Source organism: Shewanella xiamenensis, from assembly GCF_014647135.1.
Taxonomy (GTDB): domain Bacteria; phylum Pseudomonadota; class Gammaproteobacteria; order Enterobacterales; family Shewanellaceae; genus Shewanella; species Shewanella xiamenensis.
In genome coordinates, this window is record NZ_BMOP01000001.1 from 1 (window position 1) to 115,343 (window position 115,343).

The following is a 115,343-nucleotide window of genomic DNA, read 5'->3' on the forward strand; positions in this document are numbered from 1 at the left end:
TTACGCGATGATTAGGGCTTTGAACAAACTTACTGGGCTAGGCATGCCTGTAACTTACCGTGTAGTTTGATATTTAGACGATTATGAGGGGCTTTGTTCGCTGAATCGATTTAGGAAACAAAGCCATGGAGTGATTCTCAAGCTTCTCGATTGGTCGAATCACTAATAATACAGTGCCCAATACCTGTTATCTATTTGAATCAAGAGAGTGATGAACGATTATCTGTAATTGATGGTAACCAGCGTCTTACAACACTGAGGAAATATTTGAAAAATGAGTTCCCACTAAAAGGACTCACCGCTTACCCTGAATTAGAAGGCAGTAGATTTCATGAATTAGATCCTAGATTTCAAAGGCATATACAAAATAGAACTCTCAGGTGTATTGTAATTCTTAAAGATACACACCCTCAAGTAAAATTTGATGTTTTTGAGAGACTAAACTCTGGAGCAACCAAGCTTACACCACAAGAGCTAAGACATGGGCTTTATTATGGCGATTTGATGGCGTTAGCTACCCGTGCAGTTAAAGAATCTAATTTTCTATCTGCACTTGAAATAAAAAATGACAAGCGTATGAAAGCTGAAGAACTTGTTCTAAGATTTTGGGCTTTAAGTGAGAGTCATGATAAATATAAAAAACCACTTGCAACATTTATAAACGACTACTCTGACAAAAATAGGAATTTGCCACAAAAAAGAAAAGACGAACTTTTAAAAAACTTTACCCGTATATTGACTATGGCTAAAGATACTTTTGAAGAGCTTACGTTTAAGGTTTTTAATTCAGAACTTAAGGTTGAGAGCACTTTTAACTCAGCACTTTACGATGCAATAATGGTAGGTTTTTATAAAATTGATAAAGAAGGTGTAGAACTAAAAGCTACAGGAGATAAAGCAAAAAAACTATTAGGTACACTAATTGAAACAGACGATAAATTTAGACGCTCTATAAGTATAGCAACGAGTGATGAAGCGCAGGTTAGATACAGAGCTGAAGTCATTAGAAAAACATTTCGAGCTTGAGGCAAGTCATGGCGTATAAAAAAAGCCAAGCACGTAAAACGCTACAAATTGATCTAAATGAAATATTGTTCAAGGTTAAATTAGTGGAAAATCGAAATGTTGACCCGAATATAAAAGAATATGTTTTAGCTGCATCTGTATTCTTGGCTCATGCAATACTTGAAAATTACATATCAGATATTTTTTCAAGATTTGCAAATGGAATACATTCATTATCACTAAAAGGGGAAGAACTTCCTGAAAATCTACGTGCTCATCTTTTCTTGAAAAATATCGATAAATCAAAGATGTATGCTGTGGATGTTGGTATTTGCAGTGAAAGGGATGCTTTCTCTGCTTTATCTAAAGCTTTAAATGGATACGCTGGTAAAATAATTGATAATTCTAAAACTATATACAAAATAAAAGGGGAGGATATATATACAAATTACAAATATCCGTCAAAAAATAATTTAATAAGAATATTTGAGCGCATAGGTATTAGTAATATTTTTAATGTTCTTAGTGCTCGCATGAATAGAGATTCAGTAGCTACATTACAATCACTAGGTAGTTTAAGGACTCAACTTGCTCACACTGGGCAAATTCCAGGAATCTCACCTCGTGATATAAAGAACAGGTTATCAGAATTAGAGGATTTTGTAAGTGCTATTGACCGAACAATTTATAAAGAAATGGTTTCCAAATACGGTCAGAATACATGGTATAGCCATGTAGCATAAATAGAATGGCATATATCGAGGTACCCATTGTTAAATTTTACAATGTTGATGGCTCTTGGTATTAACAGCTTACGCCGAAGTTACAGAATACACATCCCCTCGGAGTTGCCGCAGGGCATTTGCGGTCTTTGCGTGAGCGAGGCATGGATAATGGAATGGACCCATCCACTTTAAATCGGCCTCGCAATGGGCCACGATGTAGTCGCTAAAACTCATCAGAGTAGTTAACGAGCCACCCATTGTTAAATTTGCAAAGTGTATTCTTGTAAAAAGGCATACAGACTACTAGATGGGTTGGCGGGATTAAGCATTGGCATGGAAGTGACCGTTGACGGCATGGATGCCGTCGTCGAGCCCTCATGGATGAGTTCACGGCGTGTCACTGGAATGACTGTGCTTAATTATCAGCGTTGTATTGGTTAAGTGTTTAAATGACTCAAACAAAAAAGGCGCCTAAGCGCCTTTTCTACTCTTGGGGGAAGGCAAACCACCCAAAACCTCTGATTTGATTAAACAATCAAATCATACTCTTCCCGTAGGATCTTAATAATATCTGCCTTTGGATTGGCTGGCAGCGGAATTGCTGCGCCAGTCACCTTCTCGGCGATGCCAGTGTAAGTGCGCGACACTTGCATCATCGCCTCTAATGGCAGGGCATTATCACGGGCGAGGGCTTCGCGCTCTGGCATTCTGTCCTTGTTGAGCAGAATATCCGGATCGGGGAAATGATTTAACAGGAACTGACGGAAACCTTCCTTAGAGTTTTCAAGGATTTTACCATCGCGGTAGGCGGCTCCGTCCCAAATGCGGGATGAATCGGGGGTGCCCACTTCATCCATATAGATCAGTTTTGAGTTGCCGTTTTTATCGGTCACATAACCAAACTCGAACTTGGTATCCACAAATACTTGGTCAAGGTCGGCCAGAGCTTTAGCTATCACCTTAAAGCCATCTTTTAACAGCTTCTCGTACAGGTCGATATCTTCTATCTTTTCAAAACCAAAGGCTTGGTAGTTGGCTTCGATATCGCTGCGGCTGATGTTAACGTCATCCTGCGCGGGCACACCGGGGATCCCAGTTAAAATACCTTTGGTCGAAGGGGTGATCAGTAACTCTGGCAGTTTTTGATCTTTCTCTAAGCCTTCAGGCAGGGTGATACCGCAGAATACGCGCTCGCCCTTAGAGTAGGCGCGCCACATGGAGCCAGTAATGTATTGGCGGCAAATGGCTTCGACTTTAATTGGGCGGGCTTTTTGAACTATCCAAACGAAGGGATGCGGGATATCTAAAATGTGGCTGTCGGCTAAACCGTTTTCGGCAAATAACTTAAACCAATGATTAGAAATGGCATTTAATGCCGCGCCTTTACCTGGAATGCCTTTTAAACCACCTTCACCGTGGAAGATACAGTCGAAGGCGGAGATGCGATCGCTAATCACCATAATGGCAAGCGGCGTATCTTCGGGCACATTGTAGCCCTTGGTTTTGATTAAACGGCGGCTGTCGGCGTCGGTTAGCCAGTAAACGCTACGTACCTTGCCGCTATGGACTGATTTGTCGGTGCGGATGGGTAAATCGTTGTTCACGGCTAATACGGAATCAGCAAGACTCATGACGAGTATTCCTTTGGATAGAGAGTGTAGGGACGAGTTTTTTATGTATTGCGGTGTGCTTAAGCGTGAGATGCTTAGCCACCTTTTTATTATTAACCAATAGCTTATTGCTGAGTTTGCGTAAAGCCTTGGTGAAGGTTAAGCGTAAAGCGAATAGTGGATTTTCGGGCGTTGAGGACAATAAAGGGGGACGAGATTCGGGGTAAAAATGAAACGCAGAGCAAGGTTGGCGCCAGAGTAATACTGGTCTGCTCAAGCGGGGAAACCCCGTGCCATTTTGCTCGAAAAGGCTAACCATTAATCCCAGAGAACCTTGTTAGACAGCCGCGAAAAGTGGCGCCATTTTACCTTTATTCGCAAAATTTTCCACGGCTATTTATGCGCATCTGTGCGGCGTGTCGGCACAAAGTGAAGGCTAGTAAAGGTAAAAGCTGAAAATGCCTAAAGCGGGAGCGTCGCTCGCAAGCGTTTGAAGCTAGCTTGTGGGGCTAGGTTGTTGAGCATAAGTGCTAAGCCTATATTCGGTTTATGCCAATTTAGCCATGTAGTGAGTGGCGTTAATCGGGTTATTATCTGCGGCTATAGTGCATCAGCTTGAGGCGCCGCTTCTCGCTTTAACAGCTATTTGTTGTAGATTCAAAAAGACAATTTGCCCATCAGGACGTGCCTAAGCCGTGATGGAGAATATGGAGCGAGTATGACGACAGATGCAAAAATGCCAATGATGGCGCGCGTAGCCTCACAGGGGCGGTATTTTTTCTCGCAGCAATTTATCGCCCTAGCCGAGAGCCAAAGCCAGTGGCAAGACCTTGAGTTTGAAGAATGCGAGTTCCACGATTGCCAATTTAGCGACAGCACATTCCGTAACTGCAAGTTTATCGATTGCCGTTTTGTCGGCTGTAATTTAAGCCTGCTCAAGGTGCCCTTAAGCCAATTTAACGGTGTGAGTTTTGAAGAATGTAAGCTGGTGGGCATAGATTGGACCCGTGCTGCTTGGCCTAGATTATCCTTTGCGGCACCTTTTAGCTTTAGAACCTGCATCTTAAACGACTGCTCTTTTATGGGCCTTAAGCTCGATGAAATGGTACTTGAGGGCTGTAAGGCGCAGGATGTGGATTTCCGTGAGGGTAAGTTTAATCGCGCCAACTTTAGTTACAGCGATTTTCGCCATAGCTTATTCGGCCGCACCGAGTTGATGGAGGCAGATTTCTCCGAGGCGACCGATTACGATATCGATATTTTTAATAATAAAATTAAAGGTGCCAAGTTTAGTCGCGATGAAGCGATTCGGCTGTTAAATGGCTTAGTTACCTTGGTGGATTGACCTTATACCAACCTCATACTGACCTCATATCAGCACCTGTTCGCGCTAATCGGTGCTGGTATTTTATCCTTTTAAATTAACGGGTTTATTGTGACAGCGATATCGCGGTATCACTTTTAAACTTATTGTTTTTAAAATTGCTTTTAGGTTTTTTGATAACTTTTTATTGTAGTGCGTATTGTAAAAATACCTCAAGCGTACGCATCGATATGGCCAATCAACACTATTGATCTTATTCACGAATTTTTAGAACAATTTTAACTTTTAGTTGCCACAGATCACACTCAACTTGCCTATGTGGTTTACCACAATATCCGCCTACTCCTTAAGGGATAACAATCACTCCGGAACAGCAAAATGCCAGCGTTTCTTAAGGCATTGGCATTAATAACTAAAAACCTGTGAGCAAATTTAGTGTTTCACCGCAGTGGTGACCCAAAGCCTAAGTTTGCGTGTGCCAATTGGCGCATAAGGGTGGATGAGTGTGATGGAGGTAACCATGATTGAGCTTAATAGGCGAACCTTTTTAAAGGGCGCAGGGGCCAGCGGTGCAACATGTGCATTAGCTAGCCTGTTGCCGGGCAGCTTAGCGGCATTAGAGAGCAAGCAGCTTAAGGGCATGGGCAAAGAAATTGCCAGTATCTGTGAGATGTGCTCGACCCGCTGCCCGATTTCAGCGCGGGTGATTGAAGGTAAAAACGTCTTTATCAGCGGTAATAAGGCGGCTAAATCCTTTGGCGGAAAAGTCTGTGCCCGCGGCGGTGCTGGTCATAGTTTGCTGTACGATCCACAGCGGATTGTTAAACCGCTAAAACGGGTGGGCGAGCGTGGCGAGGGTAAATGGGCTGAAATCAGTTGGGATGAAGCCTATCAACTGATTGCCGATAATCTCACTAAAATCAAGCAAGCTCACGGCCCAGAGGCGGTAGCGTTTTCCTCTAAATCTGGCTCGCAAGAAAAACACTTATTCCACCTCGCCACGGCGTTTGGTAGCCCAAATACCTTTACCCATGCCTCTACTTGCCCCGGCGGTTATGAAATTGCTGCTATGGCCATGTTTGGCACTAAGGTGAAACGCGATTTAAGTAACTCAAAATACATCATTAACTTCGGCCATAACCTGTACGAAGGTATCAACATGTCCGAAACCCGCGGCATGATGGCGGCGCAAATGGATAAAGGCGCCAAGCTGGTGGTGTTCGAGCCAAGATTCTCTGTGGTTGCCGATAAAGCCGATGAATGGTATGCGATTCGTCCTGGTACCGACGTCGCGGTCGCTTTAGCGTTATGTCATGTCTTGATTGAAGAAAACCTCTATGACAAAGCCTTTGTTGAGCGTTATGTCGAAGGCTTTGACACCTTTGCCGCTGAAGTAAAAGCCTATACCCCTGAGTGGGCCGAAACGATCTCCGATGTGCCCGCCAAAGATATTCGCCGTATTGCCCGTGAATATGCGGCTAAAGCGCCCCATGCTGTAGTGGATTTTGGTCACAGAGCCACCTTTACCACCGAAGAGTTTGAAATGCGCCGCGCGCTTTACGCTGCCAACATCTTGATTGGTAACATCGAACGTAAGGGCGGTATTTATCTTGGTCAAAAGCCTGGCGATTATAACAAGCTCGCCGGTGAAAATGTGGCCCCCGTGCTGGGTAAGCCCGGCGTAAAAGATATGCCAAAGCCTGCGGCAAAACGTATCGACCAAGTGGAAGAACAGTACGCCATGATGTGGTCTGCGGGCGGGATTTATCAAACCGTCCTCGATGCGACCTTAAGCGCGGTGCCTTATCAGTTACATGGCTGGGTGATGTCCCGTACTAACCCAATGCAAACCATGACCGACAGAGCGCGAGTGGTCGAAGCCTTGAAAAAGCTCGACTTTGTTGCCGTGTGCGATGTGTATATCAGTGAAACCGCGGCCTATGCCGATGTGATTTTACCTGAGTCTACCTACCTTGAGCGTGATGAGGAAATCGCTGACAAGTCCGGTAAAAACCCTGCCTACTATGTGCGCCAACGGGTGGTTGAAACCCTAGGTGATACTCGTCCGTCATGGCAAATCTTTAAGGATATTGGCCACAAACTGGGGCTGAGTGAATTCTATCCATGGGAAAACATGGAGACCCTGCAACTGTTGCAGGTAAACCGCGACACAGAGCTGCTGCGCCGGATCAAAGACGAAGGTTTTGTCAGCTTCGGTAAGCCGATTATGTTGCGTGAACCTAAAATGGTCGCCGAATTTACCAAGGCCTATGCCAATGCCAAACCTGCGGATGAAGACGGCACCTACGGCAGTTTACTCAGCTTTAAAACCCCAAGCGGCAAGATTGAATTGACCTCCGCCAAGGTTGAAGCCATGGCGCCAGGACGCGGCGTCATTAAATTCCGCGAAGTGCAGCTTAAAAAGCCAAATGAACTCTACTTTATCCAAGGTAAGGTGGCGGTGCATACCAATGGCGCGACCCACAATGTGCCCATGCTGGCAAATTTGATGTCGGATAACGCTGTATGGGTTCACCCAGATACCGCGAGCAAATTAGGTATCAGCAATGGCGACCCTATCCGCTTAACCAGCAGCGTAGGTACAGAGGAAGGTCATGCGTTAGTCACCCCGGGCATTCGCCCCGATACCGTGTTTGCTTATATGGGCTTTGGTTCTAAAAACAAAGAGTTGGTTAGAGCGACAGGCAAAGGTATCCACTGCGGAAACTTACTGCCCCACGTTACCGCACCTGTGTGTGGCATGACGGTACACACCACTGGCGTCACGCTGGCAAAACGCTAATTGGAGGCTCAAATGACGAAAAGATATGTGATGGTGCACGATGAGAACAAGTGCATCGGCTGCCAAGCCTGTAACGTGGCTTGCCGCAGTGAAAACGGTGTTCCAGAAGGGGTGACCCGTTTGCAGGTGAGAGTCGAAGGACCCTATGGCGAAATGCCCCATCTGCACTTTAAGTACCACAGGGTGTCTTGCCAGCAGTGTGAAGATGCGCCTTGTGTGAAGGTGTGTCCAACGGGCGCGGCCTATGTGGGCGAAGATGGCATTGTCTCCATCCACGGCGACAAGTGTGTGGGTTGTATGTACTGCGTGGCGGCGTGTCCCTACAAAGTGCGTTTTATGAATCCCGAAACCAAAGTGGCTGACAAGTGTAACTTCTGTAAGGACACGCGTTTGGCCCGGGGTGAAGAGCCTGCCTGTGTGACTGTGTGCCCGACCGATGCTTTGGTGTTTGGCGATGCTAACGATCCACAAAGTGAAGTGGCCACACTGCTCAACACTAAGATCACTTACCAAGATAAGACCCATTTAGGCACTAAACCTAGGGTATATCGCGTTCCTACCAAAAGAGGGGGGATTTGATTATGAACAATACTTGGGGCGATATGGCGCAATATGATCCCGTCACTTGGCACTGGGTCATCGCCGTGTATCTATTTATGGCGGGTTTATCCGCCGGAAGTTTGCTGATTGGTATCGGTTTGCGTTGGTTCAATCAAGAACAAACACAAGTTGAGAGCAATATCCTCAAGGCCGCAGCAATTATTGGCCCTGTGGCAATCAGCTTAGGCTTGGCTTGTTTAGTGTTTGATTTAACTAAGCCTTTCCACTTCTGGTTGATTTTAATTAACTACAACTTCCAATCCGTTATGGCGATTGGGGTATTAGCGCTGCTGGCTTACTCACCCTTGGCATTTGCCTACGCGATTTTAGTACTGCGTGACGATTTGCCAAAGTGGGGCTTAGGTTTCTTAGTGCCTATCGCTAAGCTGCTGATGCCCTTTAGAAAGCTGATTGAAGTGCTGTTGTTTGTCCTCGCCATTGGTGTGGGCGCTTACACAGGCTTCTTAATCTCGGCGATGAATGCCTATCCAATGCTAAACACTGCGGTATTGCCTGCACTGTTCTTGGTATCTGGTTTATCAGCGGGTGCGGCGGCCAATGCGGTGCTGGCGCTGGTGATGTTCAAAACCGATAGCCACGACAAGACCTTAGCCAAAATGCATGGCTTAGAGCTGCCAGTGATGGCAATCGAAATCATGTTCCTGTTTATGTTGTTCTGTGCCTTGTACTTTAAGGGCGGAGCGGCGGCTGCGGCGCTGGCATCACTCACCTCTGGCGTGTGGGCAAGCGTATTCTGGATTGGTGTCGTCGGGATTGGCTTTGGTGTGCCATTGCTGTTTATGCTGCTTCCCGCAGCGACTCGCCACACTAAGGGCGCAATGATTATGGTGGCCTGTGCCAGCTTAACTGGCGTGCTCGCCCTGAGACACTTTATTGTGTATGCAGGCCAAAGTTACTTAAGCTAACGTATTGATGCTAGCGCACTAAGCATCACTTAAATGCGATTAAGTGATGCTCGAATGGATGACAACTCGTATCCACAGCAACAAAAAGCACCGTTAAACGGTGCTTTTTTTATGGCTGCGATTGGCATGAGGTTATTGCGGTAATAACTCAATCACTGATTTGACCGTGAGCACTAAGGCGCTGATAGCGCAGAGGGCTAAGGTCGCCATCTTGGTCTTATGTTTATCCACATTTCCCACCAGTTTGCCCGCCACGAGATAGCCTAAAAAGACCGAGGGCAATAGCATTAGCGACAGCCAAAAGTGCTTGATTTCGAGTAGGCCCGTCACCCCAAGAATCGCCAAGGCAATGGTCGAACTAAAGATAAAGAAGGCCGATAACGCCGCGCGAAACTGCGAAGCATCCTTACCCGCCAATAAAATCGCCATCGGAGGGCCACCAATGGCGGCGATATTGCCAAAGATCCCCGAGACGACTCCCGCGCCAAACAGAGTCGCTTTGTTCACCGGCAGACTGAATTTATACAAACTGAGCACCACGGCGACTGCCACAATGGCTGCAATCGCCAGACCAAGAATCGGCTGCGGCGCAAACAGTAATAGGCTAGCACCGATAAAGCCACCGGGCACTCGACCGATGAGCGCGTATTGCAAGCCATTGAATTCTAAATGGCCGCGTTCACGCAATAGGGTGAGTAGCGCGATGGAAAATCCCATCACAATCACGGGGGCAGGCACTAATTGGGGATCGACGATATACAGCAACGGACTGGCGACCACGGCTAAGCCAAACCCAATCAGACTCTGGGTGAGGGCACCTAAAAACACAATCACAGACGCGATGGCAAGCGTTTGTGGATCGATCAAGGAGAACATAGGATTCCATCAAAACAAAATAGGGATCGTTACTTTAACCCACCACGCCGGATGAGCATTAACGATCCCTAATAATTAGTTACGGCAGGATTATGGACGCTTAAGCGTTATTCCATGTCTTCCCACTCGATCCCCATTTCGTCCATCAACCGCTTTGCTTCAGCGGGGATGCTGTCTGGGCACTCTTTCGACAGATCGGCATCATCAGGCAGAGGCTGGCCGGTGTAGGCATGCAAAAATGCTTCGCACAACAGTTCGCTATTCGTTGCGTGGCGCAGGTTGTTGACCTGACGACGCGTACGTTCATCCGTGAGGACTTTTAGCACTTTGAGCGGAATAGACACAGTAATTTTCTTTACTTGTTCATTCTTCTTGCCATGTTCAGCATAGGGGCTGATGTATTCCCCATTCCATTCAGTCATTGACTCACCTGTTATAACGCTAAATTCGGGGCAGATTTTAAACCCTTACAGATTACAGTCAAATTATTGCTACTATTTCTTAGCGATTGCAAACAGATTTCTTTATGTTTAGACGTCTAAACGTCTTAACGCCTATTGACGATACCACTGGGCTTAGGTACATTTAGACGTCCAGACATCTCTTTGCGAACTTAGGAGTTCCCGATGACCGCAGGCAAATTAGTGACCGAGCGTCAATTAGCCACATTGGCAGTGCGTCAGGGTATCGAAAGCGATACTCAATATGGCGCCGTGGTGCCGCCAATTTACCTGTCGACGAATTACGCCTTCGATGGTCATAAAAATCCTCGCGAATTTGACTACAGCCGTTCCGGCAATCCTACCCGCAGCATCTTAGGCGATGCCTTAGCTAAGCTGGAAAAGGGCGCAACCGGTGTAGTGACTTGTACTGGCATGGCAGCCATTACCTTAGTGACCACTTTACTGGGCCCAGATGATTTACTGGTGGTGCCCCACGATTGTTACGGTGGCTCTTACCGTTTATTTACTAATTTGGCGAAAAAAGGCCAATTTAAACTGCTGGTGGTCGATCAAACCGACAGCCAAGCACTTGCGCAAGCGATTGCCCAGCAGCCTAAAATGGTGTGGATTGAAACCCCGTCCAACCCATTACTGCGGGTGGTTGATATCGAAGCTATTGCCAAGGCAGGTCATGGTGTGGGCGCGTTAGTGATAGTGGACAACACTTTCCTGTCGCCGATTTTGCAGCAACCGCTATTGCTCGGCGCCGATATCGTTATCCACTCCACCACTAAGTACATTAATGGCCATAGTGATGTGGTGGGCGGCGCGGTGATCGCCAAAGACCCTCAACTCGGTGAGACCTTACATTGGTGGTCGAACACCTTAGGTTTAACCGGTTCTGCCTTTGACAGTTATCAAACCCTGCGTGGCCTGCGTACTTTAGCTGTGCGCATTCGTGAGCACCAACGCAATGCCGAGCGTATTGTGGAGTTACTGAGTAACAGCCCAGTCGTGAGTAAAGTGTATTACCCAGGTCTTGCGGATCATCCCGGTCATGCCATTGCCGCCAAGCAACAAAAAGGTTTTGGCGCTATGCTGAGTTTTGAGCTTAAGGGCGGCGAGGCCGAAGTGGTCGCCTTTTTAGATGCGTTAAGTTTATTCAGCGTGGCTGAGAGTTTAGGCGGCGTCGAGAGTTTAGTGGCCGTGCCTGCGACCATGACCCACAGAGCGATGGAGCCGCAGGCGCGTTTTGAAGCTGGTATTAAAGACACCCTATTACGTTTGTCGGTTGGTATTGAAGATGCCGACGACTTAGTTGCAGATATTCAAGCAGGATTGGCCGCCGTAGCGGCTTGTCAGTAGAGGAATAATAGATGGCACGTTGTCACTTACATAAATTTGGTGGTTCCAGCTTAGCCGATGCCGATTGTTACCGCCGAGTCGCCCATATTCTGTTAACCCATGGCCACAGTGATGATCTGGTGGTGGTGTCTGCCGCGGGTAAAACCACTAACTTTTTATATAAATTATTGTCCCTGCGCGATAGCAACCAATTATGGCAGGAAGAGTTACAAGTCCTTATCAGCTATCAGCAGGGCTTGATTGAGCAGCTGTTATCTAACGAGCAGGCGCGGGATTTACGTGAGCGTTTAACGACGGATAAAGCCCAGTTAATCAGTCTATTATCTTTAGATTCCCGTAACGATTACCAAATTAGTCATGTGGTGAGTTTTGGTGAGCGTTGGTCAGCGCGTCTGATGGCAGCGCTGCTGCGTGAATCTGGCGTGGCCGCAAGTCATGTGGATGCCTGCTCGATTTTAGTGGCAGATGAGGCCGCTGTGCCGCAAATCCGTGTGCAAGAATCCCGCGCCAAAGTGCAAGCCTTACTGGCCGCGCATCCTAACGAGCGTTTAGTGATCACCGGTTTTATCTGCGCCAACGAGCGTGGCGATACCTTGTTATTGGGTCGCAATGGCTCTGACTTTAGCGCCAGCTTAATTGCCAGCCTTGCCGATATTGAGCGCGTGACCATTTGGACCGACGTTGAAGGGGTATTTAACGCCGATCCCAATAAGATCAACGATGCCAAGTTACTGAAAAGCATGTCACTTGCTGAAGCGGACCGCTTGGCGCGTTTAGGCTCACCCGTGTTGCATTCACGTACTTTGCAGCCGCTGTTTAACACTGAGGTGAGCCTAGCTGTGCGTTCAAGCTACGCCTCCCATACCGACTTTACCCTGATTGCGCCGCACAGTTCCTCAGCGAGTGCGCCCGTGGTGACCAATCTAAATGCCGTGGTGTTATTTGGCTTTAAGATCGCGGGTGATGTCGCCAGTCTGCTCGAGCAATTGGTGGAGGCGGGATTAACACCACTGGCACATTGGGTATCGGCGCATCAACGGCTTGAGCTTGCCTATACCGCTGAAAACCAAAAACAAGTACAAAAATTATTGGATGCGCAGGCCGAAGCCCTCGGCATTAAAGATCTGCAAATTAATACCGAACTCGGCTTAGTGGCACTCGTGAGTGCCGATGCCGAGCATTATCGCCGCAGCTTTGCCCGTTTACTGAGCCGCGATGCTAAGCCCTTGTTCAGTGGTGACTTAAGTTTGGTGACCTTAGTGCCACAGTCGCAGGTTAATCTGCTGACACAAAAAGTGCATCGCCGCTGTGCTGGCCCGCGTAAACGCATTGGCGTATTGCTGCTGGGTGTGGGCAATATTGGCGAGGCGTGGGTGAAGCTGTTTAAGTCAGTTTCTCCCTCGTTAAATCAAGAGCTTGAAGCGCAAGTCGAGTTAGTCGGTCTGGTTACTTCCAGTAAAGCCCTGATTAAGTCTACGGGGGTGGATCTGGAAAGCTGGCAGCAGGAATTTGATACTGAAGCGACTCCTTGGCAGTACGAGCATCTATTTGAACAATTAGAACAACTTAACTGCGACGAACTGATTGCATTAGATATCAGCGCCAGCGCCAGTTTAACCCTGCAATACCCAGAGTTTTTCGAGCGCGGCATCCATATGGTCAGCGCAAACAAACTCGCGGGTTCTGGCCCACTGCCTTTTTATCGCGAGCTTAAAGAACAACTCGGTTATCGCCGTTTATTCTGGCGCTATAACGCCAGCTGCGGCGCGGGTTTACCTATTCAGCACGCCTTAAACGATCTGCGTAACAGTGGCGATAGCGTTGAAGCCGTGGGTGGGATTTTCTCTGGCACCCTGTGTTGGTTATTTGAGAAATACGATACCAGTAAACCCTTCTCGGAATTAGTGATTGAAGCACGTGGTTTAGGGATTACCGAACCCGATCCTCGGGACGATCTTTCTGGCCGCGATATGCAGCGCAAGTTGCTGATTTTAGCCCGTGAAATCGGTCTGGAAATCGAGCTTGAAGATATTGAGCTGCGCTCCCTAGTGCCTGCCCATTTAGCGGATATTCCGTTGGAGCAATTCCTTGCCCGTATCGGTGAGCTAGATGATGAATTATTGCAGCAATATGGCGCAGCAGCGGAACAAAACAAAGTGCTGAGATATGTCGCCTCCTTGGATAATAGCGGCGCAGTCCTTAAAGCCGAGGTGGGATTACAGTGGATTGATGCGAGCCACCCCTACGCCAACCTCACGCCCGGTGACAATGTGTTTGTGATCCGCTCAGCTTTCTATCAAGGTAATCCTTTGATTATCCGTGGGCCGGGTGCTGGCCGTGAGGTAACAGCGGCGGCGGTGCAATCGGATCTGACGCAGATCTGTCGCGATCTACTGCAAGAATAGATTTAAATTCAAAAGCTTAAAGGACTCATTTGAGTCCTTTTTTATTGGCGAAGATAAGGACTAAAATCAAGGTGATCAACGAGGGATAAGAAAATGCCAAAAAGGGGGATTTTTTGGCTTGACTTAACAGCCAGTTTCTCTAGTATATGGACATATAGACGTCCAAACGTCCATATGGATTAAACTACTGCATTAATAGTCGTACCAGTCGCGATAAGTGTCGCACTCGGGCGGTTGAGGAAATACACATGGCTTTTCATCACGCACAACATTCACATTCGCTAAACCAAAGTTTGTCTGAACTTAATGGCGATATTAATGTTTCTTTTGAGTTTTTCCCGCCATCAACCCCCGAAATGGAACAGATCCTGTGGAACTCTATCCGCCGTTTAGAGCCGCTGAATCCTAAATTTGTCTCAGTAACCTATGGGGCAAACTCGGGTGTGCGTGACCGTACCCACGGCGTAATTGAACGTATTCAACAAGAAACCAACCTAGTTGCTGCGCCGCACTTAACCTTAGTGGATGCCAGTGATGAAGAGCTGTTAGATCTGGCAAAGCATTACTGGAAATCGGGTATTCGCGACATAGTGGCGCTGCGTGGTGACTTACCTGCGGGCAGCCCAAAACCGACTCGCTTTGCGGTGGATTTAGTGCGCCTGCTGCGCTCAGTGGCCGACTTTGATATTTCGGTCGCGGCTTATCCAGAAGTGCACCCAGATGCGGCTAACGCTCAGGCCGATTTGATTAACCTTAAGCGTAAAATCGATGCCGGTGCGAGCCGTGCTATTACCCAGTTTTTCTTCGATGTGGAATCTTACCTGCGTTTCCGTGACCGCTGCGTTGCGGCAGGGATTGATGTCGAAATCGTACCCGGTATTTTACCCGTGACTAACTTTACCCAGTTAAAGCGTTTTGCGGGCATGACCAATGTGAGCTTGCCAAGCTGGTTACATAAGCAGTTCGATGGCCTTGAAAATGATGCCGGAACCCGTCAGCTGGTGGGCGCAAACGTGGCGATTGATATGGTGAAAGTGTTGTCCCGCGAAGGGGTGAAGGATTTCCACTTTTACACCTTAAACCGTGCGGAATTGACCTATGCGATTTGCCATACCTTAGGGGTGCGCCCAAAGGCGCTATAACGTTAACAGCATAAAAAAACGCCGCTATTTAGCGGCGTTTTGTTTTGCTTGAATCCTAAATCCTAAATCCTAAATCCTAAATCCTAAACTGAGCGAGGAGTGTGGTTAAGCGCATCGACAGTTGTGCTAATTCGTCTCCCGCCCGCGCAGTTTGCACGGCACTCTCGGTGGCATTGGTCGTAATATCATTAATATTATTGACGTTTTTATTGATTTCCGCCGACACAGCACATTGCTCGTTGGCGGCGCTGGCGATTTGAATGTTCATTTGGTTAATGGTGGACACGGCTTGGGTAATGGCTTCGAGCGCTTCCCCCGCCTCGTGCACCAACGAAACACAGTTTTGCGTGGTGGCGGTACTGGTATTCATGGTGCTGACGGTCGATTTGGCACTCTGTTGCAAGGCTTCAATCATCTGCTGAATTTCGCTGGTTGAAGCTTGAGTACGGCTGGCGAGCGTACGCACTTCATCTGCCACCACCGCAAAACCACGGCCTTGTTCACCCGCACGGGCAGCCTCAATGGCGGCATTGAGGGCGAGCAAATTGGTTTGATCGGCAATATTACGGATAACGACTAATACCGAGTCAATCTGCGCGGTATTACGCTCAAGTTCGTTGATGGCCGTGGCGGCATGGGCTATTTCATCCGCCAGCAGACTAATGGTCGAAATGACCTTTTCAACCAGCAACTTGCCATGCTCAGTTGACTCGCTGGCGTGGGTTGCTGCGTCGGCGGCATCAGTCGCATTGTGGGCAACTTCTTGTACTGTTGCCGCCATTTCATTCATGGCGGTGGCGACTTGTTCGGTCTCGAGGTGTTGCCGTTTTGCCATTTGCTGAGTTTCATTTGTAATAGCAGACATTTCTTCGGCCGATGTCGCCAGTAAGCTAGTAGAGTCAGAGACTTGAGCAACAGTCGCGTGGATTTTCTCAGCAAAGCGGTTAAAGGCGAGTGCAAGCTGCGCAATTTCGTCTTTACTCTTCACTTCAATCCGGCGGGTTAAATCGCCTTCACCTTCGGCAATGTCATTGAGCGCATTGGTTGTTTCGGCAATTTGGCGGGTAATGCTCTTGGCGATAAACCAGGCAATCGCGGTGCCAATTAGGAAGGCGATAAAGCCTATCAGGATGAGTTTAAAGCGAATATCGGACATCGCTTGTTCGGAGTGGCTTCTGTCCAGTGCAATATCCAGCACACCAAAGGTTTTGCCCGAGTAGTCTTTCATCCCATGACGATACAGGGCGTAACTCTTGCCGTCTAAATCGATGGTGCGAATCACTTCAGTACCTTGCATTACCTTGTTGAGTTCGCTGGAGGCGCTGGTGTCGGTGGTAAAGGTGCCACCAAAGGGGACAAAGTTGCCATCCTTAGGCAGCAAAAGAGTTATCTCTGCTTGGTAGGCATTTTTAAAATTGTCGAAGAAGGGCTGTCCAAATGACATACCAAACTCCACCGAGCCCGTATGTTGTCCTTGGTAATTCATCGGCACGAGGCCGCGGATACCTAAGCCTTCAACCCCGTATTCTAAACCGCTGAGGGGTTGCTTTTGGGTGTTGGTTTCGACAATGGTTTTACGGATTGCGGTGAGGTCATCACCAAATTTTTCAGGGCGATGCAGGCGTAAAAACGAGGTCGCGGGTGGGGTGTGAAACTGAAATTGCTGCACGGCAAAATCTTGTTTAAGGCGCGTAAATAGCGGTTGGGTGCGTTGAAGTAGTGCTTCACGGTCGCGCTCGGCAAAGTTACTTTGGATCTCAGGTGTGAGTGAAATTAAGGTTGCCATCGCCTGTGCTCTTTGTCCCGATGAGACGATATTTGCTACCGCGGTTTCGTATAACTTATGTAATTCCCGTTGTTCAGACTCCCTTATTTGGCGACTGAATTCTGATAGGACCAGCGGCATGATAAAGCTCATCACCGCAAATAGCAGTAGGCTGATGCCTAACACTATCCGAGTGCTAATGTTTAAATTCTTCACAGTAAACCTCCCAGTATTCGTATGCCTGTCTAAATATCTTTTTGAATATTATAGAGATACTGCTTTTTATATTTGCGAGCGGGTGAACCTTTTTCAGTTGTTTTTCGGCTTTTTGCGGATTTCGTGGCAGCGTGCACAGATCTTTTATAGGCATAAATATTTACTTAGCCTGCTAACTAAGTATAATGCTTAGCAGGCTAAGTAAATGAGTAAGCATCATGTATAAAGAACTCGAGCGCTTAAAGGAGTTATCCCTCGCGGAACATTTAGGTCGCCTGCACCGCTTATGGCGTACCGTGGCGGATGTGGAATTAGCACCACTTGGGTTAACCCATCCTCGTTGGACCGCGTTGTGGAAGTTATTGCGTCTAGGTGACAACGTGAGCCAAAAGGTGTTGGCGGATGCGCTGGAAATTGAATTGGCTTCTTTGATGCGTACCTTAGGGCAACTTGAGGAGCAAGGTTTAGTCGAGCGTCATTGCTGCACTAAAGATAAGCGCGCCCGAATCGTGTCGCTAACACCCGCCGGTAAAGACGTATTAAAGCAAGTAGAAGCGCGGATTATCCATGTGCGCGGTGAATTATTAGCGGGCATTAGCGCCACTGAGCTTGGCGAGTTTGAACGCATCATTAGCCTAATTAGTGAAAACGCCTTAGCCAAGTTGGCTAAGAGCACAGATATTCTTGAGTGAGAAATAAGATGACACCGGATCAACAATTTGCCCGTCTTGTCAAAATCGCCATGCTCGGTTTTGTGGCCGTGTTTGGCTATTTTATGTTTGCCGACACTATGATGCCATTAACCCCACAGGCTATGGCAACCCGTGTAGTGACTAAGGTGACTCCACAGATCAGCGGCAAGATTCAAACGATTAATGTGAAAAATAACCAAGTGGTCGCCAAAGGCGATTTACTGTTTCAAGTCGACCCTGCGCCCTTTGAGTTGGCTGTGTCACATGCCAAATTGGCCCTAGAACAAGTGCGTCAGGATAATGCCGAACTTGATGCTGCACTCTTAGCCGCTAAAGCAGAAGTGAATGCGAGTGTGACGACTGCACAACAAAAACGCCGCGAGGCCAAACGTTTAGATGCACTTTATGCGACCCATGGCGTTTCGCAGCAGTTGCGTGATCAAGCCGATAGTGATGCGGACGCCGCCGAGGCGAATGTGTTAGCCGCTAATGCTCGCCTCGATAAACTCAAAGTGAGCCGTGGTCTCTATGGCGAAGATAACCTTAGAGTTCGCCAAGCGATGAATGCGTTAGAGCAAGCTGAGCTGAATCTGTCTTACACCCAAATCCGTGCCGACCAAAATGGAGTGGTGACCAACCTGCAACTTGAAGTGGGCAGTTTTGCCGCTGTGGGCCAACCACTACTCGCCTTAGTCTCTGATAAATTGGATATTATTGCCGATTTTCGCGAAAAAACCTTACGAGGTGTGAATGCTGCTTATCCCGCATTAATTGCCTTTGACGGTGAGCCTGGTCGTTTGTATCACGCCCAAGTGAGCAGTGTCGATGCAGGGGTGAGTGCGGGGCAGTTTGATGCCAATGGTCGTTTAGCCGCGCCGCAGGAGTCAGACCGTTGGGTGCGTGATGCGCAGCGCTTAAGACTGCATTTAGTCTTAGATGACAGTGTGTCAGACAACAGTGCAATGAATAACCTACCCGCAGGGGCGCGCGCCACAGTGCAATTGCTGCCCGACAATACGCTATTTAGCCTGCTAGCCAAGGTGCAGATTAAGGTCATTAGCCTGCTCCATTACATCTATTAATATCAAGGCAATTTGCATGTTGTTACGCCACAGCCCATTAACCGCCAATGATTTACGCCAGTGCTTGCGCATTGCCACTGGCGGTACCATTGGTTTTACCCTGTGTAAGCTCTTTGGTTGGAGTAATGGGGTGTTTTTTACCGTAACCCCAATGTTATTACTGGGTTTAGTCCCTGTGATAAGTGGCCATGCGGTAAGGCAATTATTGGCATCATCTGCCATTGCGGGGCTTGAAGTCGGCCTGCTCGGAGGCTTCTTCGGTAGCCACCCAGACTTGATGACACCGATTGTCTTCCTGCTGTTTTTGTATCGTTTTGCGGCGATGTCCCGCGGTAGCCTGTTTCTGTTTGGTGCCAATGGCGTGCTGAGTTTAAGCATTATGCTGCACTTTGCCAGCTATCCGGGCACAGATCTGAATGATCTGATTTTTAGTAACTTTTGGGCGACAGGGCTATCAGTCATCATCGCCTATTTAATGACTGCACTTTGGCCGGATGTTGAACCTCGCGCCGCCTATCAACCCGGCCCTAAGGCGCCGCACCGTATGCGCCATGAGGCGTTGCTCGGTGCCAGCATTGCCACGCTCTCTTTCTTAGTGTTTCAGATTTTCGATCTGCGTGATTCGATGTCGGCGCAGGCAACCACCTTGCTACTTTTATTTCCCATGCATTGGAACGGGGCGTTGGATTATGCCCGTAAACGTGCCATTGGTACCTTGCTTGGGGTGTCTTTTGGGGTGATGGTGCAACTCTTTCTCTACGATTGGTCAGGATTGTTGATCCTGATTGTGCCGCTGCTGTGGCTTGGCCTTATGTTGTTTGCACAGGCCCATGTGAAGGAGGCGAGCGGCTCGGGTGTGGGATTTGGTGCTATGACGACGTTAGGGATTTTATTTGGCCAATACTTAACCCCAGGTAACGACTTAATTTTTAGTGCACTGTATCGGGTGAGCAGCATTTTTGTGGCGATAGTGGCGACGTTATTCCTCTGTTATCTGCTGCATAAGTTATTGAATAGCTTTGAAGCGACTCGATTTGGTTACTAAAAGGTTAATATTAGATTTTTTTAATGCTTGTTCCGCTTCCGTGCAAGGAGTATGGTGTTTTGATGCGTTTAGTGTGGGCTAAACGTAGAACGCACCACTCAATTATCTCTTTTTTAGCGACCTTGGTTTAGCCGTTAACGCAGTTTTTCAAGCGTTTTCGTGTGACTCAAGGTTTGTTCAAGGATAGAAAATGAATAATAAAATTAAAACATTAGCCAAAGGCATCGCGCTCATTAGCGGCTGTGTCTTGACCTCTGTCGCTATGGCGAATACCAGCGCTCTCCCGCCAGCGGGACAAATCTGCGTGACCTGCCACGGCGTCGAAGGTGAGGGCATTGAGCCACTTGGCCCTCGTTTGGCTGGACTCTCGAAAGAATATCTCACCACCCAATTACAGCATTTTCAGGCAGGTGTGCGCCAAAACGCGACCATGATGCCGATGGCGATGACCCTGCAAGGTGATGGCATTGAGCAAGTGGCGAGTTATTTCTCCGCCAAATCCCCTAAGGTAGAAATTAAGCCTGTGCTTAGGGGCGAACAAATCACCTTTAGCGATGATACCGCGCGCTTAGCCTATCAAGGTGATTGGTCTCGCGGCTTACCTGCCTGTGTCACATGCCATGGCCCCTCGGGTTTAGGTGGCGGGCTGTTCCCGCGTTTAGCGGGTCAGCAGGCCAGCTATATCAAGACGCAACTGTTGGCGTGGCAAGCTGGCACACGTAAGGGAGATGTGGACGGCATGATGGCCAATGTGGCTAACAAGCTGACCGCCGCAGAGGTGGATGCCTTAGCGAACTACTTTGCGAATTTGAAATAAGGAGCCGGCCATGAAATCTTCTGCCATCTTACTATTGGCCGCAATGGGCGTGCTGACAGCTCAGGTACAAGCGGCGCAAGAATTACCTGATAAACAAGCGCCATTGCCCTCAGTCCCTAAAAATCCTGATCAAACCTATCTTACGCCTAGACCCTTAAGCGCGATTCCCGAAGGTGCCTTCGGCGATAAAGTACGCTTGGGTTATCAGTTATTTGTGAATACCCAGCAGCTGAGAGATAAGTATGTGGGTAACGAGCTTAACTGCGTTAACTGCCATATGGATGCGGGCCGTAAGGCGAATGCATCACCGGTGTGGGGCGCCTATTTTGCCTATCCCGCGTATCGTAAAAAAGACGATAAAGTAAATACCTTTCAAGAGCGGATACAAGGCTGTTTTAACTATTCCATGAATGGTAAAGCCCCCGCTGCGGGCAGCCCCGAACTGGTTGCGCTATCGGCCTATGCCTACTGGTTAGGGATGAGTGGTTTAATGGATGCGGCGAACCTCGATGGTCCAGTGCCAGAACTTAGCGATGCCGAATTGGTAAAAGGCGCCAAACGTGAGGATTTCCCACTGCCAGACGCCCTAGCCAAAGCCATGACAGTGGAGCAACGCGCAAATCTACCCGGCCGTGGCTATCCTGAGATCCCAAAACCTGAACTTGCGTTCTCACCCGAGCGCGGCAAAGCCGTATATACCGCCCACTGCCAAGCGTGCCATGGCGCGGATGGTCAAGGCCAAGCGATTGCCGGTGTTTACTCTCTGCCACCATTATGGGGCCCAATGAGTTACAACTGGGGTGCTGGCATGCACAGGGTGAATACGGCCGCATTCTTCATTTATGAAAACATGCCTTTCGGTAAGAGTATGCAGTTGACTAACCAACAGGCATGGGACGTTGCCGCTTATATCAACTCCCATGAACGGCCACAGGACCCACGCAATAAGGGCGATGTGAAACAAGCGCAGGAAAAATACCATAATGACAATGACTACTACGGTGTCGACGTCGATGGCAAAGTGCTCGGCACCACCTCTTATCCGGTGTTTCCGAAAAAGTCGTAGTTGAGTCGCTTTGATTGACTGTTCTCGCGGTGAAATGAAGCGAGTCAGTGGATTAGACAGAAAAGCCAGCAAGCATTTAGCTTTGCTGGATTTTTTATTGGTCAATTGTACCGAGTCATTTGGGATTTTTGTTGCAGGGATCTTCGTGTTTTTACAGGGACAACCTATAGGAGAGTCATGGCATTCGCTCGTCGACTCGCAGCGAGTCCATCCGTGGATGCTCGACCGCCCCGTCCTTGGGGCGGACGGTCGTCTCGCTAATCACCATGACTCGCCTTTCGGACATCAGTGTGGTCTGTTGATTTCAAAACCAATCTCGAATACATGAAACGTATCGAGGGAGTTGAACCCTCTCTACGTTTTCTAAGGAGCTGATTTACGGTGGTTTTTGGTCAAAGGAAACAAAGTATTGTTACACCTTACTGTATTTTGCTGTTTATAGAAATAATCAGCTAAGCATTTGTGAATTATCTCCTTCTAATTGAAAAAGCATCTTGAGGGGCTGAAGTCTATAGTGCTAACTTACTGACATAGCTGATGTATTTATCCTAATTATTAAATCCATCAATATTTACATGATCATTCTATGTAGTACTCGATCAAACTGATTTGGAGACACTATGAGCAATCGACCAGCTATCCCTAGTGAGATAAAAAGATCTGTCCGACAACGCTGTGGATTTGGGTGTGTTATCTGTGGATTTCCTCTATATGAATACGAACACATGGAGGAATGGGCTATCGTACAGAGGCATAAAGAGGATGAGATTACTCTTTTATGCAGAATGCACCATGGGATGAAAACAGATGGCCTGATTCCCATTGAAGATGTAAAGAAGGCAAATCTCGACCCTTACAATAAAAGGGTTGGTGTGTCTAAAAATGTTCTTATGAGTTATTCCGGTGCTGACGTTTCTTTTTACTTAGGTAGTAGTTGCTTTAAATACCATGGACTGACCGAAGGTTCATTCTTCGCTCCATTAGTAGTTGATGGCTTAGTAATGGTTGGTTTTAGAGTTGAGCAAGATAAATTACTTCTTAACTTTTTAGCTTTTGATGAAACTAACAACCTGATTCTTCAAATTGCTGACAATGAGCTTATATGTGAAACAAATCAATGGGATATAGAATGGGTCGCTCAAACCTTAACTATCCGAGAAGGTAAAAGGAAAATACTCATACAGCTCAAATTTGAACCACCAGGAATTATTCGATTAGCTAAAGGTCGAGTTCTTCGTAATGGGATTGAACTGGTTGTTGGCGAAACTTACTTGTTTAATACTAACAATCGAAACTTTTTTAGCTCCATCAATACAATAAATTGCGGTGTTGGTTTTGCAATTGGAGATCCTATGCCTAATTGTGGTGCTGCGATTGTTGTGAGTGGAATCAATCGATATCAATTTGATCGTACAAGTGCTCGAAAATTCTTGAGAGATGCATTAAACAAGCACCGCTTGAAAAATACTCAAGACGTATAGCGTTAAGGTTCGTGAACAAATAAGTATTTAGCATATATGAATCCGTGAATACATTTTCCATAACGCAGGAATGCGGCTTACTGAGCTAAATGAATACACCAAATATGATTTTAGTTAGATACCACTTGATGAATACGGTCAATTAAAGGGCAATAAAAACCTAGGTGTTTATTTGCACGCTTAATCGATATGAGTGCCTTGATGATGGAATTATTATTCCAACGTTAATGCAAAAAACCATTATTATTTCTGCGTTATCACTCCGATGCCATAAGGATTACCGTGCCTAAACACTTACCAGAACTTCAGTTCGATGTGGCGCAGCAGTGCCCTTTATGCCAAGGGGCGAATCAGTGTGCTATGACTCTTGGTGCAGATATCAGTAACTGTTGGTGCACTAAGCAGGCGTTTCCGAAGTTGACTCAATTGCTATCTGGCGATTTTGCGGTAGGTTTATCGACAGGCGATACAGCGGGGCTGAGTGCTGATAAGTTAGCGCAACTATTAACGCAACCTGCGACGGCTTGTATTTGTGAGACTTGTTTAAGCCGGATAAAGCGAGTGTTAACTACTTCTGCTTCAGAAGATAAAAACAGCCCATCGGGATTAGGCGATGGGCTGGGATATGAGGTGAAGTAACCGATTAAGACTTATCGGTGAAATAGTCTATACGCACAGTGGTTTGTGCTGGCACGGGCTTGCCATGTTCAAACTTCGGGGCATAGCGCCATTCTTCGATCATTTTCAGTGTGGATTTTTCAAATAGCACACCGCCTTTGGATTCGAGCACTTCAGGATTTTTCACAAATCCCATCTCATCAACAGTGAAGTTAAGGGTCACATAGCCACTTTTACGTTGTATGAGGTAGGACTTAGGGTATTTGGGCACCGTGCGAAACAGTGGTTGTTGCTCCTGCATGTCCGCCCAAGGGCGCATTTTGCCGATGGCGATACAGTGGGCGGTGGACTCGTCACGCTTTCCTTGGCGCTCATACAGTTCGACTAAATAAGCGTGGGCGCTTAAGGCATAGGGATGGCTAAAGTTAAGGGCGTCAAACTGCTTAACCACTTCTAAAAGCAACGGAATCGCCTTGTCATCATGCTTTTCGGCATATTCAACGGCACCGACGACATAGGTGGCTTTGACTCTGTCGAGGGCATTTTCGGGCAGGATTTCTTTGTAAGTTTCATAGGCCTCGAAGGCATAGTCTCTTACCTTAGCAGTGTACAATTCTGTGTTGCTGAGGCGAGCAAAGGCTGCCATTTTTATATTCGCCAACAGCTTTTTATTTGCATTTTTTTCAGCAATTTCAATAGCATCTTCAAAAAATCCTTTCGCCACAGTCAGCTTAGGTGAGGTTTCCGCTGCGCCGAGTAGCGGGTCGATAAGCTCAGCGGCATGCTCGCCGTAATGCTTTTTATAATTGCTTAATGCGAGTTGATATAACTCATTCGCCTTAGCTGTTTTTGGCAAATTCTTTTCTTCAAATGGGTAAGGGGCGACTTGCTTCTCTATCGCACCAGCCCAGTTCATGGCGAGGTTAGCTAAGTCGACACTGTCCTTGGCATATTGAGCTTCGCCCAATTCGAAGGCCCTTTTGGCACTGGCTTCTATTTGGTCGTTATCACCTTGTTTGAGTGCGGCTTGGTAGTCACTGTAGGCTTGGGGAAAGCTGTTTTCCGAGGCGGTTAAAGGTAACGAAGTACTTAAGGCTAAAGCAAATAGACTGGCTAAGGGTAATATTTTTCCGTCTAACATCTTGTATATCCTTATGTTTAGTTTCTTCGGATAGTACAAATGTTTCACTCTTGATACAAGTTTGTTTTCGGCAGTTGGTCGCTGGGGGGACGCTAAGAAGGTAAGCCTTTGCCTACCTTCTTACTTTGCCGATGGGCTTGGCACCCTTTAGGCAGAGACTTATTTAGTCACAAACTGCAAACCAAATTGGCCTAACTCACCGTAGTGGAATTGGCAGGTTTGATTGAGTGGCAAATCTAATACCCCCGCATAGGAGCCAGTAATCACATATTGTCCTCGGGTTAAGCCAATCCCTTGGGCGGATAAAAAGTTGACTAACCAGTAGAGTCCGGCCTTAGCGAAACCATTTGGATGAACAGCGGCTTTTTGCAGTGTTTCGCTCTGTTGCTGCTCGTTATGAGCAATTTCAACACTCAGGGCGAAATGGCCTGTTTCTATCTTGGCTGGTGCAAGTAGTTCTGGCCCTAACCATAGACCTTGATTGACTAAGCCATCGGCGAGGGCGTCGAAGTGATTGGCTTCGCTTGGGTTTTGGTAGCGACTTTTGATAAGTTCTAAGGCGAGGCGGGTTTTACCTAGGGCGGCGTCGATTTCTGCCTCAGAATAGGGCGTAGCTCGTGGCGGTAAATCGTTGCCGATTTCAAAGGCGAGCTCAGGCTCGACACGGGCTAGCCCTTTGCTTGAAGGATAAAGCGGGCACTCGGCGGTTTGCAGATACACATCATGTTGATAGATGGGCGCCACTACGGTTTTTTCTGCCGTTGGGAGCAGGCACTTCCACCCCGCAATCGGGTTGCCTTGGGCGCTAAATTGCTGCGCAATCGCTTGTTGAATGGCAAAGGCGTGGGAGAAATCCTTGGGCCTTAACGCTTCTTGCAACAGGTCGCCCGCTTCACCTTTAGCGCGGCGCTGCGCGAGTTCTTGTGCTGCTGCGTTAATGGACTCAAGCTGTGCTTTCGTGTCTATTGGTGACATTTTTTATCCTAACTGACTTATTTTTAAAGACTTATACAGAGTGGCTTATGCCGCAATAAATGTGCACATAAGGTATCAATTGACTCTGTAAATCCAATCTGGGCCAAAAGAGAAATTGCGCTCAATATACCTTTTTGTGTCGGTAAAGGCTTGATAAAACTTATCTTCAAATGCTGAGCATTTATCGCTTAGCAAGATTGATTGAGTGTCAGCTTAACTATCCAAACAGGCGGATAAGTTAATCGTTGCTTACGCTAGACCTTAGCGCGGTGCGGTGCCAGAATGGCGTTCCTTTCTGCTGTACTACTGGGACTTTTCCGTGAATCAAAGCCACTCTGGATCCTTGGCAAATAACCATGCTCAATTGGGGTTATTGTTTATTTCTGTTGCCGTGCTGTTTTGGGGGATTTTACCTATAGCACTTAAGCTATCGGGGAGTTTTATCGACCCAGTGACGTTGACTTGGTTTCGGTTTTTGGTGGCGCTCTTGGTCAGTATTTTGGTGCAGTGGAGTGCCGGGAGTTTGAAACAGTTTGCGGCGCTCGATGCCAAGGTTTGGCTCAGGCTTATCCTCGCCGGACTGTTTTTAATGCTTAACTATGTGTCATTCGTCTATTCCCTCGACTATTTAGCCCCGGGCGCGGCGCAACTTAATTTTCAAACCTCGCCATTTTTCCTCGCTTTTGGCGGCGTGTTATTTTTTAAAGAACGCCTCAATGCGGTGCAGCTCAGTTGTTTTGCCGCTTTAGCCTTAGGGATGTTAATGTTTTTCCATCCCTTTTTAGATTTTTCCGCCACCGATAATCATGAGATCTGGCTTGGGGTGATGATTGTACAGTTTTCGGCATTGTCATGGACCACCTACGCACTGCTACAAAAGTCACTGTTGAACCGTTTGTCCCCCGCCAACGTACTCTTGGTTATCTATGCCTTAGGTATTTTTGTGATGGCGCCCTTTAGCGATTTTAGCCAGTTTGCACAAATGGATAGCTTCGACTGGCAAGTGGCGCTGTTTTGCGCCGCAAATACCTTGATTGCCTACGGTTGTTTTGGGCAATCGATGAAGTATTGGCCGACGGCACAGGTGAGCGCCATGTTGGCGTTAACGCCAGTATTTAGCTTTAGTGCCACGGCGTTAGTGGTGAGTATCGGTTGGTGGCCTGACGTGTTTAAGGCCGATGAGTTAGATGCTTTATCGCTCTTTGGCATAGGTGTGATTATTGTCTCTGTGATGGTGGTGCAGTTGCTGCCCCTGTATCGCCAGCGCCGCGCGAGACGTTTACAACCCATTTAACTGGCAGCTGAATAGGTATCCTAGTGATCACACGCCTGACCGATATTGAATTAGAACAGATCCGCGGGGTTATCTTCGATCTCGACGGTACGCTTGCCCATTCAACCCCTGACTTTAAAGGCTTAAGAGCGGCATTAGGTATTGGATCGGGTACCGATATTCTCGAGCATATCCATAGCCTTGAGACCACTATGGCCAAGATGCAGGCGCTGGAAATTGTCCATGACTACGAGCTTGCCAGCTCGCGCCAAGCGAGCTGGATTGAAGGCGCGCAGGCGTTGATTGCGTTTTTAAAGGCAAGACAACTGCCGCTGGCGATTTTGACTCGCAATATGCCCGAGGCGGCCAAAATCACCATCGAAAAACTCGGTATTGATATCCCTTTAGTGCTGACCCGTTACGATGCCGAGCCTAAACCTCACCCGCAGGGTATCCACTTGATTTGCGAGCAATGGCAGTTGAATCCGTCGGATATCTTGTATGTGGGGGATTATCTATTCGATCTGCAAACCGCGCAAAACGCCGGTAGTCGCTGCGCCCTCTACTGCCCTGAAGAGGTGCCCGACTATGCACTCGCGGCGGATTTACTCATTGGCAATTATCAGAGTTTTATTGAAGCTTGGGCAGTGGCAATCCCAAAAGACTAAGTGCACACGATGCCAGATTGATAAGGTTTTATATCACTTTATGTCAATTCTCACTCGATGTGTTTGCGGTTAGGGAATCTTGCTTATCTTGTTTTAGCCCAAGCCGAATACTGTCGAGTAATGCCACTAACCAGCAGAGTAAAAAGCCATAGAGCAGTTCATTGGCATTGGCAATTGTGGTCTGGGTTTGTTGGGTGATTTCGGCAGAAATCACGCCGATATCAAGCGGTAAGGTGCCGTTTTGAATATCTAAGGCGATCACTTGCGCCACTTGATAGATTTGCATGAGTAGCAGCACAAGGCTCACGACCGCTAAGCTAAAAAATACCAGTGCAGTGCGTTTATGTTTTAGGTAAAAATGGCCGCTGCCGGGGGCGACAAAGGCGGATAAAAGACCTGCGCTAAGAGCTTTTTTCATCGAAATACACTAATTGCATTGCTAAAGACTACGCCGACACTAATAGACATGCTGGCTTAAGTGCAAGTTAATTTGCCATTGCGACTAACAATCCAATAAACCCCGCAAACAGGGTACAACCGACGAGCACCATGATTAATAAAGTCTTATCTTCGCGGCATGACTTAGCGAGCTCGGGCAGTGCCGAGATAAATGGGTAAGTTATCAGTGCTAAAAAATCCATTTTTTTGTCCTTAAGTTAGGCATCCACGTATTGACTATACCTGCTCGAAATATCAACTGGCCAGTGAAGTTTGAGCAGGAGCGATTTTTAGATAACAAAAAAGGAGCCGAGGCTCCTTTTTAATGCGTTTGTTTTAATGCGCTTGACCTAAGGGGTTAGGTTTGCGGATTACTCTTCGCGTGGTTTACGTGGTCTACGCTCGCCTGCTGGCTTGTCTGAACGTGGTTTGCGGTCTGCAAACGGCTTGTCACCCGACGCTGCACGTGGCTTACGATCACCAGCTGGGCGGTCGCTACGTGGACGACGGTCGCTACGGGCACCACGGCCAGAGTCAACAAAGACTTGGTCGCCAGCTTCACGGATATTCAATGGCTTACCACACACACGCACTTTCTTCAGGTGTTGTAGTACATCTTTTGGCATGCCGTCTGGCAGGTCAACAGTTGTCACTGAATCATAAAGTTGGATTGCACCGATATAACGGCTGTCGATATTGGCTTCGTTTGCGATAGCGCCAACGATATTGCCTACACCTACGCCATTTTCACGACCTACGTCGATCACATAACGGCACATTTTCAGGTCTGGATTGTCTTTTAACGCTTCAGCGCTACCTAAGCTTGCTGGCATTGGACGTGATTCACGGCTACGGCGTTCGCCACGGTCAGCACCGCGGTCTGAACCACGTTCGCTACGCTCACTGCGTTCATCACGAACACGCTCTTGAATCGCAGGTAATTGCAGTGGACGTTCCTGCTGAACTTGGTGCAGCAGGGCAGCCGCGAGCAGATCGGTATCTACTTCAAGTTGCTGGCATAACTGAGCAACAGCTTCACGCATAAATTCGAGATCGTTGTTCATGGTTTGAGCGAGCTGCTCACCCAAGCGTGACAGGCGACGTTCTGCAACGGTTTCTGGGCTTGGTACTTTCATTGGCGAAATACGGCTGTTAGTTGCACGCTCGATAGTGCGCAGCATACGCATTTCACGGCTAGTGACGAACAGAATTGCCATACCATTACGACCAGCGCGACCAGTACGACCGATACGGTGAACGTAAGCTTCTGTATCGTATGGGATATCGTAGTTTACTACGTGGCCAATACGCTCAACGTCTAGACCACGGGCCGCAACGTCAGTCGCGATCAGAATGTCTAGCTTGCCGTTTTTGAGTTGTTCAACTGCACGCTCACGGGCTTGTTGGTTCATATCACCATGTAAAGGTGATGAGGCATAGCCACGGGCTTCAAGTTTTTCAGCTAATTCAACGCATGAGTTACGAGTACGAACGAAGATGATGATACCTTCAGTATTTTCAACTTCTAACACGCGTACTAACGCTTCTAATTTATTGTGCTGTGATACCTGTACGAAACGTTGTTCGATTGACTCAACTGTCGTTTGGCTAGACTCGATACGCACATGTACAGGGCTACGTAAATGCTGGTTAGCAACACGTTTAATTTGCTCTGGCATTGTGGCCGAGAATAGTGCCAATTGGCGCTCGCTTGGCGTGTGCTCAAGGATCCATTCGATATCATCGATGAAGCCCATTTTTAGCATTTCGTCGGCTTCATCGAGCACAAGTGCTTTTAATGAATCGAGTTTTAACGTGCCACGACGCATATGGTCCATTACACGACCAGGCGTACCCACGATAACTTGTGGACCACGTTTGAGGGCATTCAACTGTTGTTGCATGCTTTGACCACCGTAGATCGGCAGTACATGGAAATTCTTAATAAATTTGGCATAGCTACTGAACGCTTCAGCAACTTGAACTGCAAGTTCACGCGTTGGTGCTAATACTAAAATTTGTGGTGTGGTTTGGCTGGTGACTTTATTCAGCAGCGGCAGCGCGAAGGCGCCAGTTTTACCTGTACCAGTTTGCGCTTGACCTAAAATATCTTTGCCAGCCATAAGTGGATCAATACTGGCTGATTGGATTGGCGTTGGTTTTTCATAACCTAGCTCGTCAAGAGCACGCAACAAATTCTCGGATAGGCCGAGTTCACGGAAAGTTCTTTCATCGGATGACATTGAGTTGTAGCCTTGTGGATGCGCGCGGATTGGCGCTTAAGTTTCACAGACAGAAAATCAACCCCGTGTCGATTTCCCGCGAACGACGGATTATAGCAGCATATAAGCCGCTTTACCAATCCGGATAAGGATAAATCCACCGTTTGAGGAGGTTTTTTCGCAAAAACTGAGCAAGAAACGCGCCACTTCGGCTAATTTTTCAAAAAGTTGCCATCGAGTTTAATTAATTCAAAAGCCGATTCCGCTACCGCGGCGAGAAAAACATAGTCCAAGGTCTCGTAGGTATCCTCCGGCGTATGATATTGCGGATGGGTGGGCACACCAAAATATAGCCAAGGGATTTTAGCCTGATGAAAGGGATAATGATCCGATGCTCTTAGCCAATTAGTGCTCTGGATACTTCTCCCCACAGGCTTAGGGTGACTGAGTTTGATACACAGGCCGTTAGATTCATTCAACATTGGCCTAAATTGAGGAAATTGATAAAAGTTGCGGCTGCCCTCAAGGTAAATCGCGTAAGGGCGACTTGGGTGGCCAATCATATCCAGATTGAGCATCAGTTCAAATTGCGCTTCAGGCATTCGCTGCTTGAGTTGCTCCACTAAGGCCGTGCTGCCAAACAGTCCAGGTTCTTCGGCATCGGTCGCGACAAACATTAAGTTAATGTTGGGGAGTGAGTCGGGTGCAGCGCGTTGCTGCGCTTGCCAGTGGTTGGCGATGGCGAGTAATGCGGCAACGCCGGAGGCATTGTCATCGGCACCGTGGTAAACCTTGCCGCCACTCACGCCGAGATGATCATAGTGGGCGACTACAATACGCCATTTATCCGTAGGTTGTCGCGCTGGCGCTAAGGCGACCAGATTGCTTCCCACCTCTTGGCTAAATAGGGTGGAATATTCGAAGGGAACCTCGAAGGTTGTTCCCCAAGGTTTAAGGCCTAGTTGGTGAAACTGGTGATTTAAATAGTCGCGCGCCTTGGCTGCGCCTTCTGTTTGGGTTTTACGCCCCATTAATTCTGCTGAGCTGAGTGTTGCTACTGTTTGCTTAAGATCTGCGGGGGCAGCCCAATTCAATCGAATCGCCTCTGGTGAGCAAGTATATTCGGCAGGTTGGCTAGTGCAGGCCATGAGTCCCATACATAGGCTAAGGGTAAAAAAGTGCAAGAAGCCAATGCATGGAGACCAAGAGCGGATGATTGCAGTGAGTGCGTGTGCCAAATTGCCCATGATTATCCTTAAGGTTGGCAATAGGAACGATCAATCCTAAGCCTAACAGGGATTTAGCTAGAGTGCATGGGCCCTAATGTGGATTTAATCTAATACCTGGATCTCGGGGGAGAGCGCCGCCTCTTGGTGCGGGCTTAAATTAAAGTGCTCTAAGCCTGAGACCAAATGTGTGCGCGAGCACAGGGTGACCTGAGTATTTTTGGTGAGTCCACCTTGGGCAAGCGTGGTGACTCGGCCATCGGGTAATGCCAGCAGGCTATTTTCTGCGGTGCTATCTAAGACAGTAACTTGTAAACGAGTGGGTTGACCGATAATCGGATCGATAGCCGCGATAGCAAGTGCGAATAGCATTAGTCCTAAACAGGTAATGAGCATGACATTAACGCGACTTAAGCTGGTTAAGTTGGGGCGATGTTCTAACAAAATATCCTCCTCGATGGAGTGCGCCTTGGGAGTGTTCTCCCAAGGCGTCGTTGAGGTTGAAGCCTTACCTGATTATGACTGCGTTGCTAGTTGTGCATCCCGCTCCAGCAGCGGCTTTAAGAAGCGTGCCGTGTGTGAGGTAGGATGCAAGGCTACTTCTTCTGGTGTGCCTGTGGCGAGGATTGTACCGCCGCCACCGCCGCCTTCAGGGCCTAAGTCGATAATCCAGTCTGCGGTTTTAATCACATCCAGATTATGCTCAATCACCACAATCGTGTTGCCGTGGGATTTGAGTCGATGCAGTACATCCAGCAGCAATTGGATATCGGCAAAGTGCAGGCCTGTGGTTGGTTCATCCAATATATACAAGGTCTTACCGGTATCGCGTTTAGAGAGTTCCTTGGCCAGTTTTACCCTTTGGGCCTCACCGCCAGATAGCGTCGTCGCGCTCTGACCTAAACGTACGTAAGACAAACCCACATCCATTAGGGTTTGCAGTTTGCGGGCAATCGCAGGCACGGCATCGAAAAATTCGCGGGCATCTTCCACCGTCATTTGCAGCACTTCGTGGATATTCTTGCCCTTGTAGCGCACTTCTAAGGTTTCGCGGTTATAACGTTTGCCCTTACAGGCATCGCAGGGCACATACACATCGGGCAGGAAGTGCATTTCGACTTTAATTAAGCCATCGCCTTGGCAGGCCTCGCAGCGACCACCTTTGACGTTAAAGGAGAAGCGCCCGACCTGATAACCACGGGTACGGGATTCCTGCGTTCCGGCAAAAATCTCCCGAATTGGGGTAAAGATGCCAGTATAAGTGGCGGGGTTAGAGCGTGGTGTGCGGCCAATCGGGCTTTGGTCGATATCGACCACTTTATCGCATTGCTCCATACCGACAATCCGATCGTAAGGCGCGGGCTCATCGACGGTGGCGCCGTTGAGTTGTTTGTGGGCAATTCTAAAGAAGGTATCGTTAATCAGCGTCGATTTACCTGAGCCCGATACTCCAGTCACACAGGTGAATAATCCCACAGGGATGGTTAAATCTACATTACGCAGGTTATTGCCGCGGGCGCCATAGAGCTCAATCACTTGTTTCGGGTCGAACGGCGTACGTGGGGTACTGATATGAATATTGCGTTTACCCGAAATGTACTGCCCAGTGACGGATTCGTCGCAGGCGATAATTTTCTCAATCGGACCGTCGCAAATCACTTCACCACCATGGACGCCAGCGCCTGGGCCGATATCGATAATATGATCCGCCATACGAATCGCGTCTTCATCGTGCTCTACCACAATCACTGTGTTGCCTAAATCCCGCAGGTGGATCAGGGTTTGCAGCAGACGCTCGTTATCCCGCTGGTGCAAGCCGATAGAAGGCTCATCGAGCACATACATTACGCCGACAAGCCCAGCACCGATTTGACTGGCTAAGCGAATACGCTGCGCTTCACCGCCCGAGAGGGTCTCGGCCGAGCGTGATAGGCTTAAATAGTTAAGGCCAACATTGACGAGGAAACCTAAACGGTCGCGCACTTCCTTGAGGATTTTTTCAGCAATTTGTGCTTTTTGGCCGTTGAACTCGAGTTTGTCAAAATAATCTAGGGCTTCACCAATTGACCAAACGGTCAGTTTTGGCAAGTTAAGATCGCCAATAAATACGTGGCGAGCCTCTTCACGCAGACGCGAGCCGCGACAGCTTTGGCAAGCTTGGGTGTTGATAAACTTGGCTAACTCATCGCGCACCGCGTTACTTTCGGTCTCACGGTAACGCCGGTCCATATTATTTAAGATGCCTTCGAAGGGATGATTGCGCACCACCACATCACCACGGTCGTTGATGTATTTGAAGGCGATGCTGTCTTTACCTGAACCGTAGAGAACGATTTTTCTCACCTTATCCGACAACTGTTCGAAGGGAACTTCGACATCGAACTTATAGTGGTCGGCCAGCGAACTTAGCATCTGGAAGTAATAGAAGTTACGTCTATCCCAGCCGCGAATCGCGCCGCCAGCCAGGGATAACTCAGGGTTGGTGATCACTCTGTCAGGATCGAAAAACTGTTGTACCCCTAAACCATCGCAGGTTGGGCAAGCACCGGCGGGGTTGTTAAAGGAGAAAATCCGTGGCTCAAGCTCGGCCATCGAGTAACCACAGTGCGGGCAAGCAAAGTTGGCCGAGAAGATTAATTCTTCAGTGGCGCCTTCATCCATGCTGGCGACCACGGCAATCCCACCCGAGAGTTCGAGCGCGGTTTCAAAGGATTCGGCGAGGCGCTGCTGGATATCGCTGCGGACTTTAAAACGATCGACCACCACTTCGATGGTGTGCTTAACGTGTAAGTCGAGAGTTGGCGGATCGGTTAAATCGCAGACTTCACCGTCGATACGGGCGCGGATATAACCTTGAGCGGATAAACCCTCGAGTAATTTAACGTGCTCACCCTTACGGCCGTTGACCACGGGCGCCAGCAGCATTAAGCGGCTATCCTCGGGCATTTCTAACACTTTATCGACCATCTGGCTCACGGTTTGCGCCGCCAGCGGTTGGCCATGAGTCGGGCAGCGCGGTTCGCCCACGCGGGCAAACAGCAGACGTAGATAGTCGTAAATTTCGGTGATTGTACCCACAGTCGAACGTGGGTTATGGGAGGTTGATTTTTGTTCGATGGAAATCGCCGGGCTTAAGCCTTCGATATGGTCGACATCGGGCTTTTCCATCAAGCTTAAGAATTGGCGGGCATAGGCAGAAAGAGACTCAACGTAACGTCGTTGGCCTTCGGCATATAAAGTATCAAATGCTAGGGAAGATTTGCCTGATCCCGATAACCCTGTGATAACGATTAACTTATCCCTTGGGATAGTCAGGTTGATATTTTTGAGATTGTGGGTCCGTGCGCCGCGTATTTCAATCTTATCCATCTATCGCTCAAGTCTTATGCTTAAAAAAATGAGCCTAAGTATCGCACAGTTCGGCGGCTGAGTTTAGTCGATTCTGTGATCTCTATTCTGGGTTGGCGGTAAGCCAATGCTTGGCCGTGGGCGATATAATCGTGATGAACCTAGCGAATTAACTAAGATTAATCCAAGTATGAGGGCAAGCCTAAGCTTATCTCTGTAAGTATCAAGTTAACTATTTGTAGCGAATCGACTTTTAGATAAGCCTTTAAAATAAAGACCTAAGGCCGTAACCGTGCCTTTTAAACGGCGTTGCCATGGGGCTGGACAACCCGTTAACTACGAGTGCTTAGGACGGTTTTTCCTTTTGAGCAAATGCTTTGTGGTGTGCTAACATGCGCCCCCTAAAAGACTTCAATCCAAGGCAAAATCATGGGTAACAACGGACTTTCAGGAACCGAGACAAGAGTCGCGTTTTCTTTAGCCAGTGTATTTGGTTTACGCATGATGGGCTTGTTTATGATCATGCCCGTCTTTGCACTTTATGGTCGGCATTTAGAAGGTTTTTCACCCCTTTGGGTGGGCATTGCCATCGGTGCTTATGGCTTAACTCAGGCCATTTTACAGATCCCTATGGGGATTTTATCAGACAAATATGGCCGTAAACCTGTCATTCTTGCAGGCTTAGTGGTGTTTGCCATCGGCAGTTTAATTGCCGCCAATGCTGAGACTATCTATGGCGTGGTGTTTGGCCGTGCTGTACAAGGAATGGGCGCGATTGCGGCCGCTGTGCTGGCGCTCGCGGCCGACTTAACACGGGATGAGCAACGTACCAAAGTCATGGCGATTATTGGTATGTGTATCGGTGGCTCGTTTGCACTGTCGTTACTGGTTGGCCCGATTGTGGCGCAGCATTTAGGCTTATCAGGGTTATTCTTTTTAACTGCTGGGCTTGCGGTGTTAGGCATGTTGATTGTGCAGTTATTGGTGCCCAATCCCATTTCCCACGCACCTAAGGGCGATACCTTAGCGGCGCCCGCGAAGCTTAAGCGCATGTTGACCGATCCGCAGCTGTTTAGGCTCGATGCGGGGATCTTTATTCTGCACTTAGTGTTAACCGCCGTGTTTGTCGCCTTGCCACTCGACTTAGTCGATGCGGGTCTGGTGAAAGAAAAACATTGGATGCTGTATTTCCCTGCGTTTGTGGGCGCCTTCTTCTTGATGGTGCCGTTAATCATCATCGGGGTGAAGCGTAAGAATACTAAGGCGATGTTCCAAATTGCTTTAGTGATCATGATGTTTGCCCTTGCGGCCATGGCGATTTTTGCCAGCAACCTCTGGGTATTGAGCGTGGCCGTGCTGCTGTTTTTTACTGGCTTTAACTACCTTGAGGCGTCGCTGCCGAGTTTGATTGCGAAATTCTGCCCAGTGGGTGAAAAAGGCTCGGCGATGGGTGTTTATTCGACCAGCCAATTCTTCGGGGCCTTTTGTGGCGGTATGCTCGGTGGCGGTGCGTACCAATTAGTCGGTGCAGTGGGCGTGTTTATTGTCGCGTTGGTGTTAATGGGCATTTGGTTATTGCTCACCTTAGGGATGGAAAATCCTGTACTGCTTAAGAGTTACACCTTAGAGGCTGCCGTTAAAGACAAAACCCAAGCGCGGGATATGGCGGCGCAACTGTCACAATTGATGGGTGTGGTTGAAGCGATTGTGGTGCTAGACGAGAAAGTCGCTTATCTCAAAGTTGACGAGCATTTCGATTTAAGAGAAGCCCGAGCTGTGTTAGGCTCTGCTCAATAATATGTGTTATTGCCGCGAATACTTAGGGATGCGGATTTTCCCTTGCGGCAACAATTATAAACAACATACTGAATTAACAGATTATTTAAAGAATCGCAGGAGATTTCAATGGCCAGTCGTGGTGTTAACAAGGTAATTTTGGTTGGCAATTTGGGACAAGATCCAGAAGTGCGTTATATGCCAAACGGTAACGCAGTCGCAAACATCACCGTTGCGACCAGCGAATCGTGGAAAGACCAACAAGGTCAACAGCAAGAACGTACTGAATGGCACCGTGTGGTTCTGTTTGGCAAGTTGGCTGAAATTACGGGTGAGTACCTGCGTAAAGGTTCACAGGTTTACCTCGAAGGTAAATTGCAAACGCGTAAGTGGAAAGACCAAAGCGGTCAAGATCGTTACAGTACTGAAGTGGTTATCGACCAAAGCGGTAGCATGCAAATGTTAGGCGGCCGTAACCAAGGTCAAGGCCAAGGTGCCCCAATGGGTGGTATGCCACAAAACGGCGGTTACCAATCAGCCCCACAACAAGCTGCTCCTGCGCAAAATCAATACGCGCCAGCACCGCAAGCGGCTCCGGCTTACCAAGCACCAGCGCCACAACCTCAATCTGGCTACAATCAGCAGCCAGCTCAGCAAAGCTATGGCCAGCAACAATCCCATGCGCAGCCACACGCTCAGCCACAACAAGGCGGTTATGCGCCTAAGCCTGCAGCTCCTGCGTATCAAGCGCCAGCGGCTCCTGCACAGCGCCCTGCACCACAGCCACAGCAAAACTTTACTCCAGATTTGGATGACGGTTGGGACGACGATATCCCGTTTTAATTTTCCAACTTTTACAGTGGAAACATAGTTTTTAAAAGCCCTGCAATATTTTGCAGGGCTTTTTGTTTATATGTGGCTTATCTTTCCTTTGAATAATTTTATTTGCTTAATTGTTAACAGTTGTTGCGGTTTAGGGTAGATTTTTTGAGTCCGCTAAAGGGCTTGAACTTTTGAAAATAAATTAACGTTATGACGACTACTAAAAGAAAGGAATTCTTCCATGGAAGATGTAATAAGTCAGGAAAATAATCCATTAAAGAGCGATGAAAAACAAATAACAGTAGATAGCAATATTCACAGAGTACCACTGTTTCATGTTTCACTTGCTAAATTTGTTATTATGTTTTTTGCTACCTTTGGTCTATATCAAATATACTGGTTTTATAAGCAATGGCAGGCATTAAAAGAGTATTATGATTTAGATGCATGGCCAATTGCTCGATGCATTTTTACGGTATTTTTTACACACTCTTTGTTTATGTTAATGAATATATTAAAGAAGATAATAGAAGTTATCGTTGGAATCATTCTGCTTTGGCGACAGTTTACGTTTTACTTGTCGTAGTCTCTAGTGTTCTCAATCAAATTGAGACTTTACCGACATCTTTGATTTTAATTTCTATTGTTATACCTTTAGCCGTTTTGTATCCATTGTATGAAGCTCAAAAAGCAATTAACTTTGCGCTTGAACCTTTAGACTACGAGGATAATTCAAGTTTAACTTGGTTGAATTGGGTTTGGATTGTTCTTTTTGGTTTTTATTGGGCTATGGTTATCTATGCATTAACTGTGTTAATCAGACTAGCTTAATTTAGAATAGAACAGGCTTTAATTAAGCCTGTTCTGAATTAACAATATGCGATAGAGGAATATCTTTTTATAAAGTTAACAACGAGTTTTCCCTCATATACTTTCAATTTCTAATGTCGTTTTCTCTATTAATGCATGTTTTTTGATATTTTAAGTACGCTGTAAGGTATTGATTTTGTGACTTAAAGCGTTTTTGTGGTTATAGTAAAAAGTCAATTTATCAGTATTGAGGTAAGCATTTTCTCCGGTTAATGAATCGAATGTTGGAGAGAAAGTGAATTTTTATGAGCAATTTCAAGAAAATCCAGTTTAAACGCCTATGGCTATGGCTGTTCCTTATCAGCATGGCTTTACCATTAAGTGCGGTTGAAGCGCCTCTGTGGCCTGAGTCGGTCAACCTGCCCTTAAGCGAACGAGTGCACAGTGGCACGCTTGCTAATGGGATGCACTACCTGTTAGTGAACAACAAAACCCCTGAGCAAGCCGTGATTGTCCGTATGCGGGTGGATGTAGGCTCGGTGATGGAAACGGATGCCGAGCAGGGTCTGGTGCATTTTTTAGAGCATATGGCGTTTAATGGATCTACGGGACTCGCGGCGGGGGAGATGATCCCTACCTTACAACGCATAGGTTTAAGTTTTGGTGCTGATACCAATGCGGTGACTGAATTTCAGCAAACGGTTTATCAGTTTAATTTACCGAGCAATAGCCAAGATAAAGTCGATACCGCTTTGTTTTTAATGCGTGAAATCGCCAGTAATCTGTTGCTTGACCCCGCGCTAATCGAGCGCGAAAAAGCGGTAGTCTTATCTGAACTGCGTGAACGCAGTAGTGCCGATTTAGAAAACTATCGCCACCAGCTAGCCTTTTTAATGCCGCAAACCTTGCTATCGCAGCGCTTTCCCGTAGGTGAGGCGACTAGCATTCAAAATGCGAATCGTGAAACGTTATTATCCCTCTATCAGCGTTTTTATACGCCATCGCGCACCACCTTAATCGTGGTGGGTGATATCGATGTTGGTCGTATCGAGCAAAAGATCAAGCAGCAATTTATCGACTGGAAAGCCGCGCCGCAGGCTGCAGGGGTTAAGGCACAATCTATAGGCGTGGTACAGGCTAAAACCGCTGTTGAGGCGGCGGCATTTTTTGATCCAAGCCTGCAAACCTCGGTTTCGTTAGGCATGTTAACACCTCAAACACCGCAACCAGATACGCCTGCACTGCGTGAGCAGGAGATGTTATTAGATATTGCCCACGGCATTTTGTATCGTCGTTTAGAGTCACAACTGCTCCATAGCCAAGGTTTGTATGGCGTGAGTCTACAAATTGGGCCGCAATATGATATTGCCTACGGCACGCAAATGACGCTGGGAACGCAGGAAAACAACTGGCAGCAAGGGCTTGCGTTGTTGGAACAAACACTACGTCAGGCGCTGGAATTTGGCTTTAGCCAACAGGAAATCGATCAGCAACTTAAACGAATTCACAAGGGCTATCAGCTCAGTGCCGCAGGCAGTAACACTATCCACAGTGTGAACATTGCCGACAGCTTAGTGAGTGCGGTAGCGAGCAGGCGCGTGCCTGTGGAGCCAGAGTGGCAATTGGCTCTGTTTGAAAAGTTGATGCCGAGTATCACGCCGCAAAAACTGCATCAGTTGTTTAAACAGACTTGGGAAGGGACGCCTTATCTGTATCTAACCAATAACAAACCCATTGAAAATATTGAAAAGCAACTCTTAGCCGCCTACAGCGCGAGCCAAAAGCAAGCCGTAAAAGCGCCCGAAACCAAGAGTATTGCCGAGTTTGGCTATAGTCAATTTGGTGAGGCTGGACAGATTGTGGCCGATCAGCGCGATGCCACAACTGGCATACGAAAGTTAGAGTTTGCTAACGGTGTGCGTCTCAATTTAAAACCTACATCCTTTAATCAGGGGCTGACGTTGGTGAGTCTCAATATCGGCTTTGGTGAGGTGCCATTCCCCGAGCTAGATGGTTTGTCTTACCTGTTTAATAGCGCCTTTGTGCAGGGCGGTTTGGGACTTCACGATTTAGATAGCTTGCAGGAGATTTTTGCAGGCCAAGATATCTCGGTCAGTTTGAGTTTACGTGAGCAGAGTTTTGGTGGCGAGATCAGCACCAATGCAGCAGAGCTTCGCACTCAATTAGGGGTACTGACGGCCTATTTAGTCGACCCAGGGATGGATAAGCAAGCCGAGCAGTTATTCCGTGAGCAAGTGATTGCCGAGCAGCAGAGCATTCATAGCAATCCACAACTGGAGTTTTCGAATCAATTTGCGCGAATTGCCCATAATGGCGACAAACGTTATGGCTACGGCAACCCTGATGAAATCCTCAAGCGTCAGTTTGCGGAACTCGCACCCAGCTTCCACTCTGCGGTGCAGCAAGGGGCGATTGAGCTGGCCATCGTGGGTGATTTTGATGAAAACCAAGCCATTGCCGAGGTTGCACAAACCTTAGGAGCGATTTCCCGTCAGCCGATCCCTAAGGGGCAGACTATCGTGCCTGTGTTTCCCAACGTGCCAGCACAAATGAGCCTGACGCATTATGGTCAGGTCGATATGGCGGCGCTCGCGCAGGTGTGGCCGACAGCGGATATGAGCAATCCCCGTGAGCTGGTGGGGTTAGGTTTGCTCGAGCAGGTACTAAGCATCTTACTTACCGAGAATGTGCGTGAGAAAGCGGGGGCAAGTTATTCGCCTTCTGCATTCTCATATAATGATTTAAATCCAACGGGATATGGTTATCTCGGCCTATTTAGTGTGACCACGACAGCCATGTTACCTGAGGTGGCTAAGTATTACGCCGCCGCAGTTAAGCAGGTTAAAACGCCTTCGGGGATCAGTGAGGATTTGCTCAATCGCGCCCGCAAGCCGGTGCTGGAGTGGATGCAGATGGCGCCGCAAAGTAATAACTTCTGGTTAGATTTGGCCTCAACCGCCCAAAGCCAGCCGGAGCGTTTTGCGACCTTTAACCAACGCTTGGCGTTGGTACAGCAGATCTCGCCCGCCGAGTTAAGCCAATTAGCGCAGAAATACCTCAAGGATGATAAGCGGTTAACTATCGAAACCTTACCTGCACCCGTCACGGCTCCGTGAGCCATTAAACCGCAATTTATCTGAAGACCTACCTCCTGTGATACTCGTGTCACAGGAGGTTTGGTTTTTATTGGTGATTGAAATATTTGTCGGTCGCAATTGGAAATAACCGTTGTCGAAAATGCCACTCACGCTTAAGCGAAACCCGCATTAGGCTAAGCGCCATATTCTTGGAATGCGGTGATATGAGTGGTGATGTGATGTTTCGATATCTTTTATGTAGTTTTGGCTTGGTCCTAATGTATCCGACGGGGATAGATATGTACTTAGTCGGGTTGCCGCAAATTGCGAGTCAACTTGGGGCGAGTGAGGCGCAGCTGCACATTGCTTTTTCTGTGTATCTTGCTGGCATGGCGACGACTATGCTGTTTGCAGGCAGTTTAGCCGATAGGATTGGGCGTAAACCCATTACACTTTTTGGCGCCTTACTGTTCGCGCTAGCCTCCTATTTTGCAGCGGGCTCGCAAACCAGTGATCTGTTTTTAATCGCGCGCTTTGCGCAAGGCATTGGTGCGGGTTGTTGCTATGTTGTCGCGTTCGCGATTTTGCGTGATGTCTTAGACGATAAGCGCCGAGCCAAAGTGCTCTCAATGGTGAATGGCGTGACCTGTATTATCCCTGTGATCGCGCCTGTGATTGGCCACTTAATCATGCTTAAGTTTCCATGGCCTAGCCTGTTTTACACTATGGCGGCGATGGGATTACTGGTATTTGCTCTTTGTCTATTGGTATTGCGTGAAACCCATTCTAAAGCAGCATTTCACACGCAAGCTTTGCCAAGTGTGCAAAAGGAATCCTTTAAACATGGCTTTTTTATCAGTCGCGTGGTCATAACGACCTTAGGTGTGACCACGATTTTAAGCTATGTGAATGTGTCTCCTATGCTGATTATGGGGCAGATGGGGTTTGACCGTGGCCAATATTCCAATACCATGGCAATGATGGCATTGGTGAGTATGTTAGCCTCATTTTCGACGCCCTTTTTGCTTAACCAGTTTAAAGAAAAATCATTAATTTTGTTCTCCCAAGGGTTATTCGTTGCGGCCGCCTTAGTGTTTATCTTGACTCAATTGGGCGGGGTTAGTCATTCATTCAATCTCTTAGGATTTGCTTTTGTTTGTTCTGGTTTTTCAATTGGATTTGGGGTGACCATGAGTCAGGCGCTTAGTCCATTTGTGGCTCGGGCAGGAGTGGCCAGCTCGTTACTGGGGATTGCCCAAGTGTGTACTTCTGCTTTGTATATTTGGGTGATGGGTCTGCTCGAAGTGAGCGCGATTAATATATTATTAGCTATCCTCAGCGTTGGTGCGCTGGTAAGCATCACGCTAATGTTAGCGGTGCCTAAAATGTCGGAAATGGTAGTTAATGAGCAAATCCCTGAGTCGGCTTGACCTCAATCTGTTGTTTACTTTTCAGCTGCTATCGCAGGAGCGGAGCGTGTCTAAGGCCGCTAAAAAGCTCAATGTGACGCCATCGACAGTGAGTAAATCCTTGGCGAAATTGCGCGATTGGTTTGACGACCCACTATTCATTAAAACGCCCCAGGGATTGCAGCTTACGCCATTAGCCCAAAGCATGGAGCATGACTTAGCCGATTGGTTACAAATGGGCAAACAGCTTATGGGCAAGCGCGGGAACGATATGGCAAAAGGGCTCAGTTTTGAGCTAATGCTTGAGTCACCTTTATCGCTCATTATGCTTAATCAATTAACGCAGGCGATTTACCAACACTACCCTGATGCAAAAGTGAAGGTGCGCAATTGGGATTATGATTCACTAGAGGCCATTATTCGCGGTGAGGCAGACATAGGTTTTACTGGCCGAGAAAGTCATCCTCGCTCCAAGGAGTCCCTTGATTTATTGCCTTATTTTATCGATTTTGAGGTTTTATTTACCGATCTTCCCCAGGTGTATTTGCATCGAGATCATCCGGCCTTACAGGAAGAGTGGAATATAGACACTTTCTTAAAATACCCGCATATCAATATCTTGTGGGAAAAGAGCGAAACCTGGGCCTTAGATGATGTGCTTATTGAGCTTGGGTTAAGTCGTAATACTGTGCTGACCTTGGCCAGTTTTGAGCAGTCATTGTTTGTTGCGGCTGAGCCGCACCACAGCATGCTGGCAATAGCGCCGCAATATTGTGAGCAATATGCCCGCCAATTACACCCTGACTTAGTCAGTCGCCCGATCCCGATAAGTGGCGAATATCTTAATAAACTCGCCATTCCTTTTACCTTGATTTGGCATAAGAGAAACAGCCACAACCCCAAAATCACTTGGCTGCGAAACAGGATAAAAGCGATTTATCAACAGCATGATTAAGGCTGTTAACCATCATTGCCATACACTACTTATCTATGCACTGCTTTCAGTTACTCATACGAGTGGCTAGAACCAGATCGTTATCTCCTCGTATTCAATATTGCACGGATTTTCGCATAGCACATGTGATCAAAAGCTGGTAAGTTCCTTTTATTACAAGTAATTAACTATACGCGCCTTTGCTGTTCAAATAAGGTAATGGCACAACATACTAATAAAAGGCTAAGTGCCCTGTGAGTTGGGAGTAATTTTTCAAATGAGCATTCAGTTAATGCTGATTAAGCTTCGAAAGAAAATTAGAGCAAATAAGATAAAAGTGATTGATGCAATCATTGCTGATCACTCAGCAGAAATATGCATAATTTGTGGCTCTCAAGAGCAGTTGACTAGGGAGCACGTGATTCCTCAATGGATCTATAATCGTTGTACTAAACGAACTTTTGAAACAACAACTAACGGTATTTCTCAAACGTACAATAAAACCACACTACCAGCATGCAAAGATTGCAATTCTAATTTACTTGGTTACTTAGAGAGGCATTTGAAGCATGAATTTCAGAGAGTCGATGTCAGTCACCAACAATTCTCCCAAGATACCTTAGAGTTAATTATCTTATGGTTAGAGACATTAGAGTATAAATTTCAAGTGCTTGACCTGAGAAGAAACTTAAATAGGGTAAAAGGGGCTGAATACATTCCTTTCATTGGCAAAATGCCGATAGCAATGTTTCAAGGTCCTATGGACACTAGTCCTGCAAAGGTGTTTTCAAATATTCGTTCGGCATTGCAAGTATTGAGTGTGAAATCCAAGGTAGATAGGCTTAATTCCCTTTGTGTTATCCATACAACAAACAAAGACTTTCATTTTTTCCATTCTACGAATAACTTTATATTCATTGAGTTAGCTGAGTTCGGAGTCGCATTTTTCTACTTTTATAAACAAAAGTTTGAGGACTACAGCGTTGCCGTTCAGTCAGCCATGGGAATCGTTCAAGAAAACTATGCGGGGACAGGCGCATAAGGTATGAAGAGGGGCAATCCCATTTAACCGCAGCGATTAAGGCTGTTGTGATTGAGTTTAGTTGTTGCGTTGTTTGCCCCTTAGGCGGGCGTTATACCCAATTGCTGGCAAATATATTGGATGCACAATTCTTGCTGTTGGCACCATAATCCGTAGCTGACGGGGATAAGTTTAATCCCCGCACGCTGTAACAGTTTATACAGTTCAATCTCGAAAAAATCCGCCCATGGCCCTGGGTAACCGATTAAATCTATTGCTAAATATTGGTTACCATAGCGGCACAGAATATCCAGTTCTAGTCCCGCCATATGGTAGGCGCGCCAGACTGTTATGCCTTTTGCTTCAATTGCCTGTGCCACCGACTGACCGAAGCTATCGAGGGAATCGACATAATTGTGTGCCGCTTGAAATTGGCCCGCCGATGCTAAGTAAGTTGCCAGTAAATTATTTTTCGGAAGCTCGTGCGCTTGTACCGATAAAAATAGCCACTGCATTTGTTTAGCGCGGGTGATGGCGACATTGAACATATCTTCGCGATTTAAATATACGGCGGCGCGGCTGTCGTTGGCCGTAATGCTAAACGACAGCAGCATAATATCGCGCTCCTCACCTTGAAATCCAAAGGGTGTTGCAACCCGTAATTGGTGACGCTCGAGTTGTTGTGCGCTAAAGCGTGCGAGAATTTGCTGGGATAAATACTCCGTCTGATTGCGAAAGCAGGAGAGTACACCAATGCTGGCGGGCACTAATGCATTTTCTTGTTCATCAATCAGTTGAGCTAACTTTTGAATTAATGCCTCCGCTTCTATGGCGTTAATGCCCTTGCTATCACGGCTGCCAGTCACCTGGACTCGGTGTAAGTGCCCAGAGCTTGTGCAGGGTCTGTGCTGCATAATTTTCAGCATGCCTTGATAAAACTGCTGATTACTAAATTGGATCAGCTCAGGTTTACTCCGAAAATGCTCATTTAAAAATACCACTTGGGATTGGCTCGCAAGGGATTGCGATACTAAGTCGAGCATACTGGCATCACGGTAGCTCATTAGGCCGCGGCAATCAGCAGCAAGTCCGAGTTGCGTTTGGATTTGGGTTTGCTTTGCGCGGGATAAAAACGAGAAATGGCGCAGCTGTTTGCTGTCGCCCACCACCAGTGCCGCTTTTGCCCGCTGCAAGGCCGGTAAACATGCGGCAATATTGGCTTGGGTGGCTTCATCAATAATCACTAAATCAAACATTTGCTGCTCCATGGGCAGCACTTTATGTAAGCTGGCAAGGCTAGATAACCAAATGGGAAAGGTTTGTTTTAAGGCATCAAAATCCGTCTTGTAGAAACCGTCGAGCTGTTTGGCAGACTGCCTTGCCCGTAGCGCTCCGGCAAAACTCACCAAAGTACTGCGTTTATGTTTGAGTAATTGATTCAAACGATAGGACGTTGCCAGTTGAAGGTATTTGAGGCTTAAGTTTTCTTTTTGCTCGATGAGGGCAGTTAATTTATCGAGCACAGTCCATTGCTGGGCAAATTGTTTGATACCCGAGCGGTTAAACCATTGATAAAACCCAAGTCGCCAGCGGGATTGCTTTTGCTCTAGTGTCGCGAGTTTTTGACCGCGACGTATTGCGTGCTGGCAGTGGCGTATAAAATCCGTTTCCATATTGGCCTGCTCACGGGTGACATTAGCTAGCTGTTGTTTTGCAAGGCGTAGCACAATATCCGTCACCTCTTGGTCAACCGCGGGGTGTTGGCCGTGGAGGATCTCATCGATTTGGTTTTTAAGGATTTTAATAAACTGCGGCGAGCCTGCTCGGATAAGGCTGCTACCAAGTTGGAACTGTTGCTGCAACTTATCGGCAATCACATCAACGGCAACATCTGTGTGGGCGACGATGAGGACAGATTTGCCCCTTAATACCTGCTCCGCCGCCACTGTGGCTATGGTGTAACTCTTGCCTGTTCCCGGAGGGCCTGAGATTTGCCCCAAAGTATGATTAGCCGCCACCTTTAGGACTTGAATTTGCGCGCGGCTTAATAACCCAGGAAGGTAATCCTCTTGGGTATCAACATTGTGACTAACAGAATCTCGAGTTGGCGTTGGCCCAAACAACGCTTGAAGCGGCGCTGAGAGTGAGGGGGCTGTGATAAGCTTGTCTAACTCATGCAAAATGCCGCGGCTGGCGAGGGAACGTTCTGCCAAAATGATTTGGCTACGGCTGACCAAAAACTGTCCGCGTTTACGACTAAGCTGAGTAAATTCCGTCTCATCGATAAGTTTGGGGAAATGCAATAAATGGCTGGTATCAACCTCGGCTTGGCCTGCTCGTAGCCAAGCTATCCAACCACTGACATCCGTAGGATTGTCGCGTAACTCTTGGCTTAGACTGTGTCCTTCAACGACTAATTTTTCTAACAGGGCTTCATTAATGGTAAATGGCCCGCCGCCAGACAAGCTGTTATTGGATTCGAGGTAAATGTTATCGCCATCGGCCTGCAATTGGCATTCGCGATAAAGGAGTGGGGTGACGACTTTACGTTTTTCGCCATTAAGCTCGATACTGCCGCAGAAAAACAGACAACAGTGCAAGAGCACTTTTTCACGCAGGTATAAAGCACTACGTGCTAGTAATGTACTCGCGGGAGTAAATGGCACTGGTAGGCGCGGTAGAAAGCCACTACTAAATTCATCTTCATGTTGAAGTAAGAGTTGATCTTGCTCCGCCAGCTTATGGCTAGCCCAGAGGTTAATTTCAGCACTATCGTGTTGAAAACACTGTTTGTAGTAGTTAAGAATCCCTTGCAAACCCTATCCATCCCCAAGACTTAATTAGCGATGCGAGAGTAACCTAATCGCATAGGTCGGACAAGGTTGACACCATTTGTAAGCACGATCAAAAACTGAGGAGAAGCCCCTACATTTTCAACGGCCGTATTTTGAGCTGTAAATAAAAGTATCCTTAACTGCATTTGTATCAATTAAGTGCCTAAAAAATGTGATTTGTATCAGAATTTAATTTGTTGCTGAAATGTTTGTTAAATGTTTGGTTTTGAGGGGTTTTTTGTTTGTTTTTCGGTGGAAATTGCCATTGTTGTCATTGTATAACTGCGCAGATTGAACTGAATTTTTTGTCTGCTAATGAGGGATACGATGCTTAATAACAAACTAAAAGGATTCGCGGTTTTGACTTTCGCCTGTTTGGGCGTGACCGCTTGTGGTGGCTCTGATAACAACAAGGATGAAGACACCTCGAAGACCGATACCTATGTACAATTTTACAATGCTTCTGTAGGGAGTACGGCTACTGCACTGAAGATTGGAGATAAAACCTATGAGAGTGTGAGTTACGCCGATGCGATGCCAAGGTTCACTTCAACAACTGGTGTCAGTGTCGTCGAGGTGATGGGGAAAGATGCGTCGAATAAGGATATTTCGCTCTACAAAGAGGATATCGATTTAAAAACCACGACCGACCATTTCTTTGTCTTGCATGGTGATTTTGCCTCACCATCGCTGCTCAATATCAATTACTCGCGCACTGAGTTAGATAAGCAAAACGCCGAAGCGGACAAGAGCAAAATGCAGTTATTGATTGCTCACACCGCAACCAATGCGCCAGCGTACGATGCCTATATTGCCAAGGCGGATAAAGGCTTTGCCGATGCTGTGATGCTAGGCAGTGTTTCCTACGGTGAAGTCTCAACACCGCAGATTTTGGATACTGGGGATTACAAGGTTTACCTCGCCCCTGCGGGAACGACTAATGTGAGCTACACCACGGCAAGCATTAACTTTAAGACCAAGGTACCCTATAAGTTGATTTTACGGGAAAGCTTTGGCGCATCAGCGGCCAAAATCAGTTTAGACAGCGTCGATTCGACCACCAATGTGCGAAACCATGTCGCCCTAGAAAGCAGTGTTGATTTTAGAGTATTCAATGGTTTAGCAACGCACAATGTCGATGTTAAAGTCGTGAGCAACAAGCAAGAAGCTCTATTTAGCAATGTGGCTCCCTTTGGCGTTACTGCTTATCAAGGCGCGGAGTTTAATGATTTTGGCGTGAGCGTATTTGACCATACGAGCCAAGCCAAATTGCTCGACAATGTGTTGATCACCCTTAATCAGGACGATATCAAAACCATCTTTATCTACGAGCAAACTACTGATCAAGGTAGCCAAGTTAAGGCGATGGAGATGAAACAAACTCAAACACCAAGCCCATACAGCTTTAAGTTTGATATCGTGAGTTTTGCCGACAAGAGTAACCTGACGTTGTACTTCTTAAAGGCGAACGACACTATTGAAACTGCAAGCTATAAGATCAGTGCGGTTAATCCAACGGCGCCGCAGTCGTTAGTGGTGCCCAAAGGTGAGTATTCCATCAAGGTGATCGCGGTAGAAAATGGCACTAAAACCGTGGTTTATGCTTCAGAGATGATGGATTTTAATAACGAAGATAATGTCACTATGGTGCTGAATAAGGACGCTTCAACCAGCTTTGGCTATAACCTCGTTAAGCTCTAATCGCTTAGACTGGGCAATAAGCAGTCAATAGATTGGGCAATAAAAAAGCACTACCTTGGTAGTGCTTTTTCGTATTATGCGGCGTTATTCCGACAGTTTTAGCTCTTGGCCAGGCTTAATAATGCTCTTGGCATTCAGCTGGTTCCACTTCATTAAATCCGCGAGTTTCACTTTGTTTTTACGCGCGATTTTATCTAACGAGTCACCGGACTTCACCTTGTAAGTGCTGGCTTTCGCCGCTGGCTTATCTGCGGTTTTACTGCTGGCTTTAGTCTTTGCCGATTGAGACGTTGTTTGAGCTTTGCTCTGTTTTGGCGTTTCGGTCGAGGCGTTATCTTCGCTGTTCATTGGCGTTAACAGGGTTAACTCTTGGCCGATTTTAATTCTATCGGAGCTGAGGTTGTTTACCTGCTTTAACTCTTTGACTGAAATGTCAAATTTCGCGGCAATTGTGCCTAGGCTATCGCCGGATTTCACAATATAGCTCTGGCTGTCATAACGTTTTTGCGCGTACAGCTTATGCTGATTCTCTTGATACTGACCAATGTTTTCAATCGGCAGGGCGATTTGGTATTTGCCCTTACTTGGGATCACGCTTTGGCGATAACCTGGGTTATAGGTTTTAAACTCCGCTTTAGTAAGCCCTGCTGCATTGGCGATTTGGCTTATTTCAACGCCATTGGGGGCGGGTAAACGCTCTAGAAATGGGCGATTGGCAATCGGCATTACTTTGAGATTGTAATGGCTTGGGGCGCGGATAATTTGGATAAACGCCAGCCACTTAGGCACGGTTTGTACTTGGCGAGCAGGAATATTCAGCGACCAGAAATCCGTAGGTTTGCCTTTAGCTTTGTTTCTATCGATAGCGGCTTTAATCACTAATTCGCCACTGTTGTAGCCCGCAACGGCGTTAATCCAGTCGTTACCTAAGGTGTCGTGTAAATGCTGTAAATAGTCGAGTACGGCATCGGTTGAGGCCAATGCATCTTTGCGACCATCGTAGGCTGAGTTGATCGTTAGGCCAAAGTTTCGGCCCGTAGCGGGGATCATTTGCCAAAGTCCGGCGGGGCCATTTGCTTGCGCCAGCGGGTTATAACCACTTTCGACAATTGGTAATAGTGCCAGTTCTAGTGGCATATTGCGGGCTTCGAGTTGACTCACAATATAGTATAAAAATGGCTCGGCACGCTGGGTCACCTGAGTCATAAACTTTTGCTTGTCATCGAAAAAGTTACGCTGTTTGCGTACTTCTGCATCGTCATGCACATCAATAGTACGGGCGTGTTGAATTTTCTCCCATACATCGGCATAGCGCTCGTCGACAACCTCTTTTTTATCATGATGAGATTGTGTGGTATCTCCGCTATCACCTTCAGCTTCTGGAGCTGTGGTGGCAAATTCCATGGGCGAGGTTTGCGCCGATGTTGTCGCACAGCCACTGAGTTGGGCTGTCAACATGGCGATCATTAGCACTGCTAATGCACTCGGTTGGCGAAAGGTTTTCCGCATGATTATCCTGTCATTTTTGCTAACTTGGCGTTATACCCAAACAACCTAACTCGATGCAGGCTTCTGTGTTTAAGACTGCCGAAACGGAGTGTTTGTGTACGCCATTTCTGTATTGCAGCAATTCAAAATGTGGTCGACATTTGTCCTTGATGCACCTTGAATGAGAGCACCCTAGGCGCTCTGAAACTGATATCTTTAGGTTGCTTGGGTATAGATAATGTTGCACATGCTAATCTGTTTTGCGGTTTCTGGATAGCTTTGCTGATAATTTGACCACCTAGGTCACATTTAGATTTACCACTAAATAAGCTAACATAGCAGCGATTTTTCATTGATGTGGGTTAGAGAGTGCAGACGTTAACGCAGTTAAAAGCAGGACAATTACAAGGGGTTACTCGATTACAGTTGGTTGAAAACCTCACTGAATTTCCGCATGAAATCTTTGATTTAGCCGATACACTGGAGATCCTCGATTTATCCAATAACCAGTTAAGTTCACTGCCCGATGATTTATATCGTTTAACCCATCTAAAGATTTTGTTTGCCTCCAATAACCGCTTTGAAGTGCTGCCAGAAGTGTTAGGTCAGTGCCCCAAATTGGAGATGATTGGCTTTAAGGCTAACCAAATTCGTGTTGTGCCAGAGGCATCGTTGCCCCCACAAACCCGCTGGTTGATTTTAACGGATAACCAAATCACCGCCTTGCCCGAGCGCATGGGGCAGTTGCATCGTCTGCAAAAATTAGCCTTGGCAGGTAATTGCTTAACTTCGCTGCCCGCATCTATGGCCCAATGCCATAACTTAGAATTAGTTCGTTTGTCGGCTAATCAACTGCAAGCGCTTCCAAGCTGGGTGCTTAAGCTACCCAAACTCACTTGGCTGGCGTTTGCGGGTAATCCCTTTAGTCATACCTTGGTTGATCCCCATGCCGATGTGGCGAGTATGCCAAATGTGACATTAGCGGACATTGAACTCGGTGAAAAACTAGGTGAAGGGGCTTCTGGCATTATTTACCAAGGTCGTTGGTTAAATCCTGCTATGGTGGCTGCTACTGGGTGCGAACATATTGCGGTTAAGCTATTTAAGGGAGAGGTGACCAGTGATGGCTATCCTGCCGATGAGCTGGATTGTTGTTTAACCACGGGCGCACATCCAAATCTTATCAAAGTCTTAGCGCATATCAGCCAACAGGATCAACTTGGTTTAGTGATGGAACTGATTCCTCAAGGATTTAGTAACTTAGGTTTACCGCCATCCCTAGCGACTTGTACCCGTGATACTTTTAAAGCGGGGACCGAATTTAGCCTGAAGGGCATAACTGAAATCGCTTTGCAATTGGCTGACACCCTAGCGCATATGCACGGGAAACAAGTGAGCCATGGTGATGTCTATGCCCATAATATGATGGTTAATCAGCAAATGGCGCTGTTGTTCGGTGACTTTGGTGCCGCCTCAAACTTTGCAAAATTGCCTACATCGGAACGTGATGCCATGCAGGCTATTGAGGTGCGCGCCCTAGGGTGTTTACTTGATGACTTATTGCCCTTTGCCGATAACGATGAAGACGACGCGCTGCGAGTTCAACTGCGGCAGTTAAAAGCACACTGTATGCAGCCGGCGTTATCTTGTCGCCCACGCTTTAGTGATATCGTGAAGACATTAGCTGCACTGCGCTAAGTTTACGTATGTGGCATGCAGCAAATGCAAGGGATCATGGGGTGAAAACCAACGCAGAGACATTTAATCAAGAGCGACTAAATCTCATCAGCAATGGAGAGCTGGCATTATGAGTTCGATTTCAAAACTGGTTTGGCTAAGCTTATGCTTAAGCTCGTTTCTCTCGGCGCCCGTTTGGGCGGGATTTTGGGATAGCCTGTGGCAGCGAGAGTTGCCTGTTGACCAAACTACACCACCCAAGAATGCACAGCGTTTTGAGTTTATGGGGAGTTTACCTGCTCATACCCAACTAGAACTTGTGGGCTATTACACTTCCTCTGTTTGTACCCGTAAAGAAATCCGTTTCCCGAATGGTGATATTGCTAATCCCTATCGCGCCACACTGAATAAAAGCTCGGTATTGCGTCAATCGCTTGAAAGTGGCGCTGTCGCTAAACCATTCATCCTTACGTTAGCCTTACAAGGGGGCGGAGATTGCGATTGGCAGTTGGAGGACTTAGTCCTTGACCTTAACTTGATGCCAAGTCATCCCATATGGCAAAGGGTTAAGTCATTAAAAGACAACTATTTACATACGTCACCATTATTAACATCGAGCGAGCCACCGGCCAAAGCCTCGCCCCATGATGGATTTTATTTAAGCCAAGAGCTGACTATCGAACCCATACTTGCTGGCAGTGAAGAAGATACTCATCTGGTTGCCGCGTTACCGCTTACCCTTAATCCTGTGTATTACCCAGTGGTTATCTATAGCCCCAAAACAGATAGCCCCTTTGAGGTAAAGCTTAAGAGTAATTTGCAGTCGACCAGCAGTTTATGGTCGAGCAGTGCAACGCAAATGGTGCGTTTCGATAAAGAGGCTGTGCTGCGGGTGCAGTTTAATCCAGAGGTTTTGCCTGATTATCAAGTGAATGTGTGGCGCCAAGCTGACGATATTTCGGTGCATTACCCCGATGGTACCGAATATCGTTATCCGCGTGGAGATGTGCATCTCTATGCCTATGGTAAGCCTGAATCTATGCTCAATACCTTAAGCGCAAGCACCAAGGCCGAAGATAAGCGATTGCTAGCGCACATCTATTGGGCAGGTCATGCACTGGCGCAGGATAAAGAAAAAGCGCGTAAATTCTACCGAGAGGCGGCCGAGGGTGATGACTTAATTGCTATTCAGTGGATGCGATCACAGGCCGCCTATGCGGGCGAGGTTGAGCAGAGCCAATATTGGTTACAACGTGCTGCTAGGCTTGGGGATATGGATGCCAAAATGGCACTTATTCGTAAGCCCTTTGAGACCATACTGCAAGGCAAGTCAAATACCGCCGAGGCAAAAAACGCAGAAATTAAGGCTTGGGAGCAGTTAAAACAGTTGGTTAGTCAAGGTGTGCCAGAGGCTATGAGTATGATGGCTCTCTACCAAGTATTGCCTTGGTCGCCCTACCATGATGCAACGGGGGCATTAGCCAATTATCGCTTGAGTGCGCAGGCTGACCCTGCTTTGGCCCTTAGCGCTGCCAGTGATTACTATTATTGGCTAGAGGATTTTGAACAAAGCCAAGAATTTTGGGAGATTGCCGCTGAGCGGGATTTGTATGCTGCCGCAGAATATGCCGATATCTTATTGAAACCAGCGCAGCGCAACCCACAAAGAGCTCGTTATTGGCTTGATAAGGTTGCCTCTCAAGGTGAAAAGCAAGGTATTCAACAAGATGTGCTTGGTAAGGCTTATTTTCAATTGGCCAGTTTACTCGATGCTGGAGAGGGCGGCGATGCCGATCCCAAGCGTGCACAAATCCTGTACCAGCAAAGTCTCGTATTGGCTGAACGTTTTTCAAATGATTATGCCGCTCAAGCGAAAGAAAGACTCAAATCCCTTGAAGAGCGCCTGTAGCTAAGTTAACAGGGATAACTCGATAACAGGCTTATTCAAGTCATAGGCAAGGCAGGGAGATTAAGCTATGGCTTTTCAATTTGATACCTATCGTTTTAATACCGAAGATGCGATTCAAGTGTGTGTAGGTGCCTTTGCGCTCGCGGTGCCCATTGGTTTTTCTGAAGAGGCATGGCAACTCGGAGAAACCTTACCACTACTGAATTTGCTGATGTTATTTGGTTTGTCGTTGCTGTTTCTCGGAGCGTTTACTTACCAGAGTGTGTTCCAACAGAACATTCGTCACCGCCTGCCGGTATTTATTTTCCGGATTATTATTGCCTATTTGATAAGTGCTTGTGTCGTCAGTTTAGTGCTCTTGTGTCTCGATAAATTGCCCTTAATTGACGACACCATGACTTCCTTTAAACGGATTATCGTGATTAGCATGCCCGCTTCTATGGGAGCGATTGTAGTAGATAGCTTTGATAAGGAATAAGTTTGGGCTGATGTCATGACTTTTGTCACTGGTGCATTTAGGTTATGTTGCTCATACTGGAACCCAATAGATCGATTGTAAAAGGACGCATTATGAACCCAGCAACCCTTGCATTACTTATCCCGATTTTTGCCATTGTGGGAGGATATGCGGTCGCGATTATGAAAATCCGCGAGCGCGGTAGTTCTGCCAATAATAAGCTTCAGGCAGATAACCAGTTGTTACATATTGAACTTGATAAACTTCGCGAACGGGTTGAAGTATTAGAGCAGCTAGTGACCGATGAGAGTTTTCAATTAAAGCGTGAATTTAAGCGAGTCTAGTCCTAACAAATATGGTCATGGTGCAGCCGAGTGCCATGACTCTAGCTTGTATCTAGTTGCTCAAGTCATCGGGTGAGTGAAATGCCAAAACTGAGGTAGACTCGTGACAATTATGTTGTTAGCCCAATGTTGAGCCATTAAAGAACGAGTGAATATGTTTCTATCGCCTTATTTTTCAAAGCAAAATCAATCAATTTCTGTTTCTGCACAACAAGCCAGTGACTTCGCTAAAAAAATCGCTCAAGACTTTAACCCTATCCACGATGTGGGCGCAAAACGTTTTTGTGTGCCTGGCGATTTGTTATTTGCCTTAGTCTTAACCCAGTATGGGCTAAGCCAAAGCATGAAGTTTACCTTTGCTGGCATGGTCGGTGATGGGGTTGAGCTGCAATTTCCTGAACAAGTGAACGATAGCTTTTCGATTTGCGATAACCGCGATAAAACCTATTTACATGTCACTCGCCAAGGTGATGCTAGCCGTTGTGATGCACAAACCGAATCTTTTATTCGTAATTATGTGGCCTTCTCGGGACACAATTTTATCGACATTCTGATGCCCTTAATGAAACAACATCAAGTGATGATCAATCCTGAGCGTCCCTTAGTGATCTACGAAAGCATGTCATTCGACTTGACGACACTCGACTTTGTTGAAGTAAACCTATCGCTTGTACAACAAGAGCTTAAGATTGATGGCAAGCGTGGCGATGTGACGCTGCACTTTGAACTGCACAGCGGCGATATCTTAGTCGGTACCGGAATTAAAACCTTAGTGATGAGTGGCCTTCGCCCCTACGAAGAGGCGCAAATGCAGCAGATGTGTGCCGCCTACGAAGGGCGAAAAACCGAGTTTTAATTTGATCTAAGGCCCGCTTTATCGGTCAGGTCACTAGGGCGAGATAATTGGGGATAAACAGTGGTTTGGGATAAGGATTGACTGTATCCCAAACCAAGGCGTTTTAATGCTAACGATGTTGCTCATCAATCGACAGTTGGGATACGGTATTGGCGACATTTTCCGCGCCAGTACGAATGTGGCTCATCACAGTTGTCACTTCTACTAACTGCTGTTTACCTTGTTCAGCGATTCGCTCCACCTCGTTCATCATGCTGGTGGCACTGGCGGTGAGCTGGCTATTTTTCTCAACCACTGCGGCAATTTCATTGGTGGATTTACTGGTTCTTGCGGCAAGCTGACGTACCTCATCGGCCACCACAGCAAAGCCTCGTCCCTGTTCGCCAGCACGGGCCGCTTCTATTGCTGCATTAAGTGCTAGTAGGTTCGTCTGGTCAGCAATGGAGCTTATGGTAGCGACAATCGCTTGAATACTTTGGGATTGCTCATTGAGTTGGGTAATAGATTTAGTGGTTTTTACCGTTTGTTCCGCGATAGCATTTGAAGTATTAACTGTCGCATCCAGTAATTTAACACCTTCAATAGCTTGCTCTACTGTGAGTTGGGATGTCTCAAGTGCAATATCCGCCGCTTGTCGTACAGCATGACTTTGCTCAATTCTTTTAGTGATATCACTCGCAAATTTTATGACCTTAACCACTTTGCCATTTTCATCCACCACAGGGTTATACACGGCCTCTAGCCATACAGAATTCCCATAGGCATTTTTACGCTCGAAGAGTCCTTGTTGATATCTACCGTGTTTGAGTTCATCCCAAAAGCGCGGATTCTGTTGATAAAAGGCATCGAAACATAATATTCGATGGTGTTTTCCTACGATTTGCGCAGCTTGATAACCCATGGTTTTTAAGAATTTTTCATTAGCCTGCAAAATGGTGCCATCGGGTTTAAATTCAATAATGGCTTGGGCACGATTAAGCGCAGTAAAAATGGCCATTTGATCATCGAGTTTGTGTTTATCTTGGGTGATGTCAGAGGCAATTTTCATAATTTTGATGACTTTACCGTCCATCTTGATCGGAAAATAAGTAGCCCTTAACCAGACCTCTTCGCCATCTTTACGGAACCGTTGAAAATTGCCTTCTTTAGGTTGGCCTGATTTTAGGCTTGTCCAAAACTGCTGGTAGCTAGGTGAATTGGCTAATTCTGAGGAGCAGAATAATCTATGGTGTTTGCCGACGATCTCATGCAGGCTATAACCTATTTCATTCAAAAATATATGGTTAGCATCAATGACAACGCCTTCTGGCGAGAATTCGATAGTGGCAATACAATCCTTTATTGAGTCAATAGTGGCTTCAGCTTCCTTGCGTTTAGTTTCACTGATTTCAAGGCTTTTACGTAATGAAGAATTAAACACTGAAGTACTCCTAATGAGTTTGGCAAACTCAAAAACGGCTATGCGACATAATGCCCAAAAATCTGAACCACATGGATAGTGTTAAATATAGCTAGGATTTTAGTCGTTGCTTGATTTCTGAGTCATTTATTAACAAGTAGAATACTCCCAAAGAGTTGGGTTAGATCATTTTTTATAAAAACGGGGCAGGATAAATTGATAGCCAAGGTAACCTCCTTGTTACCTTGGCTTAGGGGTTAAGCGATTTTTTCTATTTTGGCTGGGAGTCCTTGCCGCGCCGAGGCGCCGCTGGCCCAGTCCACCAGCGGATAGCGCCCATGGCGGCTTGGGTCGAACAGATTTAAGTCGTTCATATTGACCCCGACGCGGATCAGCGGATTGGCGGCAATCTTTTTATCATCGATGACGATATCCCGCGCGCCTAACTCCTTATGGCCATAACCGTGCTCGATGGCAATGCAGTCGGGATGTACGCCCGCCACACATTCCACCAAAGCCACCACACTGCCATTAGGCGTGCTGATCTTGACCGTATCTCCGGTTTTAATGCCAAAGCGCTTGGCGGTTTGCTCATTGATGCGCACCGGATTATTGGGGTGCACTTGGCGTAAACGGTCCGAACCTATACTCATCGAACTCATAGTATGCGACTTATAACTGCTGATGAGCAGCGGCCACTGTGACTTATCGAATGCTTGCTCCAAGGGCGTGCCGTTGGCGAGCGCAGGGTGATAACGCCGTGGACAGCCGCTCATATATTCACCGCTTAAGCTGTTGCGCCGACTGCCTACCTCTGGGTTCCACAGCATTAAGGGTTTTGGCCACACCTTGCTGGGGTTGCCCGCCTCGTCGCGACCCGCGCTGATATTCTCAAAGCGGCCGCCACGGGCAAATAAGTAACTGACTTTTTTGACCTCTTCGGGTTTGAGTCTGGCATTGAGTTCCGCTTGAATGCGCCCAATCCCACTGAAGTACATATCTTCGGCATTGATATCGGCAACGGGTTTACCAAGGTAGGCCACGTTTGCCGCGCCGTAAAGCGAAAAGTCAGCCGCGCGAGTCAGCGGGTGTAGACTGCCATCGGCGGCCTTGACCGCATTGTCGCCAAAGCCGGGCAGATTAAGTTTTATCGCCACCTGGCTCAGGAAAGACTCCATACAAATCACATCGCCGTCGGCGGTTTTGGCGACCCTCGGCTCGACAATCGGCCAGCGGCCGGTGGCTTCTTTGGTGAGCGTGCCATGCCACGCAGCGCTCCAGCCCCAAGATTCATAGGTTAAGGTGTCGGGCACTATGTAGTCCGACAGCGCAGAGGTCTCATTGATAAAGCTGTCGATGCTGATAAATAGCGGTAATACTTTGGGATCTTTTAATTGTTCACCAATGGCTTCGCCGAGTCCCGCCTGACCATAAATCGGGTTACCCATATGGTTGATCCACGCCTTGAGTCGATAGGGATAACCATGCACCGCCGCGGTTAAATGCTCACCCAGCAGGGGTGATGAGATGGGGAACCAAGGCTCCTTCGACGGATAGGGCGACTCTCCTGCCTCGATTTTACGGCGGTACTCAGAGGTTTTCTCGTAGGGAAACTTAGAGCGGGAAAGGAATACGCCCTTAGGTTCGACCATGCCGTCAAAGTCCTGCAAATTGTACCTTGGGCCAGCACCAAAGGCGGGGAAGGTGCCGCCCTTAGCTATCGCACCGCCCTTAAGATTTAGGTTACCAATCATGGCGTTAAGCATCATGATCGCCCATGCACTGTAAAAACCGTTTGCACTCATAGTGCCGCCGTGGGAGATCACCGCTGCCTTAGTGCCATGGCTAGTAAACTTGTGGGCGAGTGCGGCAATTTGCGCCTCGCTGATATCGCACTCCTTGGCGTAGTCGGCCATCTCGACACTGCGCGCGGCTTCACTGAGTAGCTGAAAACTGGATTTCACGCTCAGTTCACCCTTTGGCGTATTCACGCTTTGCTCCACCTCAAGTTGCGCCTTGGCGCATTGTCCGGCGGGTAGGATCTGCCCAGTAGCGGCATCGACAACCAGTGGTGAGTCTTGCTCGCCGTAGGCTTTACCTTCGAAGGGCAGGCCGAGATCACTGGCATACAAATATTGGCCGTATCTGGGGTGATTTGGTGTGCTGATGATTAAGAAGCTGGCATTACTAAAGCCGCGATAACCCGCAGCTTTCGCCGCCTCTGCATTGGGCGCGGTCAAAAAGGCACTGGCGTAGCGCTGGTTATCGATAATCCAGCGCAGCATGCCCATGGCGAGGGCAGAGTCGGTTGCGGGGCGGATCGGCAGCCAAGTATTGTTGCCCGCGCAGGGCTGGTTCGAGGTGTTGGGCAACATGGGCGACACCACCACATAACTGAATTCTCGCCCGTCGACCCGAGCGTTGGCCAACTGCCGTGCTTGGCGTTTAAAAGGGTTGCCCGACTGCTGCGGTGAAGTACCGATAAACAGCAAAAACTCGCTATTGTCCCAGTCAGGCTTAAGGTGGGCGTATTTCTTTAAATCGTCGAGCAGGGCACCCGCACCTGCGCGATAGGTAAAGCCGCAATAGGCGCCGTGGTTGGCAAAATTTCGCGTGCCGAAGCTATTGAAGGTAAAGCGTTTAATGATCACATCTCGGCCTTCATCCGAGGCGTTTGACACTAAGAGCTGGTTGGCCTTGGGGCCATATTCAGGATTATGGGTATCGAGTGGCGTGCTGATATCGCGAATCGCTCTTAAGCCCTCCACATGCCCCTCACCAAATAAGTCACCGCCATCGACAACCTCGGTCAGCAGTTGCTCGAAACTAATGCTTTGCCATTGCCCACTGCCGCGCGGCCCGACCCGTTTAAGGCATTGGGTGACACGGTAGGGGCTATCTAATTGTTCTAACATGGCATTGCCACGGGCGCAGGCGGTGGAACGCCCTTGTAAGCCTTGCTCTTGATAGGCGCTTAAGCCGACTAAGGCGGTTTTGATCGGGGTATCGAAGTCGATATGTTCCCGCGCCGAGAGCGGATGATAGGGATTACCGCTGATGCGGAGGATCTTATCCGTCTTATTATCGATACGGGCACGCACGCCACACTTGGTCCAGCAGCCGAGACACATGGTATTGGCGATGCGTTGCTCATCGTTGCCAATCAGCTGGCCTGAGGTTAAATCTATTTTATATTCAGGGGCTAGCGAATTGCCATGGATGGGATCTTGGGTGGTCTTGCCCGAACTGCCATTCACCACCCCTTTGCCCATTTGCGCTAAGGTATGGCTGTAACCTGCGGCAAATAATCCCACGCCACCCGTCACTGCAGCGCCTTTGATAAAACGACGTTTACTCTTATCCATTATGGACTCCTTAATGCGGTAACTTTTCTTAATGCCAATGCTCTTAATTAAAGTGCTGAGGCTCACAAGGCCTCACGGGCTGAGTTGGGTTGATAGCGAATAAATTCAGACACTAACACCATCAGTGCGATCCAGAGACCAAAGGTGCCCGCAATACCTAATAGCCCCTCTGGCCCCCAAGGCAGTTGGTAGAAATAAGTGCCCGCGCCGTATTTAGGGTCGGTTTGCGCTTGGATAAGTACAATCCAGCGAAATCCCCATGCCAGATGCACCGCCGTTAAACTGACGACTAACATCAATACCGAGGGGAGGCGGCGTACTGCCAATACCAATGCCAGCAAAGCGAGGGTAACCAATACCCAGATGGCGGCGAGTTGCCAGCTTGGGCTGCTGTCTAATAGCAACGCGGCTTCGTGCGCCGAGCCTTTATCGAATAAGGCCCAGCCGATAAGACACAGGGCGAAGAGACCAAAGCTTGCCCTGACCCATTGCAGTAATCTGTCTTGGGTGCTGGCTTGATAACCATGCAAAACACGATTGAGCAGGGCGAGAGTGCCGCAGGCGGCGAGCAGGGCACTGGTCGCCATCAATGGCGGCAACCAATAGGTGTGCCAGAGCGGCCGTGCTTTGATCGCCATGGTTTCCATTCCGGTATAAAGCGCAATGGAACACGCACTTAATGTGGCGATTAGCGCAATGGGTTTCAGCCATTTATCACTGCTCCAATTACCGAACCTGAGCCATTGACCGATACGGCTTAACCAATCCGCTTCTTGAGCAGAATTTGCCAGAGAAGAGTGTGCCTGAGGCAAGTAGGGCCGCAGTAACAACCAAGCAAACACTAGACTCGTGCCCGAAAATATCGGCAGTAAAAAAGCGCCGTACCACATCCACGAATGCGGTCTGATTTGGGCATAGAAATGCCATGCCCGCAGCGGTTGGTGCAGGTCAGCAAGTAGCGCAATCGGCGCGACTATGCCGGTGGTAAGCATCAAACAGGCGCAGAGTTTGAGCAGTCTGGCATCGGTTTGTTTCGCGCTAAATAAATGGATGGTCGCCACCCATACACTGGTATAGGCCAAACCCATCAGAAAAAAGTATTGCACCGCCCAAGGCAGCCAAGTGATGGCAATATCGGGTGTAAAGATTTCTTTAATGACCATGGTGGATCTCCTCGCCAGTGTCAGTCAGTAGGGTGCGAACGGGGGCTTGGCCGTTGATACGATCTTCAAAGGCGCTGTTCATGCCGATATAAAATACTCTGGGGGCCGTATTGGCATCGGGCTTGAGTACCTTGATGTCTGTCTTATTGGCTGTGAGTAACTGACTGATTTGACTATTAGGATCGTTCAGATCGCCAATCACCCTCGCTTCACCAACGCAGGTTTCGACACAGGCGGGCAGTAGTCCAGCTTCGAGCCTATGGGCGCAGAAGGTGCATTTATCGGCACTGTTGGTCTCATGGTTGATAAAGCGGGCATCGTAGGGGCAATCCTGCACACAGTATCCGCAACCGACGCACCATTCGTTGTTGACGACCACAATGCCATCTGGGCGTTGGAAAGTGGCTCCCGTGGGACAAATAGGAATGCAAGGCGGGTTCTCACAGTGATTACACAGTCTTGGCAGCATTAAAAATGCGGGTGGCGTGCTAGCATCCTGTTGTGACACTTCGTATTGCTGTACCGTGGTACGAAATTGCCCCAAGGGTGGCAGGTTTTCGAAGGTGCACGCCACGGTGCAGGCTTGGCAGCCGACGCAGCGGCGCAAATCGATGACCATACCGTAGCGTTTGCCTGTAGGTGCAGGTTCAGTCTGTTGTGCCTGCACTTGCACGACGGGAATGAGCGCAGCGCCGACACTCACGCTGGCCATTTTTCCGAGAAACTGACGTTTACTCTTGTCCATAGGATTTCCTTCACTCTTACAGATAAAACGGGTCGAAGACCGCGGGTTTAGCGTTAAGCGCATTCTGTAAAAGGGGAGGCGGCATCTCTATAGTGGTTTTCCACATATCGGATAGGGACTTGATCTAGCGCAATAAATATCAGTTAGAATGACCTTTAAGAGTTTAGGGGTTATTGTTTAGGATTGAATCTTAAAGCTTAGGAGAATGGATACAGTGTTGGGTTTTGTCGTATCAACCAATGGCTGGCGAATGGCGGTGAAACTCGTCATCGTATTGTTTAGCCTACTGAGTATCTCTGCCATGGCAGAAGTTTTGGCCACTCAAGATAAAACTGTAGGCGCATTAACTGTTGCTCCTGCGGGAGAGTTGATGGATGAAGCTGGCGCTAACTATCAAGTGGTCGATGTCGGCGTATTGGCAATACGGGGCTATAAGAGCACAGTCAATCGTTGGCAACCTTTGATGGGCTGGCTAGAGTCGCAAATACCTAACAGTTACTTTAGATTGCACCCATTAAGCCTTGAAGAATTAGCCAAAGGCGTTGAAACCGAAGCTCTTGACTTTGTTATCACTAACCCTGGGCAGTCGGTGATGTTGGCGCGGCAATTTTCCCTGTCTTGGCTCGCTACCCTTCGAAGCCCAATCAATAATGGCGCTGCGATGCAGGTGGGGTCAGCGCTGGTGGTCAGAGCCGATTCGCCCTATCAGACCTTAAAAGATCTTAAGGACAAGCGACTCGGGATTGTCTCTAAAAATGCCTTCGGCGGTTATCTCACTTTAGTTTATGAGGCGCAGCTTAAGGGGGTAGATTTACCCCATTTTGTAGGAGAAATTATCCCCTTAGGTTTTCCACTCGATAACCTTATTTATCAGCTCGGTGCGACAGATAAGCCAAGCGATAACGCCCCAAGTTTAGATGCGGCAATTGTGCCCGTATGTCAGCTTGAGCAAATGCAGGCCGAAGGTTTGATCAAGCTGCAAGATTATCGGGTGCTCGATAATCAGGCGCCTGCGGGGTTTCATTGCCAAGTCTCGAGTCGGTTATATCCCAACTGGTCTATGGCTAAAACCAACCGTGCGACCCAATCCCTCGCAAAACAGGTGACTCAAGCCCTACTAGCATTACCCGAAGACAGTCCCGCCGCTAAAGCCGCCGAATCTGCGGGTTGGACCACGGCCGTGAGTCAATTGGCGATAGATCAACTGCTTAAAGATCTGGATATGCATCCACTGCAAGCCCCTTGGTGGCAGCGGGCATGGCAATGGGTAAAACTGCATCAACATTGGGCTTGGTTTGCGTTGACCATATTGGTATTGCTCAATGTCTACCATTTCTGGCTTGAATACCGCTTTAGTCGCCGCGGCCGAGAGTTAATCAATACCCAGAGGCAGCTCAGTGAAAACCGTGCCCTGCTGGAGCACGCTCAGCGCATTGCGATTGCGGGGGAGCTTGGGGCTAGCCTCTCCCACGAACTCAACCAACCTTTGGCGGCGATTGGCCATTATTGCCATGGCGCCGAGGTACGTTTACAGCGTGGGACCAGCCCTGAAGAATTACAATCCGTGCTGACTTTAATCCAGCAAGAAGTCAGCCGCGCCGACAGTATTATCAGCCGTTTACGTAATTTATTGAAAAAGCGGCCTGTGTCTAAGCAGCCTCTGTATTTACATCAGTTAGTGAATGATACTGCGCCGCTGCTCGCCTATGAGCTGGAGCAGCACCATATCCAGCTTTCAACCAATGTGAGCGGCGAAGCCTATCAATTGCCTTTAGATGAAGTGGGCATGCAGCAACTATTGCTCAACCTTTTGAAAAATGCCGCCGATGCCTGTGTGCAACGCCAACAGAGCGAGGCCGATGCGTCGAAACCCTATCAGCCCACGATTGATATCGACCTGCGTTACCAAGAACACAAGCTACTGCTCACGGTCACAGACAATGGCACAGGTTTAACTGAGGATGCCAATCTGCTGATGCAAGCCTTTTATTCGACTAAGTCCGAGGGCTTAGGGCTAGGGCTGGTGATTTGCCGTGATATCGCCGAGAGTCATGGTGGCCGCTTTAGCCTAGAAACCGCTTTAAGTGGCGGCTGCCAAGCGCAGGTATCCTTACCCCGTAAGTTTGATGGAGCACCAGCATGAGCCACGAATTGCCCGTGTATTTAATCGATGATGATGAGTCGGTGCGCCGCTCGCTGCGGTTTATGCTCGAAAGCTATGGCTTGAATATCCGTGATTTTGATAGCGCCGAGGCATTTTTTGCCGCCATCGATTTAAGCCAGCCGGGCTGCGCCTTAGTTGATGTGCGTATGCCGGGCCTTAGTGGTCCGCAGTTACATGCGCAATTAGTGCAGCACAATAGTCCGCTGGCGGTAATTTATTTGACTGGCCATGGCGATGTGCCCATGGCGGTGGAGGCGCTAAAACTCGGGGCGGTGGACTTTTTCCAAAAACCCGCCGATGGCGCTAAGCTCGCGGATGCTGTGGTAAAAGCCTTGGCGAATGCTAAGGAGCATTATCAAAATAATCAATATCTTCAGACTTATCAGTCGCTCACTCCGCGGGAGCAGGAAATCCTTACCCTTATCGCCAAAGGCTATAAGAATCAGGAGATCGCCGATACGCTGTGCATCGCCATGCGCACGGTCGAAATTCACCGTGCGAACTTAATGAAGGGCATGCAGGTCGGCTCGCTCGCCGAGATGATGTTAATCTACGGCCGGATTGCCGATCGCCTTCCCCCCGCATAAAACTCCCCTTTGTTGGGGCGAATTGGCGTATCCTTGGCCGTTTGATGTGAGCTAACGCATTCAGCCCTAGGTGCTTAATTGCCAAGGCTCGACGATTGCCTTATTTTAGGGGCTTAATTTTAAGGCCACGATTTTTAACATCACCATGTTTGAAGTTCGATGCCGCTTTTGGATGACCTTATCGTTCGCTTTTACATAAGGTGCTCCCGTTTGGATAAGGAATGAAATGCCAAGCTTGATTCGTATTGTGCTGATTGATACGCACCTTCCGGGCGTTGTGGAACTCGCCCTCAATGGCCATACCAATATTTGTGGTACTAACGCCTCGGGTAAAACCACGCTACAACGTTTAGTGCCGGTATTTTATGGCGAATATCCTAGCCGCGTGGTGCCTTCAACCCGCGATAGTTTCGAGCGTTGGTACTTGCCACACGATTCAAGCTACATCATTTACGAATACCAAAAGGCCGATGGCTTGCTCTACCAAGCCGTGCTGGCGTCGGCGGGTGATGGTAAAGGCGTGAACTACCGCTTTATCGCCAAGGGCTTTGAGTTAAGTGATTATATTAAATCGCAAAATGGTGACACTATTCTCTGCCACAACATGGCAGAACTTGGCCGTGATTTAAAACGCCAAGGCGTAGCTACCACCAACTTGCTCAACACCCGCGAATACCGCGCGATTATTCAAAACGACCGCACCCTGTTGAGTACGGGTAGCAACCGCAGCGAACTGCGGGCCTATGCGCGCCAATTTGCCCTGTGTGAAGGCGAGCATTCACTGCGCCATATCGAGAAACTCGCTAAAGCCGTCCACTCCAAAGAAGGCAAAATGGAAACGGTCAAATCGATGATCGCCGCCATTTTGGAAGAAGATGGAGTAAATCCGCCAAGCTCGCGCTTAAACCCACAGCGCGTCGAAGCATGGATCCGCGAGAGCCAGTTAATCCAAGGCTTTGAAGTGATCCGCCCCGAGTTTGAAAAACTTGAGCAGGAATTTAACCAACTGCTCAGCGCCGAGATGCGCCTCTCGAGCCTGTCCCGAGGTTATCGCAATGACGAAACCCTAGAGGCCGATCGGTTAGAGATCCAACAAACCTTGTCTAAGGAGCTGAATTTAAAGCTTCGAATGTTGGACGACGAATGGAAAGAAGTGCGTGACGAGCTTAACCTCGACCTATCCGCCGCCAAGGGTGACGTGGCCAAGTGCGAGTACGAGCTAGATGCCATTGAAGATCAGCACGGCGCCTTTTTAGATGCCAATATCGAGCAAGCCAAGGCCGATTTGGACATGCTGCCAAACTGGCGCGCGGACATGGAAAACTTAAGCGAGCGCCACAAGTTACAAACCGAAAATCACCAAGATATTGAAGCGGCTTACAATGCTCGCCGCAGCAAAATTGGTGAGCAGTTAAACCGCGAGCTTGAAGGTTTGCACGCCGAACATGACAAGCAACGCGAAGCGCGCGACAAGCAGCGTGAAGTGGCAAGAGCCGATCTCGATGCCCTCGAAGCCCAATGGCGCAGCCAAATGGATGCGGGCAAGGCGAGCTTTAGCGAGCAGGAATACCAATTCAAACTCAATGCCGCCGAGCTTAAGTTACGTGTCGATGGCGTAACCTACACCGAGGAAGAAAAGTTAAGCCTTGCGATTTTCGACGAGCGGATCCACCGCGCCGACGAAGAGCAAGAAAGCTGCAATGCCAAGGTTGAGCGCTTAACGGGCGAGGAGCGTAAATTACGCGCCAAACGCGACCAAGCCAACGAAGCGCTGCGTATCGCCAGTCTGCGGGTTAACGAGCGCCAAACCGCGCTCGATGAACTGCACCATATGCTGTTCCCGCAGTCCCATACTTTACTTGAGTTCCTACGTAAGGAAGCCCAAGGTTGGGAGCAAAGTCTGGGTAAAGTGATTGCGCCAGAGTTACTGCATCGCACCGATTTACACCCAAGTGTGATGGGCGAGAGCGACACTGTGTTTGGGGTGCATTTAGATCTTAAAGCCATTGATGTGCCTGAATATGCCGCCTCCGAGCAGGAGCTACGTATTCGTTTAAGCAAGGCCGAAGAAGCCCTGCAAAGCGCGCAGGAATTGCAGGCCGAGGCCGAATCACAGCTGGTGGCGATTAACGGCGAGCTGGATAAACTCAGCCGCGAACTGACCTTTGCCCGTACGGCTTATAAGAATAGCCGCGATGATTTACGTCGTCTGTTCGATGAAAAACGCGGTGAGCAGGATAAAATCAACAAGGCGCTGGCCGAGCGTAAAGCCTTTGCCCAGCAGCGCTTAACTCAACTCGATGGCGAGTTAAAGCAGCTTAAGCATCAACATCAGCTCTGGCTCGAAGAGCAAAAAGAGCAGGCGCTCGAAGCGCGGATGGAAAAACAAGCCTACTGGCAGGAAGTGATTGGCGCGCTCGACAATCAACTGGGGCAAATCAAGGCCACTATCGACGCCCGCCGCGAAAGCGCTAAGGCTGAGCAAAAAGCCTGTGAAACCTGGTACAAAAACGAGCTTAAATCCCGCGGTGTGGATGAGGACAATATCCTTAAACTCAAGCAACAAATCCGTGAGCTTGAAACCAAAATCAGCCGCGCCGAGCAGCGTCGCAGCGAAGTATTGCGCTTTGACGATTGGTATCAACACACTTGGCTTATCCGTAAGCCCAAGCTGCAAACCCAGTTAAGCGACGTTAAACGTGCCGCCTCAGAAATCGATCAGCAGCTTAAAGCCAAGACGCAAGAGGTGAAAACCCGTCGCCAACAACTCGAGACCGAGCGTAAGGCCTCGGATGCGGCGCAGATTGAAGCCTCTGAAAACTTAACTAAACTGCGCGCCGTGATGCGTAAGTTGGCCGAGCTGAAACTGCCCGCCAACAATGAAGAAGCCCAAGGTAGCCTCGGCGAGCGTTTGCGTCAGGGTGAAGATTTACTGCTAAAACGCGATTATCTGATGGGCTCGGTTAAGCAATATGTGGAGCATTTCGACTCTGTGATTGCCAGCAAGTCAGGTTCAGGCTTAGCCGAAACCTGGGAGCGTGCCCGCGAAGAGTCGAGCTTTATCAACGACAAAGGTATTCGCCTGCTGGATTACCGCAAGCTTGTGCCGCAGCTTGAACAGCTACTCAATGTGATTGTGCCGCAATCCATTATGGCGCTGCGTGAACAGGGGCGGATCTTCGGTGTTGATTTAACCGCCTTTTACGATGTGCTGGCCGATATCGACCGTCGTATCGCTTCGCAAAGTGCGCGCATTACCCGCGAAGTGGGCGAGGAGTTATTCCTCGATGGCGTATCGGAATCTGCGGTTCGTATTCGTTCTAAGATCAGCGAATTAGAGTTTTGGCCCGAGCTTGAGCAGTTTGTTAAAGCCTTCAAAAATTGGAAAGCCGATGGCTTTAATGGTCTGCCCGATGAGGAATACACCAACAGCATGCGCCGCGCCTTGGATATTATTGGCCGCGCGGCACTGACGGGTGGCATTTCAAAGCTGCTGGAAATCGAGCTGCGCCTCAAAGAAGGCAATAGCGATTTGATTATCCGCACCGACAGACAGCTGAACGAATCCTCCAGCCACGGTATGGCTTACCTGATTTTATGTAAGTTCCTGTTGGCATTTACGCGCTTGCTACGTGGCCGTGCCGATGTGACCATTCACTGGCCGATTGACGAGCTGGGCACGCTGCACCACACCAACGTGAAGAAGATTTTCGATGCCTGTGGTAACAACAATATCAGCGTGTTAGGCGCCTTCCCGAACCCAGAGTCAGAAGTGCTGAACCTGTTTGAGCACCGTTACATTATTAATAAACAAACTAAGAAGTTGCAGGTGGTGAAGCCCAAAGCCAATCCGATTGCCGATTTGTTGAGTAAACGCCTGAGCAAGGAGGCCATCTAATGAGTGCCATGAATGAGTCAAACCAAACCGTCTTAGTCGGCACGGGCGCCATTATCGAACTCTTGCTCAAGGGCGAATTTATTTGCCGCACCACCAATGAAGATGGCTGGCGCGCATTGAAAAATAACAGCACCCGCGAGCGGGTCGAGGCTTATCTGAACCAAATCAACCGCACCGTGGCCTCGGCCGCCGAGGGTGACGTGTTTTTCTGCGGTTATTTGCAGTTAGGCGAGAGCGAGCGCAAGGTGATTTCATCGCAGTTTAAGGATATTTGTCAGGCACTTATCCCCATGGTGGAGTGGCTGGTATTAGTGCAGGAAGCCAGCGGCCAAGATGCCCCCTTAAGCGAAGGTGCGCCAGTACGGTTAACCGAGCTGCAAAGCCGAATTGAAGATACGCCCGCGTTTCGTGAGCAGTTGGCCAAACTCAGCCAATACCGCTTATTCGGCTCAACCAGTACCAATAGTGATGCGCAAATTAAGTTAGTGTTCAAACGCTTAGTGGAACTTGGCTATCTGGTGCGCCCCAACGTTGAAAAGCAAATTTATATCGCCACCGGCAAGCTGGATTATCTGTACGAAGTGATCCGTTTTATTGACGAAACTGAAGGCCTAAGCCTAGAGGCGCAGGCGGAAACGGCGATCCAGCGGGATTTACTATGATGCCTTGGACGATAATGCATAGCATCAACCAAGGAGGCCGTGATGAGCAGTAACTTACATCAGGCTGGGGTTAAGCTACTCAAGCAGTTAGGCCGCCATGCTGACATCATTATGGACGCCTATTTAGCGGGCTCGCTCAATGAAGATGCCCATGATCCCGCCGTGGTTGAAAAACTCAAACAGGCAGGGATTTTATGGCGCCCAGAGCCAGACCAAGAGCTGCGCCTTAAACGCTCGGTGCGAGCCTTGCTCGAAGAAGGCTTAAGTGATGAGCGTAATCGCCAAATCGACTCCAACGTCGGCTCGGCGCTCGCTACCATTAAAACCTTGGCTGACCATTATAAAGAAGCGCGTCACAGCTCAGATTACAGTGCTGCCGAGGCGTATCTGTCTGATTTAAGTGAGCATGTATATAGCTTTGCCGACAGTTTGCGCTATTCGATCCGCGTGTTGTGGGGGCGGATCAACAACGAGTTCGGTTATGTCGGTACCATTAACGCTAAGATCCGCGAAAACGAACTCGCCCAGAGCCAAGTGTCTGAATTGCTAAATGGTTTGGAGATGTTCCAGTTTAGCGAATTAGGCGAAATCGCCGGTGATATTCGTGAGCTGCGTAAGCTGCTTGTGACCACCTTGCAGGAAACCATGAGCGACTGCGCCCAGGAGCTCAGTGTGGTGCAGGGACGGTTGCTGGAACTTCTCGGTCGCTTTAGGCAAATTCGCGGTCGTACCCGCTTGCTTAAGGGCTGGTTACTGTACACCGATTTGCATCCGGATTACCGCCCTGCGGACCATGTGTCCCACAAGGAAATCCCGAGTCTTTTCAATCGCGCCGAAGTGTTATTGGCACCAGCGTCTGTGGATGTGCATAACGCCAGCCAAGAGCTTGAGCTGATGAATATCGTCGCCCACATTAAGTCGATTAGTCGTCAGGGCATAGTTGAGACTGTACGCGAGCATGATGTCAGTGTATCGCTTACCCAAAGCGAAGACTTTGATATTCCTGATAATCCACTCAAGCAAGCGGTTGATACTTACTTCGTCGATGTGATTGAGTCGGGCTTACGTCAATCGGCGCTCGATTACTTAGTCGAAAAAGCCCTGCCGTGGGATGCCGAAAGCTGGATTTATCAAGTGATTGGCGGCTACGAAGGCTTACCCGATGAGCATAAGGCTTACTTCGAGTTAGAGCCCTTAGGCGAACCTCACCCCATCTACAGCGGTAACTTTATTATCCGCGATGTGGAATTATGGCTCGCCTAGGTAAACAGCAGTTACAACTCTTGGAGAGCGTTTATCTTAATCGCGCTCCAAGGGTAAAACTTAGCCCGAATTGGCGAACGATTTACCGTGAGTTAGAGGTAGGCGAGCTGGATGGTGCGGAAAAATATTTGTGTTTTGCGCCACGGGATTTTGAGTTGCTGCGCCAAGGTGTATTGGCAAAAGAGGGCGTGGATTTACAGGCACTGGACTTTAATCTAGACCGCATCACCATGTCCGCCCAAAGCCAGAATGAGAAGCTGGCGAACATCCGCCCCGAAGCCGAGTATGTTTTGTTGAAGTATCTCGGTTTTGAATCGCCGCCCTTGGGGATTTCAGCTCGGGCCTCGTTACGTACTCCCTTAGATGAGGCGCAAATCCATTGCGATGAGCTTGATGTTAACGCCATCTTAGTGGTTGAAAACCTAGATATATTCGATGCAATAACCCAAACGCGCTTACCTGAAGAGCTTAGCCGCATTATGGTGATTTACCGTGGCAGCGGTCATCATTCCCCCATCGGTGTGCGGCAGTTTTTACAGGCGATGGCGGGTAAAATGCCGATTATTGCCTTTACCGATCTCGACCCCGCAGGGCTGCAAATTGCCCATACTTTAACGGGCATGACCCATTGTATCGTGCCGCAGTTAGCGCTTTTTGCGCCCAGCGAGTTACTCGCTATCCCACAGATTAATTCCGCTGATGACTTTGCTAAGCAAGCGCCTCAGGCTAAATATTTACAGTCAATCGACTTAAAAAATTGGCAGCCATTAAGCCGTTGGTTAACTCAGCAACGAATTAGCATTAAACAGCAGCACCTGCTGTCGCATCGGCTTGAGCTAGTGCTACTGGCATATTGTTAGTCGTTATCCTTCCCCATCTCTCTGTTAAGTTCGATATCTGTAGTTTTTAATACTGTGTAAAGTATTTATTCAGTTTTTAAATCTAGTCTTATTCGGTATTAATCGATTAATTGTGTTTATTTGGTTTAAATAGTGTTTAATTTTTGATTTTTTAACTTATGTATTAATAGCGTGATTATTAATCGATGATTTTATTTTTAATAAAAATCAGTTAAGTACAGAATTTTTGTGATGTGCTTAGCTTAATTGAAAATCAAATAAGCAAATTTATTCATTGAATTTGCATCCAGCATGTTTCACTATCCCCGCCTAAATCAAAAGGGAATGGCGATGTTGCTCATTAGGGAAGATGAATATCAAAAGATGAGCTATCTGGGAAAACGATCAGCATGATGAAATCACTTTCGACACGGATCTTTATCGGTCTATTTGCGGGACTTATTCTTGGCACTTTAGTGCAGTATTTTTTAAACGATATTGGCTTTTTTTCAGGCAATTTAGTCGAATTGGCTAGCGGCGTCGGCACTATGTTCGTCAACATGATCATGATGTTGGTCGTACCTCTGGTATTTGTCAGTATCGTTTGCGGTGTGTGCGAGCTGCAGGACTTAAAAAGCTTTGGGCGCTTAGGCGGCAAAACCTTCGGCTTTTACATAGTGAATACCGTAGTGGCTATTTCTACCGCTCTTTTAGTGGTGCTCCTGCTCGACCCAGGTAAAGGTGTCGATATGAGTAGCACCGATGGTGTCGCCATTACCGCGACCGAACTCCCAAGCTTAATGGCGCTGCTGATTGATATAGTGCCGCGCAACCCGGTGGCGGCATTTATGTCGGGCAATATGCTGCAAGTGATCTTTATGGCACTGATGCTCGGTGGAGTGATGAAATCCCTCGGTGAGCACGTAGCTGGTGCGGTACAAGGTTTTCAAACCGCCAATAAAATCATGATGAAACTGATTTCTGTGGTGATGAGTCTCGCGCCTTTCGGGGTGTTTGCGTTGATGTTTAAGTTGGGCGCCACCTTAGATGCAGCGGTATTTATGAGTGTGCTCGAATACCTAGTGCTGATTTTAGCGTTGTTATTACTGTGGATTTTTGTGGTGTATCCGTTGGCGGTCGGTATGTTTACACCGATTTCGGCCAAGACCTTTCGGGCGAAGACGCAGGAGCAAGTGCTGTTTTCACTGTCTACCGCCAGCTCCAATGCCACGATTCCCGTGACTATGCGTACGCTAACCGAAAAGCTTGGGGTGAATCACGCTGTGGCTGGCTTTGGTGTGCCGCTCGGGGCGACCATGAATATGGGCGGCGTGGCGATTTATATCACCATTGCGATTTTCTTTGTTGCCAATGCCTTTGGTATGCCAATCACCAGCGAGCAATTGCCTTCGCTGCTATTTAGTATCTTTTTATTATCGGTTGGCGCCGGTGGTGTGCCCGGTGGCGGTATGGTGATGATTGGCGTATTAATCCATCAAATGGGCTTGCCGATTGAAGCCTTTGCGATAGTGGCGGCGCTGGATCGCATCATCGATATGGTGCTGACCTCATGTAACGTGGTGGGCGATACCGCGGTATTGACCATAGTCGATCAAACCGAAAAGGCGATTAAATAGCCTGATGGCGCGATAATAGACTCTGACCTAACAGCCTGAAGGAGCACAAACTGCTCTCTTTAGGTTGTTTAGCGATAATCAATGCGATCCCAGATCTTTGATGGTTCGAGTATGAGAGTGACTCACTAACTAAATCAATCAGTTAATTCGACTTCCACAACTGTAGAATGCTCTGACGTTGGTTCTGCGAATTGGGTGCAAATATCGGTAATTTCCGCTTTGCATTCGAGGAATGCACTAACGAGAAATGGATCAAACTGCGAGCCTGCGCCATCGCGCAAATATTTAAATGCATCGTCGATACTCCAAGCGGCTTTATAAGGGCGTGAAGTCGTTAAGGCATCAAACACATCTGCGATCGTGGCGATACGGGCACAAAGTGGGATTTGCTTTTGACTGAGCTTACAAGGGTAGCCTGTGCCATCCCAGCGTTCATGGTGATAAAGCGCAATCTCTTTGGCCATATGCAATAGTGGATCGTCATCTTCGCCTATTATTTCAGCACCGATTTCCGGGTGTTTTTGAATTATTTGATATTCTTCAAGGGTTAACTTTCCGGGTTTTAGTAAAATTGCATCGGGTATACCGATTTTTCCGATATCATGCATTGGCGCTGCATTTAGCAGTAATTGGCACCAATAGGCAGGTTGTCCAATTTGTTGTGCTAACAAAAAACTATACTGGCTCATTCTGATAATATGTAAGCCAGTTTCATTATCCCTAAATTCAGCGGCACGGCCGAGTTTGTTGATAATTTTTTGCCTTGCAGATTCAAGCTCTAGAGTGCGTTGTTGTACAAGGTCTTCGAGCAGGTTAGTTCTCGACGCTAATTTTAAATGTGTCTGTATTCGTGCTTCCAGAATGGCAGGATTTATGGGCTTAGAAATATAGTCGACAGCACCTAATTCAAAACCTGTGCGCTCATCTAGGGTGTCTGTTTTTGCTGTGACAAAGATAATTGGAATGTGGCGAGTGACAGGATTTAATTTTAGGCGACTACAGGATTGGAATCCATCCATCTCAGGCATCATCACGTCTAATAGAATGAGATCCGGAATAGGGTCAAGACTGGCTAAGGCGAGGGCATTCGCGCCGGATGTGGCTGCGCGAATACTATATTTATCACACAGTAAGCCATTCATAATTTGAATATTATCCGCTGAATCATCAACGATTAGAATGATAGGTTTAGCTGAAGTCTGCGCCATAATAGTCCCTTATTTATCTTATAAATAACCTCTACTGCCACATCGTAAATGTGTGAGTAGTCCGTAAACCACGCTGTACTATGTTAGCATGTAGCTTTTAATTTTAACCATGTTTCAGAGTAAGTTAAGCTTGTTGAGCCTGCGTTTTGCGATGTATCACCTTATCTTGTTTAGGAATAAAAAATCTATGCTAAAAGGCACGAATAGAAATAAATCAGTGCTAGGTGATAGCCTAAGCTACCTGCTCAGCTTGTTGGTGAAGTCGGATGCTATTTTTAAGCCAGCAAGCATGTTAATTAAAACCTATTCAATCTTACCTTTCTATCGCTGTGCGTCATGGCGCTTAGCTTATTTGTTGTTCTCTTGTCTCTTTGCCTGTTTGAATGTCAGTGCCGCGTCATCTCAATCAACTGTTAATGGCGTTAAGCATCTGCAAGAGTCATTTTCCCCTTTACATGTCAGCATGATTTTGGCCATGGATACGCCTTTAAATCGACGAATTGGCGAAATGGCGCAAGCTGCTGCTTCAGATTTAAATATCCGCTTAACTGTATCCTACAGCGATGGCACGCAAGGCACCCTTATGGCGTTAGGGCGCGAGGCAATCAATCAAGGGAGTGATGGCCTGATATTTGTCCCCATCGCTGATTTGGGCAGGGAATTAATCCTTGAGTCGCTAAAGCATCAGATACCTGTTGTGACATTAAGGTCTGAGTTAGGCATGCTCAGTCCTACCATCTTAGCTGAACTGCCTAATTTTATTGCCAATGTGAATATCAATGACTACAAATCTGGGCAACTATTGATGCACAACTTACTGGCGATAAATCGGCTTAACCATGATCAACCAGCCGTATTGTTAATTGCAGGCCCTCAGGGTAATTCGAATGTTGAACGAGGAGTTGAAGATGTTCAGCATTTTATGAATTCTTTGCCAACCAAGGGAACGCTGAAAGTCGCATATACCGATTGGAGTATCGAGCAAGCCTTGGCAGAATTTGGCAGTGCTATCGCTGCGCAACCAGCGTTAACTACCATAGTCACTATGAATGCGGCAGCCGCTGTTGCGATTGCAGAAAAAGTCCACCAACCCGAGGGCGAAAATGTGCCAGCTATAGGCTCAATGCTATGGTCAAAGGCGTTGGGGCAGGCGATGGCACAAGATAAAATTCAGGCTGCAATTGCAGGAAGTGAGTTTTCAGGGGCTATTGCTTTATCGATTTTATTTGATCATTTAACTGCTAGCGGTAGGAAGTGGAGTAAAGGCAGTTTTGTTTCTCCCTTGGTGGTTATTACCCCGAATAATTATTACGACTATAAATCAATACTGGATTTTGACCCCTTGTATCTCGATTTTAAGCGCATAACACGCAATTTTAATCCTGCACTCTCATTCAACGAGTTACGCCTTGCCGACTTGTTACCCACTCAGACTCAGGTGCAGTTTTTAAATACATTAACACCGCAAGAGCGGGATTTTTTACGGCAACATCCATTGATCCGGGTCGGAATTGAGCCCGATGGTGCACCGTTAGATTACTTTGACCAAGCAGGCAAGCATGCGGGACTAATGGCCAGCTATTTTTCTGAGCTTGCTAAATTGCTCCCTATTAATTTAGCTGTTCAGCCTTCTGCTTCTTGGCAGCAAACCATGGCAGATTTTGATGCGGGCAAGCTTGATATGATTTCGCTCATTTCAATTAGCCAAATACGCCAAGATCGTTTTCTATACACCGATGACATCGGTAATTTCCCTGCCGTAATCGTGATGAGAAAAGATGCTGCTACCGTTGATGATATAAACGGATTGTTCGGTAAAAAAGTGGCGGTTACCCGCGGTGATATTACTGATGAATATTTAACTGAACATTACCCGCAATTAAACCTAAAGCGATTCAATCGATTAGAAGATGTGTTGGCCGCAACGTTAACCGCAGAGGTGGATGCTGCGATTGTTTTATTACCCAAGGCGGTAAAATCGCTCCAATCTCCAGAATATAAACAGTTAGAGCTGGTTACCCCGCTGGATTATGAGTTTAAAAATGCCATCGGAGTGCGTAAGGATTGGCCTGAATGGCAAAGTATTTTGAATAAAGCGTTGGCCGCAATTCCGGCATCGACGCGCGCCGAACTGGATGACCGTTGGTTTAAGGTATTGTATGAAATAGGTATTGATCCCCAAGTGATTAAGCGCTGGGTGAGTATCTCTGCCGGAGCACTGTTAGTGCTATTTATGGTGTTTATGGTATGGCGCCATATGCTTAAGCGCGAAATGATGATACGTCAAGCCAGTGCACTAGAGCTTAAATCCAGCTTACAAAAATTCCATGCGTTATTTGATTCTGTTGATAGTGCCTGTGTGATTATTGACAATCAAGGAACGATTAAGGAGTGTAATGCGGCACTGCAAAGCTTGCTGCAGGTTGAAGATAAGGCATTGTTAGTTGGCACTTCACTAACACAATTTCATCTTGCAGATACCTTTATGGGCTCGGTTTCTCAAATAGCGCAGAGTGTTGAAGAGGTACTCAAACAAGGGGGGCTTAAATTTGAGGCGGAGATTACCAACCGTCTTGGGCAAGCGATTTCCGTTGAGGTGACGCTTAAATTTATTGAGTTAAATGCTGAGCCGTTTGTGCTCGCCACTTACCACAATTTGGCCGAGCGCCGCTTGGTGGACAGCCTTATTCGCCATGAGCGTAATCTGCTCAAAAACGTGCTGGGGATGAGCCCGATTGGAGTCTGGGTTTGCGTTAATGGTATTTGCCGTTATGTGAATGCGCAAATGACGCAGATGACTGGCTTAGCAGTGGATCATGCTGTAGCTGATATTTTTCTCCAGCCTAAGGATTATCAAGATTACATTCGAGGACTTGCGCCCGAGCAGGAGTATGTCGTATTTGAGTCCAAGCTAAAGGGAACTGATGGCCAGTCACTCGATGTATCATTTACGGCCTATTCCACATTCCATGATGGCCAGCATGCTAATTTGTGTTGGGCCTTAAATATTACCCAAGCTAAGGCAATTCAAGCGGAGTTGGCTAGCGCTAAAGCGCAGGCGGATGCAGCAAACCAAGCTAAGTCTGACTTTTTGGCGAATATGTCCCACGAAATCCGCACACCAATGAATGCCATTATCGGTATGTCTTATCTGGCATTGCAAACGGATTTAGCCGAAAAAAGAAAGGATTATATTGCTAAGGTGCATCAGGCCGCTGGCTCATTGCTCAATATCATCAACGATATTTTGGATTTTTCAAAAATCGAAGCCAATAAACTCACGGTAGAGCAGATCGAGTTTGACCTTGACGAGGTGCTGACCCAACTGAGCAACGTGATAGGTTTTAAGGCTGAAGAAAAAAATATGACCTTAATTTATGACGTCGCTACCGATTGTCCCCGCTATTTTATGGGTGATCCGCTGCGTCTTGGGCAGATTTTACTGAACTACTGCAACAATGCGGTGAAATTCTCTCCCAAGGGCAGTGATATTTTACTCAGTTGCCAAGCTGAGCTTGATAAGCATGGCGCGATGCTGACCTTTTGCGTGGCAGATACCGGCATTGGGATATCTGCAGATAAACAGGCGCGATTATTCGACTCTTTTGAACAGCTGGATGCATCAACGTCTCGCCAATACGGTGGAACTGGGTTGGGGCTGGCAATCTGTAAACGCTTGAGTGAGTTAATGCAAGGAGAAGTATGGTGTGAAAGTGAATCGGGTCAAGGTTCCCGTTTCTATTTACGGCTTCGTCTGCCCTTGGCTAAGCCCTATGAATTCGCCAGCGAATTTACGGTACTGCGTGGCCAAAACCTCATTCTATTAGGGCTATCTCCAGTTCAGCGTGCTATTTTTGCGTGTTACGCAGAAGCGGTTGCAATGAAAGTGCATATTGAGGAGATGTATTCCGCGTTGTCTGAGCTCAGCGAATGCTCGGGTCGTTACGCGATAGTGTGCGATGCCAAAGCGTTCGAACCGGGATTATTGAGCGTGGTACTGGCTAACAATAACCTTGGTTTATTATTGGTCGGAAATTGTAGTGAGCGAGCTTACATTCAATCTTTAGCGGATAAGTACCCACAAATTAGCGCTAAAGCACATCCTTTAACGCCGATTGAAGTGCTCAAGTCGTTGCAGTTAATTATCGATGCGAGTGAGATCCCCAAAAAGCAGACTAAGCGTGATGCTAAACTACTCGATAAAAATCCGTTGGCTGATGTCTCGATACTCCTTGTTGAAGATAACATTCTTAACCAGGAATTAGCCGTGGAGTTATTGCGTCAAGCTGGTGCGCAAATTACGGTCGCGCAGAACGGTCAGGAAGCATTAGAACGGCTTGCCAACGGCTCCTTTGATTGTGTGTTGATGGATGGGCAAATGCCGATTATGGATGGATATGAAGCAACACGGCTTATACGAGCGCAGCCGCAATTTGCTGATTTACCGATTATTGCCATGACAGCCAATGCGATGCGCAGTGATGTGCAAAGGGCATTAACGGCGGGTATGAATGCTCAGATCAGTAAACCTTTTCAAGTCCAAGAATTATATTCAGTTATCGCACAGCACCTCGTGGCGAATACGACAACGGCTTCAGTGTTTTCTGCTCCGATATCTGAGCCAGACGAGGTTGAGGTGACTTGGCCATCCATTATTGGACTTGATATTGATACAGGCTTGTCCCTGTGTAATCAGCGCGCTGATTTGTATCGTCATTTATTAGAGTTATTTATTCAGACTGGGTCTAATCTCCTTAAAAATCAAAATAATGCTTTTTTGCAGGAGAATGTTAAGGCATTGCGATTAAGTCTTCATACCCTCAAAGGCGTGGCGGGCAATATTGCAGCAGTTAGCATTAGCGAAATGGCAGGGCAATTGGAGACTTATCTAGATAATATCAACAGCATGACGGAGTTTGATGCCGATGTTCACACTATGTTTAGAAAAAACATCGACTTGCTACATGCAGATTTACAGCAGTTGTTAACCTCATTAACTCAGTGGCAGGCTGAAAACCAATCCGATGAGAAATGGCAGTCTATTTCTCAAATAGAGTTAGACGAGTTGTTTATTCAATTAACTCAAAGTATTAAAGAGTATAATACCGATGCGCTACCTTTAGTGGAGCAGTTGAGTCAACTGGCCGTCTTACGACCTCAACGGCAATTAGTGACCGAATTAAAGCAAACAATAGGACAATTTGATTTTACCCGCGGGCTTGAGCTGCTGATTGAGATCCAAGCTTGGGCTAAACAGCAGTTGACGAAGGAATAACCGATGTTATTAAGCCAGAAACAGGCACTTATCGTTGAAGACATGGATGTCATGCGCAAAATTTTAGTCGAGCAATTGCGCAAAATGGGTTTTAGCCAAGTTTATCAAGCAGAAAATGGTCGCCGTGCACTCGAGTTGTTAGAAGAATTGCCGATCGATATCGTGCTGATGGACTGGAACATGCCTAATGGTGATGGCGCCGATTTACTCAAGGCCATACGTAAACAAGCAAAATGGCAGTATCTGCCAGTGATATTAGTGACCGCCAACACCCATAGAAACATGATCCAAGAAGCGATTAAGTATGGTGTCGTCGACATTATTGCCAAACCCTTCACCACCAAAACCTTGCAAGATAGAGTGTTGCAAGCGCTACGGGTCGAGCCACAAACATTAAGCCTTGCAAGTGTCGAGACACCTCCCTCCTTCGAGAGCAGAGACTTGGCAACTGAGGCATTCAACGAGCCAGTCAAAAACACGGTATTAATTGTTGATGATGCCGTAGATAATTTAGCGGTGATGGTAGGTTTGCTGAAAGATACGTACAAGGTGTTAGTCGCAAAGGATGGTCAAACTGCACTCAATCTCTGCCAGTCAGGTAATGCGCCTGATATCGTGTTGCTCGACATTATGATGCCAGATATGGATGGCTACCAAGTGCTCAATGCGTTGCGGGAGCATCCTCAATCAGAGTCAATCCCGGTTATTTTTGTCAGCGCATTACATGAAACCGCAAATCAGATCCGAGGTCTACAGCGGGGAGCCATTGATTATTTAGTCAAACCTGTGCAGCCTGATATTTTAAAACTTCGGCTGGCTAACCTATTAGCAACGGTCAATTTACAGCGTGATTTACAAGCTAATTATGACAACATGTTAGCGCTATCTCGTTTAAGGGACAGCGTTGATGAGTTAATTCATCATGATCTTAAAAGCCCTTTAGCAGCGATCAGCGCGATGCTACAACGTTTATCACAGGACAAAAATTGCCCTAAAGACTGGCGTGCTAAGTTAACGGCGATTGATGATCTCACCATGCAATCGATTAACACCGTTAATCTGTCCTCGGAGATATTTAAAATTGAAACGGGGCGATTTATCCTCAAACCTGAGCGATTTTCTGCCCACGGACTGGTCAAGCAAGTATTGCACTCGATGCATGTGACCTTTCATCACAAACAATTGATTGCCTTTCAATTTCCGGATGAAGATCCCAATGGTCAGTTTGATGTGTTAGCGGATGCAACCTTAACTTATTCATTACTACTAAACCTAATTAAAAATGCCTTCGAAGCCTCAACCCTGCGCACTAAAGTGGCGATCCATTTATCGATCGAGCAAGGCAATGTAGTGATCCAGATAGAGAATTCGGGCGTGGTGCCGGAACAGATTCGTCCGCGGTTTTGGGATAAATATGTGACGAGTCAAAAAGTGGAGGGCGTGGGTTTAGGGACGTATTCTGCACGCTTATTAGCTAAGGCCCAGGGCGGCACGACTCAATTACAAGTTGATGATTTACATAATAAAACCATAGTCACCGTGTCTTTGCCCGCAGCAAATTAAGCCCGTGAGCTTAGCGGTTTAGATGCGGAACGCTCTCGTTTTAGGTGTGTCAGTGTGAAGCCAGCAGTATGACTGCTGGCAAGTGGCAAATCGAGTTGTTGATTTGCAATAGTTACTGCAGGCCTAGTGATTATTTGCGGGTCATTTTATCCAAATAGCCCATGGCAAAGGCGGATAACACAAAGGTGATGTGAATTAACAGATACCACATGATTTTGTCGTTATCGATATTCTTCACATCCATAAAGATTTTCAGTAAGTGAATAGACGAAATCGCCACAATCGAGGCGGCCACTTTGTTTTTCAGTGAGCCAGAATCTAATTTACCCAACCAGCTGAGCTTTTCACTGTCTTCACCCACATCCAACTGCGAGACAAAATTCTCATAGCCAGAAAACATCACCATCACAATCAAGCCACCGACAAGGGTGATATCAATCAAGGACAGGGTGACCAGCACTAAATCCACTTCACTCATCTCAAAAATGATCGGCAGAATATGGAAGATTTCTTGGAAGAATTTAATGCCTAAGCCCAGTAATACTAGACTCAGCCCCAAGTAGATGGGCGCCATAATCCAGCGCGATGCATACATGAGTCTTTCAAATATTTTTTCCATTTGGAGTAAACCCTTAGTGGTTAAAGCACAAAAATAGAATCTATGATGCTAAAACAATAACATACTGGGTTAACGCCGCGCTATCGGCCAATCGCAAAGGCGTGAGGTATATGCGGCTAAGCCCTAAATATGGCATAGCTGATTTGGTTTTTGCGGCCTTACAGCCGAGGTGAGTTAGGTTAGTGGGGTTTCACCCGCACCTGATTATGCTGATGTTTAGTTATTGCGGCCTTACGGCCGAGGTAAATCAAAGTCGTGGGGCTTCACCCCACACCCGACCAAGGAGGACTGCTCGTCCTATCCTCCTTGGATGCTCCAAGACGCCCCTAGCGAAGTTACATGCATTAGTTAGTGGCTTCGTGCTTATTCGAAAATTGCTAACGCTTCCGATGGTACATCCTGTACCCCGAAAGCTAGCGAGGTATCCATGCCTCGCTCACGCGATTTTCTTCAACGCCCTTCAGCAACTTCGCAGGGGAAGGTGAACTTCTGTTGCCTTGGTGTTAGCTGTTAGTCCTAAAGATTTGTGCCTGCCTATCTTTCCTCTCTCCTGTTTTTTGAATGACATTTGTCATCCGTAATTGCTGACAACTCACACTGCCGTGATTTAGCGGATGCAGGGATACTTAAGCCATACCAACAAGGAGGCTTAATCATGCAACATCAATCACTGGATCAACAACTTATCGAATACCGCCAAAAACGTGCTTTAGCTATGCCTGTATCAGGCATGATTGTATGGACGCTATTGTTTATCTTGAGTTTTATTCTGCCAGCATCGCAAATGGTGATGGCAACATTTATCGGCACAGGTTCTATTGTCTATCTTGCTATGGGAGTCTCGCGTCTTACAGGTGAAAATATCTCCTTTAAGAAAAGCACTGATCGTAATTGGTTTGAGACAGTGTTTTTGGCTGCCATGGGGATGAGTTTTTTAACCTTTAGCATCAGTATTCCCTTTTTTATGGAAAACTATTTAGCCTTGCCCTTCGCCCTTGCAGTACAAACAGGATTAATGTGGTTGGTTTTCGGCGTGTTAGCGGCGCAAAAGGTAGCGATTGTACATGCAATTGTGCGCACTGTGGCTTGCGTGGCAGCTTTTATGTTGTGGCCTGAGTTGAGTTTTCAGCTTCAACCTTTGATTGTGGTGGTATGTTATGGGTTCTCGATTCCATTAATGGAACGTCGTTGGAAGATTCAGCAAAATCTTTGTGTTGCAAGTTAGTTTTGCGGCTTATCGGTCGAGATGAATCAAGGTCGTGGAGGTTCGCCCCATACCTTAAGTAGAGGTTTAGTTATTGCGGCCTTACGGCCGAGGTAGATTAAGCGTCTTACTGGGGAAACAATGGCAAGTCACTCTGCTCACTAGGCGATAAAGTTATCTTGCTTTGGAGCGTTTTCAGAATAAGGTTCTAGTCCTGCCTTATTCTGAGGTTAACTTAATAGGATGATGCAACAGGGCTTAATTATCGACGACGACTTTTTCATCGATAATAACGGGTAGTTCCTGCTGTTTACCTTGGCGGATAACTGTCATCATGATTTTCTTGCCGGGCGTAGTTTCGGCAATTCTATCCATCAGCATTTCGACCCCAGGCACATCTTCGTCGCCGTATTTGATGATTACATCCCTTGGCATAAGCTGCGCTCGTGCCGCTGGACCATTAGGATCGACACCAGTAACTAATACACCACGTAAATCGGGCAGGTTGAGGATTTGTGCCACAACAGGGTTAATCGGTTCGCCAGAGATCCCTAAGGCACCACGGATCACTCGACCATTTTTAATCAGTTTACCCATAATGCTGTGGGCCAGTTTAATCGGGATCGCGAAGTTAATGCCGTGGCCGCCACCTTCGCCGCCCACTTGGAAGGCGGCGGTGTTGATACCAATCAGGCTACCATTAGTGTCGATTAAGGCGCCGCCTGAGTTACCGGCGTTAATCGCAGCATCGGTCTGTAAAAAGTCTAAATAACCCGAACTCAAGCCGTTACGACCCGTGGCGCTGATAATACCTTGGGTAATGGTTTGCCCAAGGTTATAAGGGTTACCAATGGCTAATACCACATCGCCAACCTGTGGTGGGCTGTCGAGATTGACTGGCACAGTAGGAAGATTATCGCCTTCGATCTTAAGCACTGAAAGATCGGTTTCGGGATCAAAACCTACGACTTCCGAGGTGAATTTGCGACCATCTTGTAGGGCGACAACAATTTCATCGGCTTTTTTAATGACATGATAATTCGTGAGAATATAGCCTTCTTTACTCATGATCACCCCTGAGCCTAGGCCTTGGAGTGAGCCAGAATTCAATGGACGGCTCTGATCGATACTTAAGCTGTAAATATTGACTACGGCAGGTGCTGCGCGGCGCACAGCCTTAGCAAAGGACAGTTCAACTGTATTATTACCGCGGTTTTGCAGAAGTGAATTGCCAAGACTCTTATTATCGAAGTAGTGAGTCACCAATAAAAACATGGCCGCCATGATAAGGCCGAAAAGCACGGCTTTACCGAGATATAACAGGGTTTCTTTTATTGTCATGGCAGGCTAAATATTGAAAAAGGTGAGTTAGATTAACATGTTTAACAAGTTAAAGCATAGGGAACGCGCGTTCCCTATGCTGATCCGCATCTGATAATGGGATATAAATCAGACCGGCGTATCGATTAACGCAGTACTAGGTACAATAAGCTCTTACCACGCAGGATCTTCAGGGCTACAGCACCTTCTTGATCTTTGAGCTGTTCCTTGAGTGATTTGAGATCTTTCACCGCAGAACGATTGATACCGACAATCAAATCGCCTTTTTGCAGACCACTCATTGCCGCAGGCGAGCCTTGCGCGACATCGGTAATTTCAACCCCTTTAGAGGCATTTTCTAATGAGGCTCCTTGGAGCATGGGGTGAACTGCGCCAGCCGCTTTTTCAGTGGTTTGACTAGCTTCGCCTAAGGTGACACTCACAGTCTTCTTATCACCATCACGGATAAGGCCCAGTTCGACCTTGGCGCCTGCGCCCATGGTTGCCACTTTAGCTCGCAGCTCTTGGAACGACTTAATCGCACGGCCATCGACGCTAACAATAATATCGCCCGCTTTAATACCTGCTTTTTCAGCAGCACTGCCCGCAGTGACTTCATTCACAAAGCCCCCGTGCTGAGTGTCTAACCCAAAGCCTTGGGCAAGTTGGCTATCTAAATCACGGCCTGAAATCCCCAGCACGCCACGGCGAACTTCACCGTGTTCGGCAATTTGAGCCACTAGGTTTTTCACCATGTTTGCGGGAATCGCAAAACCGATACCGACGTTACCACCGTTTGGTGCGACGATAGCCGTGTTAATACCGATCAGTTCACCTTTAAGGTTAACCAGCGCGCCACCCGAGTTACCACTGTTGATAGCTGCGTCGGTTTGGATAAAGTTTTCAAGCATTTCAATGCCTAAACCACTACGGCCTAGGGCACTGACAATCCCTGAGGTCACGGTTTGTCCTAGACCGAAGGGATTACCAATAGCCACGGCAAAGTCACCAACACGCAGCTCATCTGAGTCGGAGGTTTTAATTGCGACCAGATTTTTAGCTTCGATTTGCAGTAAGGCAATGTCGGATTCTGAATCGGTACCAATCAGTTTGGCTTTGACTTCACGGCCATCATGTAAGCCGACTTGGATATCATCGGCACCGTCGATCACATGGTTGTTGGTGACAATATAGCCCTTATCTGCATCGATAATAACGCCAGAGCCTAAGCCTCTAAATGGACGCTCTTGTACTTGTTCCTGCGGTGCATTCGGGCCGAAGAAATAGCGGAACACATCGGGTACGCGTTGTTTGGACACGTGTGTGCCGGACACCGCGACAGAAACCACGGCGGGCGTCGTGCGCTCTAGCATAGGGGCAAGGCTGGGAATGGGTTGTCCCTCAACAGATTGCGGAATAGCGGCCTGTGAAACCGCAGGCATCATTGTCAGGGTTGCGGCTAACATTGCGGCTGAAAGTACAGATAATTTCGTTTTCATCTATTCATAACTCCAAATAAGGGACCAAGGATCTGGATGTAATGCGTCGTCAGTTTGTGTCCGCACCAGATCGAATCTGTATCGTTACCGGCTATTTGCCTAGGTAACCATTCGGACACGCACCTCATTGAAAAAGTTCATCAATATTAACAAAGGTTAATTTCTTAACGGTTATTTTATCAACATTTTATTGACTGTAACTGAAGTGAAACCTGTGGGCTTTTAAGGTATTTTTCAAGTCCTAATAACTTCCAATCATTGAGTTTAATCAGCTAACAGCATAGTTCTTCCTAATCAGTTTTATCATATTAAGCCGTTGTGCTAGGCCTCTCCGCGAGCTCACTACAGATCCAAGTTGATGGGGTATAAATATATGCTGCGTCATCTTGGCCGTGTTAATATCGACGCAGTTTTTCCAAAGGATAAAAGAGAATAATAACGTGCCCCAGTTAAGCCCTTGGCAGCATTATCAAAAAGATCTTACTCGTGATGGTTTTTCCCATGATCCGGCGCAGGAAATGGCGGTAAAGGCGCTGCAACGCGTTTATGAGGATCTCACCGCAGCCGAAGAGCCTAACTCTTTATTTGGTAAGCTATTGACCTCTTTTGGCTTAAAGTCGGCACCCGCGCCTACAAAAGGGCTTTATCTTTGGGGAGGCGTAGGCCGCGGTAAAACCTATTTGATGGACACCTTTTTTGATGCATTACCTGGCAATCAAAAGTTAAGGGCGCACTTTCATCGTTTTATGCATCAACTGCATTTAGATTTAGACACCCTTAAAGGTACGCGCGATCCATTATTAGTGATTGCCAAACAAATGGCGGCAAAATATAAAGTCATTTGTTTTGATGAGTTTTTCGTGTCAGATATCACCGACGCCATGTTGCTTGGCACCTTATTCCAAGCGCTCTTTAAAGAAGGCGTGGTCTTAGTGGCTACCTCAAATATCATCCCCGATGACCTATATAAAAATGGGTTGCAACGGGCGCGATTTCTTCCTGCGATCGCGCTGATCAATCAGCATTGTGAAGTATTAAATGTGGATTCGGGTATCGACTACCGTCTACGGACGTTAGAGCAGGCAGAAATTTACCACTATCCACTTGATGAGCAGGCCGATACTAACTTACTGCGTTATTTCCGTCAGTTAGCCCCCGAGGCTGAAATTTCAACCGATGCGATTGAAATTGAAGGCCGTGAAATATCCATTCGCCAACAGGCGCAAGGCGTCTTACTGGCGGATTTTAGAGCCTTATGTGATGGCCCCCGTAGTCAGCGGGATTATATGGAACTGGCGCGGATTTATCATACCGTACTGGTGAGTGGCATTGAGCAAATGGGCGCATTTTTAACGGGTGATGATATCGCCAGACGCTTTTTGGCCATGGTGGATGAGTTTTACGAACGAAACGTTAAATTGATCGTGTCAGCGCAGGTGCCGTTAGAAGACATTTATGCCGACGGCTTATTGAGTTTTGAATTCAGACGTTGTCGTTCCCGTTTGATTGAAATGCAATCCCACGATTACTTAAAATCAGAGCATTTACCCTAAGTATTAGACTATTGCAGAGCGTGCTTTGCGGGGTTTTTCTCAACAAATCTTTAGTGGCTCATTCCTTAGCGTAGTAATGAGCCACATCGATCGAATTTTTATGATTTTTGTCAAAATATCAGGTGATTTTTAACTCACGTTTGTCTATAATCCGCCACCTGCCCACGTTACTCCACCAAACTAGGTGGAAGTTGTACGCCGAGTTAAGTACTCGAAGGGGTACTGAAAGGCAATTTTGTGTTGTTTGTCATTGCAAGCAACATGTGAGACAGAAAATTAACTTTGGGTTTTTGTAATAATGAAGACTTTTACTGCTACACCAGAAACTGTAACTCGTGACTGGTTCGTCGTTGATGCAGACGGCAAAACTTTAGGTCGTATCGCTACCGAAATCGCTCTGCGTTTACGCGGTAAGCACAAGCCTGAATACACTCCTCACGTTGACACTGGTGATTACATCATCGTTATCAACGCTGAGAAAGTTACTGTTACTGGTAACAAAGCGCAAGGCAAGACGTACTACTCGCACTCAGGCTTCCCTGGTGGCATTAAGCAAATCAGCTTTGAAAAGCTGCAAGCTCATAAGCCAGAAATGATCATCGAGAAAGCAGTTAAGGGTATGTTACCAAAAGGTCCACTGGGCCGTGCCATGTTCCGTAAACTGAAAGTTTACGCTGGCGCAGAACATAACCACGCTGCACAACAACCTCAAGTTCTTGATATCTAAACGGGATTAAGCAAATGGCTGCAACTCAGTACTACGGCACTGGCCGTCGCAAAACCTCTACAGCACGCGTATTCGCTAAAGCTGGTAGTGGCAACATCGTTGTAAATCAACGTCCTTTGGACCAATACTTTGGTCGTGAAACTGCTCGTATGGTTGTTCGTCAACCATTAGAGTTAGTTGAAATGACTGACAAGCTGGACATCTATGTAACTGTTAAAGGCGGTGGTATCACTGGCCAAGCAGGTGCAATCCGTCACGGTATCACTCGTGCCCTGATGCAATTAGATGAAGCTCTGCGTCCATCATTACGTTCTGCTGGTTTCGTTACCCGTGACGCTCGTAAAGTTGAGCGTAAGAAAGTGGGTCTACGTAAAGCACGTCGTAAGCCACAATTCTCTAAGCGTTAATACGTTTTGGAATCTCAAAAAACCCAGCTTATGCTGGGTTTTTTATTGCCTAAAATTGGTTATCCTCGTATTAATCACCGATTTTTAGGGTAGAAAAAGCTAAGAGAGAGGAAGATGAGCTTACAGTTATTTATGCTAGCCATGGCACTGGTGTTGATTTTGGAAGGTGTGGGACCATTGTTATTCCCCAATAAATGGCGCCGATATTTAAATGAACTTTCCAATCAAAATCAGCAAGTTTTGCGTCGAATCGGTGGCTCATTAGTCACTGCTGGTTTGGTCATTTTGATTATTTTTTCATAAATGCCTTACCACTTGCGGTTTAAAATCTGTTAGAATTCTTTTTTAACCACAACCTTGCAGCAAACAATGGGCAAAAACGTAGTTGTTCTCGGCACTCAATGGGGTGACGAAGGAAAAGGTAAGATTGTCGACCTTCTAACAGAACAGGCAAAATATGTAGTTCGCTACCAGGGCGGTCATAACGCAGGTCACACCTTAGTGATCAATGGCGATAAAACCGTACTTCATCTGATCCCATCAGGCATCCTACGCGACAATGTTAAATGCATTATCGGTAATGGTGTGGTGCTTGCACCCGACGCACTGATGAAAGAAATCAACATGCTCAAAGAGCGCGGCATTCCTGTTGAGGAACGCTTGCTGATTTCTGAAGCATGTCCGCTGATCCTGCCATTCCACTGTGCCTTAGACATTGCCCGCGAAAAAGCGCGCGGTAACAAAGCTATTGGTACTACGGGTCGTGGTATTGGTCCTGCGTATGAAGACAAGATTTCCCGTCGCGGTCTGCGTGTTGGCGATCTGTTCAATGCTGAACTATTTGCTGAAAAGCTGAAAGAAGTTATGGCATATCATAACTTTATGCTGACAGAGTACTACAAAGTTGACGCCGTAGATTACGAGCAAACACTGAGCGATGCGTTAGCCTTAGCTGACTATCTGAAGAGCATGTGTGTTGATGTGACTGAACTTTTGGATAACGCGCGTAAAGCGGGTGAGCCAATCCTGTTCGAAGGCGCACAAGGTACACTGTTAGACATTGACCACGGTACTTATCCGTTTGTGACTTCGTCAAATACCACCGCAGGTGGTGTGGCGACAGGCAGCGGCTTTGGTCCACGTCATTTAGACTATGTCTTAGGTATCATGAAGGCATACACCACTCGCGTGGGAGCTGGTCCTTTCCCGACTGAACTCTTATGTGAAGTGGGTGACCATTTAGGCACTAAAGGCCATGAATTTGGTGCGACTACCGGTCGTAAACGTCGTCCAGGTTGGTTAGATGCAGTGGCAATGCGCCGCGCAGTACAAATCAACAGCGTAAGCGGCTTCTGCTTAACAAAGTTAGACGTACTTGATGGCCTGAAAGAAGTGAAGATCTGTGTGGGTTATCAACATCCAGATGGCACTATCTCCAAAGTTACGCCATTAGCAGCTGAAGGTTATGAGCAGGTCACTCCTGTTTATGAAACTATGCCAGGCTGGAGCGAGTCAACTTTCGGTGCGACCTCTTTAGATCAGTTACCGCAAGCAGCTATCAACTACATCAAGCGTATTGAAGAGTTGTTAGAAACGCCGATCGACATCATTTCTACCGGTCCAGACCGTAATGAGACGATGATTTTAGTTAGCCCGTTTAACTAAAATCGTAGAGGCCGTGTTTCACGGCCTTTTCACCCTCTGCTGTTCCTTCCTGTTTGCTTTCGTGGTTAGAAATTCGGCTCGAGCTCAAGAAATAGGTTATACTGCCGATGCAAGTATTCACCTTATTGTCATTGAGAGTCGTTATGCTACGTACTGCATTAGTTGTGCTGCTGCCCTTAGTATCTTCAATGTGCTTTGCTGAAACACAGGCGGTGGATATTTATTCTCAAGATCAATTGCTTGAAATGATCCGCGGTGAAAAGTATTTGGCAAGAGTCAAACAAGATGACTGTCAGTTAGTGCAAGACATCGAAGCGCGCGCAGAAGTCTTAAAGCAGCCCCTGTATCAGTTTTTGTGGGGAGAAATGCTCAACCACGGAACCTGTGTAAAAGCCAATGCGGTCAAAGGGATGGGGTTATTGCGTGATGCAGCTGAGCAGGGCAGCCCCGAGGCCATGGTGAAACTTGCCGAATATTATCAAAATGGTAAGTTTGTTATTCGTAATAAAGACCGTGCGGTCAATTATTTATTGCCAGCGGCAGCGAGCGGTAGTTTAGCCGCGCGGATGATGCTGGTCCGTTTATACGGTGAAGGTTATGGTAGTCCAAGAGACTATGAAATGGCCTATAACTGGTTATACAACAATGTATTTACCGATGAGGCGACTAAGAAAAAAGCCTTGTCATTACTGCAGGTGTTAGCCGCTAAAATGCCCGCCAGTGCAGTGGCGCGGGCCCAGCAAGAGCACTTGCGAACCCGTTGAGTTGTCTCTACTGATTGAGACAAAAATATTGGATATTGAATGATCAAAGACCCTCATTTCGAGCGTGAACAGGATAAGTACGAAAACCCTATCCCAAGTCGTGAGTATATTATCGAGTACTTACGTTCTCAAAAATCACCTATTACCCGTGACAGCATCGCTGCTGCACTACAGATCCATGATGAAGAGCAATTAGAAGCCCTGCGCCGCCGTTTACGGGCGATGGAGCGCGACGGTGAATTGGTATTTACCCGCGGTCAAAGCTACGGCTTACCTGAAAAAATGGATCTGATCCCCGGCATTGTTCTTGGGCACAGAGAAGGCTACGGCTTCTTTAAACCTGACGAAGGTGGCGACGATTTATTTATCTCAAATCGCGACATGCTTATGTATTTCCATGGCGATAAAGTGCTGGCACAAAAAGCCGGTATGGATCGTAAAGGTCGTCGTGAAGCCCGTATTGTCCGTTTGATCCAGCCCCGTAGTGCTGCGATTGTTGGTCGATTCCATGTCGACAGTGGCATGGCATTTGTTATTGCCGATGATAAGCGCATTACCCAAGAAATTTTAATCGCTAGTGAAGATCGCAATGGCGCCCGTCAAGGCGATGTGGTGGTGGTAGAATTAACCCGCCGTCCCGGTCGATTTGTTAAAGCCGCAGGCAAAGTGACCGAAGTGCTTGGCAAGCAAATGGCACCGGGAATGGAAATCGAAATAGCCCTGCGCAATTACGATCTTCCCCATACGTGGTCGGCCGCCATTGAAAAGAAACTGCGCCGTATTCCCGATGAAGTGACTGAGTCTGATAAAGTGGGTCGTGTCGATCTGCGTGATCTACCTTTAGTGACCATCGATGGTGAAGATGCCCGCGACTTTGACGATGCTGTTTATGCCGAAGCTAAACCCAGTGGTGGTTGGCGTCTGTGGGTGGCGATTGCCGATGTAAGCTATTATGTGCGTACCGATTCGGCCTTAGATACTGAAGCCCGTGCCCGTGGTAACTCGGTGTACTTCCCATCGCAAGTGATCCCAATGTTGCCGGAGAAAATCTCTAACGGCTTGTGTTCACTCAATCCTCATGTTGACCGCCTGTGTATGGTTGCAGAGATGACGGTTTCAGCCCGCGGTAAGTTATCGGGTTATAAGTTTTATCCGGCGGTGATGCATTCACACGCGCGCTTTACCTACACCCAAGTCGCTGCGATGCTCGAAGGTGGGCCGATTGCGCCTGAGCATGAAGCACTCTTTCCACATCTTCAATGCTTACAGTCGCTTTATTTAGCGCTTGATGAACAGCGCGCAGAGCGCGGTGCGATAGCATTTGAGACGATAGAAACGCAGTTTATTTTTAACGAACAGCGCAAGATCGATAAGATTGTGCCAAGAGCGCGTAATCAAGCTCATAAAATCATTGAAGAATGTATGATTTTGGCGAACGTGTCTGCCGCTAAGTTTGTGAAAAAGCATAAGGGTGAAATCCTCTATCGAGTGCACGAGTCGCCCTCTGAGCAGAAACTGGCAAACTTTAAAGAGTTTTTAGCTGAGCGTGGTTTGAGCATGGGCGGTGGGCTTGAGCCAACGCCTGCAGATTATCAAAATGTAATGTTGCAGATTGCCGACCGTCCCGATGCTGAACTTATTCAAGTGATGTTGCTGCGCTCTATGCGCCAAGCTATATACACGCCTGATAACGAAGGCCATTTTGGTTTGGCACTGGAAGAATACGCGCATTTTACCTCGCCTATTCGTCGTTATCCTGACTTAGTGCTGCACCGAGTGATCCGCTATTTGTTGGCGAAAGAAAAAGGTGAAGCCAATGAGAAATGGACTCCCGATGGTGGCTACCACTATCAACTCGATGAATTAGATAAATTAGGCGAAGAATGTTCTACTACTGAACGCCGCGCCGATGAAGCAACACGTGATGTAAGCGACTGGCTTAAATGTGAATTTATGCAGGACCATGTGGGTGACACCTTCGAGGCCGTGATTGCCTCTGTCACTAACTTTGGTTTATTCGTTCGCTTAAATGACTTATTTATCGATGGCTTAGTGCATATTTCTAGCCTGGGCAGCGATTATTACCAGTTCGATCCTATGCGTCAGCGTTTGATTGGTGAGCACACAGGTCAAATCTATCAAGTGGGTGACCCCGTCACGGTAAAAGTGGCCGCGGTAAACTTGGATGATAGACAGATTGACTTAGTCATGATTGGCGACAGTGGTAAAGGCGGTCGCCGCAAGGCGGCACCTAGTCGCGACAAACCCATGACAGCCCGTGAGCGGGTAAACCGCGAAGGCGCGAAAATGGCGAAAACGGCTAAATCGACTGGCGTTAAAGCGAAAGCGGGTTCAGATAAAGCGGCGAGTAAGTCTAAGTCTAAAGCGGGCACTAAGCCTAAGAAAAGCGTAAAAGATACGGCGAAAAAGCCAAAGGCCGCGAAGCGGAGCACGAGAAAGAAGTAAATGAAAAAACAAGATATTATTTTTGGGATCCACGCGGTTGAAGCGCTGTTAAAACACAGTCCTGAGCGCATTATTGAACTTTGGCTGTTGCAGGGCCGTGAGGATGAGCGTTTAACCCCGCTGATCCGTCAAGCGAAAGCCTTTGGTACGAGCATTCAAGTGACTTCACGCAAAGTGTTGGACGAGAAAGCCGAAAGTACTCAGCACCAAGGTATTATTGCCCGTGTGAAAGCGGCTAAAATCCTTGGTGAGCATGACTTAGATGAGCTGTTAGCTAAGACCGACTTACCGTTTTTATTGATTTTAGATGGCGTTACCGATCCGCATAACCTAGGTGCCTGCTTACGTAACGCCGATGCGGCGGGCGTGCAGGGCATTATTGTGCCAAAGGATAACTCCGTTGGCTTAACGGCTGTGGTTAGTAAGGTCGCTTGCGGCGCAGCTGAAACCGTGCCGTTATTCCAAGTGACTAACCTCGCCCGCACTATGCGCCATCTGCAGGAAAAGGGCGTGTGGATTGTCGGCACGGCGGGTGAAGCGGATTGCGAGCTTTATCAAGCCGATCTTAAAGGGCCATTAGCGATTGCTATGGGCGCCGAAGGTAAAGGTTTACGCCGCCTAAGCCGTGAGTGTTGCGATACTTTAGTTTCGATTCCGATGTCGGGAAGCGTCTCTAGCTTAAACGTGTCGGTCGCCACGGGTATTTGCCTATTCGAAGCCGTGCGTCAACGCCGTAGCTAATTGATATATATCAATAAAAAAAGACGGGCGAGCCCGTCTTTTTTTATTGCCTAAATCAACCCTTAATTGGTTTTAATAGCATCGAGGTTGGATTCGTCCACCTCGTTTGTCTCATCGTGGATAAAGCTGGGCGCTGGGTGAAATTCAAACTCGAATGTTAGCTGTTGCTCGTTATCATGATCTGAATCTTCAACAAGGGCATCGGCACCTAAATCTTCTTCATCTTCCTGCTGTGTTGGTGTCATGTGTTCCTGCACCGATTCAACATCCACCCTTGGGTCGAGTGCAGCTGCTAATGGGGATGAAACTAAGTCACCAGTTGCCATGATGTAGTCTTGAGTTACATTGGTTTCGGCTTTTTGTTGTGAGTGAACATAACGCAGGCGTAAAAATAGAATTAAGGTACAGGCCGACATAAAGCCATAGAGCATGCTATTGCCGAGCCATTGCATTAAGGTTGAGGCGATAAGCGGGCCGATACTGGCGCCAAGGCCGAAGGTCAGTAATATGGTGGCCGACAGACCGACCCTTTCACTCTGCTCGACCCGGGAGTTGGCCAGTGCCGTCGCCAAGGGGTAGAAGGTAAAGCCAAGAATACCGAACAGAAACGTCATCACCAGTGAGAGTGTGGGATGGTAAGGCGTGAGGGCGATAGCTAAGGCTAAGATCCCAAGCAGTACGCAGTTAATGCGGATAAGTCGACTGCGGGACATAATGTCGGATAGCTTCCCCATTGGCCATTGTGCCAGCAGACCCGCGAGAATGGTGGCCGTCATATAAGTGGCGACTTTCTCGGGCGGTAAACCTAAGTTACTGGCATAGGCGGGGGCTAAGCCGTAAAAGGAGCCGACAATCATGCTGCCAATGGCAATGGTCGTTAGTGCCTGCGGCGCTTTGCGCCAATAGTGAGCAATTTTTAAGGGGGCGGGCACCAGTGGTGCTGGGTGAATACGCCGCGTTAAAGAAATCGGGACAATACACAGGGCAAAGCAGATGGCGATCAGTAACAGCGGCTCTAGACCGAGTTCAGGATAGAGGCTGATGGCACCTTGGCCCAAGATCAAACCGAAGTACGAGACTATCATGTAGCTGGCAAACACAGTGCCGCGTTGGCTGCTTTCAGCCTGTTCATTCAGCCAACTTTCGAGCACCATGTATTGGCACATCATTCCCATACCAACGATAAGCCTTAACAGGATCCAAATCGCCAACTCATCTACGAGTGCATGACCCAGTGCGGAGGCGGCAACGATCCCAGCACTAGCGACAAAGGCACGGATATGTCCGACTTGGGCGATTAGCCGGTGGCCAATCTTAGATCCTGCGACAAGGCCGACATAGTAGGCCGACATCATGCTACCTATCCACAACTGCGGAACATGCATCACCGAGAGCCTAAGGCCTAAATATGTGGTGAGTAAACCGCCAGCCAGCACTGTTAATAACGTCGTGCTATATAAAGAGGCGAAAGTACGTAGCGGGTTTGTCATTAACTGCTCCTTGTATGATTGCCAGGGAGAGTATATCAGCAGTCGGTGTTTATTCCGTGTTGCAAAATGTTGGAATTTATCGACTAATTTATCGTTTTTATGTGTGGGTCACTAAATTGTGCTGAAATGGGATTTGGCTGAGTGGGGAATTGTTGTGCCAGCCAAATCGTTTTATTGCTTGTTTATCTAAAGGTATACAGCAAGTTAAAGGTGGTGATGGTATCCGTCTGCTGGCTGCCCTCAGGAACCACTTCGGTGAACTTGATGTTCATGCCGATTTTAAAGGCCCAATCCTGAAATACTAAATTTTTGTAGTTCATATCGAGAGTCAGGGTGTTGTTATTTTCGCCCACTTCGGCGGTGAGATCGGCATTGATACTGGTGTATTCCTGTAATTTTTGAGAAAACTTTGCCGCAGTACGTAGGATCACATCCTTTTCGGGAGCGGGGTCTGGCTCTGCGACTGACTCGGCAGGCAAGTTGTATCGATAACCTGGGCCGATTTCGAGACTAAGTTTGGTCTTGTAGCTACTAATTGCGTTAAAACCATAACCCGAAGAAATAGTTGAGATTTGGGTATAACTACCAAACTGATCCCAAGTGAAGTCGCCACGGCCGAAGATATAACCTTTGTTGAGTTTATAGTTGCTTTGAAGCTGGAGTTCGTACTTTTCTGAGGTGGTTTGATTTTTTTCAGAAGCAAAATACGCTTTTAGCGTCGCTTCCTGCTTAGTTTGTTTAGTATCGTAAATCAGTTGGGTTCGACCATTAAAACTGCTCGATTCGGTATTGCCTGTGTTCAATTGTAAGCCGGCTTCGACTTCTGCAGTCAAATCACTTGGTGGCTCCTGATAATCGGGAGGAACAAGCGCAAGTGCAGGAAAAGATAGGCAAAAAAAACTCAAAGGGGCGATAACTTTTAGCATTGCTCGTAACATTAGTATGGGTTCTTGAGTGGCCGGTGTCTGATATCCGAATAGGGGTGAGGCGTCATCATACCTGTATTGGGGGTTGAGGCAAAGTTATTGCTTGAGTTTCGCGTCTGCTTTCTGTACTATCTCGCGCTCAAATCAGTCACTATTTTCGTTCCTTGCCTCTATTTGGTTTGACTGAGCCAATAACGAGGCTACATAACCGTAAGGAGCAATAAATGCGTCATTACGAAATCGTATTTATGGTTCACCCAGATCAAAGTGAACAAGTACCAGGTATGATTGAGCGTTACACCGGTGTTATCACCGAAGCTAACGGCAAAATCCACCGTTTAGAAGATTGGGGCCGTCGTCAACTGGCTTACCCAATCCAAGATCTGCATAAAGCTCACTATGTTCTGATGAACGTTGAAGCACCAGCAGAGACGATTGAAGAGCTAGAAACTGCTTTCCGTTTCAACGACGCAGTTCTGCGTAACATGGTAATGCGTACTAAAGTTGCCGTTACTGAAGCATCTCCAATGGCGAAAGCTAAAGATGAGCGCGATTCACGTCGTGGCCCAGCTGGCGACCGCTCATATGATGAAGCTAACGCTGAAGAAATCGCTGAGTAAGTTTTTCTGTGACCACCAATAACTTGGTGTTGTCAGGAACCATAACCCGTTCCAGACGCTTTAAAAGCCCGGCAGGCATTGCACATAGTGTGATCATGCTAGAACACAAATCGCAGCGTTATGAAGCAGATATGCTCCGCAATGTCTACGTTCAAATACAAGTGATATTGAGTGGACCACGTTTTGAAAGCGTGGCAGATAATCTGAAAGCAGGTGTGGAAGTACAAGTACAAGGTTTTATGACGCTTCAACAGGGGCGAAATGGCCAAAATCGCTTAGTCATCCATGCCGAAAATGTCGAATTGAAAACTTAGGAGACTGTCAAATGGCACGTTATTTCCGTCGTCGCAAGTTCTGCCGTTTCACCGCTGAAGGTGTTGCAGAAATTGATTACAAAGATATCGTTACTTTAAAGAACTACATCACTGAAAGCGGCAAAATCGTTCCAAGCCGTATCACTGGTACTAGTGCTAAATATCAGCGTCAACTAGCTCGCGCTATCAAGCGTGCTCGTTATCTTTCTCTACTGCCATACACTGATTTACATCAGTAATTGCAGTATTCCTAATCGAATATAGAGGATTTGATAATGAACGTTATTCTGCTTGATAAAATCGCTAACCTGGGTAACCTGGGTGACCAAGTTGCAGTTAAAGCTGGTTACGCTCGTAACTACCTGCTGCCACAAGGTAAAGCTGTTGTTGCTAACGAAAGCAACGTTAAAGTATTTGAAGCTCGTCGCGCTGAATTAGAAGCTAAAATCGCTGCTGATCTGGCTGCTGCTAACCAACGTGCTGAGAAAATCGCTGCTCTGGAAGCTGTTGTTATTGCTTCTAAAGCGGGTGATGAAGGCAAACTGTTTGGTTCAGTTGGCAACCGTGACATCGCTGATGCAGTAACTGCTGCTGGCGTTGAACTGGCTAAATCAGAAGTTCGTTTACCATTAGGCGCTCTGCGTACTACTGGCGACTTCGAAGTTGAAGTTCAGTTACACACTGAAGTTAAAGCTGTTGTTAAAGTTTCTATCGTTGCAGAAGCTTAATTACCAACTGCTTTAAATGAAAAACACCGCTTCGGCGGTGTTTTTTTATGGGCGCGATTTAGTTCGTATTGTTGTGTAAGTGTTTGTTTGTCAAGCATCAAGGATAAACAGGCTTAGCTACTTCATCGCAGCTAAGCCTGGCACTAAGGCTCAATATGTTATTGCTGCGGACTGTTGTTAAAAGGCGCAAGCACTCGCGGTAGCACGCCCTGTAATTTAGAAATCGCCACCCCATAGTTAGTGATAGGCACCTGCCGCCGTTGACATTCACGAATGCGACGGAGCATTTCATTGCGGTTAAACATACAAGCGCCGCAGTGGATGACGAGGGCATATTGTTCTAAATCATCGGGAAAGTCGTGCCCAGATGTGACTACAAACTGGAGTTGTTTGCCGGTGTAGCTATTTATCCAGCGGGGAAGTTTAACTCGGCCAATATCGTCCTCCTGCACATTGTGACTACAGGCTTCGGCGATGAGCACTTTATTACCATCTTGCAATTTATCTAAAGCATCAGCTCCCGCAGCGAGAACGGCTAAATCGCCTTTAAATCGGGCAAATAAGGTTGAGAAGGTGGTGAGAGGGACTGCGTCTGGCACTGTGGCGGCGACTTGCTTAATTGCTTGAGCATCAGAAATCACCAGCTTAGGCGTAACCACTGATAATGCCTGCGTTAGTTCTGTTTCTTTGACGACCATTGCGATGGCGTTGCGATCAAGCGCCTCACGCAGTATCTGCACCTGTGGCAGGATCAAACGCCCTTTAGGTGCGGCCATATCGATAGGGACGACACAGAGAATAACGTCCCCTGCTTGATAGAGGTCGCCCGCTAGGAGCGGCTCCTGCTTATACTCCGCAGGTGCTAATTCGACCATCAACTGCTTAAGCTGTTTACCTGCAAGACCTGTGGCGGCAGAAACGACAATAAAGGGTAAGGATTGAGTCTGGCAAAAGGCAATATCCTCAGCTTTGGGGAGGCAGATATCGGCTTTATTGAATACCACAAGTATTGGCATTTCTAATTGCTGTATTTCGTCAATTAATGCCATGTCTGAGGGGCACAGCCCGTGCTCATCAACGACTAAGAGTGCCATATCGGAGCGAAACAACACTCTGCGAGTGGCGCTCACTCGCATTGCACCTAATGTCCCTTCATCGTCTATGCCAGCGGTATCGTAAAAGGTCACTGGCCCTAAGGGCTGTAACTCATAGGCCTTGGCCACGGCATCTGTGGTTGTGCCTTTAATATCGGATACTATCGAGATTTGTTGCCCTGCGATCATATTAAGTAGGGAGGATTTCCCCGAATTACGCCGACCGACCAAGGCGATATGGTAGCGCATTCCTCTTGGTGCCGATTGGGTTTGGCTATGCTCTTGTGGATTAATGCCTTGACACATATTGGGTCCTTTTTGAATCACCACGGCTAAAGGAGGGGATTAGCCCGTGGCGTTGAATTTGCTGGCAGACTTGGTTAAGTCGCTCTGCTGCTGGGTTTTGTTGCTGGTTTTTTCCCGGATAGATGCTGTAATCGGCACTCACTTGTGTTGGGGTGAAGGAGGGCATAATCACATTACAGCCTCGCTTTAGTGCCTGCTCCCTTGCGCCCTTCTCGAGGGCGTCGAGGGAACTGGTGGCAGGAATATTCGCCCCCGGATTCATCAGTCGCAAAATAGCGCTAACCCTATGACTCTTAAGGGCGCTGCCATTGGGGGAAGTCGCAAACGGTGTTTGGTGATGGGCAATAAAGGGGCCACAGGCCAGCATATCGAGCTGCAACTCCGATAAATGCTGAATATCACACGCTAAAATCGCATCCGTCATTCCCGGTAAATCGACAATAATCCCTGAGCCAGTTTGATATCCCAGAGACTTAAGATAATTGAGCCTTGCAATGCGCTCGTCAAAATTGGCGTTAGGGCGACACCGAGCAAAGAGGGCGCGGTCAAAGGTTTCCATCTTGAGCAAATAGCGATCTGCGCCCGCCTCGCGCCATTTTTCCAGCTCTTGATGTTTGCGATCACCCAGTGACAGAGTGATTGCTAGATTGTGGTGACGTTTAATTTCAGTAATAAGGGCACTAATACGATTGCCGCTGTAGTTAAAGTCATCCCCCGATTGCAGCACCACAGTACCTAGTCCCAGCTCGGCAATGCTATCCACTGCGTTAAGGATTTCTTCGTTCGAGAGTCGATAGCGTGTTACCTGCCGATTTTCGGTGCGTAAACCACAGTAATGGCAGTGGTTACGACAGTGATTCGAAAACTCGACAATGCCGCGTAAATACACCTGTTGATTAAATTGCAATTCAGTGGCGAGCTGGGCGCGACTAAACAACCATTCATCGTCTTGCCCCTGAAGTAGCGAAAGGATTTCGGCATAGGAAAACGCTGTGGACTTAAGCAACGTCGGTTTAATGGATGTTGGGTGAGTGACTGGCGCTGGCGGTCGAGGGCGAGTGATCATTAGTTACGCCCTTTATCTAGCTCAATCAAGCTCTGATACCAAAGATCGCCCACTGCGCGGCGGCATTCATCAACATAACGGCCTAGGGCTACTTCTACCGCTGAGTTTTGCTCACTGGGGATGCCTGTATCAAACCAATCGATTAAGCTGTTTGGCGCAAGACCTAAAGCAAGGATGTCAAACTCCAACCAAAGTCCTTGAGCCGAGGTGCAATTACTGTGGGCGAAGTGGCCGACAAAGAGTCTATCGCCAATCAGCAATATAGGTTGCAGTGGTAGCGCTTGGGTCGAAACTAAATTGACTGTCTCAGGAAACTGCGTTTTAAGCTCGGCGCACCAGTGGCGGGAAATCTCATACAGCTGCTCAACCTCTTGCAGCGGCATCTCGGGCCTTAGGATGGTGGCAAACTCATCCCGCCATAGACGAGTGGGCTCAAGTTTAATGAGGGTGAGTTGCTTTAAGCTGGCGTATTGTAGCCGCTGCAATAACAACTGCCCTACGGCATTATCGGCAAAATTACTGTAAATGGCCGCGTGTAGCACGATTTCATCAGCGCGTTCTATCGCATTCAGTAAGGCGCTAGTGTTAAGGCCGAAATGCAACTGCACGCCGAGATCTGAGAATAGATAAGATGCCATTTATAGATAGATATCCCGTTCACCCGCATCGGTTTTTTGCAAGCAGCCGCGCACATTGCGCGCCCGTGACGGGCTCATTTTAGCCAGTTCTCGCTCTATCAGCGCATTGCCAGCCTCGCGAGTCTTTTCACTGGCGTAATCGTTCAAATATTCCTTAAAGGTGATCAAGGCATTGGGCTGGCAGAATTTGCCAATAAACTGCTGTTTGGCTAATCCCATAAAGTGATCGCCAGTTCGTCCTTTGCGGTAACAACCCGTGCAGAAAGAGGGAATAGCATCTGAATCAGTCACTAGCTCATAAATAATATCGTCCATCTCTCGTTGATCACCAAGGCTGAATTGCTCGGCATCATGTTGATTTTGTTTGCTGTCTTGATAACCACCCGGTGCGGTACGCGAGCCTGCGCTGATTTGTGAAACCCCGAGTTCTAACAGTTCTTTGCGCAGCGCCGCACTTTCCCGCGTGCTCATAATCAGCCCGGTATAAGGCACGGCAAGGCGAGTGATGGCTACAATGCGCTTAAAGCAGTCATCATCGACCTCATAGGGCGGTTTTTCACTGATAGCCGAACCATGGGCAGGTTCAATCCGCGGAAAGGAGATGGTATGTGGGCCAACGCCACAGTCTTTTTCGAGTTGCTGAACATGGGTGAGCATGGCGAGCAGCTCAAATCTATGGTCATACAGGCCAAAGAGCGCGCCGATACCGACATCGTCGATTCCTGCTTCCATCGCCCTGTGCATGGCGTAGAGGCGGTATAAAAAGTCGGTTTTTTTACCTTTAAGATGGACTTGGCTGTAGGTGTCTTGATGATAGGTTTCTTGAAAGCATTGATAAGTGCCTATCGCCGCGGTTTTAAGTTGCTTAAAGTCCTCCACACTCATTGGCGCGCAGTTGACGTTGATACGACGAATTTCTCCGCCCTTGCCCTGCTTAACGCTGTACATGGTTTGAATACTTTCAACAATGGCTTGCACATTATTGCGTGGATGCTCGCCATAAACGGCAAGGATCCGTTTGTGACCCATTTCTTCAAGGATCGTAACCTCTTGGCGGATCTCATCCTGTTTTAAGGTTTTACGTTTGAGCTCATGGTTATCGGCGTTAAAGCCGCAATAACTACAACTATTGGCGCAATGATTCGACACATATAGCGGTGCAAACATCACAATACGATTGCCGTAAATGGTGTTTTTAATCTCACGGGCGACGGTAAAGAGTGCTTCATCCAAGGCCTTATCTTGGTTTTGCAGCAAAATGGCGGTCTCGCTAATGCTTAAGCCTTCACACTGGCGCGCCTTGTCGAGAATGGCGAGGACTTGCTCGCGACTTGGATTACTGGCGTCGTCAATGGTCTGCCAAATCGCTTTATCGTCGATAAAGCTGACGTTGGGATTATAGTCAGTGACGGTAATGGAATGATGCTCGTGTGTGCTCATGGTTATCTATGCCCTTGAGTATGAATGCGAAAATGCGGCAGTTGTGAGCAACTGCCGCTGGAGACTTAGCTATTTGCTTGTCAGCTGTTCACCATTAGTGGCGATGGGGGCAATTTCATTTTTAACCCACAGAGGGGTGTACTCAGCGGCATCATGGTAAGGCACATTACCGTGGATCATCATGGCCTTGAAATCATCAAAGCGGTACACCGCGAGGAATAAATGCACAGGCAAGAAGGCGGTTAACACTAAGCCTGACACTAAATGGGCCTGACCTAAAAACCACACTATATCCCGCGGCGCAGCATGGGGAATGAGCCACAGCACTAAACCGGAGAGGATTAATAGTGTGCCGCCAATCAGTACGCAGGCACCAAAGAGTTTTTGGCCTGAGTTGTATTTGTTCATCGGTGGAATAGGCACTTTTTTACCCAGTAAGAATTTCTGTGGGTAGCCGCCTAACACCATAAACCATTTCACATCGCGCCCTGAGAAACTAAACACACGGGCGATAAACAGTACCACTCGATCGAATGCCATGATGGTAAATGCCACGGCATCGAGGGCCATAACAATCCCTGCAATAATGTGCACATCATAGGTTAGCTGCATACCTTCTTGGGAAAGCGGTTTAAAAAACAATAACAAACCTGTCGCGGCTAATGGCAAAAAGCTGAGCAGCAGGATGTAGTGGAAGATCCTGACGTTTAGCGGATGTTTTAAAATGGGTCTCATATCATGTTCTTGATGCATTTCTCATCTCCAATCAAGAGCTTAATTTGGTGCGATCGACAAAGTGGGTGTGTAGCAGCTCGTGGGACATATGTCCTAATGGCTCGCCACCGAACTCTTTGTAGTACTTTTCAACTGCGGGGTTGGCGTGGCTGACACGTTTTTTCGCTAGGCTATCGTCCTTATATAACCCTTGGCTTCTGGCCTTAATGTATTCATTACGGCGCTCAAGCTTGCTGGTGAACCAGCCGATAGGGATCGCGAGCGCAGCCACAAACGCGGCGCCGACAGCCATAAATTTACGGCGTGACAGAAAGAAACTGTCCTCGGCAAATAGGTGTTTTTTCTTGTTCATTTCTGTTTCCCGTTAAATGTTACCAAGCCATGAAGAGCCTTTACCCTCAATAGGTTGACCTCCACCGTTAACGCAACCACCTGCGCAGTTCATCACCTCAATAAAGTGGTAGGGTGAGGTGCCTGCCATCACATCGCGCAGCACGGGTTCGATGTTGTTGCCCATGTCGTGCACTACGGCGACATTTACGGTCACATTCTGCTTAAGCTGGGTATCAAACAGGCTGACAGAGGCTGATTTCACCCCTTTTAATCCACGTACGGGTTCAAATTCCAACTTAGCCATTTCAGCGCCAGTCAGCACTTTATGGGCGGTACGCAGTGCCGCTTCCATCACCCCGCCGGTTGTACCAAAAATAGTGCCCGCGCCTGTGTATTCAGAGAACAAACTATCACCTTGATATTCCGCGGTATTAGCGAGATTGATATCAAGCAGTTTGAGTAACTGTGCCATTTCCCTTGTGGTGAGCACGGCATCAATATCTTGGTACGAAGGCGTGTTAGCCCCGTGTTCCTGATGATATTGCCAAGCCGAGTTAAATTCGGGGCGTGAGGCTTCGAGTTTTTTCGAGGTACAAGGCATCACAGAGACGGTGAAAATATTCTCCGGCTGCATTTGATACACCTTGGCGCCGTAAGTTTTGGCAACCGTTCCGGCCATTTGCTGGGGCGATTTGGCGGTTGACAGGTTGGGTAAAAGTGCAGGGTAGCGGGTTTCGAGGTAGCGTACCCAGCCCGGGCAGCAGGAGGTGAACTGCGGCAATGCACCTGCATTTTCTTCACCTTTCACATTGGCATGGAGGCGATGAATAAACTCACTGCCTTCTTCCATAATGGTGAGATCGGCGGCAAAGTTACAATCAAAAATCTTAAAGCCCGCCTGATTCATGGCGCCATAGAGTTTACCTGTCACCAGTTCGCCCGTGCCTAAGCCAAATTCTTCACCAATCGCCACCCGTACCGCAGGGGCGATAATGCCAACGACGGTGGTATTCTTATCGGCGAGTTTTTTAATCACGGTTTCAAGGGCGCTGTGGGTTTCTTCAATGGCGCTAAAGGGGCAGTTGATTAAACACTGTCCGCAACTTAAACATTTATCTTCATCGATAGAGTGCGCTGCACCCGAGGCACCATTAATGGCGTGGGTTGGGCAGAACTGTTTGCAAGCATCACATCCTTTGCATTTGGATGCATTAATCTTGATCAGCCCTTGGATTTCTCCTGGTTGATAAGTTGTCGCTGTCATAGAATTTTGCGTTCCTCATTTTCAACCTGAATTATATTTTCAGTGTTATTTAATGTGTTTGTTAAGTGCTTATGTTGACGGTTACATTTAATTTGTGAAATTTTAGGCGGTTGGATGATAGGAAATTGAACCTATGAAAAACATGATGGTGATCAAGTTTTATGGTTTTTGATAAAACAGGTGTTTTTAATAGTTTTATTTGCGTTTTTTGAGTTTTTTTGAGAAATAAAAATAACAATCTTGGTTAGTTTTATAGTGGTGATTTTTATATTTTTTATTTAAATACAGTGTGTTATTTTTCTTTTTGTGTTTACCTACCACTATTTGTGATGTTTTAAAGGCTTAGATTGAAATTTGTTGGTTAATGTGGCTTTTATCACTGGATTTTATTTTTAGGTTGGACAAATTGTCCATGTGTAGTCTTGCTTTAAATAATACTAATTAAGACGCTTTGATTGAGTTTTTGGTGAATTGATAATGCGGTAGATCACAAATTGATAAATTACATAAAATAAAAACCGTCCAAGGAATATTTCTTGGACGGTTTTTAAAGATGCTTAATTTATATTGATTAAATTAAACGGTTCATATTAGTTAATTCCATTATCATTAATCATGACAGATTAATAATAATTAGTTTCTTACTAAATCCAGTTCTTTAATCAGATTATCGGCATGGTCAACTTCATCCATCATCCATAGGATATAACGAATATCCACGTGCACGGCACGGGTGATGGTGGGATTGAAGAACCAATCCTTAGTAATCGCTTCGTAGGTGGAGTCGAAGTTAAGTCCTACAAGTTCCCCTTTGCCGTTAAATACGGGTGAGCCTGAGTTGCCACCTGTGGTATCTACGCTCGATAAGAAGTTAACTGGTACTGAGTTGAATTCTTCTGGCTTGTCCAAACAAGAGAACAGACGGCAAATCCAGCCACGGGGATCTTGGTAGACAGATTTCACTAAGTGATCGCCAAAACGTTGCTCGTGAATCGCATCGAGCAATTTTTTCGGGGCATTATAGGGCTCAACACCTGTGTGCTTAGCTACTATCCCATCAAGACGTGTAAATGGCTGTTTGTACAGCGCATCGTGGGATTGATAACCATCGACCATACCGTAGCTGATGCGTAGCGTACCGTTAGCATCGGGATACACTGGCCAGTTGTTGGCTTTGTAGTAGTCGATAACGGCGGCCATATATGCAGGGCGAGCGGTAGACAGTTTACCCGCTAGGATTTTTTCTGCCTTTTCCTGCGCCATATTGGTGTCATACAGCGCGACGGCAAGGCGGATAAACGGATCGCTGCTGGTTTCGAAGGCCTTGGCATCGGCGTCCATCCAAGCCAAACGTTGCGCTTGGTCTGTCAGAGTGGTCAGCGAATACAGGCCATCAAGTTTAGCCTCTAGACTGACGTTTTTATCGTCCAAATTCAGCATATTGTCTAAGGCCGCAACACGGTTTGGCTGCGATAAATAAGCATTTAAATCTTGTAACCAGAGGGTTTTATCGACTTTGACATCAAAACTAGAGTCGATACGTTTTAAGCGCGAGCTGAACATGGCTAAGTCGCGCTCTTGGTAACCGATTTCACGCTCGGCATCACTCTTTTGCTTTTCTTTCGCTAAGCGGTAGAGGTTGTTGGCCGCGGTGAGCAGTGTGCTCGATTGGGCGTTGGTGAAGTAATAATTGGTTTGGGTTTGCAGTTGCTGCTCCGCCAGTAACACTTCTAGTTCGCTGATAAGATTTTGATTAAGGCTAGAGTTTTTCTTTAACCAAGCCAGAAAGTCATCTTCACGTTGCTGCTTAATGCCGACGATATCCGTGGCTTTAAAGCCAGCCAGCAGACCGTTGAGCTTTTTCATCCGGTTCGCCATAGACGCCATATTGCCCGCATATTTAATCGCGATGTCGGCATCTTCCTGACCCATGGCTTCGATAGTATCAATCTGTAATTGATAGCGTTTTGCCTGAGTTGGATACAACCAATCACTGGCAAATTTAAGCTCGCTAGTGAGATTGTAACGGTTGGTCGTGCCAGGATAGCCTGCCACAAACACGCCATCGCCAGCTTTCACGCCATCGGCGTTCACTTTTAAATAGCTTTTGGGCGTATAAGGAATGTTATCTTCGCTGAAAGCCGCAGGTTTTCCGTCTTTACCCACATAAGCCCGTAGGAAGGCAAAATCACCCGAGTGGCGTGGATACTCGTAGTTATCAATATCACCACCGTAACCACCAACACTTTCAGGTGGTGCATACACTAGGCGCACATCGCGGATCATCAATTGCTTGATGAGGTAATATTCCAAGCCATTGTGGAAGCTGCGAACGTTACAGCGGTAATTATCATCGGCTTCACAGCTTTTGATTAAGGCTTTGCTGTGATTCTCAATCTCTTCGTAGCGTTTTAGTGGATCTTGGCTTAAGTCTTTAGTTACCTCAGCGGTGACATTAGTCACGGCTTCGGTGATGTATAAACGCTCATTGGGACCGGCCGACGGTTCTTTATCCATTGACGTGGCTAAAAAGCCTTGTTCGAGATAGTTATGCTCTTTCTTAGTGTTATATTGTATCGCCTTGTAGGCACAATGATGGTTTGTCACAACTAGCCCTTGGGGCGAGACAAAACTGGCGGTACAATAGCCCAGCCCGACAACGGCGTTCATTGGATAACTGGTGAGATCGGCCAGCTTATCTGCGGGAATATCGATTCCACGCGCGCTGAGTTTGTCTGCAATAGAAGGCATTTGATAAGGTTGCCATTGCCCTTCATCGGCTGTTGCAATGCCAGAGGTCAGTACTAAGGCTGCAACCAATGCAATACGCATGTTCTTTCCTTATTTTTAGTTTGAGTATCCGTTGGGTGAGATAACAGGCCTGTGAAACCACCTGTTTGCTTGACGGGGTTTTATATCATATTTTGTTAAGTTGTTGGAAATCGGGAGTGTTAATGTCACAACAAGGTGCTTTTAAGCCTAAGAGTAAGCCAAGGGATTTGCAGGTCGATAGCCTCAAGCTACCGCCGCATTCAATTGAGGCTGAACAATCGGTATTAGGCGGCCTCATGTTAGACGCCGACGCTTGGGATAAAGTGGCTGAAACCGTAGTGAAAGAGGATTTTTATTCTCGCTCGCACCGGATGATTTTCGCCGCCATGCACCGTTTAGTCGAAACAGGCCAACCTATCGACTTAATTACGGTTTCTGAACAGCTTGAGCTTGAAAACCAACTCGAAGAAGCGGGCGGCTTTGCCTACTTGGGCGAGATTGCCAAAAACACCCCGAGTGCCGGCAACATTGTTTCCTATGCTGAAATTGTCCGTGAGCGCGCAGTCGTACGCGAGATGATCCGCGTTGCTCATGAGATTGCCGATGCGGGTTATAACCCTGAAGGCCGCGATTCCAGCGCTCTACTCGATTTAGCTGAGAGCAAAGTCTTTAAAATTGCTGAGCAGCGCACCAATGCTAACGAAGGCCCTGAAGGCATCAAAACCATTCTGGAAAAAACCGTTGATAAGATTGAGCAGCTCTACAACAACCCACACAATGGTGTAACCGGGGTATCGAGTGGCTTTACTGATCTCGATAAAATGACAGCAGGCTTTCAATCCGGCGACTTGATCATCGTGGCGGCGCGTCCGTCGATGGGGAAAACGACCTTTGCGATGAACCTGTGCGAACAGGCGGCGATGAATGAAGACAAGCCCGTGCTTATTTTCAGCCTCGAGATGCCCTCAGAACAGATCATGATGCGTATGTTGGCCTCTTTAGGGCGCGTTGACCAAACCAAAATCCGTACCGGACAACTCGATGATGAGGATTGGGCGCGGGTATCCTCGACCATGGGCATTATGCTTGAGCAAGGCAAGATGTATATCGATGATGGTTCAGGCTTAACGCCGACCGAAGTGCGCAGCCGTGCCCGTCGTATTGCCCGCGAGCATGGCGGATTATCGATGATCATGGTCGACTACTTGCAGCTGATGCAAGTGCCGGCATTATCGGACAATCGTACCCTTGAAATTGCTGAAATCTCTCGTTCTCTTAAGGCATTAGCTAAAGAATTAGAGATCCCCGTTATCGCACTTTCCCAGCTTAACCGCTCGCTCGAACAACGTGCCGATAAACGCCCTGTGAACTCGGACTTACGTGAATCAGGTTCTATTGAGCAGGATGCGGATCTCATCATGTTTATTTACCGTGATGAGGTGTATAACAACGACTCTCCCGATAAGGGCACGGCGGAAATCATTATCGGTAAACAGCGTAACGGCCCCATTGGACGTGTGCGCTTGACCTTCCAAGGCCAGTTTTCCCGTTTTGATAACTATGCAGGTCCTCAGTTTGAAGAAGATTAATTCCCGGTGTTAGAAGATAAGCAAAGCTTATGTATTCTTTTTATTTCCAGACTTTTCCAAATAGACAAGGCAAATTTTGAAACCTTTTCCTCGAGCAGAAATTAGCAGTACTGCACTGCAAAACAACCTCGCCGTTTTACGCCAGCAGGCGAGCAGCAGCCAAGTGATGGCGGTGGTGAAAGCCAATGGTTATGGTCATGGATTATTAAATGTCGCTCATTGTTTACATACTGCCGATGGCTTCGGCTTAGCCCGTTTGGAAGAGGCATTAGAACTGCGCGAAGGTGGTATTAAGGCGCGTTTATTATTGCTGGAGGGCTTTTTTCGCAGCACCGACTTACCTTTGTTGGTGGAGCACGATATCGATACTGTGGTGCACCACGAATCGCAAATCGAGATGTTAGAACAGGCAAACTTAACGAAGCCTGTCACAGTGTGGCTAAAAGTTGATTCGGGTATGCATCGTTTAGGGGTCACGCCTGAACAATTCACTGCGGTTTATGCGCGTTTGGCAGCCTGCGAAAATGTTGCCAAACCTATTCATTTGATGACCCACTTTGCCTGTGCCGATGAACCAGATAATCATTACACTCAAGTACAAATGCAAACCTTTAACCAGTTAACTGCGGATTTACCTGGGTTTAGAACCTTAGCCAACTCGGCGGGTGCGCTTTATTGGCCTAAAAGCCAAGGGGATTGGATCCGTCCAGGCATTGCGCTCTATGGCGTATCTCCTGTCACAGGAGATTGCGGTGCGAACCATGGTTTGATCCCCGCGATGAACTTAGTCTCACGTTTGATCGCGGTGCGCGATCATAAAGCGGGTCAACCTGTAGGTTATGGTTGTTACTGGACAGCCAAACAAGATACTCGCCTTGGCGTTGTCGCTATTGGCTATGGTGATGGCTATCCGCGGAATGCGCCTGAAGGCACGCCTGTATGGATAAATGGTCGCCGAGTGCCGATTGTTGGCCGCGTATCTATGGATATGTTAACCGTAGATTTAGGCCAAGATGCAGCGGATCAAGTCGGTGATGATGTGCTACTTTGGGGGCAGGCTTTACCCGTAGAGGAGGTGGCCGAACACATTGGTACCATCGCCTATGAATTAGTGACTAAACTGACTCCAAGAGTAGCTGTTTGCTTAGCATAGTTTGCTCAAATTAGAATGACAAAACGGCGCTAATGCGCCGTTTTTCTTTATCTAGCATACAGTTAATCGATTTACTGATTGGCTATCAGGTTTGCTCTAGTGGAGCAAAGCGTACCCGTTACAGCCAACCAAACATCCAATGTTTTCCTACAAACTTATGATATTTAATTAATTTTCGAAGCAAACTTCGATAAATGCAGTTCCGTAAGAACTGGTAAATGGCATGATAATTTTGGTGCCGTTGGCTTTATGGGAAATTGTATGCCCTTGACCTGAAACGACCATTGGTGTTGCCATTTCGAATTCGTAACCCTTTTGTCCTAAAAGATTTTTTGCGCCCCCCGTAACCATATTAGTGATTTCACCCACCAGATCGGTTACTTCTTCATTTATTTTGCCGGGGTTTTCGCCCAGCATATTTTGCATGATTTGCAGTACCAGTTTTTGCTCAAACGTAATTGAAAGTGAGCCTTTGGTTTGTGGCCCAACCATACCAATCAAACCTGATACATCGCCTTTGGCTAAGTTGTCAGTTTTGATTTGGGGTTTACCTGGCGTGAGCTCTAGGCTGGCCATGGTCGAAATAACATTGAGCAGCGACTGCAAAAAAGGATTAATAAAATTGACGTTCATGCTTCAGTGTGTCCTCTTATGAACTTAAGCCTTATGGTCACCACGTAATTAAGGGTAGTCGAAAAGTGGCTTGACCACAGCAATCTTAATCACACTCTATCAGCTTAGATGACACAAATGGAAATGTGAGGTTAATTTCACGATTTTCTTGTTATTTATCGTAAAAGTCTTTTTACCAAAAGCCACGCTACAAGCGGTAAAAGAGTCGCGTATTCTGCATGCCCCCTCAATGAGTCCAAAGGCACGTTTCCACCGAAAGGTTGATGATTCGAATGAGCATGCCGTTAGGCTATAGTGCGATAGCTTGAATGTATGCGAAAGATTTTTGAAGGAAATTTTCATTTCTATCATAGGCGTATCTTTAACCCTACCAATGTAGCTACAGTCGTTTTGCTGTGCCTAACAACTATAAACGGCTTAAACTGTGATTTACATTAAATTATAATGTAAATGATAATAATTATTGATCACAAAAATAATTTTACATATATTAGCGGGCGATTAACAGGTGGGGGACATCTGTTACAGGGTTTAGTCCGCAACAGGAATGCTTTAAATGAAATTTGCAAAACGTCGCAATGGTCGAGTCACGCTTGGTGCCCATGTTTTAGGTTCGTTAACCATAGGGATGGCGGTTTCTGCTATCCCTGCTATGGCCGCGGAGCAGGCACAAGTCGCAGATAAAAAAGTTGAACATATTGAGGTCAATGGTGAGTACTTGGGTTATAACACCCGCAAAGTACAATCGGGTAAATTTACCGAAGACCTGCTCAATACTGCGAAAACTGTAACAGTCATCAATCAAGATCTGATCAAAGATATGGGCGCGCAGAGTTTTACTGATGCGCTACGAGCGACGCCTGGTATTACCTTGGGTACTGGCGAAGGGGGGAACCCCTACGGTGATAGGCCGTTTATTCGTGGATACGATGCTCAATCCTCTACTTTTATCAATGGTATGCGTAATGTGGGTTCACAAAGCCGTGAAACCTTTAACATTGAACAAATTGAAGTCCTGAAAGGCCCAAGCTCTGTCTATAACGGCCGTGGCGCGGTTGGCGGTAGCATTAACATTGTGACCAAAAAAGCTCAGGCTGAAGATTTTATTAACGCCGATGTTGCCGTGGGGACGGATGCCCTCAAACGTGCCAATGTTGATATTAACCATGTGATTACCGATGAAGCTGCGGTTCGTGTCAACATGATGGCTCACGATGCTGACACTCCTGGGCGTGATGAGGTCACAGGTAATCGTTGGGGCGTTGCACCGTCAGTTACTTTTGGGTTAACGACGCCAACTAAAGTGACCCTTGAATATTATCATTTTGAAAACCATGATATTCCTGATTATGGTATTCCCTACGATCAGGCGACAGGCAAACCTGCCGATGTCGATCCAGACAATTTCTATGGCTTATTATCGCGGGATTTTCGCGATACGATGGACGATACAGCTTCGGTGTTGATCAGCCATGATTTTAACAACGACATGCAGTTCACTTCGACGTCTATCTATAGCCGTAACAGCAATTACTATATTGTGACTAACCCAGACGACACCACTGGCAACGTGGCTAATGGTTATGTTTGGCGAAACACTAAGTCGCGCCATTCGGTCACTAAAACCCTAGCGACTCAATTGCAACTCTCGGGTGAAGCAAAACTTGCAGGAATGACTAACCGTTTTGCAGTCGGGACTGAACTCAGTAACGAACGTACTAGCAATTTGAGTTACACCGTCGATACGGGCAATGGTCGCAACGCGGGTTGTAATCAGGCAATGCTGGATAACTACAACTGTACGTTGCTGGATAACCCGAATCCCCACGATCCTTGGGTTGGTACGATTACACTTGGTACCGATGCGACAGTGACTGAAACCGATACTCGCTCTATCTATGCCTTTAATACGATTGAGTTAACTGAAGCATGGATGGTTAACGCAGGTATCCGCTGGGATGACTATACCACCAGTGCTGAGAACTCAACCTCTCGATTCAGCAATGATGCTGATTTCTTCAACTACCAATTGTCGGTGCTATATAAGCCCGCAGAAAATGGCAGTATCTACGCTGCGTGGGGCACTTCCTCTAATCCACCTGGCACGTCCAACGGAGATGGGGCAGATCGTCTTGGCAGCACTAATGCCGATTTAGAACCAGAAGACACCGAAAGCTACGAGTTAGGCACTAAATGGGATCTTTGGGAGGGGCGTTTATCTCTGAATGGCTCTGTATTCCAAATCGAGAAAAACAATGCCCGCGTTGCGACCTCTGGCGATCGTAATGCACCGCAGGAAAACGTCGGCGAGCAAAAAGTCAAAGGCTTTGAAATCGGCTTTTCCGGTGACTTTACTAAAGATTGGCATGGTTTTGGTGGTTATACGTATTTGGACGCTACCCTCGAAAGCAATGGTTACAACGCAGCGCAAAATGGTAATCGCTTCCCTAATACAGCCAAAAATAGCCTAAGTTTATTCACCACTTACGATATTACCGAGCAGTTAACGGTCGGCACGGGTGCCTATTATATGGACAAAGTGTATGGCAATACGGCTAATACGCTGTCAATTCCGTCTTACTGGCGTTTTGATTTGACCTCATCCTATAAGATGAGCGAATTCTTGACCTTACGCCTGAACGTTCAAAATCTAACGGACGAGCGTTATTACGATAAAGCGTACACCGCGCACTTTGCCAATATGGCGCCTGGACGTTTGGTGATGTTAAGTGCCGATATGCACTTTTAATATCAGTGAATGACGATTTGAATGGCAGCCCTAGGGCTGCCTTTGATGTTTATGCTTTCCTTAAGGTTTGAAGATGCTTATTGAAATTCCTCATGTTTTTTCTAAACAAGAAGTCAATCAGTTACGTGAACAACTCGATGCTCGCACTTGGATTGATGGCAATCAAACATCAGGCGTGATGGCGAGTACCCGTAAGCGCAATCAGCAGTTGGATAAAGACGATCCCGTTGCGATTGGCATCGGTGAATTGATTATGGAGCGCTTGTTAGCTCATCCTTTATTTGTCTCGGCAGCACTTCCATTACAGTTTTATCCGCCCTTGTTTAA

At 47.4% G+C, this 115,343-nt stretch carries 90 protein-coding genes and 1 pseudogene (1 of these 91 running past the window's edge); 58 read left to right on the forward strand and 33 right to left on the reverse strand.

Annotation, left to right across the window (positions count from 1 at the left end; genetic code table 11):
* Window positions 1-138 precede the first annotated feature (138 nt).
* Together IEY09_RS00005 and IEY09_RS00010 are read left to right on the forward strand one after the other, a co-directional pair.
* A pseudogene (locus tag IEY09_RS00005) lies at window positions 139-1,026 on the forward strand (GmrSD restriction endonuclease domain-containing protein); the annotation flags it as partial.
* Window positions 1,027-1,034: 8 nt separating this feature from the next.
* The gene (locus tag IEY09_RS00010) at window positions 1,035-1,748 is read left to right on the forward strand and encodes a HEPN domain-containing protein (protein ID WP_144376289.1); all 714 of its coding nucleotides are present in this window, start codon (window positions 1,035-1,037) and stop codon (window positions 1,746-1,748) included.
* A gap of 509 nt (window positions 1,749-2,257) precedes the next feature.
* Here IEY09_RS00010 and IEY09_RS00015 read toward each other — a convergent pair.
* Window positions 2,258-3,361, reverse strand: coding sequence for a phosphoribosylaminoimidazolesuccinocarboxamide synthase (locus tag IEY09_RS00015; RefSeq protein WP_144376288.1), 1,104 nt, complete (start codon window positions 3,359-3,361; stop codon window positions 2,258-2,260).
* 697 nt (window positions 3,362-4,058) lie between these two features.
* On the opposite strand from IEY09_RS00015, the gene IEY09_RS00020 reads away from it, so the two are divergent.
* The 4 genes from IEY09_RS00020 (at window position 4,059) to nrfD (IEY09_RS00035) (ending at window position 8,993) form a co-directional block, all read left to right on the forward strand.
* The gene (locus IEY09_RS00020) at window positions 4,059-4,685 is read left to right on the forward strand and encodes a pentapeptide repeat-containing protein (RefSeq protein WP_188869324.1); all 627 of its coding nucleotides are present in this window, start codon (window positions 4,059-4,061) and stop codon (window positions 4,683-4,685) included.
* Between the two features lie 499 nt (window positions 4,686-5,184).
* Complete coding sequence (gene phsA, locus IEY09_RS00025) at window positions 5,185-7,467, forward strand: thiosulfate reductase PhsA (protein ID WP_169548794.1); 2,283 nt, start codon at window positions 5,185-5,187, stop codon at window positions 7,465-7,467.
* A 12-nt stretch (window positions 7,468-7,479) separates the two neighbouring features.
* Window positions 7,480-8,046 (forward strand): 4Fe-4S dicluster domain-containing protein, encoded by a 567-nt coding sequence (locus IEY09_RS00030; RefSeq protein WP_047536322.1) that lies wholly within the window; start codon window positions 7,480-7,482, stop codon window positions 8,044-8,046.
* Between the two features lie 2 nt (window positions 8,047-8,048).
* Complete coding sequence (gene nrfD, locus IEY09_RS00035; protein WP_188869326.1) at window positions 8,049-8,993, forward strand: NrfD/PsrC family molybdoenzyme membrane anchor subunit; 945 nt, start codon at window positions 8,049-8,051, stop codon at window positions 8,991-8,993.
* Window positions 8,994-9,125: 132 nt separating this feature from the next.
* On the opposite strand, the gene IEY09_RS00040 is transcribed toward nrfD (IEY09_RS00035), so the two are convergent.
* Together IEY09_RS00040 and metJ are read right to left on the reverse strand one after the other, a co-directional pair.
* Window positions 9,126-9,869 carry a sulfite exporter TauE/SafE family protein gene (locus IEY09_RS00040; RefSeq protein WP_037430669.1) on the reverse strand — a complete coding sequence of 248 codons (744 nt, stop codon included), beginning with the start codon at window positions 9,867-9,869 and terminating at the stop codon, window positions 9,126-9,128.
* A 107-nt stretch (window positions 9,870-9,976) separates the two neighbouring features.
* Entirely contained in the window at window positions 9,977-10,291 is a 315-nt protein-coding gene (gene metJ, locus IEY09_RS00045) for a met regulon transcriptional regulator MetJ (protein WP_011073770.1), read from the reverse strand.
* Between the two features lie 222 nt (window positions 10,292-10,513).
* Here metJ and metB point away from each other — a divergent pair, with 222 nt between their 5' ends.
* From metB to metF, 3 genes are all read left to right on the forward strand, one after another.
* Window positions 10,514-11,677, forward strand: a complete 1,164-nt coding sequence (metB, locus tag IEY09_RS00050; protein ID WP_188869576.1) for a cystathionine gamma-synthase — start codon at window positions 10,514-10,516, stop codon at window positions 11,675-11,677.
* A gap of 11 nt (window positions 11,678-11,688) precedes the next feature.
* Window positions 11,689-14,082 (forward strand): bifunctional aspartate kinase/homoserine dehydrogenase II, encoded by a 2,394-nt coding sequence (locus IEY09_RS00055; protein ID WP_188869328.1) that lies wholly within the window; start codon window positions 11,689-11,691, stop codon window positions 14,080-14,082.
* Window positions 14,083-14,330: 248 nt separating this feature from the next.
* Window positions 14,331-15,224: a methylenetetrahydrofolate reductase gene (metF, locus tag IEY09_RS00060; protein WP_047536327.1), complete on the forward strand. Its 894-nt coding sequence runs from the start codon at window positions 14,331-14,333 to the stop codon at window positions 15,222-15,224.
* Between the two features lie 76 nt (window positions 15,225-15,300).
* On the opposite strand, the gene IEY09_RS00065 is transcribed toward metF, so the two are convergent.
* On the reverse strand, window positions 15,301-17,205 hold the full coding sequence (locus tag IEY09_RS00065; RefSeq protein WP_188869330.1) for a methyl-accepting chemotaxis protein: 1,905 nt from the start codon (window positions 17,203-17,205) through the stop codon (window positions 15,301-15,303).
* A gap of 218 nt (window positions 17,206-17,423) precedes the next feature.
* On the opposite strand from IEY09_RS00065, the gene slyA reads away from it, so the two are divergent.
* From slyA to IEY09_RS00105, 8 genes are all read left to right on the forward strand, one after another.
* A complete protein-coding gene (gene slyA / locus IEY09_RS00070) occupies window positions 17,424-17,897 on the forward strand; it encodes a transcriptional regulator SlyA (RefSeq protein WP_037422531.1) in 474 nt (157 codons plus the stop codon).
* Window positions 17,898-17,905: 8 nt separating this feature from the next.
* Complete coding sequence (locus IEY09_RS00075) at window positions 17,906-18,979, forward strand: HlyD family secretion protein (RefSeq protein WP_047536330.1); 1,074 nt, start codon at window positions 17,906-17,908, stop codon at window positions 18,977-18,979.
* A gap of 16 nt (window positions 18,980-18,995) precedes the next feature.
* Window positions 18,996-20,024 carry a DUF2955 domain-containing protein gene (locus IEY09_RS00080; RefSeq protein ID WP_047536332.1) on the forward strand — a complete coding sequence of 343 codons (1,029 nt, stop codon included), beginning with the start codon at window positions 18,996-18,998 and terminating at the stop codon, window positions 20,022-20,024.
* A 190-nt stretch (window positions 20,025-20,214) separates the two neighbouring features.
* Complete coding sequence (locus tag IEY09_RS00085; RefSeq protein ID WP_047536334.1) at window positions 20,215-20,841, forward strand: c-type cytochrome; 627 nt, start codon at window positions 20,215-20,217, stop codon at window positions 20,839-20,841.
* A 10-nt stretch (window positions 20,842-20,851) separates the two neighbouring features.
* The gene (locus IEY09_RS00090) at window positions 20,852-21,907 is read left to right on the forward strand and encodes a c-type cytochrome (RefSeq protein WP_047536336.1); all 1,056 of its coding nucleotides are present in this window, start codon (window positions 20,852-20,854) and stop codon (window positions 21,905-21,907) included.
* Window positions 21,908-21,917: 10 nt separating this feature from the next.
* Complete coding sequence (locus IEY09_RS00095; RefSeq protein ID WP_173944664.1) at window positions 21,918-22,235, forward strand: hypothetical protein; 318 nt, start codon at window positions 21,918-21,920, stop codon at window positions 22,233-22,235.
* A 292-nt stretch (window positions 22,236-22,527) separates the two neighbouring features.
* Complete coding sequence (locus IEY09_RS00100) at window positions 22,528-23,388, forward strand: hypothetical protein (RefSeq protein WP_047536338.1); 861 nt, start codon at window positions 22,528-22,530, stop codon at window positions 23,386-23,388.
* A 282-nt stretch (window positions 23,389-23,670) separates the two neighbouring features.
* Entirely contained in the window at window positions 23,671-24,027 is a 357-nt protein-coding gene (locus tag IEY09_RS00105) for a cysteine-rich CWC family protein (RefSeq protein WP_052183987.1), read from the forward strand.
* 4 nt (window positions 24,028-24,031) lie between these two features.
* On the opposite strand, the gene IEY09_RS00110 is transcribed toward IEY09_RS00105, so the two are convergent.
* Window positions 24,032-25,147 carry an energy transducer TonB gene (locus IEY09_RS00110; RefSeq protein ID WP_047536341.1) on the reverse strand — a complete coding sequence of 372 codons (1,116 nt, stop codon included), beginning with the start codon at window positions 25,145-25,147 and terminating at the stop codon, window positions 24,032-24,034.
* Window positions 25,148-25,306: 159 nt separating this feature from the next.
* Window positions 25,307-26,122 carry a hydratase gene (locus IEY09_RS00115; protein ID WP_188869332.1) on the reverse strand — a complete coding sequence of 272 codons (816 nt, stop codon included), beginning with the start codon at window positions 26,120-26,122 and terminating at the stop codon, window positions 25,307-25,309.
* A gap of 319 nt (window positions 26,123-26,441) precedes the next feature.
* Between IEY09_RS00115 and IEY09_RS00120 the strand changes: the two genes are divergently transcribed.
* Window positions 26,442-27,416 carry a DMT family transporter gene (locus IEY09_RS00120; protein ID WP_188869334.1) on the forward strand — a complete coding sequence of 325 codons (975 nt, stop codon included), beginning with the start codon at window positions 26,442-26,444 and terminating at the stop codon, window positions 27,414-27,416.
* Between the two features lie 23 nt (window positions 27,417-27,439).
* Window positions 27,440-28,063 (forward strand): HAD family hydrolase, encoded by a 624-nt coding sequence (locus IEY09_RS00125; RefSeq protein WP_188869336.1) that lies wholly within the window; start codon window positions 27,440-27,442, stop codon window positions 28,061-28,063.
* Between the two features lie 43 nt (window positions 28,064-28,106).
* On the opposite strand, the gene IEY09_RS00130 is transcribed toward IEY09_RS00125, so the two are convergent.
* The 6 genes from IEY09_RS00130 to uvrA all read right to left on the reverse strand — a co-directional run bounded on the left by IEY09_RS00130 (window position 28,107) and on the right by uvrA (window position 35,318).
* Window positions 28,107-28,481 (reverse strand): hypothetical protein, encoded by a 375-nt coding sequence (locus tag IEY09_RS00130; RefSeq protein WP_188869338.1) that lies wholly within the window; start codon window positions 28,479-28,481, stop codon window positions 28,107-28,109.
* A 67-nt stretch (window positions 28,482-28,548) separates the two neighbouring features.
* A complete protein-coding gene (locus IEY09_RS00135; protein WP_156143179.1) occupies window positions 28,549-28,704 on the reverse strand; it encodes a hypothetical protein in 156 nt (51 codons plus the stop codon).
* Window positions 28,705-28,872: 168 nt separating this feature from the next.
* A complete protein-coding gene (locus IEY09_RS00140) occupies window positions 28,873-30,744 on the reverse strand; it encodes a DEAD/DEAH box helicase (protein WP_088586653.1) in 1,872 nt (623 codons plus the stop codon).
* A gap of 191 nt (window positions 30,745-30,935) precedes the next feature.
* Window positions 30,936-31,970, reverse strand: coding sequence for a M28 family peptidase (locus IEY09_RS00145; RefSeq protein WP_144344857.1), 1,035 nt, complete (start codon window positions 31,968-31,970; stop codon window positions 30,936-30,938).
* Window positions 31,971-32,054: 84 nt separating this feature from the next.
* A complete protein-coding gene (locus IEY09_RS00150; protein ID WP_224021592.1) occupies window positions 32,055-32,393 on the reverse strand; it encodes a hypothetical protein in 339 nt (112 codons plus the stop codon).
* A gap of 72 nt (window positions 32,394-32,465) precedes the next feature.
* A complete protein-coding gene (gene uvrA, locus IEY09_RS00155) occupies window positions 32,466-35,318 on the reverse strand; it encodes an excinuclease ABC subunit UvrA (RefSeq protein WP_188869340.1) in 2,853 nt (950 codons plus the stop codon).
* Window positions 35,319-35,726: 408 nt separating this feature from the next.
* On the opposite strand from uvrA, the gene IEY09_RS00160 reads away from it, so the two are divergent.
* From IEY09_RS00160 to IEY09_RS00190, 7 genes are all read left to right on the forward strand, one after another.
* The gene (locus IEY09_RS00160) at window positions 35,727-37,094 is read left to right on the forward strand and encodes an MFS transporter (RefSeq protein WP_037431506.1); all 1,368 of its coding nucleotides are present in this window, start codon (window positions 35,727-35,729) and stop codon (window positions 37,092-37,094) included.
* Between the two features lie 108 nt (window positions 37,095-37,202).
* Window positions 37,203-37,916 (forward strand): single-stranded DNA-binding protein, encoded by a 714-nt coding sequence (gene ssb, locus IEY09_RS00165; protein ID WP_144344859.1) that lies wholly within the window; start codon window positions 37,203-37,205, stop codon window positions 37,914-37,916.
* A 220-nt stretch (window positions 37,917-38,136) separates the two neighbouring features.
* Window positions 38,137-38,481 (forward strand): hypothetical protein, encoded by a 345-nt coding sequence (locus IEY09_RS20175; protein ID WP_229777625.1) that lies wholly within the window; start codon window positions 38,137-38,139, stop codon window positions 38,479-38,481.
* 529 nt (window positions 38,482-39,010) lie between these two features.
* Complete coding sequence (locus IEY09_RS00175) at window positions 39,011-41,842, forward strand: M16 family metallopeptidase (protein WP_188869342.1); 2,832 nt, start codon at window positions 39,011-39,013, stop codon at window positions 41,840-41,842.
* Window positions 41,843-42,042: 200 nt separating this feature from the next.
* A complete protein-coding gene (locus IEY09_RS00180; protein ID WP_188869344.1) occupies window positions 42,043-43,233 on the forward strand; it encodes an MFS transporter in 1,191 nt (396 codons plus the stop codon).
* Complete coding sequence (yidZ, locus tag IEY09_RS00185) at window positions 43,208-44,167, forward strand: HTH-type transcriptional regulator YidZ (protein ID WP_188869346.1); 960 nt, start codon at window positions 43,208-43,210, stop codon at window positions 44,165-44,167. Before IEY09_RS00180 ends, yidZ begins: the two co-directional genes overlap by 26 nt.
* 256 nt (window positions 44,168-44,423) lie before the next feature.
* On the forward strand, window positions 44,424-45,188 hold the full coding sequence (locus tag IEY09_RS00190; RefSeq protein WP_069454250.1) for a hypothetical protein: 765 nt from the start codon (window positions 44,424-44,426) through the stop codon (window positions 45,186-45,188).
* 80 nt (window positions 45,189-45,268) lie between these two features.
* Here the strand turns inward: IEY09_RS00190 and IEY09_RS00195 are convergent, their stop codons facing one another.
* On the reverse strand, window positions 45,269-47,983 hold the full coding sequence (locus tag IEY09_RS00195) for a DEAD/DEAH box helicase (protein ID WP_188869348.1): 2,715 nt from the start codon (window positions 47,981-47,983) through the stop codon (window positions 45,269-45,271).
* A 345-nt stretch (window positions 47,984-48,328) separates the two neighbouring features.
* On the opposite strand from IEY09_RS00195, the gene IEY09_RS00200 reads away from it, so the two are divergent.
* Entirely contained in the window at window positions 48,329-49,702 is a 1,374-nt protein-coding gene (locus IEY09_RS00200) for a DUF4397 domain-containing protein (RefSeq protein WP_188869351.1), read from the forward strand.
* An 84-nt stretch (window positions 49,703-49,786) separates the two neighbouring features.
* Here the strand turns inward: IEY09_RS00200 and IEY09_RS00205 are convergent, their stop codons facing one another.
* Window positions 49,787-51,211, reverse strand: a complete 1,425-nt coding sequence (locus IEY09_RS00205) for a LysM peptidoglycan-binding domain-containing protein (RefSeq protein WP_188869353.1) — start codon at window positions 51,209-51,211, stop codon at window positions 49,787-49,789.
* A gap of 348 nt (window positions 51,212-51,559) precedes the next feature.
* Here IEY09_RS00205 and IEY09_RS00210 point away from each other — a divergent pair, with 348 nt between their 5' ends.
* From IEY09_RS00210 to IEY09_RS00230, 5 genes are all read left to right on the forward strand, one after another.
* Window positions 51,560-52,888 (forward strand): leucine-rich repeat-containing protein kinase family protein, encoded by a 1,329-nt coding sequence (locus tag IEY09_RS00210; protein WP_188869355.1) that lies wholly within the window; start codon window positions 51,560-51,562, stop codon window positions 52,886-52,888.
* A 109-nt stretch (window positions 52,889-52,997) separates the two neighbouring features.
* On the forward strand, window positions 52,998-54,776 hold the full coding sequence (locus IEY09_RS00215) for a tetratricopeptide repeat protein (protein WP_188869357.1): 1,779 nt from the start codon (window positions 52,998-53,000) through the stop codon (window positions 54,774-54,776).
* Between the two features lie 67 nt (window positions 54,777-54,843).
* The gene (locus IEY09_RS00220) at window positions 54,844-55,254 is read left to right on the forward strand and encodes a DUF2391 family protein (protein ID WP_037431171.1); all 411 of its coding nucleotides are present in this window, start codon (window positions 54,844-54,846) and stop codon (window positions 55,252-55,254) included.
* A gap of 92 nt (window positions 55,255-55,346) precedes the next feature.
* On the forward strand, window positions 55,347-55,577 hold the full coding sequence (locus tag IEY09_RS00225) for a hypothetical protein (RefSeq protein WP_037421910.1): 231 nt from the start codon (window positions 55,347-55,349) through the stop codon (window positions 55,575-55,577).
* A gap of 154 nt (window positions 55,578-55,731) precedes the next feature.
* The gene (locus IEY09_RS00230) at window positions 55,732-56,433 is read left to right on the forward strand and encodes a DUF3581 domain-containing protein (RefSeq protein ID WP_047536367.1); all 702 of its coding nucleotides are present in this window, start codon (window positions 55,732-55,734) and stop codon (window positions 56,431-56,433) included.
* Window positions 56,434-56,542: 109 nt separating this feature from the next.
* On the opposite strand, the gene IEY09_RS20345 is transcribed toward IEY09_RS00230, so the two are convergent.
* The 4 genes from IEY09_RS20345 to dsrO form a co-directional block, all read right to left on the reverse strand.
* Entirely contained in the window at window positions 56,543-57,853 is a 1,311-nt protein-coding gene (locus tag IEY09_RS20345; RefSeq protein ID WP_037421917.1) for a methyl-accepting chemotaxis protein, read from the reverse strand.
* A 236-nt stretch (window positions 57,854-58,089) separates the two neighbouring features.
* Window positions 58,090-61,197, reverse strand: a complete 3,108-nt coding sequence (locus IEY09_RS00240; RefSeq protein ID WP_188869359.1) for a tetrathionate reductase subunit A — start codon at window positions 61,195-61,197, stop codon at window positions 58,090-58,092.
* 62 nt (window positions 61,198-61,259) lie between these two features.
* The gene (gene nrfD, locus IEY09_RS00245; RefSeq protein ID WP_188869360.1) at window positions 61,260-62,360 is read right to left on the reverse strand and encodes an NrfD/PsrC family molybdoenzyme membrane anchor subunit; all 1,101 of its coding nucleotides are present in this window, start codon (window positions 62,358-62,360) and stop codon (window positions 61,260-61,262) included.
* Window positions 62,350-63,105, reverse strand: a complete 756-nt coding sequence (dsrO, locus tag IEY09_RS00250) for a sulfate reduction electron transfer complex DsrMKJOP subunit DsrO (RefSeq protein ID WP_188869362.1) — start codon at window positions 63,103-63,105, stop codon at window positions 62,350-62,352. The genes nrfD (IEY09_RS00245) and dsrO overlap by 11 nt, the downstream gene beginning before the upstream one ends.
* Window positions 63,106-63,310: 205 nt before the next feature.
* Here dsrO and IEY09_RS00255 point away from each other — a divergent pair, with 205 nt between their 5' ends.
* The 7 genes from IEY09_RS00255 to IEY09_RS00285 all read left to right on the forward strand — a co-directional run bounded on the left by IEY09_RS00255 (window position 63,311) and on the right by IEY09_RS00285 (window position 74,155).
* Window positions 63,311-65,248 (forward strand): sensor histidine kinase, encoded by a 1,938-nt coding sequence (locus IEY09_RS00255; RefSeq protein ID WP_188869364.1) that lies wholly within the window; start codon window positions 63,311-63,313, stop codon window positions 65,246-65,248.
* A complete protein-coding gene (locus IEY09_RS00260; RefSeq protein WP_188869366.1) occupies window positions 65,245-65,856 on the forward strand; it encodes a response regulator transcription factor in 612 nt (203 codons plus the stop codon). The genes IEY09_RS00255 and IEY09_RS00260 overlap by 4 nt, the downstream gene beginning before the upstream one ends.
* Window positions 65,857-66,082: 226 nt before the next feature.
* Window positions 66,083-69,754 carry an ATP-binding protein gene (locus tag IEY09_RS00265; RefSeq protein ID WP_188869367.1) on the forward strand — a complete coding sequence of 1,224 codons (3,672 nt, stop codon included), beginning with the start codon at window positions 66,083-66,085 and terminating at the stop codon, window positions 69,752-69,754.
* Between the two features lie 8 nt (window positions 69,755-69,762).
* Complete coding sequence (locus IEY09_RS00270) at window positions 69,763-70,416, forward strand: condensin complex protein MksE (protein WP_188869578.1); 654 nt, start codon at window positions 69,763-69,765, stop codon at window positions 70,414-70,416.
* Window positions 70,417-70,458: 42 nt separating this feature from the next.
* Complete coding sequence (locus IEY09_RS00275; RefSeq protein WP_037421933.1) at window positions 70,459-71,679, forward strand: hypothetical protein; 1,221 nt, start codon at window positions 70,459-70,461, stop codon at window positions 71,677-71,679.
* Window positions 71,667-72,539, forward strand: coding sequence for a DUF7281 domain-containing protein (locus tag IEY09_RS00280; RefSeq protein WP_188869369.1), 873 nt, complete (start codon window positions 71,667-71,669; stop codon window positions 72,537-72,539). Before IEY09_RS00275 ends, IEY09_RS00280 begins: the two co-directional genes overlap by 13 nt.
* A 389-nt stretch (window positions 72,540-72,928) precedes the next feature.
* The gene (locus tag IEY09_RS00285; RefSeq protein ID WP_188869371.1) at window positions 72,929-74,155 is read left to right on the forward strand and encodes a dicarboxylate/amino acid:cation symporter; all 1,227 of its coding nucleotides are present in this window, start codon (window positions 72,929-72,931) and stop codon (window positions 74,153-74,155) included.
* A gap of 134 nt (window positions 74,156-74,289) precedes the next feature.
* Here the strand turns inward: IEY09_RS00285 and IEY09_RS00290 are convergent, their stop codons facing one another.
* The gene (locus IEY09_RS00290; RefSeq protein ID WP_188869373.1) at window positions 74,290-75,363 is read right to left on the reverse strand and encodes an HD domain-containing phosphohydrolase; all 1,074 of its coding nucleotides are present in this window, start codon (window positions 75,361-75,363) and stop codon (window positions 74,290-74,292) included.
* A 187-nt stretch (window positions 75,364-75,550) separates the two neighbouring features.
* Between IEY09_RS00290 and IEY09_RS00295 the strand changes: the two genes are divergently transcribed.
* Together IEY09_RS00295 and IEY09_RS00300 are read left to right on the forward strand one after the other, a co-directional pair.
* A complete protein-coding gene (locus IEY09_RS00295) occupies window positions 75,551-80,638 on the forward strand; it encodes an ATP-binding protein (RefSeq protein ID WP_188869375.1) in 5,088 nt (1,695 codons plus the stop codon).
* A gap of 3 nt (window positions 80,639-80,641) precedes the next feature.
* On the forward strand, window positions 80,642-82,201 hold the full coding sequence (locus tag IEY09_RS00300; RefSeq protein WP_188869377.1) for an ATP-binding response regulator: 1,560 nt from the start codon (window positions 80,642-80,644) through the stop codon (window positions 82,199-82,201).
* A gap of 130 nt (window positions 82,202-82,331) precedes the next feature.
* On the opposite strand, the gene IEY09_RS00305 is transcribed toward IEY09_RS00300, so the two are convergent.
* Complete coding sequence (locus IEY09_RS00305; RefSeq protein WP_188869379.1) at window positions 82,332-82,820, reverse strand: TIGR00645 family protein; 489 nt, start codon at window positions 82,818-82,820, stop codon at window positions 82,332-82,334.
* 655 nt (window positions 82,821-83,475) lie between these two features.
* On the opposite strand from IEY09_RS00305, the gene IEY09_RS00310 reads away from it, so the two are divergent.
* On the forward strand, window positions 83,476-84,045 hold the full coding sequence (locus tag IEY09_RS00310; protein WP_188869380.1) for a DUF7010 family protein: 570 nt from the start codon (window positions 83,476-83,478) through the stop codon (window positions 84,043-84,045).
* Window positions 84,046-84,282: 237 nt separating this feature from the next.
* On the opposite strand, the gene degS is transcribed toward IEY09_RS00310, so the two are convergent.
* Together degS and degQ are read right to left on the reverse strand one after the other, a co-directional pair.
* On the reverse strand, window positions 84,283-85,365 hold the full coding sequence (degS, locus tag IEY09_RS00315) for an outer membrane-stress sensor serine endopeptidase DegS (RefSeq protein ID WP_037422057.1): 1,083 nt from the start codon (window positions 85,363-85,365) through the stop codon (window positions 84,283-84,285).
* Window positions 85,366-85,490: 125 nt separating this feature from the next.
* A complete protein-coding gene (degQ, locus tag IEY09_RS00320) occupies window positions 85,491-86,843 on the reverse strand; it encodes a Do family serine endopeptidase DegQ (RefSeq protein WP_037422060.1) in 1,353 nt (450 codons plus the stop codon).
* Between the two features lie 440 nt (window positions 86,844-87,283).
* Here degQ and zapE point away from each other — a divergent pair, with 440 nt between their 5' ends.
* The 8 genes from zapE to rlmB all read left to right on the forward strand — a co-directional run bounded on the left by zapE (window position 87,284) and on the right by rlmB (window position 95,166).
* On the forward strand, window positions 87,284-88,396 hold the full coding sequence (zapE, locus tag IEY09_RS00325) for a cell division protein ZapE (protein ID WP_188869382.1): 1,113 nt from the start codon (window positions 87,284-87,286) through the stop codon (window positions 88,394-88,396).
* A gap of 298 nt (window positions 88,397-88,694) precedes the next feature.
* On the forward strand, window positions 88,695-89,123 hold the full coding sequence (rplM, locus tag IEY09_RS00330; protein ID WP_011073682.1) for a 50S ribosomal protein L13: 429 nt from the start codon (window positions 88,695-88,697) through the stop codon (window positions 89,121-89,123).
* A 14-nt stretch (window positions 89,124-89,137) separates the two neighbouring features.
* Window positions 89,138-89,530: a 30S ribosomal protein S9 gene (gene rpsI, locus IEY09_RS00335; RefSeq protein WP_006083052.1), complete on the forward strand. Its 393-nt coding sequence runs from the start codon at window positions 89,138-89,140 to the stop codon at window positions 89,528-89,530.
* Window positions 89,531-89,644: 114 nt separating this feature from the next.
* Complete coding sequence (locus IEY09_RS00340) at window positions 89,645-89,833, forward strand: DUF2065 domain-containing protein (protein ID WP_144374909.1); 189 nt, start codon at window positions 89,645-89,647, stop codon at window positions 89,831-89,833.
* A 66-nt stretch (window positions 89,834-89,899) separates the two neighbouring features.
* A complete protein-coding gene (locus tag IEY09_RS00345; RefSeq protein ID WP_055647687.1) occupies window positions 89,900-91,195 on the forward strand; it encodes an adenylosuccinate synthase in 1,296 nt (431 codons plus the stop codon).
* A gap of 107 nt (window positions 91,196-91,302) precedes the next feature.
* Window positions 91,303-91,959, forward strand: coding sequence for a flagellar protein MotX (gene motX, locus IEY09_RS00350; RefSeq protein WP_082458972.1), 657 nt, complete (start codon window positions 91,303-91,305; stop codon window positions 91,957-91,959).
* A 39-nt stretch (window positions 91,960-91,998) separates the two neighbouring features.
* The gene (gene rnr / locus IEY09_RS00355; protein ID WP_144374911.1) at window positions 91,999-94,425 is read left to right on the forward strand and encodes a ribonuclease R; all 2,427 of its coding nucleotides are present in this window, start codon (window positions 91,999-92,001) and stop codon (window positions 94,423-94,425) included.
* Window positions 94,426-95,166 (forward strand): 23S rRNA (guanosine(2251)-2'-O)-methyltransferase RlmB, encoded by a 741-nt coding sequence (gene rlmB, locus IEY09_RS00360; RefSeq protein WP_037427160.1) that lies wholly within the window; start codon window positions 94,426-94,428, stop codon window positions 95,164-95,166.
* A 62-nt stretch (window positions 95,167-95,228) separates the two neighbouring features.
* Here rlmB and IEY09_RS00365 read toward each other — a convergent pair whose 3' ends face one another.
* Window positions 95,229-96,656 carry an MFS transporter gene (locus tag IEY09_RS00365; protein WP_188869384.1) on the reverse strand — a complete coding sequence of 476 codons (1,428 nt, stop codon included), beginning with the start codon at window positions 96,654-96,656 and terminating at the stop codon, window positions 95,229-95,231.
* 182 nt (window positions 96,657-96,838) lie between these two features.
* Window positions 96,839-97,582 carry a DUF481 domain-containing protein gene (locus IEY09_RS00370; protein WP_037427219.1) on the reverse strand — a complete coding sequence of 248 codons (744 nt, stop codon included), beginning with the start codon at window positions 97,580-97,582 and terminating at the stop codon, window positions 96,839-96,841.
* Between the two features lie 224 nt (window positions 97,583-97,806).
* Between IEY09_RS00370 and rpsF the strand changes: the two genes are divergently transcribed.
* The 4 genes from rpsF to rplI are packed head-to-tail and all read left to right on the forward strand — an operon-like array spanning window position 97,807 to window position 99,244.
* On the forward strand, window positions 97,807-98,202 hold the full coding sequence (gene rpsF / locus IEY09_RS00375) for a 30S ribosomal protein S6 (RefSeq protein ID WP_011623998.1): 396 nt from the start codon (window positions 97,807-97,809) through the stop codon (window positions 98,200-98,202).
* An 8-nt stretch (window positions 98,203-98,210) separates the two neighbouring features.
* Window positions 98,211-98,516: a primosomal replication protein N gene (gene priB / locus IEY09_RS00380; protein WP_011073673.1), complete on the forward strand. Its 306-nt coding sequence runs from the start codon at window positions 98,211-98,213 to the stop codon at window positions 98,514-98,516.
* An 11-nt stretch (window positions 98,517-98,527) separates the two neighbouring features.
* The gene (gene rpsR / locus IEY09_RS00385) at window positions 98,528-98,755 is read left to right on the forward strand and encodes a 30S ribosomal protein S18 (protein ID WP_006083042.1); all 228 of its coding nucleotides are present in this window, start codon (window positions 98,528-98,530) and stop codon (window positions 98,753-98,755) included.
* Window positions 98,756-98,791: 36 nt separating this feature from the next.
* Window positions 98,792-99,244: a 50S ribosomal protein L9 gene (gene rplI / locus IEY09_RS00390; protein ID WP_037422085.1), complete on the forward strand. Its 453-nt coding sequence runs from the start codon at window positions 98,792-98,794 to the stop codon at window positions 99,242-99,244.
* A gap of 158 nt (window positions 99,245-99,402) precedes the next feature.
* Here the strand turns inward: rplI and hydF are convergent, their stop codons facing one another.
* The 8 genes from hydF to IEY09_RS00430 all read right to left on the reverse strand — a co-directional run bounded on the left by hydF (window position 99,403) and on the right by IEY09_RS00430 (window position 108,952).
* On the reverse strand, window positions 99,403-100,644 hold the full coding sequence (hydF, locus tag IEY09_RS00395; RefSeq protein ID WP_037422086.1) for a [FeFe] hydrogenase H-cluster maturation GTPase HydF: 1,242 nt from the start codon (window positions 100,642-100,644) through the stop codon (window positions 99,403-99,405).
* Window positions 100,628-101,710, reverse strand: a complete 1,083-nt coding sequence (gene hydE, locus IEY09_RS00400) for a [FeFe] hydrogenase H-cluster radical SAM maturase HydE (RefSeq protein ID WP_188869386.1) — start codon at window positions 101,708-101,710, stop codon at window positions 100,628-100,630. The genes hydF and hydE overlap by 17 nt, the downstream gene beginning before the upstream one ends.
* Window positions 101,710-102,348, reverse strand: coding sequence for a hypothetical protein (locus IEY09_RS00405; protein ID WP_188869388.1), 639 nt, complete (start codon window positions 102,346-102,348; stop codon window positions 101,710-101,712). Before IEY09_RS00405 ends, hydE begins: the two co-directional genes overlap by 1 nt.
* Window positions 102,349-103,788: a [FeFe] hydrogenase H-cluster radical SAM maturase HydG gene (hydG, locus tag IEY09_RS00410; RefSeq protein ID WP_140906880.1), complete on the reverse strand. Its 1,440-nt coding sequence runs from the start codon at window positions 103,786-103,788 to the stop codon at window positions 102,349-102,351.
* A 69-nt stretch (window positions 103,789-103,857) separates the two neighbouring features.
* Entirely contained in the window at window positions 103,858-104,541 is a 684-nt protein-coding gene (locus IEY09_RS00415) for a cytochrome b/b6 domain-containing protein (protein WP_188869390.1), read from the reverse strand.
* A 13-nt stretch (window positions 104,542-104,554) separates the two neighbouring features.
* Window positions 104,555-104,875 (reverse strand): iron hydrogenase small subunit HydB, encoded by a 321-nt coding sequence (gene hydB / locus IEY09_RS00420; RefSeq protein WP_023268564.1) that lies wholly within the window; start codon window positions 104,873-104,875, stop codon window positions 104,555-104,557.
* A 12-nt stretch (window positions 104,876-104,887) separates the two neighbouring features.
* Window positions 104,888-106,120, reverse strand: a complete 1,233-nt coding sequence (gene hydA, locus IEY09_RS00425) for an iron hydrogenase large subunit HydA (RefSeq protein WP_055647694.1) — start codon at window positions 106,118-106,120, stop codon at window positions 104,888-104,890.
* A gap of 633 nt (window positions 106,121-106,753) precedes the next feature.
* Complete coding sequence (locus IEY09_RS00430) at window positions 106,754-108,952, reverse strand: S46 family peptidase (protein WP_188869392.1); 2,199 nt, start codon at window positions 108,950-108,952, stop codon at window positions 106,754-106,756.
* A 122-nt stretch (window positions 108,953-109,074) separates the two neighbouring features.
* Here IEY09_RS00430 and dnaB point away from each other — a divergent pair, with 122 nt between their 5' ends.
* Both dnaB and alr read left to right on the forward strand, forming a co-directional pair.
* Window positions 109,075-110,481: a replicative DNA helicase gene (dnaB, locus tag IEY09_RS00435; RefSeq protein ID WP_037422109.1), complete on the forward strand. Its 1,407-nt coding sequence runs from the start codon at window positions 109,075-109,077 to the stop codon at window positions 110,479-110,481.
* A gap of 76 nt (window positions 110,482-110,557) precedes the next feature.
* Window positions 110,558-111,634 (forward strand): alanine racemase, encoded by a 1,077-nt coding sequence (gene alr, locus IEY09_RS00440; protein ID WP_144374916.1) that lies wholly within the window; start codon window positions 110,558-110,560, stop codon window positions 111,632-111,634.
* Between the two features lie 168 nt (window positions 111,635-111,802).
* Here alr and IEY09_RS00445 read toward each other — a convergent pair whose 3' ends face one another.
* Window positions 111,803-112,267 (reverse strand): chemotaxis protein CheX, encoded by a 465-nt coding sequence (locus IEY09_RS00445; protein ID WP_037422113.1) that lies wholly within the window; start codon window positions 112,265-112,267, stop codon window positions 111,803-111,805.
* 556 nt (window positions 112,268-112,823) lie between these two features.
* Here IEY09_RS00445 and IEY09_RS00450 point away from each other — a divergent pair.
* Both IEY09_RS00450 and IEY09_RS00455 read left to right on the forward strand, forming a co-directional pair.
* Window positions 112,824-115,016: a TonB-dependent receptor gene (locus IEY09_RS00450; protein WP_055647697.1), complete on the forward strand. Its 2,193-nt coding sequence runs from the start codon at window positions 112,824-112,826 to the stop codon at window positions 115,014-115,016.
* A 73-nt stretch (window positions 115,017-115,089) separates the two neighbouring features.
* Window positions 115,090-115,343: the start of a Fe2+-dependent dioxygenase gene (locus tag IEY09_RS00455; protein WP_055647698.1), read on the forward strand. It continues 421 nt past the right edge of the window; only the first 254 of its 675 coding nucleotides appear in the window; it begins with the start codon at window positions 115,090-115,092; the stop codon falls past the right edge of the window.

Bases quoted from the DNA above. Each gene is read 5' to 3' on its own strand.
- IEY09_RS00010 (WP_144376289.1), top strand. From the start codon at position 1,035: ATGGCGTATAAAAAAAGCCAAGCACGTAAAACGCTACAAATTGATCTA.
- IEY09_RS00015 (WP_144376288.1), bottom strand. From the start codon at position 3,361: ATGAGTCTTGCTGATTCCGTATTAGCCGTGAACAACGATTTACCCATC.
- IEY09_RS00020 (WP_188869324.1), top strand. From the start codon at position 4,059: ATGACGACAGATGCAAAAATGCCAATGATGGCGCGCGTAGCCTCACAG.
- phsA (WP_169548794.1), top strand. From the start codon at position 5,185: ATGATTGAGCTTAATAGGCGAACCTTTTTAAAGGGCGCAGGGGCCAGC.
- IEY09_RS00030 (WP_047536322.1), top strand. From the start codon at position 7,480: ATGACGAAAAGATATGTGATGGTGCACGATGAGAACAAGTGCATCGGC.
- nrfD (WP_188869326.1), top strand. From the start codon at position 8,049: ATGAACAATACTTGGGGCGATATGGCGCAATATGATCCCGTCACTTGG.
- IEY09_RS00040 (WP_037430669.1), bottom strand. From the start codon at position 9,869: ATGTTCTCCTTGATCGATCCACAAACGCTTGCCATCGCGTCTGTGATT.
- metJ (WP_011073770.1), bottom strand. From the start codon at position 10,291: ATGACTGAATGGAATGGGGAATACATCAGCCCCTATGCTGAACATGGC.
- IEY09_RS00055 (WP_188869328.1), top strand. From the start codon at position 11,689: ATGGCACGTTGTCACTTACATAAATTTGGTGGTTCCAGCTTAGCCGAT.
- metF (WP_047536327.1), top strand. From the start codon at position 14,331: ATGGCTTTTCATCACGCACAACATTCACATTCGCTAAACCAAAGTTTG.
- slyA (WP_037422531.1), top strand. From the start codon at position 17,424: ATGTATAAAGAACTCGAGCGCTTAAAGGAGTTATCCCTCGCGGAACAT.
- IEY09_RS00075 (WP_047536330.1), top strand. From the start codon at position 17,906: ATGACACCGGATCAACAATTTGCCCGTCTTGTCAAAATCGCCATGCTC.
- IEY09_RS00080 (WP_047536332.1), top strand. From the start codon at position 18,996: ATGTTGTTACGCCACAGCCCATTAACCGCCAATGATTTACGCCAGTGC.
- IEY09_RS00085 (WP_047536334.1), top strand. From the start codon at position 20,215: ATGAATAATAAAATTAAAACATTAGCCAAAGGCATCGCGCTCATTAGC.
- IEY09_RS00090 (WP_047536336.1), top strand. From the start codon at position 20,852: ATGAAATCTTCTGCCATCTTACTATTGGCCGCAATGGGCGTGCTGACA.
- IEY09_RS00100 (WP_047536338.1), top strand. From the start codon at position 22,528: ATGAGCAATCGACCAGCTATCCCTAGTGAGATAAAAAGATCTGTCCGA.
- IEY09_RS00110 (WP_047536341.1), bottom strand. From the start codon at position 25,147: ATGTTAGACGGAAAAATATTACCCTTAGCCAGTCTATTTGCTTTAGCC.
- IEY09_RS00115 (WP_188869332.1), bottom strand. From the start codon at position 26,122: ATGTCACCAATAGACACGAAAGCACAGCTTGAGTCCATTAACGCAGCA.
- IEY09_RS00130 (WP_188869338.1), bottom strand. From the start codon at position 28,481: ATGAAAAAAGCTCTTAGCGCAGGTCTTTTATCCGCCTTTGTCGCCCCC.
- IEY09_RS00135 (WP_156143179.1), bottom strand. From the start codon at position 28,704: ATGGATTTTTTAGCACTGATAACTTACCCATTTATCTCGGCACTGCCC.
- IEY09_RS00140 (WP_088586653.1), bottom strand. From the start codon at position 30,744: ATGTCATCCGATGAAAGAACTTTCCGTGAACTCGGCCTATCCGAGAAT.
- IEY09_RS00145 (WP_144344857.1), bottom strand. From the start codon at position 31,970: ATGGGCAATTTGGCACACGCACTCACTGCAATCATCCGCTCTTGGTCT.
- uvrA (WP_188869340.1), bottom strand. From the start codon at position 35,318: ATGGATAAGATTGAAATACGCGGCGCACGGACCCACAATCTCAAAAAT.
- IEY09_RS00160 (WP_037431506.1), top strand. From the start codon at position 35,727: ATGGGTAACAACGGACTTTCAGGAACCGAGACAAGAGTCGCGTTTTCT.
- ssb (WP_144344859.1), top strand. From the start codon at position 37,203: ATGGCCAGTCGTGGTGTTAACAAGGTAATTTTGGTTGGCAATTTGGGA.
- IEY09_RS20175 (WP_229777625.1), top strand. From the start codon at position 38,137: ATGGAAGATGTAATAAGTCAGGAAAATAATCCATTAAAGAGCGATGAA.
- IEY09_RS00175 (WP_188869342.1), top strand. From the start codon at position 39,011: ATGAGCAATTTCAAGAAAATCCAGTTTAAACGCCTATGGCTATGGCTG.
- IEY09_RS00180 (WP_188869344.1), top strand. From the start codon at position 42,043: ATGTTTCGATATCTTTTATGTAGTTTTGGCTTGGTCCTAATGTATCCG.
- yidZ (WP_188869346.1), top strand. From the start codon at position 43,208: ATGAGCAAATCCCTGAGTCGGCTTGACCTCAATCTGTTGTTTACTTTT.
- IEY09_RS00190 (WP_069454250.1), top strand. From the start codon at position 44,424: ATGAGCATTCAGTTAATGCTGATTAAGCTTCGAAAGAAAATTAGAGCA.
- IEY09_RS00200 (WP_188869351.1), top strand. From the start codon at position 48,329: ATGCTTAATAACAAACTAAAAGGATTCGCGGTTTTGACTTTCGCCTGT.
- IEY09_RS00205 (WP_188869353.1), bottom strand. From the start codon at position 51,211: ATGCGGAAAACCTTTCGCCAACCGAGTGCATTAGCAGTGCTAATGATC.
- IEY09_RS00215 (WP_188869357.1), top strand. From the start codon at position 52,998: ATGAGTTCGATTTCAAAACTGGTTTGGCTAAGCTTATGCTTAAGCTCG.
- IEY09_RS00220 (WP_037431171.1), top strand. From the start codon at position 54,844: ATGGCTTTTCAATTTGATACCTATCGTTTTAATACCGAAGATGCGATT.
- IEY09_RS00225 (WP_037421910.1), top strand. From the start codon at position 55,347: ATGAACCCAGCAACCCTTGCATTACTTATCCCGATTTTTGCCATTGTG.
- IEY09_RS00230 (WP_047536367.1), top strand. From the start codon at position 55,732: ATGTTTCTATCGCCTTATTTTTCAAAGCAAAATCAATCAATTTCTGTT.
- IEY09_RS00240 (WP_188869359.1), bottom strand. From the start codon at position 61,197: ATGGATAAGAGTAAACGTCGTTTTATCAAAGGCGCTGCAGTGACGGGT.
- nrfD (WP_188869360.1), bottom strand. From the start codon at position 62,360: ATGGTCATTAAAGAAATCTTTACACCCGATATTGCCATCACTTGGCTG.
- dsrO (WP_188869362.1), bottom strand. From the start codon at position 63,105: ATGGACAAGAGTAAACGTCAGTTTCTCGGAAAAATGGCCAGCGTGAGT.
- IEY09_RS00255 (WP_188869364.1), top strand. From the start codon at position 63,311: ATGGATACAGTGTTGGGTTTTGTCGTATCAACCAATGGCTGGCGAATG.
- IEY09_RS00260 (WP_188869366.1), top strand. From the start codon at position 65,245: ATGAGCCACGAATTGCCCGTGTATTTAATCGATGATGATGAGTCGGTG.
- IEY09_RS00265 (WP_188869367.1), top strand. From the start codon at position 66,083: ATGCCAAGCTTGATTCGTATTGTGCTGATTGATACGCACCTTCCGGGC.
- IEY09_RS00270 (WP_188869578.1), top strand. From the start codon at position 69,763: ATGAATGAGTCAAACCAAACCGTCTTAGTCGGCACGGGCGCCATTATC.
- IEY09_RS00275 (WP_037421933.1), top strand. From the start codon at position 70,459: ATGAGCAGTAACTTACATCAGGCTGGGGTTAAGCTACTCAAGCAGTTA.
- IEY09_RS00280 (WP_188869369.1), top strand. From the start codon at position 71,667: ATGGCTCGCCTAGGTAAACAGCAGTTACAACTCTTGGAGAGCGTTTAT.
- IEY09_RS00285 (WP_188869371.1), top strand. From the start codon at position 72,929: ATGATGAAATCACTTTCGACACGGATCTTTATCGGTCTATTTGCGGGA.
- IEY09_RS00290 (WP_188869373.1), bottom strand. From the start codon at position 75,363: ATGGCGCAGACTTCAGCTAAACCTATCATTCTAATCGTTGATGATTCA.
- IEY09_RS00295 (WP_188869375.1), top strand. From the start codon at position 75,551: ATGCTAAAAGGCACGAATAGAAATAAATCAGTGCTAGGTGATAGCCTA.
- IEY09_RS00300 (WP_188869377.1), top strand. From the start codon at position 80,642: ATGTTATTAAGCCAGAAACAGGCACTTATCGTTGAAGACATGGATGTC.
- IEY09_RS00305 (WP_188869379.1), bottom strand. From the start codon at position 82,820: ATGGAAAAAATATTTGAAAGACTCATGTATGCATCGCGCTGGATTATG.
- IEY09_RS00310 (WP_188869380.1), top strand. From the start codon at position 83,476: ATGCAACATCAATCACTGGATCAACAACTTATCGAATACCGCCAAAAA.
- degS (WP_037422057.1), bottom strand. From the start codon at position 85,365: ATGACAATAAAAGAAACCCTGTTATATCTCGGTAAAGCCGTGCTTTTC.
- degQ (WP_037422060.1), bottom strand. From the start codon at position 86,843: ATGAAAACGAAATTATCTGTACTTTCAGCCGCAATGTTAGCCGCAACC.
- rplM (WP_011073682.1), top strand. From the start codon at position 88,695: ATGAAGACTTTTACTGCTACACCAGAAACTGTAACTCGTGACTGGTTC.
- rpsI (WP_006083052.1), top strand. From the start codon at position 89,138: ATGGCTGCAACTCAGTACTACGGCACTGGCCGTCGCAAAACCTCTACA.
- IEY09_RS00340 (WP_144374909.1), top strand. From the start codon at position 89,645: ATGAGCTTACAGTTATTTATGCTAGCCATGGCACTGGTGTTGATTTTG.
- IEY09_RS00345 (WP_055647687.1), top strand. From the start codon at position 89,900: ATGGGCAAAAACGTAGTTGTTCTCGGCACTCAATGGGGTGACGAAGGA.
- motX (WP_082458972.1), top strand. From the start codon at position 91,303: ATGCAAGTATTCACCTTATTGTCATTGAGAGTCGTTATGCTACGTACT.
- rnr (WP_144374911.1), top strand. From the start codon at position 91,999: ATGATCAAAGACCCTCATTTCGAGCGTGAACAGGATAAGTACGAAAAC.
- rlmB (WP_037427160.1), top strand. From the start codon at position 94,426: ATGAAAAAACAAGATATTATTTTTGGGATCCACGCGGTTGAAGCGCTG.
- IEY09_RS00365 (WP_188869384.1), bottom strand. From the start codon at position 96,656: ATGACAAACCCGCTACGTACTTTCGCCTCTTTATATAGCACGACGTTA.
- IEY09_RS00370 (WP_037427219.1), bottom strand. From the start codon at position 97,582: ATGCTAAAAGTTATCGCCCCTTTGAGTTTTTTTTGCCTATCTTTTCCT.
- rpsF (WP_011623998.1), top strand. From the start codon at position 97,807: ATGCGTCATTACGAAATCGTATTTATGGTTCACCCAGATCAAAGTGAA.
- rpsR (WP_006083042.1), top strand. From the start codon at position 98,528: ATGGCACGTTATTTCCGTCGTCGCAAGTTCTGCCGTTTCACCGCTGAA.
- rplI (WP_037422085.1), top strand. From the start codon at position 98,792: ATGAACGTTATTCTGCTTGATAAAATCGCTAACCTGGGTAACCTGGGT.
- hydF (WP_037422086.1), bottom strand. From the start codon at position 100,644: ATGTGTCAAGGCATTAATCCACAAGAGCATAGCCAAACCCAATCGGCA.
- hydE (WP_188869386.1), bottom strand. From the start codon at position 101,710: ATGATCACTCGCCCTCGACCGCCAGCGCCAGTCACTCACCCAACATCC.
- IEY09_RS00405 (WP_188869388.1), bottom strand. From the start codon at position 102,348: ATGGCATCTTATCTATTCTCAGATCTCGGCGTGCAGTTGCATTTCGGC.
- hydG (WP_140906880.1), bottom strand. From the start codon at position 103,788: ATGAGCACACACGAGCATCATTCCATTACCGTCACTGACTATAATCCC.
- IEY09_RS00415 (WP_188869390.1), bottom strand. From the start codon at position 104,541: ATGCATCAAGAACATGATATGAGACCCATTTTAAAACATCCGCTAAAC.
- hydB (WP_023268564.1), bottom strand. From the start codon at position 104,875: ATGAACAAGAAAAAACACCTATTTGCCGAGGACAGTTTCTTTCTGTCA.
- hydA (WP_055647694.1), bottom strand. From the start codon at position 106,120: ATGACAGCGACAACTTATCAACCAGGAGAAATCCAAGGGCTGATCAAG.
- IEY09_RS00430 (WP_188869392.1), bottom strand. From the start codon at position 108,952: ATGCGTATTGCATTGGTTGCAGCCTTAGTACTGACCTCTGGCATTGCA.
- dnaB (WP_037422109.1), top strand. From the start codon at position 109,075: ATGTCACAACAAGGTGCTTTTAAGCCTAAGAGTAAGCCAAGGGATTTG.
- IEY09_RS00445 (WP_037422113.1), bottom strand. From the start codon at position 112,267: ATGAACGTCAATTTTATTAATCCTTTTTTGCAGTCGCTGCTCAATGTT.
- IEY09_RS00450 (WP_055647697.1), top strand. From the start codon at position 112,824: ATGAAATTTGCAAAACGTCGCAATGGTCGAGTCACGCTTGGTGCCCAT.